Genomic DNA, 113,794 nt, shown 5'->3' on the forward strand with positions numbered 1-113,794 from the left:
AGCGCGCGAAAGAATTTTGCAAAGCGGCAATCCGTGACGTTGAACTCCAGCGCTTCCTTGTCGTGCCGGATCATCTCGAACGTCACCTCGCGTTCGGTGATCTCGGTCAGCGCCGTCTGCATCGCCGCCCATTTGCGCCGCGGGCTGCCTTCAATGCTGTCGCCGACGGCGGCGAACAGCTGTTTCGACCAGTCAAGCAAGGCCTGACGGATCAGCGCGTCGGCCTTGTCTTGCCGAGTTCGGCGCGCAGCGCCTGCAGCACGGGCACCAGCACCTGCGCCTGAATTTTGGTCTTGTCCAGCAGCGACAGGCGTGGATCGACCATGTAGTCGTCGAGTACGTCCATGGTTTTCTCCATGTGGCGACGAGTGGCCTCCTTCAACCTCGCCCCGCTTGCGGGGAGAGGTCGACGCGCTCTTGGCGCGTCGGGTGAGGGGGTACAGGTCTATCGATAGACCGAGATCGCGGAGAGAGCCCCTCACCCTAACCCTCTCCCCGCAAGAGCGGGGAGAGGGAATTGAGAAAGATCACTCCCGCAGCTCAGTCATGAAAACCTTTTGCGCGACCTGCCAGCGGCCGTCAATTTTCAGCAGCGACAGCTGATCCGTGAAGAACCGCGGCGGGATTGCGCATTTCAGCTTCACGTAGGCCATCGTCGGGCCGACCAGATCGATCGACAGCACTTCGTCATGCCGCGACAGGCCGCGCTGCTTCGGCGACGGACGGTTGCGGACATTGTTCAGCCAGACGTCGCGGGGCGTGATCGCGAGCTCTCCCGTTGCGGAGATGCTGGTGAGCGCACTGGTCGGATGAAAGGCGCTGGCGATCTTTGCCGAGTCGCCCTCGTGGAGACCATCGAGATAGGACTGGACCACGCCTTCGATGGCTTTGGTATCGTCTGTACTGCTCATGAGATTGGGTTTCCGAGATATGCTTTATCGACACGAAGCCGGGATGCGCAGAGACCATAAGCGGAATCTGTCGGGCGGTTGCCGTAGAAATTCTATTGCATGAGGCCATGCGAAGGCCGACGGGCCTGAGTGAACCTCAGGCCGCCCGGACATTGCCTATCGCGCGCGCTAGCCCGCGGCGGCGTTCACCTCGATCGGCGCGGTGCCGTCGGCTTTCAGTTTCCGCGGCAGCCCGGCAAAACCGCGCAGCGCTTCCGCCATTTTCACGCGGGCGCTGACGCCGGTGACCACCACGTCCACCATCACGAGCGAGGAATGGATGTGGCCGCGCGCCTGCAACTGCTCGACCGGGACGCCGGCCGCGGCCATCGCCTCGGCATATTCGATGCCCTCGTCACGCAGCGGATCGAACTCGCAGGTGGCTACGAACGCCGGCGGCAGGTTCGCCAGATTGCCGCGCAAAGGCGAGGCGCGCGGATCGGTGCGATCGGCCGGCGAGCAGTAGATGTCCCAGAACCAGAACATCAGCGCGCGCGTCAGGAAATAGCCGACCGCGTTGTCGGCGTAGGATTGACGGTCGAACCGGCAATCGGTGACCGGACAGACCAGCAATTGCCCCGCGATTTGCGGTCCGCCGCGATCGCGCGCCAGCTGGCAGGTGACGGTGGCGATGTTGGCGCCGGCGCTCCAGCCTGCGACCAGCAGCGGGCCCTGTTTGCCGCCGAGTTCAGTGGCGTGGTCGGCTATCCAGCGCGTCGCCGCATAGCCATCCTCCGCTGCCGCCGGGAAGCGATGCTCGGGCGCGTGGCGATAGCCGACGCTGACCACGATCATGCCGCTGCGGCGGCAGAGGTCACGGCAGAACGGATCGTCGGACAGTTCGTCGCCCAGCACCCAGCCGCCGCCGTGGAAATACACCACGATCGGATGCGGTCCCGGCGACGCCGGCCGATAGAGCCGATAGGGCAGCGGACCGTCGGCGCCCTGCAGCGCGCCGCTGCCGACCTCGCCGACCGGCCGGCCCGCGGGACGGCCCTTGTTGAATTCGGTGAGGAAGTCGCGCGCGCCTTGCGAGCCCAGCGATTCGATCTGCGGCAGGTTCATCTGCTCCAGCATGCCGAGCACCAGCCGCACGTCCGGCTGCAGGCGCACCACCTCGCCATCGTTGCATTGCTCGGCAACGCCGGGGCCTGACAATTTGAAGCCCAGCATGCCGCGGCCGACCACCTCGTTGCAGATGCTGCGGTAGGGGCCGACGCCGCCGGTATACGGCATCACGCCCTGTGCCTTGCCGGGAACGTTGGCGCCGGTGTACCAGGTGTTGGCCAGTCGATGCAGCGTCATCATCGCGCAATCGGCCATGTGCCTGGCCCAGCCCGCCTGCGCGGCTTCCGTCGGCTCCATCGTCGTGAAGCCGGCCTCGCGCATCGCCGCCAGCCGTTCGACCACCCAGTCGACATGCTGCTCGATCGAAACCGCCATGTTCGACAGCACCGACGGGCTGCCCGGGCCGGTGATCAGGAAAAGGTTCGGAAAACCTGCGACAGTGAGCCCGAGATAGGTCTGTGGCCCGTCGGCCCAGACGTCGTTGATCGATTTGCCGTCGCGGCCGGTGATCGGATGCACCGCCTTGATGGCGCCGGTCATGGCGTCGAAGCCGGTGGCGAACACGATGACATCGACGTCGAAGCTGCGCTTGTCCGTCTTGATGCCCGTCGCCGTGATCGCCGTGATCGGCTCCTGCCGCAAATTGACCAGCGTGACGTTGGGGCGGTTATAGGTGGCGTAGTAGTTGGTATCGAGGCAGGGCCGCTTGGCGCCGAACGGATGATCGTGCGGGCTCAAGGCTTCGGCGATCTCCGGATCCTTGACGACCTCGCGGATCTTTTCACGGATCAGGTCTGCGAGCAGCGCGTTGCCGTCGGCGTCGACGCCCTGGTCGGCCCAGAGCTGGGTCAGGATGTGAACGAGATCGCCGGCGGCCCAGGCCTGCTCGAACCGCTCGCGGCGTTCGGCTTCGGTCAATTGCCAGCTCACGGCCATCTGCTGCGGATACGGCACGCCCGCCAGCGACCACCGCGCCTGCTCGCGATAGCCGGCGCGGTCGCCTTCCAGCAGGGCGCGGCGCTCTGCCGGCGCCGGGCCGTTGTGGGCGGGCAGCGCAAAGTTCGGCGTGCGCTGGAACACGGTGAGCTGCGACGCCTGCTCCGCGAGTAATGGTATCGACTGGATGCCCGACGATCCCGTGCCGATCACGGCGATGCGTTTGCCGGCGAGCTTGACCTCGTCATGCGGCCAGCGGCCGGTGAAATAGACCTCGCCTTTGAAATCCTTGAAGCCGTCGATCTCCGGCGGCTTTGGCGCCGAAAGGCAGCCGGTCGCCATGATGTAATAGCGGCAGGAAATCGTCGCGCCCTTGTCGGTGGTCAGCTTCCAGCGTTCCGCAGCCTGATCCCAGTTCGCGCCCGTGACCTTTTCACCGAAGCGGATGTCGCGCCGCAGATCGTAGCGGTCGGCGACGAAGCCGAGATAGCGCAGGATTTCGGGCTGGGTGGCGTATTTCTCCGACCATTGCCAGGCGTTCTCCAGATCGGGATCGAACGTATAGCTGTAGTCGATGGTCTGGATATCGCAGCGCGCACCGGGATAGCGGTTCCAGTACCAGGTGCCGCCGACGTCGTCGGCCTCCTCGATCGCGACGGCGCTGAAGCCGGCTTTTCGTAATTTGTGCAGGAGATAGAGGCCGGCAAAGCCGGCGCCAACCACGGCGACATCGACTTGCGTCTTGGCGCTGTCGGTCGTTTCAGAAGAACGTGCTGCAACCGCTGCGTCTGGCATGTCACTCCTCCCATATGTGATCTATATTTTTTGATTTTTATTTTGGGGACAGGCTACTGCCGCGTTTTCAGTTTGTCATCAGGACAAATGCAATCGCCGGATGTTTCCTTGCGTACCCCTCTCTCCACGTCGTCCCTGCGAACGCAGGGACCCATACGCCGCGGCCGTCGGAATGGGCAGGAGAGGAGACGGCTTTGCTTCTGCAACAGACACCGGTCGTGTGCTAACGCGAGGCGTCTGCGACGGCGTTCCCTCGATGGATCACGCGGTATGGTCCCTGCGTTCGGAGGGACGACACTGAGTTTGTTGCACGGTCATTCACTACATGCGCTTGCGCCGTTCGCGGCGAATGCCACCCGCTGCCCCGCTCTGGCTGAACGCAAGCGTAAAATCGCGAAAGCTCTCCACCGCCGGCGACAGCGATGCACTATGCCGCACGAACATCGCAATCTTCCATTTGACCGCCGGCTGCAGCAGCGGCAGGAAGGTCAGCCCGAAGCCGCGCACCAGCGGCTCGGCCATCGATGGACAGATCACCGCTCCTTGCCGTACCCGCAGCATCGACAGCGCCGTATTCACGCGGTTCACCGGCAACAATTGCTTCGGGTGATTCCGCGGCGGCACCTGACTCAATATGTTGATGGCGATGTTGGGCATGTAGTTGAGCAACGTCCGCTCGCGCAGATCCTTCCAGCCGACCGACGTGCCCCTTGCCAATGGATCGTCGCTGCGTAGCGCCACCCAGAGCGGGTCGGCGCAAATGATATGCACTTCCACCGATTGGTCCGGCACGACGCCGGCCGGCCCGAAGCCGATGTCGGTCGAGCCGTTCTGCAGGCCCGCCACCACTTCCTGGATCGGCACGTCGTCGAAGCGGACGTCGACGCCCGGATGGTGCGCGCCGTATCCGGCGATCAGCTCCGGCAGCAGCGTGCAGGACAGGGTTTCGGGAGCGGCGACCCGCACCAGCCCGCGGCGCAGCTCCTTGAGATTGGTCAAATTGTCGAGCGCCTCGTCGAGATTGGCGAGCACGCGCCGCGCCATCGGGGCAAACGTCTCGCCGACGCTGGAGGCCGAAACCTTTCGCGTCGTGCGGTCGAGCAGTCGGACGCCGACACGGGCCTCCAGTTCCTTGATCAGCCCCGAAAGCGCTGCCTGCGACAGATGCATGGCCTTGGCGGCTTCGGAGAAGCTGGCGCACTCCAGCACGGCGACATAGGCACGCAACTGCCGCAGGGTCACGTCCATCGCCATGTCCCGCCTCCATCATCGTCGCTGACATTTATAAGAGCATCTTATCAATTCGTCAAAAAATACACATTGTTCGATAGAAGGCGCATCTCTATCGTTGCAGCCTCCATAAGACGAAGGCCCGGCGACCGCGGCAATGCGATCGCACCAACGCGGCCCAATGAACGGAACGGACTAGCCGCCGGCCCAGGCGGTTTCTTTTCCCAGGAGGATGCATGAACATCACGCGCCGAACGCTGCTGGGGACCATCGCCGCCGGCATTTCCACCATTCCTGCCTTCAAGGCGTCCGCCCAAAGCGACTGGCCGTCGCGCGTCGTGCGGCTGGTGTCGCCGTACGGCGCGGGCGGGGCGAGCGACATCTCGTTGCGGATTCTGGCAGAGCAGTTCGGCCGCACCTTCAACCAGCAATTCATCGTCGAGAACAAGGCGGGGGCGGGCACCCGCGTCGCCAATGAACTGGTCTCGCGCGCCGCACCGGACGGCTACACTTTCCTCTACGTAGCGGCGCCCTATGCGACGGCGGAAGCGCTGTTCGAGAAGGTGAACTACAATCGTAGGGATCTGCAGCCAGTGGCGATGGCGATGCTGGCGCCGCTGTTTCTGGTGGTGAACGCGCAGGCGCCGTTCAAGACCGTTCAGGAGATGATCGCCTACGGCAAGTCGAAGCCGGAGGGCCTCACCTTCGGTTCGCCGGGCGCCGGCTCGCAGCCGCATCTAGCCGCTGAACTGCTGTTCAGGGACGCCGGCGTCAAGGGCCTCATCGTTCCCTTCCGCGGCGACAACATGGCCTACACCGAATTGCTGGCGAGCCGGCTCGACGCCACGCTGACCGCGCTCGCTACCGCCTTGCCGCATATCCAAAGCGGCGCGTTGCGCGTACTCGGCGTGGCGTCGGCCGAGCGCAGCGCGATCTATCCGGAAGCCATGACGTTGCGCGAGCAAGGGCTTTCCAGCGTGGTCGCGTCCGGCTGGTACGGGTTTATGGCGCCGGCGGCGACGCCGCAGCCGATCGTCGATCGCCTGCAGACGGAGGTTATCCGCGTACTCGGCGATCCCGAGGTGAAGCAGAAGCTGGTCGTGCAGGGACTGGAAGCGCGCCCCGGCACGGCCGCCGAGTTCGGCAAATTCATCGATGACGAGACGCGGAAATGGGGCGAGGTGATCCGCGCGGCAGGGCTCAAGGGCGAATAGTCTTAATGCGCGTACAATCCCTCGACGATCGGCAGCCGCGCGGCGCGCAGTGCCGGAAATAGTCCGCCGATCAGGCCCACGACCAGCGCCAGCGCGACGCCCTCCGCGATCAGCCAGGGACTGAGCTTGAAGTCGAACACCACCTGCGTGAAATTGCCGCCGAGGGTGGAGGCGGTGACGCCGTCGAAGATGAAATAGGTGGCGGCCGCCCCCAGCAGCCCGCCGATGGCGGCGAGCAGCAGCGATTCCGCCAGCGTTCCCACGAATGCGGGAAAACCGCCGAAGCCGATGGCGCGCAGCGTCGCGATCTCGGTCGCACGCGCGGCGACCGACGAATACATCGTGTTAAGCGCGCCCGCGATCGCGCCCAGCGCCATCGCGATTGCGAGCGGCCAGCCGAGTTTCTGGATCAAATCCGATGTCTGCGAGGCCTGTTCGGCGAAATAGGCGGCCTCGGATTTGACGTCGAGTTTCAGGCGCGGATCGTTGTCGCTGTAGTTCTTGAGCTCGCTCAACGCCGCCGGTCCGGTCAGGCGCGCGCGCACGGTCTGCACGATGTTGTTGCGGTTGAACAGGCTCTGCACCACGTTGAGGTCGGCCCAGATCTCGGACTCGAACACGTTGCCGCCGGAATCGAATACGCCGACGACGTTCCAGCGGGTGGCGCCGAATGCCACGGTGGAGCCGATCTCGAATCCTTCGAATTCGCGCAGCAGCGCCTTGCCGACGACCACCTCGTTGCTGCCGCGGCTGAACATGCGGCCCGCAATGATGGTGACGCCCTTGCGCAGCGCGCCGCCCTGTTCGCCGATCCCGCGCAGCGGCAGATTAGCCTTGGTATGGGTCGAGCGTTTGAGGCCGTCGACCACGAGATACAATTCCGGCGAGATCAGCGGCTTGCCGTCGCTGCCGCGGGCGATGCCGGGACCGTCCTCGATCAGCCGCACCTGGTCGCGGCTCACGGTGCTGTTGATTTCGGCCTGCGAGCCGGCCCGCAGCACGATCGCGATGTCATCGGCGCCGGAGCCGGCGATGGTGCGCTGGAAACCGTTCGCCATCGCCAGGAACGCGAGCAGCACGACCACGACCAGCGCAATCGCGATCACCGTCGAGAGCGAGAGCCAGCGCCGCTGCGCGATGCTCTTGAGGTTGATGGCGGTGACCGCCGCGACTTGAAGCCAGAGCGAGCGCATGTCTATCCCCGTCCAAGTGCGGTTGCAATCTGGAGCCGCATCGCATTGAGCGCCGGAATAATGCCCGTGATCAGCCCGAGCGCGACCATCAGCCCCACGCCCTGCAGCGCGATCGTCGGGGATACCGAAAAGGCGGGCGCGATGCTGGCGAGGCTGTTGCGCAGCGCGATGGCGATCAGCGCCGCAATCGCCAGGCCGGGAATGCCGCCGAGCAGCGCCAGCAGCATGGATTCGCCGAGCACCATCGCCAGGATGCGCGGGCCGGAAAAGCCGAGCGTCTTCAACACGCCGATCTCCCGCGTACGCTCCCGGATCGACAGCGCCATGGTGTTGCCGACGATCATCAAAATGGTGACGAAGGCGGCGCCGACCACCAGCACTACGATCAGCGCGATGTTGCCGAATTGGGCGGCGAACGCCTTGCCGAACGCCTTTTCGGTGTCGGTGGACGTTTCCGCGGTGGAGTTGGCAAACATCGCGTCGATCGCCTTGGCCACGCGATCATTGTTCTCCGGCGCGGTGGTCTGCAGGATCATCCAGCCGATAGTGTCCTTGCCGAACGAGCGGGTCTCATCGAAATAGGCGTACTGGAACAGGAGAAAGTTGGTGTCGACATATTCGACCTTGCCCTTGACGATGCCGACAATGGTGAAGTCCCAGGTGTGTCCGCCGCTCTTCTGGCTGAAGATGCTGCTCGCAATTGGGATGCGGTCGCCGATCTTCCAACCCCATTTCTGCGCCAGTTTTTCGCCGACCAGCGCGCTGCTGCGGTCGCGGATGAAGGCCTGAAGCTGCTCGGATGGAACATCGAGCTCGCTGCGATAGACGTCGAAATAGGTGGCCGGCTCGATCGCGAGCGACACCAGGAAGTTCTTTGGGTCCTGATAGTAGCCGCCGAACCAGTTGGCATGGGTCACCTGCCGCACCCCGTCCACTGATTTCACGCGGTTGAAATACGCGATCGGCATCGGCTGGGTGAAGTTGATCTTGTTGACCGTGATCATGCGGTCGGCGGCGGCGCGGTCCTCGCCGGCGGTGAAGGCGCGGTAGAATCCGGCCAGCACGCCGAAGATCATGAAGGCGATCAGGATCGACACGATCATCAGGATCGCGCGCAATTTGCGGCGGAACAGGTTTTTTCGGACCAGGTCGAAATCGTTCACGCGGCCAGCCCCCGCTCGACGAAGCGGCCCTTGTCGAGATGCAGCACGCGCTTGGCGTAATTCGCCGCCGCCGGATCATGCGTCACCATCACGATGGTCTTGCCGAGTTCGCCGTTGAGCAGTTGCAGGATGGTGAGGATCTCGTCGGCGGACTGCCGGTCGAGGTCGCCGGTCGGTTCGTCGCAGAGCAAGAGATTCGGATCCGAGACGATGGCGCGCGCGATCGCCACGCGCTGTTGTTGTCCACCCGACATTTCGCGCGGGCGGTGTTTGGCGCGATCGGCGAGTCCCACTACCGACAGCGCGGTCTGCACGCGCTCGGCGCGCTCCTTCTTCTTCAGGCGTGTGAGCAGCAGTGGAAGCTCGACGTTCTGTGCGGCGGTCAGCATCGGCATCAGATTGTAGAACTGGAAGATGAAGCCGATATTGGCGGCGCGCCACGCGGCCAGTTCACCCTCGGAAAGCCCGTCGATACGGCGGTCCGCCACCGAAATCTCACCGGCATCGGCGCGATCGATGCCTCCCAGCAGATTGAGTAGCGTGGTCTTTCCCGAACCGGACGGCCCCATCACGGCGATGAAGTCGCCGCGCGGAATGGCGAGGTCGAGATGATCGAAGATCGAGATCGTTTCCTTGCCCTTGGTGAAACGCTTCGCTACGCCGGCAAGGCGAACCATCGGTTGTTCGTCTGTCACACTTGTCTCCTTTGAGAGATTCCGGCTTGTGCTAGTTCGCGGCGGTGGTCTCGGCGCCCTTGGCTTTGGTGTCCGTCAAAAAGTTCACCTTCACCGCCATGTCGGGCAGGATGCGCGGGTACTTCTTTTCGAAGCGGATGCGCACCCGCACCGTGGCCTTTTCGCGGTTCGCGGTCGGCACGATGGCAATGACGGAAGCCGGAATGGTCCAGTCCGGATAGGCATCCAGCATCGCGTTGACGGCGCCGCCGGCAACGACGCGGCCGATGAAGGCCTCGTTGACGTCCACCTCGATCTCGATCGAGTCCATGTCGACGATGGTGCAGATGCCGGTGCGGGTGTAGCCGCCGACCGACATCGGGGAAATCATCTCGCCGGGCTGCGCACTGCGGTCGACGATGACGCCGGCGAACGGTGCGCGGATCTTGTGCTTGTCGAGAACAGAGGCGCTGCGCTTGGCATCGATGCTGGCGGTTTCGAACTGCGATTTGGCCTGGCGCAATTGCGCGCTGAGCACGCCGACGCGGGCCTGCGCCTTGGTCAGGTCGGCCTCGGTGGCAAAGTTCTTCTGCGAGAGCGTCTGGGTCCGCGTCATGATCCGCGTCGCGTCCTCGAGGTCGGCGGTGATGGCGGCAATCGCGGCTTCGGCGCTCTCGACGCGCGAACGCGCCAGCTCATAATCCTTTTCGGCCAGCACGCTGTCGAGCCGCGCGACGATCTGGCCTTCGGTCACCGTCATGCCTTCGTCGATGAAGACCTCGACCACCTTGCCGGTGATCTCGGCCGCCACCGTCGCCTTGCGCCGCGCCACCACGTAGCCTGATGCGGCGAGGTTGCCGGCCGGCTTGCTGGTCGTGGCGGCCTGTGGGGCGGGCTGCGGTTGCGATGTCGGCGTTTGCGCAGCCGGCGGCTGTGCCATCTCCCTGGGCGCGTACTCCTTGCCGAACTCGAAGGCGGCAAAAGCAGCCGCGCCGACCACGCAAACGATGATAACCGCCGAGATCGGCAGCCAACTCCTGCCGGACGGCTCCGCTTTGTCGGGGCTGCGATCGATCTTCAGCGATCTCAGCAATTTGGCCTTGTCTTCGGTCATCGTCCATTCCATCCGGCGGCTCGCAGGCGGTTCCCGCGTGGCAATATCATCTCGCGATGACGGTGTCGCTCACAGCCGGTCTACAAATCTCGCCATCGATAGGGCGCGCCCCTAAGCTTTCGGTGAGGTGGCGATCCCGGCTCGGTTGAGAGTCCCGCTCAGCTCTCGCGAGCGCCAAGGCGGCGCCGGTTTTCGACGAGGCGAATAGGCGCAATTTAAAGCTTAATAACGACGGAAGCAATCGCCGGAACCTGCGGCAGCTGCATGTGACCAGATGCCGCCATTTTTCAGCGGCGGGCGGGGTTGAGAAGGCTGTTGCCGCAGCCGTCATTCCGGGGCTCGCGAAGCGAGAACCCGGAATCCATCGGGCAGCAGCCCCGCAGCACCATGGATTTCGGGTTCGTGCTTCGCACGCCCCGGAATGACGGCCTGTCGCGGCTTTATCCGATCTCGATCGCGATCTTGCCAAAATGCGCGCCACTTTCCATGTGGGCGAACGCCTGCTTTACCTGGTCGAACGGAAACACCTTGTCGATGACCGGCTTCATGCCGCTGGCCGCGATGGCATTCGCCATGCCTTGCAGATCCTCGACCGATCCGACCGTGACGCCCTGCAGCCGCTGCTGCTGCATCACCATCAGAGGCAGCCGCGAGTCTGACGTCGGCGGTCCCGCCAGCACGCCGATGAAGGCGATCGTGCCGCCGATCCGTGTCGCGCGAATCGATTCGTTCAGCGTGCCGACGCCGCCGACTTCCACGACGACGTCGACGCCGTGGCCGCTCCACTCACGGGCCTTCTTGCCCCAGTCCGGCGTCGCCTTGTAGTTCAGCGTGTGATCGGCGCCGAGCGTCTTGAGACGTTCGATTTTCGCATCGCTCGATGAGGTCGCGATGACGCGCGCGCCGCACAGTTTGGCGAATTGCAGCGCGAACAGTGAAACGCCGCCGGTGCCCTGGGTCAGCACGGTCTGGCCGGGCTTGATGTTGCCGAGTTTTGTCACTGCGCTCCACGCCGTGACCCCGGCGCAAGGTAGCGCGGCCGCCTCGATGTCGCTGAGGTGTTTTGGCGTCTTGACCAGCGCGCGTTTCGGAAAGATCCGATACTGCGACAGCACGCCGTCGGCTGAGCCGCCGAGGGCGCCATGCATCTTGGCTTCGCTGGGCTCGCCACTGGTCCAGTTTTCGAAAAAGCTGCCGATGACGCGGTCGCCGCTGGCAAACTCCCGCACACCAGGACCCACTCCCTCAACGACACCAGCACCATCCGACACCGGCACCAGCGGAAACTTTTGTCGAGAGCCGTAGCCGCCCTTGACGGTGATGAGATCGCGATAGTTCAGCGTCGCTGCCGTGAGCCGGACCAGCACTTCGCCGGGGCCGGGCTCCGGCACAGGCTTGTCGACGAGCGCCAATCCATCGATTCCGCTCGGTCCCTGCAATTCATAGCACTTCAACGGCGTTCTCCCTCGGCATTCGGTAGCAGTATTGCCGCAAATGCGCCGGTTCCGCCACACCTCAGAATCGCGCGGCCATCTCGGCCAGCCGCCGGTGCGCGGCCTCGCGCGCGCTGCGGATCGGCTCTGCCGGCCCGGTGGTCGGTCCGATCGGCACGAAACGCACGTCGCTGATTCCGATGAAGCGCAGCGCCTCCCGCAGATAAGGGGTCGCCATGTCGATGCGGCCGCGGTTCATCCCGGTGATGAAATCGCTGCCGCTCGCCAGGATCACGACCGTCGGCCGGTCCCTGAACAGCGGCAGATAGCCTTGCGCTGGATCGAAGCGGAACGCCAGCCCGGGCTGGGTGATGACGTCGATCCATTGTTTCAGTTTGTAGGGAATGCTGAAATTCCACATCGGGGTCGAGATCAGCACGCGGTCGGCGAGCGCGAAGCGCAGCGCGATGCGCTCGGTCACCGCAAAGGCATCGCGCTGTGAATCCGTGAACGGCCGTCCGCCGATGCGGGCATATTTGGCCTCCAGCACATATCCCTCGAATTCCGGCAGGTGATCGCGCCACAGGTTCATCGCGTCGATGTCCCAGTCGGGCCGCGCCTGCCGGAAGCGCTCGAGAAACACTCGCGCGCCGGCCGCGGATTCCGAATCCGTGCGCGGCGAGCAGCTCAGGTGAAAGAGTTTGGGCATGGCCGCGCTCTGGTCATCCGAGCCCCTTGATCACCGCATCTGCGTTGGTCACGACGGCGACGTTCTGCATCGCGAAGTTGATCGAGGCGTTGTGCCAGTCCGCGTTCATGGTCGAGCAGCAGTCTTCCGGGACGATCATGAAGTAGCCCTTGTCGGCCCCGGTGCGGGCGGTGTGCTCGACCGACATGTTGGTCCAGGCGCCGGTGTTGATGATCATGTCGCGTCCGGTCGCCTTGAGGATGGTTTCCAGGCGCGTGCCTTCCCAGGCGCTCATTCGCATCTTCTCGACGGTGAAATCGCCCGCGCGCGGCTCCAGCCCCGAAACCGGCGCCGCGCCCCAGCTTCCGCGCACCATCGCGCCACTATCGACGAGTCCCTCGAACAGCGGCGCATTGAGCGTGACGCCGGGCGCGCCCGGCTCGACGATGAACCAGACATGGATGATGGCGACGCCGCGCGCGCGCGCCGCTTCCGCGAGGCGGCGGACGTTGTCGACCACGCGCTGCTGGCGCGCATGACCAGGCGCGCCGGAATCGGCGAACGCGCCGCCTTCCATGATGACGTCGTTCTGCAGATCCTGAATGATCATCGCGCAGCGTCGCGGATCGAGCTGCATGTCGCTGCCGGCCAGTTGAGGCGCGGCAGGAGGCGTGGAGGGGGCGGTACCGGGACCGCTCGAAGCCCGGCTGCTCATATAGGGCTCGTGGCGCGGCCCGGCCTTCACCGGGATCGCATAGACCGAGTGCGTCGCGGTCAGATAGAGCGTACGAAAATCCGTTCCGCCCCAGGCGAGATTGGCGACCATTTCGGGCACGCGCACCTTGCCGAGCAATTCGCCGGCCGGCGAATAGACCCAGACCCCGCCGGGCGCCGTGACCCAGACATTGCCGCGCTGGTCGCACTTCATGCCGTCTGGCAGGCCGGGCTCGAGCTCGGAGCGGAGGCCGCTGGCGAACACGCGCGCATTGGCGAGCGAGCCGTCGGCCTCGACATCGAAGACACGGATCAGCGCCTGCACGGTATCATTGACGTACAGCAGGCGCTCGTCCGGCGAGAAGCAGAGCCCGTTGGGCTGGTCGAACAGATGACGGTCGACCACGAGCTTCGGCGGCCCGCCGCCGGGCGGCACGCGATAGACGCCCTGGAAGCCGAGCTGCCGCGGGCGCTCGACGCCATAGACCGGCATGCGGCCATACCAGGGGTCGCTGAAATAGATCGCGCCGTTCGAATGCACGCAGACATCGTTCGGGCTGTTGAGTTCCTGGTTCTCGAAATGCGAGGCGATCACCTCGCGTCGTCCGTCAGGCCGCTCGCGGATCAATGACGACGTGGCGTGCTCGCAGACGATGAGATTGAGTTCGGCATCGTAGGTCATGCCGTTGCATTTGTTCGATGGCCGCTTGACCTCGACGACGCCGCGCCTGGCGTCCCAGCGCCGTCGCACATCGCCGGGCATGTCCGAGAACAGCAGATAATGATGGACCGGATGCCAGATCGGCCCCTCCGTGAAATTAAAACCCGTTCCGACCTGGCCAACTGGCGCATAGGGGTCGATCAGCGTTTCGAATTCCGGGCGCAGCGTGACATGCGTCATCGGTCCGTCCTTTGCTTGGGCTTCAGGCAGGGAACCAGTTGCGCTGGGGCAGGCTTTGCACCACCGGCCCCGGCACCTGATCGTGCAGCCGGCCGACCACGTTGCCGCCCTCGATCTTCGCGGGCCGGTCGTGCACCGGCAGCAGATAGCGCGAGCTGCTGAGCAGCTTCTTGATCGCGGCTTTCTCCGCGCGCTTGCTGGTGCCGTGATTGCCCGTGGTGCGCGGCTCGCCGTCGTTGATCTCGTTGAAGGGGGTCACGATCTGGTCGTTGAAATCATAGATTACGTCGCCGCAGATGGTGGCGATGCCGTCGGCGGTGTGAACGTGGATGTTCATCGAGCCCTCGGTGTGGGCGTTGGCGGCGTCGCAATAGACGCCGGGCATCAGTTCGACTGGGCCGGTGATTTCGAGATCGAGAAACCGCAATGCGCTCTTGGTGTGCAGGCGGTCGATCAAATGCTTGATGTCGGGCGCCGGATATTGCGGATGCATCAGGCCGGAGACGGAATACTCCAATTCCTTGCGGTTGAGCACCACCGTCGTGTTCATCGGAAACAGATCATCCTTACCGGCGTGGTCGATGTGCAGATGGGTGTGGCAGACATAGCGGACGTCGCCCATCCGCACGCCGTGGCGCGCCAGCTGGTTCTCGATCATGTTTTCGTGGAACTGCAGCCCGCGCATGCCCAGCGTTTCCATGATCTGATTGGAGCGGTAGCCGGTATCGACCACGACCGGCCAGGGACCGCCGGTGATCAGAAAGCCCAGCGTCAGGACGCGGCGGGTCCGGCCGCAATCGCGCCCCAGCACCAGAAAACTCGATTCCAGTTCGATATCCCCATAGTCCAAAATCTTGATTTCAAGCGGCATGTGACTCTCCCCGTATTCTCAGGTTTGCAGCCGGTAAACGCGCGCGGCGGTCCTGCTCAGGACGGCTTCGCGTTGTTCGGCGTTCAGATGGGCAATCGCGGCGCGATGGGCATCGACCAGTTCGCGATAGCTGGTCCAAAGTTTCTCGATCGGAAAGTTGGAGCCGAACAGGCAGCGCTCGGCGCCGAAGATCGCCACCGTGTCGGCCACGATCTCGGTGATGAGCGCCGGATCGTTGCGATGGATGAAGGTGCCGAGGCCGGAAAGTTTTGCGACGATATTCGGACAGGCGGCCAGCCGCATCATGCCGCCGCGCCAGGCCGAGCGGCCCGCGGGCGAGAGGTCTTCCAGCATGCCGGCATGCTGCAGGACGAAGATCACGCCGGGACAGGCGTCGGCGAGTCCGACGGCATCAGCCATCTGCGGCGCGAACACCTGCAAATCGAAGCTGAAGCCATATTCGGCGAGCCGGGCGATGTTGCGGCGGATGGTCGGATCGGCGCAGAGGTCCGGCCGCGCGGCAAAGCGGTAGAGCGGGTTGTCGTGCCAGTGCAATTGCATGCGCACGCCGCGCACCAGCGGATAGCGCGCCAGACGGTCCAGTTGTGGACGGACGTCTTCGACGTTGAAGTCGGCGTAGGCGACGATGGCGTGCGGCCAGCCGTGCTCCTTGGCGGTTTGCTGCACCCAGGCGGTTTCGTCCTCAAAACGGTCGTTGGCCCAGTTGGTCTGCACATAGACCGAGCGCGTCACGCCGCAGCCGGCGAGGTCGGCGAGATATTCTTCGATCGGATAGTCGCGGCGGATCGGCTCGTAGGGTCCGAAGATGCGCGGCTGCATCGGGCCCGAAAGCCAGGGCAGGTCGGCCTGCCGCCAGATGTGATGATGGGCGTCGACGATGTCGGTCACGCAGCCTTCCTTTGTCCAAGCGAGAGAACGTGCGAGACGATCGCGGCGGTCGATCCGCCGTCGACCAGGTCATCGACAAAGCGCCGGATCGCGATCAGCGCCTCGGTCTGCGGCTGAAAGCCGGGTCCGGAAGCCAGCGGCGTCAGCCAGCTCAGCCGCCAGGCGCGCCGCGACAGTTTGGCGACGGCATCGCGCAACGCGGAGGGGTCGCCGCGCTCCAGTCCGTCGGAGACGATGACGACAGCCGCACCCCGCGCGTAGCCGCCGAATCGTGGCACGGCGAGGAATGCCTGCAGCGCATCGCCGATCCGTGTGCCGCCGTCCCAGTCGCTGACCAGATGCGCGGCGGCGGAAAGTGCCTGCTCGCGGCGCTTGAGACGAAGCGCGCGGGTCACACGCGTGAGCCGCGTGCCGAAGGTGAATACCTCGACATGCGGCGCTGCATGGATCAACGCATGCGCGAGCTTCATGTTGTCGTCGGTGCGGCTCTTCATCGAGCCGGAGACGTCGATCAACAGAAGGATCTTGCGCGGCCGTGCGCGCCGCTTCAGCCGCCCGAGCCGCAGCACCTCGCCGTCACTGCGGACACTTTCACGCAGCGTACGTCGCAGATCGGCAAACGGACCGCGGCGGGAGCGCATCCGGCGATGGCCGCGCCGCCGCGGCAGCCGCGCAGGGGCCTCGCGCGATAGTTTGCGCAAGGCGTCGCCGGTCGCGCTCGTCGCAAACCGGCGTTCGACCAGCGCCTCCGTGCGCGCGGCGACCAGTCCGGACTCGTTGGTCTCGTCGGCCAGCAAGGTCTCGTCCTCGCCGCGGCTTTCCTCCTGCAGCCGAACGACTTCTTCGTCTTCCGCACCGGCATGGTCGATCGTCTCGCTGCCGATGAAATGCAGGTCGAACAGCCGGTCATAGGTCGCGCGCCGCTCGGGCGGCGGGCCGAACGTGGCCAGCCCCGCCTGCCGAATGGCTTCCATGCTGCGAGGGCCCAGCAGCTCGATCGCCGACAGAAACGCCGTTGTCTGCTCCGGCGCCACCGCAAAGCCGTTGATTCGCAGCAGCGCGGCAAAGGACACGAAGACGCGGGCCGCGTGCGGCAATTGGGGCTCATCGCTCATGCGGCAGCCTCCGCAATCAGGGCGTCGAGCCGGCCGGAGATGTAGGTGAGATCCTCCTCGTCCTTCAGCGCCACGCCGATCGAGCGCTTGAAGGCCTCCGGCCAGCGCGCGCCGCGCTCGTGCAGCAGCGTGGCCGCTTCGGCCCAGTCCACCGCTTCCGCGATGCCCGGCGCCTTGCTCAGCGGCTCGCGTCGCAGTTTTCCGACCGCGGCGACGACGGCGCGCGCGGTCGATTCGGCGACGCTCGAGGCCCGCATCATCACGATGCGCGCCTCGCGCTCGGCGGTCGGATAGTCGATCCAGTGATAGACACAACGACGTCGCAGCGCCTCGTGCAGGTCGCGGGTGCGGTTCGAGGTCAGCACGACGACGGGGCGTTCCGCCGCGCGCACCGTGCCGCGCTCGGGGATCGAAATCTGGAAGTCGGAGAGGAACTCGAGCAAAAACGCCTCAAACTCCTGGTCGGCGCGGTCGATTTCGTCGATCAAGAGAACGGTGGAGTCGGGTGCGCGCAAGACCGCGAGCATTGGCCGCTCGATCAGGAACGTCTCGCCATAGATATCGATGCTCTCCTCGCCGGCCTGGCGGATCGCCAGCATCTGGCGCGGATAGTTCCACTCATAGAGCGCGGCGGACGCGTCGATGCCCTCATAGCATTGCAGGCGGATCAGGCGGCGGCCGAGCACGGCGGCGATCGCTTTTGCCGCTTCGGTCTTGCCGACACCGGGCGCGCCCTCCAGCAGGAGCGGCTTGCCGAGCGCCAGCCCGAGATAGGCCGCGGTCGCGAGGCCTTCGTCGGCCAGGTAATACGCCGTCCGCAGCGCCCGTTCGAGCGCCTCGGGGCTGTCGATGCCGACGATGTTGCCGCGCACCGCCATGTTCAGCGCCGGGCCTGCGGCCGCGCGCCGCCCTGCGCCTTGATCGCCCGCAACACTTTTTCCGGCGTGATCGGCAGCTCATCCATCCGCACGCCGACCGCGTTGAAGATCGCGTTGGCCACTGCGGGCAGCACCGGATTAGCGCACATCTCGCCGGGGCCCTTGGCGCCGAACGGTCCGTCCGCCGCGGGACGTTCCAGCACGGCAATATCGTGCGGGCAGATGTCGCCGGGGCCGGGCATCAGATATTCGACGAAGTCCCGCGGGCCATGCGAGGGATCGGGATAATAAGGCTCGGGCGTTTCGAATAGCGCGTGGCTGATCCCCATCCATGCCCCGCCGACCAGCTGCTGCTCGACGAGGCGGGGATTGAGCGCGCGGCCGAGCTCATACGCACTGTCCATTCGCACCATCGCGACCTCGCCGGTCTCGTCGTCGACCTCGACCTCGGCGACCAGGCAGGCGTGCGCATAACAAGTTGCCGGCGACATCTCGCCGGTCTCGGGATTGACCTCGGACAACGGCACCAGAAAGATGCCGCGTCCCGATATCGTCTTGCCCTGCTTGAACTGCGCGGCGATGGCGACCTCCTTGGTGGAGATCGAGCGATGCGGCGCGCCCTTGACATGGATATTGCCGCGCCCGTCGGTGTCGAGATCGGCGGCGTTGACCTCCAGCTCCTCGGCAGCGGCCTCCATCATGACGCCGCGCGCCTCCTTGGCCGCCGCCATCACCGCATTGCCGACGCGATGGGTGCCGCGCGAGGCGAACGAGCCCATGCAGTGCGGACCGGTGTCGGAGTCCGCGGTGTCGACATAGACGTCCTCGACCGGCACACCCAGCGTCTCCGCGCAGATCTGCCGTGTCACGGATTTCATGCCCTGGCCGAGATCGATCGACGACAGCGAGACCGTGAACTTGCCGCTGGGGTTGGAGTGCACCAGCGCCTGGCTGGGATCGCCGCCGAGGTTCATGCCGATGGGATAGTTGATCGACGCGATGCCGCGTCCGCGATGCCGGGCCATGGTCAGCGCCTCCTGGTGCCGAAGACGGACGAAAAACGGGTGGCGCCGTGCGACGGCGCGGGAGTGGATGGTCGCGGCGGCGGCGGCGTGGGAGAAGGCGGCGGCTGGGTCGCCACGGGCGGTGCGCGATCATAGGTGGTCCGTTGCTGCGAAGCCGCGGCGCGTTGCGGAGCCGGCTCGCGCGGCGTCGGCGAGATTGTCGCGCGGCTGCCACCGCCATCCGTGCGCGACGACATCCGCTTCACGTCCTCGCGAAGCGGCCATTTGGCCTTCTCGGCGGCGACCTGAACGCATTCGATCAGCGCGGTGTTCTTCGCCTCGCGCCGGTGCGCCTTCATGTCGCCATCGCGATAGGCGTTGAGGATGCGGAACTCCATGGGGTCTATGCCGACGAGATGCGCGAGCTTGTCCATCTGGCATTCGAGCGCAAAGTCCATCGCCGTAACGCCGAAGCCGCGCATGGCGGTCGCCGGCGTCCGGTTGGTGAACACGCAATAGATATCGCCGTAGACGTTGGGAATCGTGTAGGGGCCGGGCAGATGCGCCGCGCATTTGACGACGGCGTAGCTCGAAAGCCGGGTATAGGCGCCGCTGTCGAAATAGGCGCGGATCTTGCGCGCGACGATGCGTCCATCGCGCATCACGCCGTCCTTGATGTAGATGCGCTCCGCCCCGCGCGGGGATCCGAACTGCATCTCCTCCTCGCGGCCGAGTTGGTAGCGCACCGGACGTCCGGTCAGCATCGCGCCGAGAATGGCGAGCGGCTCGGTCAGCGTATCCACCTTGCCGCCGAAGCCGCCGCCGACGGTGCCGCCGATGAAATGGAAGGTGTTGGAGGGAACGTCGAGGATCTTGGCGCAGGTATCGAGCGAGAAGAACAGCGCCTGCGTCGAGGTGTAGACGACATAGCGGCCGTTGGTGTCGGGCGCCGCGATCGAGCCGTTGGTTTCGGTCGGCGCGTGCTCGATCGGCGACATCTGGTAGCGCTGTTCGAGGACGTGGTCAGCCTCGGCAAAACCGCGCTCGACGTCGCCGAAGCGCAGTTTCTGGTGGTCGTAGAGGTCGTGATAGACGAACGTGTTCTTGGGATAGGTCTCGTTGACGACGGGCGCGCCCGGCTTCAGCGCTTCCTCGACATCGAAAACCGCCGGCAGCGGTTCGTAATCGACCCGCACCTTCGCGAGCGCCTCGAAGGCTTCGCGCGGGCTGTCGGCGACGATGGCGACGATCGGCTCGCCCTTGTAGCGCACCTTGTCGACGGCCAGCGACGGCTCGTCGTCCTTGCCGAAGTTGATCAGGCTAAGGAGTGTGTTGAGATTGACCGGCACGTCGGCGCCGCGAATGATCCGGCGGACGCCGGGCGCGCGCTCGGCTTCCGTGGTGTCGATGCGACGCAGGCGGGCGTGGGCGTGCGGGCTGCGCAGCACCTTCAGATGCAGCATGCCTTGAAGTTTATGATCGTCGAAATAGGTCGAGGCGCCGGTGACATGGCCGAGCATGTCCTGGCGCTGGGTGCCCTTGCCGATCTCGTTCAGATTGTCGTCGCGCTCGTCGGCAAAGATGTCCTTGCGCAGTTCCAGCATGGTCGTTTCCTTCAGGCGCGGGCGCGGCCGCCAGATGCGGCGGCGAGGACGGCGTTGATGATCGGCTCATAGCCGGTGCAGCGGCAGATATTGCCCGAGATCGCCTCGACGACTTCGGCGCGGGTCGGCGAGGGATTGCGGTCGAGCAGCGCTTTTGCGGCCATCAGCATGCCCGGCGTGCAGTAGCCGCACTGCGCCGCGAACTGCTCCATGAACGCGCGCTGCAGCGGATGCAGGTTGGGGCCGTCCTTCAGCCCGTCGAGCGTCTGGATCGAGCGGCCGTTCGCGGATTCCGCCAGCGTCAGGCAGGACAGATGCAGTTCGCCGTCGATCAGCACGCTGCAGGCGCCGCAGCCGCCCTGGCCGCAGCCGAACTTCGGCGTCATGTCGCCGATGCCTTCGCGCAGCGCGACCAGCAGGTTGACGCCGCCATCGACGAACACCGCGACGTCGCGGCCATTGTGACGAAACTGGAGCGGGGTTTTGGTCATGAGGCTTACTCCAGGCCGGACAGCAGGCGGCGCAAATGAACGCCGACGATCTCGCGGCGATACCAGGCGCTGCCGAGCGCGTTGTCGGTGGGCGATACACCTTCGGCGGCCACCGCCGCCGCGGCATTGATCGCGGCGTCGTCGAGCGCACGCCCCTCCAGGGCGCGTTCGGCGGCCCGCGCGCGGATCTGCATCGCGGCCATTGAACCCAGCGCGATGCGCGCGCCCGAGATGCGGCCACTGCTGACCGGCAGATGTGCCGCCAGCGTGATCACCGAGCCGCCCTTCGGCTTGATCCGCGCGATCTTGCGATAGCGAAAGGCGTCGGCGGTCGCGGGCCGCTGGCAGGAGACGGCGAGCACCAGCGCGCCGCTCTGCCGTTCGCGCGATTGCAGAAATTCCTCGATCGGCAGATCGCGTGCGCCGAGCCCGCCCTGGACGGAGACGGTGGCATCGAGCGCCAGCAGCGCGACGGTGAAGTCGCCATACGGATTGGGCGCGAACAGATTGCCGCCCACGGTGCCCATGTTGCGCACCGCCGGCCCGCCGATTGATCGCGCCGGCGCATGGAGGAAAGCCAGCTCGCGCTCGGCCAGGATCTTCGCAAAGGTCACGCCGGCGCCGATCGTGATCCGCGAACTCGTCACGTCGATGCGGGAGAGCGCCTGGTCGGTCGCGCGCACCACCGTCGAGATCGAGATGTCGCCTTCGTTGAGCGCGCGCATGACCAGCGTGCCGCCGCCGAGATAGCGTGCGCTGCGGTCGGACGACAGCGCCGATGCGGCCTCACCCGTACTTCCAAACGTCTTCACCGTGACGGGCATGTTGCCTCCGCTTTCATGCGGCCTCCCTCAGGTGCCGGCGAATCGCATCGAAGCCGGCTTGATAGATCTGTTCCGAAACCATCTGCGTCAGCTGGGTTGCATCCGCGGGCCGCGTCGTGAAGCGGGATTCCCAGTGCCAGAAGGTGCGGTCGCCGTCGGTGACCGGCAGCAGGCGGACATGGGCGACATAGTTGAACATCGGGATCGGCGTATCGAGCAGGCAGTAGGTGAACGTCTGTTCGAGGTCCGACAGCGCCAGCAATTGCTCGCGCAGTTCCGAGCCGTCCTGCAGCTTGAAGCGCCGGATGCAGCCGATCTTGTCGGAAGCCTGCGCGCGCTCGATGGTGCTGGTCGCCACCGCCGGATGCCAGCGGTCATGGCCGTTGAAATCGCGCAGCACGTTCCACACCGCGCCGGTCGGCGCGTCGAGCACGGTGCTTTTGACGATATGCGGCACGCTAGCCTCCGAACGCGCGTTTGAGCGCGTCAAAACCGCCCTGGAACACGCCGCCGCCGATATTGCTGACGAGCTCGGTCTCGCGCTCGGGCGCGCAGTCGAATTCGGCGGTCCATTCCATGAACGTCTGGTCGCCGTCGGTCACCGGCGTGAGCCGCAGGGTGGCGACGTAGTTCTCCACGCCCATCGGCGATTCCAGGATGGAGTAGGTGCAGAACATGTCGTAGTCGGAGAGCCCGAGCAGCTTTTCGCGGATGCGGTCGCCATTGCGCAGGCGAAAATCCCGCACGCAGCCGATCTTGTCCGCGGGTTCGCCGCCCTCGATGCGGCTCTCGGCGATGGCGGGATGCCAGTTCGGCAGGCCGTTGAAATCGCGCACGCGCGCCCAGACGCGGTCGTTGCGGGCGTTGACGACGGTGGAAACATAGACGCGGGCCATGGCGTGCGGTTATCCCTTCTTGCGCGGGCCGCGTTCGGGAACAGGCTCCCCGGAGGCGTCGGGGGCAGGCGGCGTGTCGGGCCTGGCCTGGCCGCTCTTGCGTGCCGCCTCCTTGATGCCCTGCATGTCGCGCGCTTCGCGAATGAGGCCGGGCATCTTGGCGAGGCTGCCGCCTTCGACGCCGATGTCGGCCAGGATCGAATCGATCAGCGGCGCCTGGACGCGGTAGCGCAGCGCGGAGTCGATCACCTCGTCGGTCGGGCTGCGACCGCCGTTGCCACCGCCGCCGCCGCCGCCATTGAGGCCGTCGACACTGAGAATTCGAATCCCCTCGATCTTCTCCATCGGCTTGACGCTCTCGCGCACGATGCCCTCGATGCGGTCGAGCAGTTTTCGGCGGAACAGCGAGTAGCGCGCCTGGTCGGTGAGCACGTTTTCGGCTTCGTTGAGCAGCCGCTGCGCCTCGGCCTCGACGGCGGCGCGGACACGCTCGGCGTCGGCCGCGATCTTGGTCTCCTCGGCCCGCTTCTCCGCGAGCAGCACCTCGATGGTCTTCTGGCGTTTTGCGATCTCGCTGTCGCGGGCCGTGACGACGCGTTCGGCGGCCTGGGTCGCCCCCACGCGCGCATCCTCGGCGGCCACCTTGGCGGCGGATTCTTCCAGCGACTTCTGGTAAAGCGCGATCGCCTTTTCCATCAATGCGGTCTCGACTTCCTTCTCGCGGTTGACCTCCAGCTTGCGCAGATCGCGCTCGCGGCCGACGCGGGCTTCGTCGAGGCCGCGGTCGGAGGCGATGCGGGCGCGCTCGACTTCCTCGCGGGAGGCGATCTCGGCTTCCTGCAGCGCCTGGACGCGAGCGACTTCGAGCTGCTCGATGGCGCGGCGGCGGGCCAGCCTGGCCGCTTCAAGCGCCTGTTCGCGCGAGACATCCGTGGTCTCGACTTCCTTGCGCGCGATGATTTCCGCCTGCCTGACCTGGCGGTCGGCGTCGATCCGCTCGGAGCGCTTGGCGGCGAGCGCGATCACGCGTTCCTCGTCGGCGATCTCGACCGCCTTTTTCTGGTCGATATTGAGCACTTCGCGGGTCCGGGATGAGGCGATGCGCTCGGCCTCCAGCGCCAGTTCGACCTCGACGCGCCGTCGTTCGATCGCATCGCGCCGCTTGAGTTCGGCGGCCTCGATCGATTCGGTACGATCGATCTCGAGTCCTCGCGTCTCCTTCTCCGCCCGGATGCGCTGGGCGGCGATCACCTTCTCCTGGGCAATGCGCGCGGCCTCGATGGCTTCGCGCGAGGCGATGTCGGCCTCCTCGATGGTGCGGTTGCGCGCGATTTCGAGCGAGCGGACGCGCTCTTCCTGGGCGATTCGCGAGGCTTCGGTCGCCTCGCGTGCGCTGATCCCGGCGACTTCCAGCGCCTGGTTGCGCTCGATCTCCAGCTTGCGGGTGGCATGCTCGGACCCGATGCGTTCGGCGGCCAGCGTCCGCTCCCGCGCGATCCTCGCGGCCTCCACGGATTTTTGCGCCTCGATCTCGGCTTCCTGGATGGTGCGGACCTGCGCGATCTCCAGCGACCGGGTACGCTCGTCGGAGGCGATACGCTCGACATTGACGATGGTGGTCTGGGCGATCCGGGCCTTTTCGGTGGCCTCGCGCGCGGCGATCTCGGCTTCCTCGACCGCGCGGGTGCGCTCGATTTCGCGCCTGCGGGTCTCCTCCTCGTTGGCGATCCGCGCATCGGTGATGGAACGATCCTGCTGGATACGCGCCTTCTCGACCGCCTCTCGCGCCGTGATCTCGGCTTCCTCGATCGTCCGCGTGCGCTCGATATCGCGCTGCCGCACCTCGCGCTCGGAGGCAATCCGCGCGGTGTCGACCGCGCGCTGGTTGGCGATCTTGGCTTTTTCGATTTCCTCGCGCGCCAGCAGTTCCTTTTCTTCCACCGCGCGCGTGCGCTCGATCTCGCGGTGCCTTGTCTCTCGCTCCGACGAGATGCGGGCTTCGGCGATCGCCTGCTCGTTGGCGATGCGGGCCTTCTCGATGGTCTCGCGGGCGAAGATCTGCGCCTGCTCGGCCTCGGTCTCGCGCAGCGCGCGCTCGCGCGCCACTTCGGTGCGCTGCAGCGCCCGGCGCATCTCGATGTCACGCTCTTGTTCGAGGCGGGCGGTCTCGATCTCTCGCTCGATCTCCAGCGCCTGGCGTTCGGCTTCCAGGTTGCGGGTGCGGATCTTGATCATCGAATCCTGTTCGATGTCGTTGCGCAGCTTGCGCCGGGCCTCGATGTCCTCCATCAGCCGCGTCAAGCCCTCGGCGTCGAACCGGTTCGACGGGTTGAAAAATTCGAGATCGGTCTGATCGAGATCGGTGATGGCGACCGATTCCAGCTCGAGCCCGTTCTGGGCCAGCGCCTCGGCGGCGGCGGCCTTGAGCCGCGTGACGTATTCGCCGCGCTGCTCATGCATCTGCTCCATGGTCATTTCCGCGGCCACCGAACGGATCGCGGAGACGAACTTGCCGGAGAGCAGGGCATGCAGCTGCTCGGGCTCCAGCGTGCGGCGTCCGAGCGTGGCGGCGGCGATGGCGACGGCCTCGCGCGTGGGCTGCACGCGGACGTAAAAATCCGCCTCGATATCGATCCGCATGCGGTCGCGGGTAATGACCGCGTCGTGCTTGGCCCGCACGATCCCCATCGGCAGCACGTTCATGTTGACCGGCGTGTAGTCGTGGATGAACGGCAGCACGAAGGCGCCGCCATTGATCACCACGCGTTCGCCGAGCAGACCGGTTCGCACAAAGGACACTTCCTTCGACGAACGGTGGTAGAGCCAGTTCACGATGTAGACGACGATGGCGATCACGACGATCGCTGCGATCAGCCAGAGGATCAATTCGCCAACCAAAGTCCCCGACATCTCTTCCTCCCTTTGCTCCCGGCGTTATCGGGCGCCGATCGCCTTGAATTTACGAACCTGTTCCGTCAGCGCCCGCTCCACCGGCAGCCGCTCCATCGAGGAGGCGCCGTAGAAGCCGTGGCACTTGCGCGTGTGTTTCATGATGAAATCGGCATCATCGGGCTCGGCGATCGGCCCGCCATGCGCCAGCACCAGGATGTCCGGGTTGACGCTCAGCGCCGCCGCCGCCCAGGTGTCGATCTGCTCCGGACAGTCTTCGAGTCTTAATGCGGTATGCGCGCCGATCGCGCCGCCGGTGGTGAGGCCGAGATGGCAGACGACGATGTCGGCGCCCGCGATCGCCATCGCCGCGGCTTCGCTTTCGCTGAACACGTAGGGCGTCGTCAGCATGTCCTTGTCACGCGCCCTGGCGATCATGTCGATCTCCAGCGCGTAGGACATTCCGGTCTCTTCGAGATTGGCGCGGAACACGCCGTCGATCAGCCCGACGGTCGGAAAGTTCTGCACGCCGGCAAATCCCAGTGCCTTCAACTGGTCGAGGAAGAGGTCCATGTCGCGGAACGGGTCGGTGCCGTTGACGCCGGCCAGCACCGGCGTCTTCGTGACGACGGGGAGCACTTCGCCGGCCATTTCCACGACGATCGCGTTGGCATCGCCATAGGGCATCATGCCGGCCAGCGAGCCGCGCCCGGCCATGCGGTAGCGGCCGGAATTGTAGATCACGATCAGGTCGACGCCGCCGGCTTCCTCGCACTTGGCGGATAATCCAGTGCCGGCGCCGCCGCCGACGATCGGCTCGCCCCTGGCGGCCATGGCGCGGAACTTGCTCAAAATCGCTGAACGTTCGAATTTTGCCATGGTCACCTCGCGACTTTCCGACGGGTCCCCGGGCGTCCGGCCAGCGGGCGGAGCGCGGTGACGATGGCGGATGCAAATTCGGGGTCGTTGATGTGGCGCTTGATGCGGATGAGCTGGCGATTGCCGGTCTGGCGCACGCTGCGCTCCAGCGCCGTGAACAGTGCAGCATCGGCCTCCGGATCCCAGAACGGCTGGCCCGGCGAATCGAGCGCGGAGACGCCGCCTTCCGGCAGAAAGAAGCGCACCGGCCCATCCATCCGGTTGAGCTTGTCGCCGATCCAGCGCCCGATGCGCTCGTTCTCCTCCGGCGAGGTGCGCATCAGCGTCACCTGCGGATTGTGAACGTGGAATTTACGCTGGCGATAACGCTCGGGGACGGTGTCCGGCGCGCCGAAATTGACCATGTCGAGCGCGCCGGTGGAGCCGATGAAAGGGAGGCGGGTGCGGATCACCGCGCCGAAGCGATCTTCCGTCGCGGGAAACACGCCGCCCATCAGGAGATCGCAGACTTCCGTCGTGGTGAGATCGATCACGGCGGCAAGCATGCCGGAATCGACCAGCTTCTCCATCGAGCGGCCGCCGACGCCGGTGGCGTGGAAGACCAGACATTCGAAGTCGTTGCGCAACTCGGCCGCGATCTTCTGCACGGCCGGTGTCGTCACGCCGAACATGGTGATGCCGACCGCCGGCAGATAGGCGGGGGCGTTTCGTCCAACCTTGGCCTGGTCGTCGAGACGCGCCTTCACCATGCCGGCAATGGCATTGGCGCCGTTGGCGAGCACGGCGCGCGAGATCGAGTTGAGGCCCTGCACGTCGGTGACCGAATACATCATGGTGATATCGGCAGGGCCGACATACGGGCCGACATCGCCCGACGCGACCGACGAGATGATCAGCTTCGGCACGCCGACGGGGAGGGCGCGCATGGCGGGCGCGACCAGCGAGGCGCCGCCGGAGCCGCCGGCCGAGATGATGCCCGCGATATTGCCCTGGCGGCGCAGCCAGCTCGTAAACGCGTCCGCCATCGCCGCTACCGACGCGCCACGGTCGGAGCCGAACACGCTCGAACCGCCGCGGCCGTGGTTCAGCGCGATTTCCTGGGCGGAGACGTCGCAAGTGTAAAGTTTTCCGCTGGTGGAGACGTCGACCAGCCGCGTCCGCAAGCCCTGTCCGGCGACCACATCGCGGATGAAACGCAGTTCCTCGCCTTTGGTATCGAGCGTGCCGGCGACGATCACGACGGGTGGGCCGGATGTGCTTTGCATGGTCGCGCTGGCCGCGCGCCTTGGCCGCGTAGCGTCTTCGATCCGCGTCACGCCGGTCGACAGCGTGCGTGCGGCGGCCTCGATGCGGGCCATCGGCGCCGGTTGAGACCAGCGCGTCGGCAGCGTGGGATTGGAGATGTAGATCCGGATCGGCGCCGTGCTCGCGGGGCGCGGCGGTGCAGGACGCGCTTCGGCGCTCGCGTCGGCGGCGTCGATATCCGCTTCCGGTTCGGCGTGGACGCCGACGACCCCGACGCCCAGCAGGCGTTGCTGCAACTCGCGGTCGGCGGCAAGGCGCGCGGAGTCGATGATCCGGTTGATCCGGCCGTTGACCATGATCGCGACGTTTTTCGAGATCGCGGTGGCGACGCCGATGTTCTGCTCGATCACCAGCACCGACATCTCGCCGTCTTCACCGAGGCGGACCAGCATTTCCTCGACCTGGGCGACGATGACCGGCGCCAGCCCTTCGGTCGGCTCGTCCATGATGAGCAGATGCGGGTTGGTCAGTAGCGCGCGCGAGATCGCCAGCATCTGCTGTTCGCCGCCCGAAAGCTGCCCGCCGCCATGCTCCTTGCGCTCGGCGAGGCGGGGAAACGTTTCGTAGATGCGGTCGATGGTCCAGGCGCCGCGTCGCATCCCGGCGGCCAGGCTCAGATGTTCGGCGACGCTGAGCGAGCGCCACAGCCGCCGCCCCTGCGGGACATAGCCGACGCCGGCCTTGGCGATCCGCGCCGGGCTGAGGCGGGTGATATCTTCGCCGCGCAGGCGCACCGAGCCGCCGCTCGCCCGCAACAGGCCCATGATGGTCTTGCACAGCGTGGTCTTGCCCATGCCGTTGCGGCCGACCACGGAGAACACGCCGGAGTCCAGCGTGAGATCGACACCCTGCAACGCATGCGAATGGCCGTAATAGACGTCGAGGCCTCGGACTTCGAGCGCGGGCGCGGCGCGGCGGGGTTCAGCCATGGCCGGCCCCCAGATACAGTTCCTGCACCTCGGGGTCTGCCTCGATTTCGTGCGGCAGCCCTTCCTTGAAGATGCGGCCGTTGTGCATCATCGTCACGCTCTCGACGACGCGCAGCGCGACATCCATGTCGTGCTCGATGATGATGTAGCCGATATGCGCGGGCAGCGAGGTCAGGATCTCGATCAGCTCGCGGCGTTCGGTAGGGGAGAGTCCGGCGGCCGGTTCGTCGAACAGGATGAAGCGCGGCGCGCCGGCGAGCGCCAGCGCGATCTCGAGCTGGCGCTGCTGGCCGTGCGCCAGCTCTGCGACCAGTTGTTCCCGCACCGCCGTCAGGTGCACCGCCTGGATCAGCGATTCAGTCGCGTGCATCAGGGCGTCGTTCGTACCCGGGCGCAGCAAAGAGAAGCGTCCACGCGAAACGCCGCGGCAGGCGAGGTAGACATTGTCACGCACCGTCAGGCCGGGAAACAGCGCCGAGATCTGGTAGGTGCGGCGCAGCCCGCGCCGGATCCGCTCATAGGGCGGGAAGTGGGTAATGTCCTCGCCGAAGAAACGGATGGTGCCGGAGGACGGCGGAAAATCCCCGGTTACGCAGTTGAACAGCGTGGTCTTGCCGGCGCCGTTGGAGCCGAGCACGGCGCGGCGTTCGCCCGGGCGAACCGTGATGGTGATGTCGGTCAGCGCGGCGAGCGCGCCGAACATCCGCGTCACGCCGCGCAATTCGAGCGCGGCGCCGGCCGCAACGGCCGAAAAGCGCGGTGCGGCGCTATCGATGGCCATGGCTTCCGCCTTCCGTTGCCGCCTTGCGCCGCCACCGCTCCCACAGCCCGATCACGCCGTCCGAGGACCAGAACACGATGGCGAGGAATCCGAGCCCGATCAGCAGCCGGAAACGATTGCCGTCGAGCCCGAACTTGACCAGGAGATCGAGCGCGAAAGTGCGCAGGATGACGAAGATGAAGGCGCCGATATAGGGGCCGACGGGACGGGTGATGCCGCCGACCACGGCGATGATCAGAATATCGATACAGGCGCCGACACTGACCGAGCCGGGCGAGATCTGCCGGTAGTTCCAGACCTGCAGCACGCCGCCGAGGGCGGCGATAAACGACGCGAAGGCATAGGCCGCCACGCGGTGCGCGTTGACATTGAAGCCGAGCGTCGCCATGCGGCGGGGATTGTCGCGGACGCCCTGCAGCGCGAGGCCGAACGGCGCGCGCGAGACATATTGCACGGCGAAATAGCTGAACGCCGCGACGCCCAGCGTGACGTAATAATAGGGAATGTCGGAACGCCAATCGACGCCCCAGAACTTCGGCGTGGCGATGGTGTTGATGCCGGTGTGGCCGCCAAAAATCGCCCAATTCTGGTTGGTGAAATAGTAGAATGCCGCGCCGATCGCCAGCGTGATCATGATGGTGTAGATGCCCTCGGTGCGCACCGCGAGGGTGCCGCCGAGCGTCCCGAAGATGGTCGCGAGCACGAGCGCCATCGGAGTCGCGAGCCACCACGGCCAGCCGAGGCTGATATTGGTGTTGGCGCTCATGCCGAACACCGCGACCATGTAGGCGGCGAAACCGGCGATGGTGAGCTGCATCAGGCTGACCATGCCGCCATAGCCCGCCAGGAACATCAGGCTGAGCGCGATGGTCCCCAAAATCAGCGTCGTGGCAAAAATCTCGATCAGGAAGAAATTGCTGGCGATGGCCGGCATGATCAGCAGGATCAACGCGACCAGCCAGACCGCCGGCTGGTTGAATTCCGGCCACGCCAGCCAGCTGGTGCGCGCCGTCGCCGGCCGGCCGGTCTCCTGATGCGTGCCCTGGACCAGCGACATGTCAGCGCCTCGCCAACAGGCCCTGCGGCCGCAGCGCCAGCACCAGCACCATGATGAGGAAGGTCACCACGATCGCATAGGTCGGGATGTAGACCGAGCCGAGCTGCTCGGCGAGGCCGATGATCAGCGCGCCGAGCGCCGCGCCGGGGATCGATCCCATGCCGCCGACGATGACGACCACCAGCGAGGCGAGCAGGAAGCGGGTATCCTCGCCGGGCGAAAGCGACTGAAAGGTGCCGCCGACCACGCCCGCGATGCCGGCAAGGCCGGCGCCCAGCGCGAACACGGCGACGAACACGAGCTGGATCGGCACGCCGGTGGCGGCGAGCATGTCGCGGTCGTCGACGCCGGCGCGCACCATCATCCCGACGCGGGTCCGATTGAGCGCCAGCCACATCGCGATACCGATCACGACGGCCGCGACGAAGATCACCAGCCGCACCATCGGGTAGCGCAGGTAGACGGCTTCGCCGGACGATTTGACCGCGGTCACCAGCGGCAGCTCGATCGGGCCGACCAGCCAGTTCGGGGTCTGGATCTGATAGAAATCGCCGCCGAACACCCACAGCATCAGGTCCGCGAACACGATCGAGAGCCCGATCGTGACCATGGTCTGGCGCAGATCCTGCCCTTCCATGCGGCGGAACACGACGATCTGCAGGACGACGCCGAGCAGTGCTACGCCCAGAAATGCGGCGATGAAGCCGAGCACCCAGGAGCCGGTCCAGGTGCTGATGGCGTAGCCGATATAGCCGCCGAACAGGTAGAGCGAGCCGTGCGCCAGATTGACGTTGCGCATCAGGCCGAAGATCAGCGTGAAGCCGCTCGCCACCAGGAAGTAAAGGCTGCCGAGCGTGATGCCGTTGAAGACGGCGTTGAGGAACACCCGCTTGCGGCCGATCGCCTCTTCGAGGCCGGGCGGCCACACCGCAAGGATCAGCCACAGCAAGATCGCGACCGCGATCAGCAGGATCACCGCCCAAGCCGGATGGCGTTCGATGAATCGTGTCACGGTTTTGGTCCGGCCGTCGCCATATCGTCCTCCCAGACGCCGCGGCCTTTTCGGCTCGCGTTTTCAGGGCATCCTAGCGACGTCGCAAAGCCTGCACTTGATTGTCAGTATCTTTTCGCGTTGCTCGCGCTCAGGGCCGCAAGACTTTGGCGGCGCGGCGGTATTCGGTCGGCGCCATCCCGACATTGGCGGCGAAGAAGCGCGTGAAGCCGCTTTGCGAGGAGAAGCCGAGATCGAAGCCGATGTCGGCGATCGGCGCTTCGCTCGCGACCAGCGCGTCCAGCGCCTGCTCCATGATGAGGGTATTGAGATAGAGGTTAGGCGTGACGCCGGTCTGGGTGCGGAACAGCCGGTAGAAATGCGGACGCGACAACCCCGACGCCCGCGCGATCGAGTCCAGTTCGATCTCGGCGCCCGGACTTTCCGACATCAGCTTGATGGATTTGCGAACGCGGAAGTCGGTAACGGCTGTGGTGCGAATCTCCTGCACCGGCTCGGGAATCTGCCAGCTTTCGTCATAGCAACTGTCGATCAACTGCCTGAGTTCGCAATCAAGGGTGCTTAGCGAAGGCGCGCCGCAGACCAGCGCTGCGCATCGGCGAATATGCCGGTCCAGCGTGGCCGTGCGCTTGAAATAGGTACGCCCGAACCGCAGGCTGTGGGCGCGGGCCGCGTCGGGAGCGAACCATTCGGGGTTGACGTAGAGGACGAAGAAGATCGCGCCGTTCTCGACATCGGTGGGAATAAAATTGTGTGGTTCCCAAGGGTTGACGGCCACAATGGAATCTTCTGCGAGCAGCCTTCGCTCATCGCACACGTCGATGCGGGCCGGCGTCCCACCGACATGAAACACCAGATGCCCTTCGCGATGCGCATGCATGTTGAAGGGCCGGTTCAACTGATAGACCGTCGCGCGACCAAACAGGCCGTGGAAGACGGCCAGAGCCTTGCTCATGCCTTCCCTCCCGCGGGGATGTTCTTGTCTTTTTCAACCAGCGTTCAACATCCGCCGCGAGATTGCAAGGAAAGATCAGCGGAAAGATGACGTCCGGCACGGGGACGAACGGACCCCGGCGCGTGACCGGGATCCGTTCGCAAATGCGAAGAGCTCAGTACTTCTTGCACTCCGGAACGGTGCGGCTCGGCAGTCCGATCTTGGCGAACACCGCCGGATCGTAGCCGAGCGTCTGGTTCACGTCGGGAATGACCTTCACGACCTTTGAGAACAACGCGCCCTTGCCGTCATCGACCACTTCGGTGACGAAGTTGGTGCCTATCGCCTGGCGGTTGGAGTCGAGCTTGATCTTGCCGTTCGGCGCGTCGAGCACGATCTTGGCCAGCGCTTCCCGGTACTTCGCCTGGTTGTTGCTGAGGTCGCCATTGACCTCGCGCAGCGCCAGGATGAGCGCCATGGTCGAGCCGTAATAGTTGGTGGCGAGCAGCGAGGGACTCGGGAACCGCTTGGCCGGCGGGAAGGCGTCCTGATAGGCCTTCACGAATTTCTGCCAGTTCGGATCCTCCCAGGTGTCGGCCTGGCCGCTGGCGGCGATGGTGCCGATCAGCGCGTTCTTGGCGTTGCCTTTGGCCGAGAGAATGGTCTGGTCGACCATGATCGAGCCGCCCATCAGGCGCGCCTTGCCACCGGCCTGCTGGTACTGGTTCAGGAAGTTGACGGCATCCGCGCCGCCGAGCCCGAGATAGATCGCGTCGACATCGTCGGGCAGCGCGGCGATCACGGAGGCAAAATCCTTGGTGCCGAGCGGCACCCATTGCCGGTTGGTGACCTGTCCGCCGGCGCCGCAGAACTCCAGCACCAGCCCGAACACCTGGGTGTAGATGAACGAATAGTCGTCGCCGACGGTAGCGATCTTGCGATAGCCCTTGGTCTCATAGGCGTATTTGCCGAGGCCGACCTGCCACTGCGCGCCGTCCATGTTGTAGCGGAAGAAGTTCGGCGCCGGATCGACATAGGTGGTTTCCTGGGCGCCGGAAGCCGCGTTGATGAAGGTCAGCTCGGGCTTGGTCTTGGCAAAGTTCTTTACCGCGATGCCTTCGTCGCCGGACAGCGGCGACAGCAGGATCTGCACCTTGTCCTGCTCGATCAGCTTGCGCACGGCGCGCACGGCCGAATCGGGCGTGGCGTCGGTCGAAGCGATGATGAACTCGATTTCCTTGTCGCCAACCTTCTTGCCGAGCACATTGATCGCGGTCTGGTGGCCGCGTATCCCGTCCTCGCCGAGCACCGTATAGGTGCCTTCGAGGGTCGCGGTGACGCCGACCTTGATCTTCTCCTGGGCCAAGGCGGCGCCGGAAAGCAACAGGCTGCTTAACGCGACGAGTCCCGCACAGCTTTTAAACATCGAACCCCTCCCTTGAATTGTCAGTTATTAGGTCGTCCGAAATCGCAATGCGGCTGCGGAACGCGCAGCCGCGGGTACTGCGACAGGGATCGCCGGTGCGAAAGCTAACCGATGATCGCGGCAGCGCACGCGGCTTCACCCGTTGCAACTTGACCGGTAGTCTCATTTTGCATGTTGCGCCGCGACGGCGTTCGCCACGATGTGGGAGCGACAATTCGGCAATCCGGAATGTGCGCCGGAAGCACTAAGTCCCTGATTTCACCTTGCGGGCGTGGATCAGACAGCACTGCTGTCCCAGTGCGCGGTCCCATGACTGCGGCGGCCACGACGATGCTGCACTGAAGCTAGCCTGCGACAAAGCCGCCGTCGACCGCGACCACCGTTCCGGTCGCATAGTGCCGGTCAGATTGACGTCGAGCACCTTCATGAAGGTCGCGATCTCAATTTGTCGCGCGCCAGAATGCCGGCGCAATTGACCAGCGCGTCGACGCGGCGGTGCCGTTGCGCCAGCGCCGCGACCGCGGCGTCGTCGGTGACGTCGAGCGTGGTCAACTCCAGTCCCGCCTGCGGTTCAGCGGCGTTCGCGCCAGGTCGGCGTCGCTGAAGGCGGTGGCCGTGACCGTCGCGCCAGTTCGAGGAAGCATGTGCTGATGGCCGCGCCGATGTCGCCGGCGCCGCCGATTACGACGGCATGGAAACCTTGCGCTAGCGAAAAAGTGTAGGTCAACGCGATCGTCCGTTGGGCTTTGGGGGAGGGGCCGTTGATTCGCGAACGACGAGCGAATAGTCGATTTCGTGGTGCATGATGGTGTGCTCGCCGGCCAGCCGTCGCACCAGATATTCGCCGGCGCGCTGCCAGGTCTCGCCGGTCGGAACGTGGATGGTGGTCAGGCTCGGCCGCAAATGCCGGCTCCAGTCGAGGTCGTCGAAACCGACGACGGAGAGGTCGCGCGGCACCGAAAAGCCGCTGCGCTCGGCTTCCAGCAGCACGCCGTAGGCGATGACGTCGTTGCCGCAGACGACGGCCGTCGGGCGGTCGTCGAGGCTGAGCAGATAGCGCGCCGCCTCGCGCGCATCGTCCAGCGTATAGGGCACCTCGACATGCCATTTCTCCGGCAATTCGATGCCGCCATCGGCCAGCGCGCGGCGAAAACCGGCGACGCGGGCGCTGGCGCGGTCGTTGTTGCGCTGGAGCGCCGAGACGATCCCGATTCGGACATGCCCGAGTTCGACGACATGCGCGGCGGCGCGGTAGGCCGCAGCCTCATTGTCAGTGCCGACGCAGGGGTAGGGACGATCCGGCCGGTAGATGCCGACATTGATGAAGGGCACGGCGTTGTCGGCCAGCAATTTGCGCAAGCCGTCGTGATGGCAATCGCCGCGCAGCACCAGCCCGTCGACGCCGCGGCCGATCAGGTTGCGCGCCTGTTCCAACTCGGTGTCGAGATCGTAGCCGCTGGTGGTCAGGAACAGCATGTAGCCGACGGAGGAGAGATATTTTTGCAGCGAGGAGATGCCGCGCGCGAACATCGTGTTGTCGATGGTCGGCACGATTGCGCCCAGCGTGCGCGAACGGCGCGAAGAAAGAATGCGTGCGGGCGCGTGCGGGATGTAGCCGACCGCCTCGATCGCCTGCGAGATGCGCGCGCGCAGCGAAGCGCTCACCGCTTCGGGATTGTTGATCGCGCGTGAGACAGACGCCGTCGAGACGCCGGCTTGCGCGGCGACCGCGCGAATGCCTTGCTTCAACGATCCGATGGCGGGCGGGGTCATTCTTTCTTTTGCCCATGTAACGTTACATTTGTAGGCGAATGTTCGCGCAGGTTATCGGGTAATTCTGCGCGATACTAGGCGTCAGGTCGACTCCCTTGACAAGCATGAGGTGACGCCTAGTGTGAAAACGGTTTCAAAAAGGGGCGGGCTGACGAACGGGGCAGGCAAGCCGGGTCAGGGAGGACTCCATGAACGCCAGGACGTTTGCGGCGTGCGCAGCGTTGCCGGTTCTCGCCGTCGCCAGCGCGCCGGCGCACGCCGCCGATTTCGAGTGGAAGAAATTCCAGGGCAAGACCGTCACCTTCCTCGCCAACAACAACCCGCTGGCGCTGGCGCTGTTGAGCTTTAAGGCCGATTTTGAAAAACTGACCGGCATGACGCTCAAGGTCGACGGCTACCAGGAGCAGCAGATGCGGCAGCGCCTGGTCACGGTCATGAACGCCCGCAGCGACGAGGTCGACGTGTTCATGACGCTGCCGTCGCGCGAGGGCGAGCAGTTCGCCGCCGCCGGCTGGTACGCGGATCTCGCAGCGATGTCGAAGGATGAGGCGGCGAAGGAGTATGATCTCGCCGGCCTCAGCCCGGCGCTGCTCAAGGCCGGCACGTTCAACGGCAAGCTGACCAGCATGCCGATGAACATCGAAGGGCCGATCCTTTATTACCGCACCGATATCCTCAAGCGCTGCGGCGTCGAGAAGCCCGCGACCATCAAGGACATCGAGGCTGCGGCGGAGAAGATCAAGGCTTGCGACAGCACCATCACGCCGTTCGTCTCGCGCGGCCTGAAGCCCGCGATCGCCTACACCTTCAGCAATGTGCTGCACAATATCGGCGGCACCTACATCGTGAACGGAAAATCCGCGCTCTGCTCGCCGAAGGGCAAGCAATCGCTGGAGACTTATAGCCGCCTGCTGCGCGACTTCGGCCCGCCCGGCGTCGTCAACTACAGCTTTCAGCAGATCTCGGCGCTCTATCGCAGCGGCCGCGCTGCGATGTCGTTCGACTCCTCCAATGAGCTGCGCACCGTGATGGACGGCGGCGAGCGGCTGAAGGACACCGGCCTCGCGCCGTTCCCGGCAGGCGAGGCCGGGCAGGTGCCGACCGCGATCGGCTGGGGCATGGCGGTGTCGGCTTACAGCAAGCAGCAAGGCCCGGCCTGGTATTTCGTGCAGTGGGCGACCAGCCCGGACGTCCAGAAGCGCATGGCGCTGCAGGGCATCGCGCCGCCGCGGCCGGCCGTCGCCAACGATCCCGAGTACCGCAAGTGGATCGAGGCCGAGCCGGTACGCAGGGAATGGCAGGCTGCGCTCGACGTGCTCGCCGAGAAGGGCTCCTCGGAAGTCGGCTACCCCATCGTCGCCAATCCCGAGTCGCGCGAATTCATCGGCCAGGCCGTGCAGGACCTGATCCTGAAGCAGAAGACCGTCGATCAGGCCTGCGCCGATGCCGACAAGGCGCTCGATGCGCTGATCGCGCAAAAGTAACGCCGGCATGAGGGGAAGCGGGGGCACGGCGGACGCGGCTGCGACATTGACGCAGGACCGGCAGCGGCTGGAACTGTCGGCGCTCTCCGCGCCGGCGGTGATCTTCACCGTTTTCAGGTTGTTCGCGGACGGACGCTCCTCGATGTCCGGCATCATCGTCGACAGTCTTGGCGAGCGGCAGATCGTGAACTTCCGCGGGTGGTTTCCGGAAGCTGCCGATTGCCTGCCGCTCGACAACGTCGCCAGGGCCTCTGCGGTGCTGGCCGATCCGCGCTGGGTCGATGGCGCGGTGGCGCTGTTCGGCAAGGCGCGCGCTGGGCATTCCGACCGTACTCGATGGCGATGTCGCCGACGCCGAGGTGTTCGAACGGCTGCTGCCGCTGATCGACCACGCGATTTTCTCCGAACCCGCGCTCGCAGCCTTTGCCGGATCGGCGGACGATGTTTCGCTGGACACGCTCGCCCGGTTCAACTGCCGCGTCGTTGCCGTCACGCGCGGCGGCGAAGGCGTGAGCTGGTACGAAAACGGCCGCCCGCAGCACCGCGCCGCCTTTCCCGTTTCCGTCGTCGATACGACAGGAGCGGGCGATGTCTTCCACGGCGCCTACGCGCTGGCGATCGGTGCAAGCCTGACCGTGCCGGATGCCATGGCGTTCGCGTCGGCTGCCGCCGCGCTGAAATGCACCCGATCGGGCGGCCGCAACGGATATCGTGTCGATCGAACGATACCGCACGCTGTAGGGGCCAGGTGCCCCCGGCGAGATGGATCGTCCCGGCTGCGGCCTTCAGGCGCGGCCAAGCTGTACGTCGCGATCGACTGCGATCCAGGTCGCTCGGGCCACGGCCAGCAACGTTCCGTTTTCGCCATGGACTGCGGCTTCGCCGACGCGTTTGCGGCCGTCGCGGCCGGCCTCCCAGGCCGTGATGACGCAGCGCTCTCCCGGATGCGGCCGTGTCTCGATCCGTGCCGACATCCGGCCGAGCAGGATCGGCGTGCGGTCGAAGCGGCCGCTCTCGCGGTCATGAGAGGAAGCATAGCCCGTGGGACAATCGAGCGCCGACCAAAGAAATTCGGGCGCAACCCGTCCGTCTTCCGCCGCCAAGGTCGGATCCGGCGTCCAGGCCGCCGCGAACACGGCCGAAGCGGTGGGCGGTTGACGCGCCAGTAGTCCCGGAAAAATACGAAGGCCGTCGCCAAGCGCCCGCGCCGGACCGCACACGAAACAGGTCGGCAGCGGATGCTCATGCGGCTTGATCGGCGTGGTCAATTCGGCCGCGCAGGCTTCGTCGAAGCTTGCCTGCTCAAGGCGCGCAAGTTCGACGGTGGCCGATCGGGCGGTGGCAACGACCGTGGCGCCGTCGCGAAGCTCCCATGCCGTGCCGTCGGTCGCGACGGCATCGAGCCGCCTGTCCAGCGGAGGCGGCGCGCGTAACGTCACCTCGGCGCCGCCCTGAATATGTGCGGCCAGCCGGCCGCAGACATATCCGCCATTTCCGGAGTTCGGCGGACCGCAGTAGCGCTTGTCGATCATGATCGATGGCATGCGTTCTCTCCTCGTTCGCCGTCGTCGGCGTGCGCGCTGTCTTGAGGACGTTTTCCGTGAACCGTCCGATAGCGAGCGCGCTCGACCGGCGCCGACTGCTATCATCGAACCGTCCCCTGTGCGTCCCCTTGCTCTAGCCGCGGGCCGTGAGCACGTTATCACTCCAACCGTCTGCTCGAACCTTGAATTCGAGTTTGTCTGCTCTCGCCAGCAGCTCTAGATGGCTCCTTCCTTCGCCATGCCTGAGAACATTCACGGCAAGCCGGTAGTCCATCAATAATGCCGCAAGCTGAAGTTTGTCGTGCTGTCGGAATTGATCGGCCGTAAGCAACCTAGCTCCTTACGGAGTGCAATGAATTCTCCGTGAGGCGCCCAACTTCCGCCCGAACGCGCTCAACGGAAAGTCCGCTTACTCCAAATCTTTCAAACAGCGAAGCGACGAGCGGATGGAGCACGTCAGCTAGCTTTTCCTTAATGTCCTGAATCGTGGCGGTCGTTTCGAGCACGGCTTCGTCGCTGCGCGCGGCCCCACCCTCAAATATCAAGTCACTGGACGGGTTACCCCAGTTGCGAAGAACGCGTCCCGTCAGGCCCGAGTAGTGCGCGCGCATGCGGACCTTGATGTCCGCCGCGTCGCGCTTCATGAGCGTCGCGAGTTCGGCTGCATGCAGGAGTAATTCACCCATGCGCCAAACCGGTAGAGTCGTGTCAAAGATTGTTGCCGGCGCAAAGGTATCCTGCGAATCTTCTTGGTAGCCACGGACAATAAGGGCGCGGCCAGATGGAGCGACGCGCCAAAAATCGCAATGGGCGGGATCGCCCAAGGGACGGTTGGCACCCGTCTCATCCGTCGGCTTAAGCCAGCATTCGATCGTGCCATCCTTCTCATAAGGTGCGAGTTCGTGCCTGGTGAGAAACAAGAACAGTGGCCAACCGGTGTGGCGAATGACGGCCTTCTCCAGAATGTCTTTGAATTTGTGCAGCTCGAAGGTCGGAAGATCGCCTTCCAACGCGTAGTCAAATTGGTATGAACCGGTGGGAAAACGCCCCGGCGAATTGTCGGGAAGATTTTTGGTCAACTCGCGCCAACGCGTGAGAGCGTCAGATACAAAGGCTCCCTGAACGCTGTTGGAGTCGCGTTCCACGACAAGACCAACCACGCGCAAAATATCGAACACCTTGGCGAGTGTGAGCGTCTCCTCACCACGATCGAAGGCGACTATGGTTGGAATGGAGACGCCCGCCAATGCAGCGTGCTCTTTTTGCGTAAGCTTCTCGGAACGTCGGCGGCGTATCGCTTCCGCGACAACCAATTTCCAATTGAGAGCTTCTACTCTTCCAGGATTCGCAGGCATGCGCCCCTCACAATGTCAGAATACCGATGAACGAACCCATCGGGCGGCTCGCCGCGCGGGGGCTCGATGATGCGAGCAGCTTTTTTGACGCGTGCTTTGATATCTGTACGCGCTTGGTCCACCGCAGCCTGAGACAGGCCGATGCGTAGGCCGAATGAAGACAGCAGGGGCCACGCAACTTCGTCCAAGTTGGGTTTCTTGCCATCGATCGAAAGCGCGATGTTTTGATCGTAGCCATCATAGAGGGCCGTGTTCAGGATGTCGTAGGCGGGCGACAGGCGAAGACCTTGCGGTGTTTCAAGCAACGAGAAATTCTTCAGATGGGCATCGCAATTGCCGATCAGGACAAAGACGATCACACGGCGGAAGAATTTTGAAAGGTCAATTTCAGGTCGAACCGAATGTTTTTTGAGAGCCGTGGCGACCTCCTCATAGGAGGCGTCGTACTTGCCGCTAAAATCGGCTCCTCGCGGCTTGACGAGTATCTGCGCAAAGTCCTCGAGCCGGAGCTTTTGATTATCCTGCGTACGATCGAAGCGCGTGACGACGAGGCCAACTTCGTCGAGCTTAGAGACTTGTCCTTGCGTAAATGTGTTCACTTCATCGGCGCCAAGCAAAGCGGCTGCCCAACGCAAACTCAGGGCTTCGTTGCGGACAAGGCTGTCGAGCCGCTCTGAATTGAATTTCGCAATGTAAGGAGCAGGACCGGTCGCGGCGGCCGGGGCAAAATGATCGCCCTCTTCGACAACAAGCAACTTGCGCTGTACGCCAGAGATCGTGCGGCCTGGGTTGGCCGTTGCCTCCTTGACCGGCGGAAGGTTTTGCGCAGCGCCGTTCTTGTCGCGCACACTGACGGCGCCAATACAGTCGGCGCCAAAACGTAACAGCAGCCCCAAGTCATCCTGCTCCTGAAGATGGGCGACGTGGGTTTGCTTATCGCGAAGCCAGCCTTCGGGGCCGAGATGTTGAAAAAAGGGGTGCAACCCTTGCTTCCATTCATGCTCGCGCCGGCTGACGGGAAAGCAGCAACCGATTTCGGTGTTCCAGTCGGCGTTATAGGTGAAGCGCGAACCTCCGGTGGCGGTTTCGTCCAGGGTTCCGACTACCTTGTCTTTGAACAGGATCTCTGCGCTTCTAGCGGTCATGCTAACCCTTGCCTTAGTCCAGATAATTCCTGCTCTGAAGATAAACTTCAGCTTCTCTTTTGATCATTTTACATATATGAATAAGCTATAGATTACTTGCAATGGCCTAAGGCTGGATTAAGAAGCTTTAGTTTATCAGAGCTGCTATATTGTTCAAAGACTTACCTGTGGATGAGTGATCCGTTGGTGGAGACCTTAGCAAAAGAAGCATTGATATCAGAACAGATGCGGAACAAAACGCAATATACCTAAGGAAACATACCAACCACCTCAAATCGCGGCCCCAGCGGCGACGGGCGGCGCTGGGCCTCAGTTCGAGGCCAAGGTTGGAATTACGGGAATTACGGTGCCAGTGCACTTAACTTGCGCGCGGTAGATGCAGCTACCGACGCAACGCTCCAGCCGCAGCCGTGAGCCCATCATCCCTTCAACTCTCGCAGCAGTTTCCGCGCGTCAGCCAGCAGCGCCTCGATCCGCTTACGTCTGTTGATCGCCCTTCGTGTGAACCGGCCGTGCTTGCGAGCGTTCCGGTTTCGCCTCGGCGCGCCTGATTTCGCTGCGCCGCCGTGCATGCGGCAGCGTCGTTTGCCGCGCACCGCCGGCGAGCGGCAGGATCCGCCGCGGCGGGTTTTGGCGCCGCAGCGCGGGCTCGCCAGCATCGGCGCAGTATTACGGACGTGATCGCTCACGCCTGCGCTTCCGGTTTTGCAGCCACACGCGCGGACTTGCGTGCGCGCGCCGGCTTCGCCCGGTGCTTCTTCGCCCGCTCTCGAGGTTGCTCCGCGATGATTACCTTCGCATGCTGCGTAACGTTGCCGACGATGGCCTTGCCGCCGTCCTGGACCGATACGTTCTGCACGGTAACGGCAGGTTCGCCGTTGGTGCGGTAGCGGCTGAGCGCGTCGATCTGCGCCGGAAAGGTTCGGGCCAGCCTGCCCAGCGCCCGCGCGGCGCTGTCCTGGCGCGCAATGTCTTCGGCGCCGGCGAGGTGATAGGCGCATCGCATCGCCAGCACGTGGACCGACACCATCTGCGCCACCAGCATGGCCTCGATGGAATCTCTCGGCCGGATGCTGCGCACCATCGAGATCATGAAAGCGAGATTGTTCGCGTCGGGCTTCTGCCCCTTCGAACTGGCCCGCGCCAGCTGCCTGAGCAGGCCATGCATCGCATCGCGATCAACGGCGCCTAAGGCGTCGGCCATGAGCCGGTCGCCGAGCTCGGGATCCGGATGGTCGATGGCGAATCCCTCCGGCGAGAATTTTATCCGCGGCGGTGCGGTGGCTTCGTTCGATCCGGCCTTAGCGACTGGTGCGGTATTTTCGAGTTCGGCCATTGTGTTCATCTCTGTCTCTTCTGAGTGCGGAAGGCAGGCGTGTACGGCGCGGCAAGCCGCCGGCGGTCCTTCGCCGTCGGGAACCGATGTCATTTCAGCTGTGAGGATTTTCGGGTGTCGTTGCACTGGACCACGGGCCGGGCCCTCGGGCGATTTCCGCAAAGGTCGCGACGATGCCCCGGCGCATCACCTCCACACGCGTGAGCTGGAACCGCCTCGGCAGACAAAGCCGTGTAAGCTAACCCGCTGACCCCGAGTAATTTTGTAGGGACACTTTGGGCTTCTAGGTCCGGAAACTGTGGACTCTCGGAACTTCGACCGTCACCATTCCTTCGCGAATCGCTCAACCACAGGTACATGCATGGCTGCAGAAGATCCGGACTACGCGATTTGGCTGCCTGTAATCGGGAAGAGCCTAGCCTACCTGTGCCTGAGCCACGCAGTGAAGGAGCACCCCGTCAAACTTAAGGAGGTGTTGCCGAAAGTCGAATTCCTTGAGGCGCTCGGGGTGCCGACCAGGGACGCAGCGCACGCTGCCGGCTCCAGCGTCGCGTCCGTTGCCGAACTCCGCCGCCTCGCGAAGAGAAGGAAAGCTAATGGCAAGAAAGGCAGCAAGAAAAGCGCGCGCCCCGACCGCCGCTGACGACGGCGAGCAGCGGCAGCAGGGGACGCCGGCGCTCGACCGGATCGCGGCGCTGCTTGGTCTCTACGTCGTCAAGGACATGGAGGCCGACGAGGCTTCCGTGAAGCTCGGCAACGTCGGCTTCTCCGACAAGGAGATTGCCGCCCTGATTGGTGTGACCGTCGGCTACGTCAGGCTCGCCCGCTTCCGGGCGAAGAAGAAGGGCGGCCGCAAGCCGCGCAAGAAGAAGGCCGCCTGACGTGGCTAAGATCGACCAGCGTCTGATCGAACGTCTCGGCGACAAGCTCGGCATCGGCCCGGCGGCCGTCTACGCGCGCATAGCCAAAGTCGCCAATGAGATGATGCTCGACCGGCATCTGGCCGCGCTGGTGCTGGCGGGACGGCACCATATCAACACCAACAAGTATTCCACGCCCGAGCAGCGCGCCGAGATCCGTGGCGCACAGCGGGGGCGTGGCGGCGGCTTCGAGTTCGATGTCGAAACGGAGATCGTCGAGCGTGCGCCGGCTCGCCGTCCGGCGACGAAGGCCAAGGCCGTGAAGAAGCGAGCCAAGGACAACACAATCTTTCGTTCACGGCCGCGACGAGGCGATTCGCAAGAGCATGTTCGACTTCCTCCGGGCGCTCAACTTGAACCCTAAGGAATGGGACCACGTTCTGCGCGAGGCCCGCGGCAACAATCCGTTCATCGGCAACGCTCTCGACGAGGTTATGGAGAAGGCCCAGGCCGTCGTCGTCATGTTCACGCCCGACGACTTGGTAACGCTGAAGGAGCAGTTCCGCGGCGCCGACGAGCGCAACACGGAGGGGCAAGCGCAGGGGCAGGCTCGGCCGAACGTGCTGTTCGAGGCCGGCTTGGCGATGGGCCGACACGCCGAGAAGACCGTGTTGGTGCAGATCGGCAAGGTGAAGGCGTTCTCGGACGTGGCCGGCCGCCACATCGTTAAGCTGTCGGAGACAACCGAGAGCCGCAACGACCTCGCCAACCGACTCGAGAAGATCGGTTGCAAGGTCGACAAAGTCGGCCGCGACTGGATGAAGGCGGGCTACTTCGTGCCCACCGAGCCGAAGCCGGTCAAGAAGAAGCGCGCCGTCCGCTAAGCAGGCGCGGAGAGAAGACCACGGCCAAGGCGAACGAGCCTTACCGATATTGCGTAGTCGAAAGCTACTACCCCGGCAACACCTCCGGGCTACATGGTCCCGTCCACATCCGGCCGGTGCCAAGCGAACAATTTCCGACCCAACTTCGGGTCGAGTGCAGCAAGGATTTGATGAACCCGCGGATGCATCCGGTCGGCATGCGCTTCCGACTGCGCGTCAAGCTTACCGACTGCGAGGGCGGCCGCGAATTTTCTATTCCTATTTCAGATGGCCTGTCGAGATACTCGGCCCGGGCAAGGCCTGATCTATGTCGGAGGGTCCTGCTGCGCGACTCAGGCCACTTAAGTCCGAAGGCGGCTGCCGATGCCGCCTTGCCCCGGCGTTCGGTGCCGGTGACGCCGCAGTGCCATCCCCATTTGCGGGTGCGTCTTCGGCACGCCGGCCCCTTCACCGGCGGGCCAGCACGGTCAGATCAGCCACCCTCGCGGGGGTAGACAAAGTTGTGAGGGGCAACCATGATGCGCGCTTCGGGTTGACTGCACTGCGGAGAGCTTACTCATGAACAAGTTCGCCATTATCGCGGTTTCCATCATCGCGAGTTGTATCATTGCGGAGCCTGCCAAAGCACAGGTGTTCTGCCCTTTCAATTACCTTCCAGTCTGTGGGACAATGCCGAACGGGTCTCGGCAGGATTTTACAAACGCCTGCTTCGCACAAGTTGCCGGCGCAACGCTCATTCGGCTTGGTCAGTGTAAGGGCGGCAAGCGAGCCGAAGGAATACCCCTCCAGCGGGTCGAGGGATTGCCACTTCCATGGCCATTTCCGTGGTTCACGCCGGTCGAGCCAACGGTCCAAACGGCTCGCGTCCGCATCCGGACTGGCGTAGTGGAATAGGCGGGCAGCACCCGGGTCAGCTTGGTGACACGAGCAGCCTGACCTTCCAGTCGGCGCCCCGCCATGCATGCGACAGCGTCGTTTGCCGCGCACCGCCGGCGAGCGGCACGATCGCCGCAGCGGGTTTTGGCGCCGCATCGCGGGCTCGTCCGCATCGGGTCTGTGTTGCGGACGTGATCGCTCACGGCTGATCTTCCGGTTTTGCATCCGCGTGACCAGGCCAGCGTGCGCGCGCATGCTTCGCCTTGCCTTTCTTTACACGATCCGTCCGAGGTTGCTCCGCGATGATCACGTTCGCATGCTGCGTAACGTTGCCGACGATGGCCTTGCCGCCGTCCTGGACCGATACGTTCTGCACGGTAACGGCAGGTTCGCCGTTGGTGCGGTAGCGGCTGAGCGCGTCGATCTGCGCCGGAAAGGTGCGGGCCAGCCTGCCCAGCGCCCGTGCGGCGCTGTCCTGGCGGGCGATGTCTTCGGCGCCGGCGAGGTGATAGGCGCATCGCATCGCCAGCACGTGGACCGACACCATCTGCGCCACCAGCATGGCCTCGATGGAATCTCTCGGCCGGATGCTGCGCACCATCGAGATCATGAAAGCGAGATTGTTCGCGTCGGGCTTCTGCCCCTTCGAACTGGCCCGCGCCAGCTGCCTGAGCAGGCCATGCATCGCGTCGCGATCGACGGCGCCCAAGGCGTCGGCCATGAGCCGGTCGCCGAGCTCGGGATCCGGATGGTCGATCGAAAATCCCTCCGGCGAGAATTTTATCCGCGGCGGTGGGGCAGTGCTGGTGGGGCAGGTCGCGGCGACCGGCGTCGTGGGCTCGGGTTCGGCGATTGGGTTCATCGGTCTCTCCTGTGGACGCGCGGAACGGCGCGCGTGCCGCATGGCGATGCGTCAGCGGTCGCGCGCCGTCGCGAGGCGGCGTCATGTCAACGATGGGGATTTGAGGATGTCTACGCGCTGGCCTGGTCGGCGGGGACCACCCGGCGATTTCTGCAAATGGCGCGACGATGCAAGAATGCCGCTGATTTGCCCGACGTGTCAAAGTGTTTTCGCAGGCGGAGGCGGCGCTGCCGGCGATCCCCGGCTACTTTGCATGGGGTTGTTTTCGATATTTTTGTGCGGGCCGCATTGCCCACCGTCGGCTTCGACGCAGCGGCCTTCGCTCTCTTCTTCCGGAGCCTCACTTCCGCCGGCGTAGGCCGTGATATATGAGCAAGTAACGGAATGGATCGCGATCGAGGCTTGATCGACGCACGTCCGCAAGGCTTTCGACCGGGGCAGGGAATGCCGCACCAATGCACGACCGCCGCGGCGAAGCGGCGCTGGGATCGCTACGCCACGGCCATGCTTGCCGCGATGGCGGCGCTGACAATGCTGGCGGCCGACACGGCGGCGCGCGAGTCGCGCCGTCCCCAGACGCGCGAGGAGGTTGCGCCGCGCCAGGGCGGCGAGCCCATCATGGCGATCGTGTCGATCAAGAGCCAGCAGGTCACCTTCTACGACGCCGACGGCTGGATCCTGCGCGCGCCGGTTTCGACCGGAACGACCGAGTACGAGACGCCGGCCGGCGTCTTTGCGATCGTTCAGAAGAAGAAGGACCACCGTTCGAACATGTATGACGATGCCTGGATGCCGCACATGCAGCGCATCACCTGGAACGGCATCGCGCTGCACGGCGGACCTCTGCCGGGCTATGCGGCTTCGCACGGCTGCGTGCGGCTGCCGTTCGATTTTGCGCAAAGGCTGTTCGACAGGACGCGGATCGGAATGCGGGTGATCGTCGCTCCGAACGACACGGCCCCGGTGCCGTTTTCCCACCCGGCGCTGCTGGTCCCGAACGCGGAGGCGTTGGCGGCCGCACCGGTGCGCGCGGAGCCCCTCGTGCGCGAGGCGGCGGAGGCCGCCAGGGCGGACGGCGAGGCGAAGAGAGCCGCAACGATGGCGGCGCGCGAGGCCGCAACGCTCGCGGCATCGCTGCGCGCGCTCGAAGTGTCCAGGAGGCGCGCGGACGCGGAACTCGCATCGGCCGACAGGGCGCTGATCGATGCACGAACGGATCAGGCCCGGGTGCAGGCCGAGGAGCAAAAGCGAAAGGCCGCGCGCCGGGCTGCGGAATCAAGCCGGCAATTCGACGTCGCGAGCGCCGAAGCAAAGCGAAGGCTCGACGCTAGCAACGCTGCAAAGGCCGCCGCGGAAGCGGCGGAGATCAAGAAGGCCGACGCGGGGAGGGCCGCGGACCAGGCAAATCTCTCGCTCGAACCGGTATCGATCTACATCAGCCGCGCGGCGCAGAAGCTCTACGTGCGGCGCGCCACGCGCAAGCCGGTGCGAGATGGCGGCGAAGTGTTCGATGCGAGCATCGAGGTTCCGGTCAAGATCCGCAATCCAGGCAGGCCGATCGGCACGCATGTGTTCACGGCGATGGCGCGGGAGGGCGCGGGCCTGCGCTGGAGTGCGGTCACGATCGACGATGGCGACGACGCCGGCAGCGCGCTTGACCGCATCACGATCCCGCAGGAGGTGCTCGATCGCGTCGCGCCGACCGCATTGCCGCGGTCTTCGATCATCGTCTCGGACGAGCCGCTGAGCTCCGAGACCAACTATCGCACCGAGTTCGTCGCGGTCCTCAGCAACCACCCCCAGGGTGGCTTCGTCACCCGCGATCGATCGGGCGAAATCCTCTCTGCCGACGATCATCTTTGGGGCGAGCGCGGATATGAGCCGGTGAGCGGCATCAGGGGCATCAGCGACTAAGCTTGTTCTTGGCGGCGAGCAGCGCGGATCGGACGACCGGGCTGCTCTCCGCCGCCAGGCGCGTCTCGATGGCCTGCGTCACCGCGGCGGTACGGACGTTGCCGAGCGCGTCGGCCGCGAAGTAACGCACGTCGTCGTCGCTGTCGGCAAGCGCCGTCAGCAGCGCCGTCTCGGCCTCGGCCGGCGCAATGACACCCAGCGCCAGCGCGGCCTCCTTGCGCACGCGCGCGCTCTGATCTTTCAGGGCGGAGACGAGAGGCGCTATCGAACTCTTCTCCTTGAGTGTCCGCAGCGCCGTGCAAGCCGAAACTTTCTGCTCCTCGGAGGCGCCGCTGTCGGCCAGCCGCTTCTCCAGCACCGGAACGGCATTGAGGGTGCGCAGCGCGCTCTTGACCGCTGCAACGATTCCATCGTCCATGATCGCGAGCTGCTTGACGAGGGTGTCGATCGCCCGGGGGTCCCTCGCGTCGGCGATGGCATTGGCGGCCTTGATGCGCTCGGCGCGCGAGGCTGCGGGATCGTTCAACGTGGCCATTGGATTACCTTTGCTGGCGCCAGCCCAGCCCGAGCCCGGTGCGAGCACGAGCGCAAAAGCGAGCGCGGAGTGGATCATACGCGATGTCAGTCGTCGTCGAGGCCGTCGAGTCTCCATTCGGTTCATTGCCTTCCTGCCGGTTGATGTCCTCGAGTCCAGCCTTGGCTTCGTGGATGGCTGTGGGCCTCGCTTTACCTGGGTTTAGTTGTCGTTAAAGCCGTCGGCTTTCCACATCGGCCCCTTGCCCTCCTCCTTGTTGATGTCCTCAAGCCCGGCCTTGATTTGATTGATGCTCGCGCCGCTCGTCACGCCGTCCAGCATCTGGAAGGCATTGGGCTCCATGTTGGGCCAGTATAACAACTCATTCGATACGACGAGATCGAGGTTCTTGCTGTCCTTTCCCGGGACGGCGCGCAGGTCGTCGAGATAGCGGGATGTGGTGCATCCGCTGAACATCATCAACTGATAGTCCTTCGTCATCGCCGTTTTCTGCAAGTCGGTCTTGCCCCGGTTCAGCGTAACGTGACCAGCCTCGTAGGGTTTACCGATGACAAAGTTTCCATTGGGCGATTTGATGTCGTCGAAGTCAGGCCCGGAGCCGTAGCGGCCATGGCCGGCGTAGATCAGCATCTCCGACTCGCCCATGGCCTTGGCGAACTTGTCCTTCGCCTGCGGCGTGTCGGCCGTGATCAGCTTCACTACCGAGGTGACGTCTTTTCCGTTGTGCTTGAAGGTCTTGGTAAAGTACTGAAGCCCGTCCGCCTTGGCCGCGGCCGGGTCGATGCCGGCGGCCTTGAAGCGTTCTGCCATGGCTTTGTCGGAGGCGGCCGTGTTCGGGTCCAACTGGGTGTAGCCGCGCTTCGATAGTCCCGCGATGATGTCCTTGGTCTGGCCCTTGTCCCAGCCGCCCTCATCGAAGCCGACACCGATGGTGGTGTTGAGCTTCCCGTCGGCAAACAGCTTGCCGTATTCGGGGAATTTGGTGGATGCGATGCTGAGCTGCTCCATGGTCTGCTTGTCGAGACGTCCGGTATCCTTCAGGCAATGGTCGGTCTGAAACTTCTTCAGCGCCTTGACCGTCTCGTCGCCGAACTTTCCGTCCGCACCGTACTTGGGCAGCTTGTAACCGGCCGTCTGCAGGGCTTCCTGCATCTTGCCCACTTCTGTACCTTTCGCATTCTTGGCGAGCTCCTTCTTACCTGCCGCCACGTCGCGTAACGCCGGGTCGACAAAGGCGCCGGCTTTCTGCTGAGCGGTGGGCGTCGCGCAGGTAAAGGTTTGCGGAGGCGTCTGGGCCGGGATCGGCGGCCGGCGCGCCAGCATGATGGGGGCCGACGTCGACGCACCCTGTGACGGCTGTGAACTATTGTTCGAGGTGTTCGAACGGTCGACCGCCTCGTTGAACTCCTTCACCTGTTTCGGCGAAGCGGCGCCGGGATCCCTGGGAGGAGGGGGTGCGCTCTTGACCGTATCCGTGGAGCCGATGCTCATTGCTTGCCACCTTTCAAGGCTGCTTGTCTGTCCTGACTCCGATCGTCGTCGATTGTGCTGCGAAAAGATGTGACGGAAATCACTCCCGTCAGTGGCACGGCAGATAACGCGGGTTTGACAGAGGGATGGGTGGGCGGGAGGTCGCGCCACCCGGACGCGTCAAGAGAGCCATCCAATCTGAACCTCTGTGACGGCGCCGAGACAAATCAGGGCGGGCGTTGCGGACACCCGGGGAAGCCGGTGGATGAAGCAGAACCGGGGGCGCGCATTGACCGGCTCCTGTTGACGGCGCCAATATCCAGTCCTCTTTTCCGTGACGACCAGCTTTTGTGATGTCTCTCACGGTTCTCCCGGCGGCGACGGTCTATGTTGTGGACGTCAAGCCAAGAATGAATTGGGGTCCAAAATGGCCGCTACCGGGATGATGTCTTCCTTCACCAATTGGTTCTCCGCCGCCGTCTCGTCGTCGCCGTCGACGTTCGTGCTCGAGAGCACGGCCGGCTTTCATCGCGGCGTGCGCCTCGAACTTGAACCGGGCGATATCCGTATCGGCTCCACGCCGGGCGCCGACATCGTCTTGCGGGACGCCGGCATCGCGGCCGAGCATGCCGTCCTGCGGGTCGGCCGCCGCACCATCGACCTTCATGCGATCGGCGGAGACGTCCGCGTCGGTGAGAACGTCATCGCGAACGGCTTTGGCTGCGCGTTGCAAGCGCCGATCGATCTGACGATCGGGGAAGCGCGGCTGCGGATCTCCATCGAGCGCAATCAGGCCGCTGCACCGGCCCACGTCGAGTCCGGCGCCACTCCCGCCCGGCCACGCATCTCCAAGGCCCTCATGATCGCCGGCGCGCTCTTGCTGGCAGTTCCGGCGCTGGGGCTGGCCGCCATGCGCCCCGCCGCGAAGGCGAACGACCTGACCGGCATCGCCCGGGCCGAGGCGCAGGCCCTCGCGCCGGCCAACGAAAATCCGGCCCTGGCCGCCGCTTCGAAGCTCATGGCCGATCTCCCCGCGGCCGACCGCAAGTTCATTGAGCATTGCTTGTCGGCGCGGACCGGAATTTCGGTGCGCGAGGCGATTGCAGAGCTCAATGGCTGCGATCGCAAGCCGTCTCCAAGCCTCGCCGCCGCACTCAACGGAACCGGGCCTAACGTAACCGCGCCCAACGGAGCCGCGCTCAACGCCGAAGAGGCCGGGCGCAAGCTCACCGAGCGCCTCGAGGCGTCGGGGCTCTCCGCTCTTCGGGTTGGCGCAGCGGGTGGACAGGTCACCGTCACCGGCAACATCACCAAGCAACAGACCGGCGCCTGGACGGAAGTGCAGCAATGGTTTGATGCGGCGTATCGCGGGCGGTTGGTTCTGGTCGCAAACGTAACTCCCGCCGAGGCCAAAAAACCGGCGCCGGTGATGAATGTGCAGGCCGTGTGGTTCGGCGAGCGCCCCTATGTCATTACGACCGAGGGCAACCGCTATTACAAGGGCGCCTTCCTCGACAATGGCTGGATGATCAAGGATATTGTCGACGGCCGCATCCTCCTTGCAAAGGACGGCGAGACCTTGGCGCTGGTCTATCGTCAGTGAAGTGCGCGCGGAAAGGACAGATTGTCCGGCATGGATAACCGTCGCATAGAGCGTACGCCGCTCGACCGGCCTGAATCGCGTGGACCGGAGGGTTTTGGCGGCCCTGCCAAAGACTGGGCCGTCGATTCCCCGGAGTTCGCGCGGCAGATTGCCGCCGCGCTCCACGAGCGCAAGGGTACGGTCGGCAAGGCTATTCTTCGCGAACTCGTCAGCGAGTTCGTCAAGCCGATCGTTGCCGATCCCCAGATCCTGTCGACGGATCGCGCGATTGCGATCCTCGAGCAGCTGCTCACTACGGTGTTGCCGCAGCTCAAGGAGAGCGAAGAATTCAATCGCCTGGCAAAGACCGTGTTGGGTGAGGAGATCGAGCAGCGCCGCCATTTGCGCGCGCGCAGCCTTGAGGATACCGCGACATGACGCCGGGGCGCGACCAGACGGTGGAGTTGCTGCACGCGCTTGGCCACCTTTATGCCCGTCACAGCCAGCCGAAACGCGGGCTCGTCCTGCTGCTGATCGCCGCTCGCCTGGCACCGAACGATGAGGGCGTGCTGCGCACGCTCGCCGACGCGTTCTTGCGCAGCCGCTCGCCGCAGGCGGCCGCCGAGGTCATCGAGCGGCTGCAGGCGCTTGGTGGCGCGGACCAGCCCATGCTCGATCTGCTGCGCAGTCGCGCGCTATGGCTCGCCGGCAATGAAAGCGAAGCGAAGCGCATTTTCCGCAGATTCCTCGAACAACGCGAACGGTCCTGATCATGATCGATAGATTGGCACGCGCGCTCGTCTACTTGTCCGGCCGCAGCGATCTCATCGTGGCGATCCTGATGCTGGTCGCGATCATCATGATCATTATTCCGCTGCCGACCTGGCTGGTGGACGGCCTCATTGCCATCAATATCTCCGTCAGCATGCTCATCCTGCTCGTCGTCTTCTATATCGCGCGGCCGGTCGAGTTCTCGTCATTCCCGTCGGTCATTCTGATCGCCACATTGTTCCGGCTCGCGATCACCATCACCACGTCGCGTCTCATCCTGCTTCAGGCCGACGCCGGCGAGATCGTCAGTGCGTTCGGAAACTTCGTGATCGGCGGCGACATCGCCGTCGGTCTCGTCGTCTTCCTCATCATCACGATCGCCCAATTCGTGGTCATCACCAAGGGTGGCGAGCGCGTCGCCGAGGTTGCTGCCCGATTCAGCCTCGACGCCATGCCGGGCAAGCAGATGGCGATCGACAACGACCTGCGCTCCGGCGACATCGACCAGGCCGAGGCCAATCGGCTCCGCCGTGGACTGGAGCGCGAGAGCCATCTGTTCGGCGCCATGGACGGCGCGATGAAGTTCGTCAAAGGCGACGCCATCGCCAGCATCCTCGTCGTCCTCGTCAACCTGATCGGCGGCATGATCATCGGCAGCCTGAAACACGGCATGACGATCGGAACCGCCGCCGAGACCTATGCGCTGCTCTCCGTCGGCGACGGGCTGGTCGCGCAGATCCCCTCGCTTTTCGTTTCGGTCGCCGCCGGCGTGTTGGTGACGCGGGTGTCGTCGGACAGCGACATGGGCACCGAAATAGCCGGGCAGTTGTTCCTGGAGCCGCGGGCGCTGGTGCTCGGTTCGGTGATCCTGGTTGGAATGGCGTTCGTCCCAGGCTTTCCGGCGGTGGCCTTTCTGCTTCTCGCGGCGGTCCTCGGGTTTGCCGGGTTCTTGACCGCCCGCCGGAAAGCGGCGCTCGAGGCGGCTGTGCGCAACGCCCCGGTAAAGCGGGCGGCAGGTGCGACGGCAGGCACGACTGCCCAACCCTCGCAAGTAGGTTCGACCGCTCAGGATTCGGCAAGGCTGGCAGGCCCGCCGGCATCTGATGCCACCATCGTCGTTTGGGTCAGCAGCGAGCTTGCATCGGCTGTACCGCCGGAGGGCTTCGCCGAGCTGACGACCCAGGCGCGCGCGGAACTGCTCAGCGATCTCGGCATCGAGATCCCGTCGATCGCGCTCGAGGTCGACCCGACCCTCGCGCACGATCGCTTTCGCATCGACCTCGAGGGCACGCCGGTTATTGAAGGCACCGTTCCGCCGCAGGGGCTGCTTGTCGACGACGAGCCGGCTCACCTCGAACTGCTTGAGATACCCTACCGTCAGGAGCTGCCGCTCATCAGCTACCGCCCCGCGCTTTGGGTCGAGCGCTCGCATGCGGAAACCTTGTCTCAGGCCGGTGTCGCCTTTGCGCTGCCGGCCCAGATTCTGGCCAGATGCCTGATACAGATGTTGTACCGGCGGGCCGGCAGCTTCGTCGGCATTCAGGAAACGCGGAAGCTCCTCACCAAGATCCAGTCGAACTATGCCGACCTGGTGAAGGAGGCCGAGAAGATCGCGCCTCTGCAGAAGCTGGCAGAAATCCTGCGGCGCCTGGTCGATGAAAACGTACCCGTCCGCAACATGCGCGCCATTCTCGAGGCCGTGGTCGAATGGGGACAGCGTGAGCAGAACGTGGTGCTCCTGGTGGAATATGTGCGCGTTGCGCTGGGCCGCCAGATCTGCTTCCGGTGTGCCGACCGCGACCGGGTGATCGCGGCCTATATGCTCGAGCGCTCGGTCGAAGACATGCTTCGCTCAGCCCAGCGCCAGACCGCGGCCGGGACCTACATGAACCTGACGGAGGAGGCGGTCCAGCCGTTGGTCAGTGAAATCGCCCGCGCCCTGGCGGAAGCGGCGCCGGACGCGAAGCCCGTCGTGCTTACCGCAATGGACGTGCGGCGGGTCACACGACACTTGCTCACGCGCAGCAATATCTACGTGCCGGTCATGTCCTATCAGGAGCTGGCGGCTGAATTTAACGTGCAGCCCCTCGGCTCCCTGACCAAGGGCAGTCAGGCTGAGGAGGGGTTTGATAGCGTCGGCCAATCGGCAGAACGGTTGAAGCTGGAGGCCGGGGCGAGATGAAGCCCTGCGGGATGCGCCCGCTCCTCGAGCGGTGCAACGCAATGCGGGCCTTTCGGCTGAGCCTTGTGTGACGTAGGTGTGTGACCTGTGCCGGCACGATGCAGGCCGCGGTGCGAACTGTGACTTTAACTGTGACTGTGGCCAAATAACACCTAGAATAGTTTTTCGCCCGTACGTTGCCGGTTCGACATTTGAGATTGCCTCGACTTACCGTAAAAGCGCGGGCATCGGTTTTGTTCGCTTGGTTGCTATCAACCTTGCGTTTGATTGGCCCCGTAAGGGGCCGTTGAGGGAGCGGGCCTCGTGAAATCGTATGTAAGGGCTGCATGGAAGCTGAAGGCGGGCGCATTCCTGTTCGCTATTCTGCTCGCGCCACCAGCTGCAGGCCAGGCGCCGACAAGCTCTTCTTCGCCGCGACAATCGATCGAGTTGATGGTGGGCCAGGGCCGCCTCCTACAATTGGATGAGGCGGCCGAGTCGGTCTACGTGGGCGACACGACGATCGCCGATCTGCGTGTCGTCGCGCCCGATGTCGTCTATGTTTACGGCAGGAAGATCGGCAGCACGAATCTGATCGCGATCTCGGCCGAACACAAGATGCGCGCCAATGTGGCGTTTCGTGTTGTCGCCGACTCCGGCTCCGCCAACGGTGCTATCCGCGACCTTCAGCCGACGTCTCACACCAAGCTCAGGCTGTTCGGCAATCGGGTGGCCGCGACCGGCCGCACGGGCTCCGTCGAGGAAGCGGTCGACGTGCAAAACACGGCGGATACTTACTCTCCGCCGGACCAGCCGCCGATCAACAACACCACAATCGCCGGCTCGCAACAGATCAATATCCGCGTGCGCTTTGCCGAGGTGTCGCGCGATGACGTCCAGCGCCTGGGCATCGGGTCGTCAGGTGGCGGTGGCATTGCGTTCGGCGGCAGCGGCAGCGAGGTGGATGCGCTCGTCGGTGCGATGCAGCGCAACGGGATGATGACCATCCTGGCCGAGCCGAATTTGACGGCGTCGAGCGGGCGGTCCGCGAGCTTCCTGGCGGGAGGCGAGATTCCGATCCCGACCCCCGGAAACCAGGCAGGGCAGATCAGTGTCACGTACAAGCCGTTCGGGGTCTCGCTCGAGTTCACGCCGACCCTGATCAGGACAAATCGAATCGCTCTGCGGGTGAAACCGGAAGTGAGTTCGCTGTCGCGGGTAGGGGCTGTCAAAGCCAATGGCGTCGACCTGCCGAGCCTGATGGTCCGGCGGGCCGACACGACGGTGGAGGTAGCGAGCGGCCAGACGTTTGCGATCGCTGGTTTGTTTCAGCGACAGATGTCGCTGGATTTCGACAGAACCCCCGAAGTTGCTGACCTTCCGATTCTCGGCGGGTTGTTTCGCTCTGCCCGATACCGTCGCGACGAGACGGAGCTCGTGATTCTCATCACGCCGGTCCTCGTCAAACCTGTGCGCGACCGCGGCCTTGCGACCCCCCTCGACAGGCCCGCACCGCCGCCGCCGCCCGGGCCGGCTCTCGTCAAAGCCAAGTCGCTACCCGAATCAAATTCCGGCTTTGTGTTCAAATGATCGATCGAGGGTGCACGATGCTGCGTATGTCCGCCGTCTACCTTTGCCTCGCCGTAGCGGCGTCGGCCCTCGCCGGCTGTGCGGCGGCGCCGCCCTATCCGGAACCGACGGTTTACTGGGGTAGTTTTCCGCAGCAGCCGCCTGACTATTCGCCGGACTATGCTTCCGTGCCCGTGGTCGACCGGAAGGGCCGCACACGCTATGTGCTGGTCCCGAAAGCTTGCCTGACAGCGGACGCGACGGAGCCTCCATTCCTGGGTCCACATTTGCCGCCCGGCTGCGCCAACGCTCACAACCTTCAGCGCATGGCCGAGCGCCAGTCCGATCTGGTCCACGGCCGCCCGCTCGGCGCCGCTCCAGCGGCTCCCACGGCGCGGGCGGCGCAGGAATACATTTATGGCACCAAGGGCACTCTGGGCGGCGGCCTTGCGCGCCTGCCGGGCACCCTGCCGCAGGGGGCCGGGAATGAGAGCGTGACGGAGAAGCCTGCCGGGACGAGGTGAGCGTGCTACACTGGCTTGATGGGGGCGGCCAGGCCACCTCCGTTTTGCGATGCAGCATTGATGCTGCATGCCCACCACCAAGGACAGGGCGATGAGCATCGGGTTTCGTCTCGCATCCTGTGCCGTGCCGACCCTCCTCGGCTTTTTGCTCGCCGGGTGCGCGGGGCAGGCGTTGCTGGATGCAGCGGTCACTACCGAGACGAAGCCGGATCGGGACGGGTTGATGCGTGTTGCATCCGACGTCGAAGCCCAGGGACAGATCGTCGCCGCGCTACCGATCTATGAGCGTGCGGCTGCCGCGTCGAGCGGCGATGCCGCAGCGCAGGTGCGTCTCGGCGACGCCTATACGCGCGCCGGCAAGACCGATCAGGCGATCCAGGCCTACCGGGCCGCACTCGCTGTGGCCCCTGACAATCCCGATGCGTTGATCGGACTGGGCTCGGCCCTGGTCAAGGCTGGCGATGCCGACGGTGCAGTCGTGCACCTGGCGAAAGCCGCCCCGGTCGTCAATACGATGACGGCCTACAATCGGTTGGGCGTGGCGCAGATGCTTGCGGGCCAATTCGCGCAAGCGCAATTGTCATTCGACGCTGCGAGCGCGCTTGCGCCTGACGACCTCGATATCCGCACCAACCTCGCCCTCGCGGCCGCGCTCGACGGGCAGGAAGCCAAGGCGATAGAGGCCGCGCGCATCGTCGTCGCGTCGTCGGGGGCGGAGGCACGACATCGGCGGAATCTGGTGATCGTGTACGGTCTGCTTGGGCGGGGCAACGAAGGGCGGGCCGCCGTGCCCAAGGGATTGTCGGCAAGCGAAGTGAAGAAACTGCTCGCGCGCGCGACGGCGATCCGCGCCATCAGCGATGCCAAGGCGCGCGCCAAGGCTCTCGGCACGATCATGAGTTGACCTGCGTGCAAGAGTGCCGAGCAATTGCGAGCGTGATGAAGGTCACCACGCTCCCATCCAGCCAAGTGTATTCGCTATCGCCGGAAGCGTAATCGTCGTCGTCCGACGGCGGCTCGATGAAACCCCGCCGATTGTTGCCGCGCCGCCCGGGCGCCACCTGACGCTTGACATCGACCGGATCAAATGGTCGCCATGCGTCGGAATCCATGGTCGCCTTCACCGGAATGCGCCCTCATGGTGAGGTTTTGGCCGTCCTGGAAGCTAGTACTGCATGGCAACACGGGTTGAAATCAAAGGCGATCGCATTTCTTTTCTCCGGATCATGGTGGGATTTCTTCCACTCGCTTTCGGATATTTTTTGTCTGTTCTGTTTCAGAGCTTAGATCCGCTTATTGCCGATGATCTGACGACCGATTTGGCGATCGGTAAGGGCACGCTGGGGATGCTGACTGCGGCATTTCCACTGGCTTTTGCGGTTTGCCTGCTGCCGTCCGGCATTGCGATTGATCGATTTGGGCCGCGTGCCGTCCAGGCGGTTATGATGGCGGTGGCGGCGCTCGGCGCATTGATATGCGGCCTGTCTACAGGATCATTCGGCCTCATGATGGGCCGCACGCTGCTCGGTGCGGGCGCCGCCTCGGCGCTCCTCGCGGCAATGAAGGCGGTCGTCACATGGTTTCCGCGTGAGCGCCTCGGCCTGGCGACGGGGTGCCTCATAGCGGTCGCAGGGGTCGGCGCGCTCGCGATGGCCGATCCGGCCGCAGTCTTCGTGCGCGCGCATGGATGGCGGGCGCTGTTTATCCTGTTGGCCGCGCTGTCGACGTTCTGCGCTATCCTGGCCCTGCTGCTGGTTCCCACACCTGCAACCGTCACCGGCGATGTGCCCGATCACGACCACGGCCTGCCATTCGTCCTGCGCGATCCGGTCTTTCGACGATTGGCGCCGCTCGCCGCGATTGTGGTCGGGACGGTATGGGCGATCCAGGGCCAATGGGTTGCAGGCTGGCTTGGTGTGAATGGGGTCAGGCTCACCAGCATTATCACCTACATCAGCTTCATAGCGGTGGGCCAGGCCGCAGGTGCGCTGGTCTGGGGGTGGCTCGCCGACTGGGCTGTGCGAAAGGGTCTATCGGCTGCACGCGTATTTGTGGGCGCCGTCGCGCTCTCCGGCTGCATCCAGCTCGCCGCGGTCGGCGGCATAGCATTGCCGAACTCTATCGTCTGGGGCGTGTTGGTGGCCGCCGCTGCAGCCACGCTGCCCTTCGTCGTCCTGCTGACGCATTTTCCGCAAGCCTATGCGGCTCGCGCATGCGCGAGCATCGGCGTGTTGCAGTATGTCGCTACCCTTTTCATCCAGTCGGCTGTTGGTGGCGTCGTCGCGATCTGGCCACATGCGGCATCAGGTCAAACGTCAGCGACGGCCTATGCGATGGCATTCATGGTGCCGATCGCATTGCAACTCGCGGCTCTGGCCTGGATCCTGTTTCCTCGGTCGGAAACACGAGACGGCGCGCAGAGCGTCGAGGAAATCGCTGTCGCATTTGAAGCGGCTCGATCCGCTGCGCAGGTGCAGGGCCTCTCGGAGCCGCCTCCCATTCCTGGTGGCCTGCCAGCCAACGTCGCTGCGAGTCCAGCCGGCACTGCCGTGCAGCCAACCGAGGCTGCCGGAGAGACCGTCCCGGCTGCCTCTGCGTCAGCCGAGACCGTGGAAGCGCTCACCGACAACACCCCGGCGGAGCCAGCCAGCCCCACCTCGGGGCCGCCCGACGCTGCTGCGACCCCGGCCGACACTGCCGTGGAGCCAGCCGAAATTGCGGTCGATCCGGTCGGCGCCGCATTGGCACCAACCGAGACAGTCTCCGAGGCAGCGGTGCCTGTCTCAGCGCCAGAGGCAGAGGCTGAGGCAGCACGGACCGACAGCCCCGCGGCGCCATCCGGCCTCGCCGGGGAGCCGGTCGGCACCGCTGGCGCGGCAGCCGAGACGGTCACGGCACTCACCGGCGCCGCTCTTCGATCCGTCCTCGATGGCCCGCTGACCGTCGGCCCGGCCGGCGCCATTGACACGATTTCGCGCGCCAGTGCCGACCCGTCAGACGGGGTCGCTCCCGATCACGACGCCGAAACGGCTCAGCCTCAAGCGCAGGGGCTTTCCTTGCCGCGGGTCGCGCCGTCGCACGTGCAAGCGCTCAACGCGGTGTATCGTCGGCGCCCGGCCTTGGCGGCGACGATTGGCGGACGACGAACAACCATTGTCGCCGCGTGGCCGCCGTCCGATCGGCGTCCCGAGGTGAGCCATCGGGTGGCGCTGCGCCTCGATGGCGAAGCCGGCGAGTTATGGTTGCCGCAATCGATGCTCGATGTGCTGGTCAATAGTGTGGATCCGGCGCTGTCGCTCGATCGCCTGGGGCCGGACCGGGCTGCCATCGTTCTCGAATTCGCTCTCGACAGCGCCCTGACGGCGGTCGAGATGATGCTCGGTTGCAAGCTCGCGATCGATTCATATTCGGGTCAGGTCGAGCGGCTGGAGAACGATGGACAGCTGCCATTGTTTTTTACCCTCGTGATAGAGGGGCTCTTGACCACCGGTTGCGAACTGCGAATTCCCCCGGATTACGCGTTCAGGCTTGCGGAAGGGCTTGACCGGCATGCCGGGATCGATCGCTCCGTTCTCGACCTGCCGATCCCGGTGTGCCTGCGCGTTGCCGCTGCCAACCTCACGGCGGGCGAGATCGAACGCTTGTCACCCGATGACGTCGTGCTGGTCGACGCTTCCTGCGAGCCGGGCGATGACGTGATCGCCGTCATCGGCGAGCGGCTCGTTGCGTCGGTGGCGCTCGGCCCGGAGGGTCCCCGCCTTGCCACGCATCCGATCCCCGGAGCCACTTCATCCTGGGCATGGAGTATGCCGACCGATGCCACGGCCGGCGCGTGGGAGGGGGAAGCCGAAACCGATAACCGGCCGCTGCATGTCCTGTTCGAGATCGGACGCTTCGAACTGCCGGCCAGCCAGGTGAAGCAGCTCGCGCCGAACTTTCTGTTGCCGTTGGAGCCGCTGCACGACCAGACGGTCGATATCGTCGTCGACGGACAGCGGATCGGCCGTGGCACCTTGATGCGGATCGGCAATCGCACAGGCGTCCGGGTCATCGCAGTGCGCGAACGCCCGCGCCCCGCTCCGGGCTTGAAAGACACTCCAGCCGGCGAGCAATAATTTCAACTGAAAAGCCTGCGACCCGTTCCGTCGGGCGTGGAGCGCGTCAGATTCCGAAGCGGACCAGGAGGCGGGCGACATCCGTGAAGGCACCCGCCGGAATCCTGTCGCCAACCGTATGGGGTATGAGCAGCTCGACCAAGGACGCATCCTCGACAACCGGGATTCCGAGGCGTCTCGCTTCGGCGACCATATCATCGCCAGCCTGGCCGCGAGCCTTGCTGCAGATCAGCGGCACCGGCTCTTCTTCGCGGTGGTACAGCAGCCCAACCGCACGATCTTCGTGTGCGACGACAACCGCGGCATGGCGCACGCCTTTGCGCACCTTCTTTGCCGCGAACATGAACTGGAGGCGGCGGCGCTCGGCTTTGATCAGCGGATTGCCTTCGAGCTCCTTCATCTCCTTCTTCCTCTCGGTCAGGCTCATACGCATTTCTTTTAGAAAGAGATGACGCTGCAACGGCATGTCGAGTATGCCGATGACGACAAAGGCGATCACGGCGGTCACGGCGAGCGGCTGCAAGGTGGAAATCACCATCTGGCCAAGGCAGCCTTCGCCGCAGGAAGGGGTCTGGAACAGCGGTGGGATGTAGCCGCGCAGGACGGTCCAGAAGGCGGCGGTCACCACGACGACCTTGACGAGACTCTTGGCGAACTCGACCACGTTTCGTGACGAGAAAATGCGTTTCGCGCCTTTCATCGGACTGATGTGGTCGAATTGCAGTTTCACGGTCTCAAACGAAAATAACGGGCCGCCCGTCGCCGCCATTCCCATCACCACGGCGACGGCGAAGACCACGGCAAGGAGCGGCACGGTGGTCATGACCAGCACATCGATGGTGCCGTACACCGCGCGCGGCCAGGTTTCGGCGAACGGCCGCTCGGTGGATTTGGAAACAAGGTCGATGAGCTCCACCAGGCGATCGCGCATCATCGGCCACTGGTACAGCAGATAGAGCGTGGCGGCGAGCATCGTGAAGCCCGACACCAGGTCCTTGCTGTTGGAGGTCTGTCCCTTGCGGCGTGCGTCAGCGAGCTTCTTTGGCGATGCCGGAAGGTTTTTCTCTTCTGATTCGTCAGCCATGCTGGTGTCTGCCGTCGATCTGCCCCGCGCGGGCGCGATACTGGCATCGCGGCGCTCGTGGTCAAGACCTGTTCAAGGGCGCCGGGTGTCGTCTTTCCAAGTCGGAACGCTACAGCGTCGCTCCGGCTCACTTGTGATCGACGTCACCCTGCGATCAAGGCTGCCGTCACCATTGTGATCCCGGAATGCTGCCATCTGACGGCAATGGGTGCGCTGCTGGATGGCGATGCTGGCGTGATCGCCGGACCTGCAAAACGCAACCGGCGCGAACACCAACTCGCCGCCGTCCAACAAGCCGGTGACAAGCCGATGTTCGCGCCGGTTGAACCGGCTCACCACAGCCGCGCGTACCTTGGCTCTGCCGATCTTGGCTCTGCCGATTCTTGGCCGGTGTTTCGCCGGCCAGCTCAATCGGCTCAGAGCCCCTTGGCCTCGTCCAGCACCGCTTTGAACGTCTTCAGCGCCTGCATCTGTTCGTGGTTCTCTTGCTCCTTCATCTTGTTCTCCAGCTCTTTCTGCTGCGTTCGCTGCGTCAGCGCTTCGCCGGCGCCTTTAAGATCGACGGATGCCATGATCATTCTCCTTCGGGTTCGGGTTTGCCGTGCACGTCAGCCTCACATTGCGGGCTAGACATTCGCAACGTAGCCCCGTTGAAATCGGAAAAAAGTGAGCCACGTCACACAGGCCCGTCGCCACCGGAAAAACGGATTTGGTGAGCGGCGATGCCGGGCGGCCCGGTCGATCGGCGGCTGTCGCAACAGAAATCAGCAAATGCGCAAACGGCACATGACGGTCGCACGAGCGGCCGTGGCATTGCGTCATTGGCCGCCGGTTGAAAAAAGCAGGCTGGCAATTTGGCGGTCTGTGACGCAGGTCCGGCGCGCAGCTCCAAAAGTGCGATTGATCAAGCCAAATTCGCCGTGGTACAATTTTATTGCATTTCAATGTGCACCATTTCGCTGCTCGCGACCCAGTCGGCCGGGTGCACTCGGGAGACGAACCATGCCTCTGAAGATCGTCTCTGCTGTCCTCCTGGCGGCGGCAATCCTTGTCGGAATGCCGCGGGCCGCCGAGGCACTGGATCCAAAATGGCCGCCAGGCCCCTACAAGTATGTCGTCATCGAGCAAGAGCTGAAGGACGCCCTGATCGAGTTCGGCCGCAACGTCAACGTTCCGGTCAAGGTCAGTGACGAGGTCAAGGGCAAGCTGCGCGGCGATCTGGGGGCCGGATCGGCCGAGGATTTCTTCAAGCGGCTCACGTCAAGCCACGGCCTGGTCTGGTATTTCGACGGCTCCGTGCTGCACGTCAATTCAGCAAGCGAACTGCGAACGGAAGTGATCGATCTCGGCCGGATCCTGCCGACGGATGTGGTGTCCAAGCTCACCAGGCTCGGCATCGCCGATCCACGCTACCCGATTCGGACGACGCCGGGATCTGGCGTCATTTCGGTATCAGGCCCGCCGCCCTATATCGTGCTCGTGCGCCAGACGCTCATCGCAATGGCTCGGCAGATACCTCAGGGAGAGGATACCAGGGTGCGGGTATTTCGCGGCTCGAGCGGCTAACAACGACGCATTCCGCTGCTTCGACAATTCTGCTGCGGCCAGCCGGCCTTTTCTGCGCGACTGTCTTGATTCGATCCGCCTGCGAATGCGCGGGCTGACGGCATGGCCGCTGTGTCGGGTTGTTCGGCCGTCAATCGCAAAGCTGCAACATGCGGCATCACGTCGATCGGACGCCGCTCGTTGAGACTGAGATTTCTGCGTCGCAGGCTTCGCCGCCGTCAAGCGTGACCGCAGTCGGCATGCCGCGCGATCATGTGCAGCCAAAGCCGATAAATTCATATCGTCAAACGTAATCGCAGCTTCGGTGGCACGCCGTTTCGTCGAGAAAAACAGCATTTTGTGGTCTCGGCGGCGGACGTGCTGCAGATCACGGAAGGACGGATTGGCTTCTGTCTTAATCAAACCGTCAGCAGGCACCTGAGCGTCGGCATGAGGCGGGCGCGGGCATCCCTGGCGACAATGGAGAATGGCTCATGTTCCCAGGTCTTCTTGCGGGAGGCTTCGTCGGAGGTCTCCTCAACAATTTGTTCAATCATCATAACCACCACCATCACCACCATGGTCACTGCCACAACAATGGCCACACTGGCCAAGGCATAAACCAGCGCCTGGCGCAGGAAGATTTCAAGGACGCAGCGGAGAATTTCAGGCGCGGCGACATCGCCGGCGGCATGGAGGAAATCTCCGAAGGTATGAGCCGGCTCGCTAACGGTCCCGGCCCCGACCTCGGTTACGCCGGTACACGCCTCGCCTTGGCGGCTGAAGATCGGAAGGACGCCATGCAGGATTTCGCGCGCGGCGACTTTGCCGGCGGCTTCGAAGAGCTGGGCGAGGCGAGCCGGCGGTCCTGGTACTGACGGTCGAAGCACCGGTGTCACGACGCGGAGATTCTGTCCTGGATCGGGCCTGATAGCGAGGCCATGAGCCGCCGATAGCAGCGCCCGATCAAGGCACGAACTTTCGCTGGAAAGACAGCAACACGGCCCCCAAGCCTCAGTGCAAGGGGAATTTTTTCCCAGATCTTGTAACTCTTAAACCAGGAGACGAACGATGTTAGGCGGCATAATGGGTTTGATGGGCGGCGGAGGCCCGATGGGCATGATCAACCAGGTCATGAAGGCGGTTGAGCAGATGAAACCGCAGCAGGGTGGCGAAAGCGGCCAGTGCTCCGAGGGTGGCGGCAAGAATGATCCGGCGCAGATGTTTCAGCAGATCATGCAGCAGCTCACGCAGCAGGGCTGATCCGCTTTACTCACGTGATCTGACATGGCGGACGCATGCCGATGGTTCGGCATGCGGCCGCCATTTTGGCGTCCTGAGAGACGAATTCAACGTGTCTCTGACGACGGGACATTCGCCCCTTTAGCAGGCGAACTCGAAGGCTTCAGGCATCCCATTCTAGGCGCTCATGGACGAACAGATGGGCCAATGGTACGCTGAGACTCGCTCGTCTTTCGCCGTAATTTGCCAGAATGCGGGAGGCCGCTCGCCGGTTGCGGCAACGGACATAAATGTGCGGCGCATCACAGAAGGGCGGATTTAGTCGTGTCATATTTGGCTGTCAGTACGATACAGTCAGCTGAAAGGACTTAAGTCATGAGTGTGGCCATTACCGCCCAAGCCCCGGTCGCCTCTTCGCCGCCGAACGCTTCGCCGCAGGCAGCCCAAGGCGCTGGCGCGACCAGCGAGCAGGGGCTTGTCGACTTTTTCGCCAAGGCCCGCGTGGACGCCGCCAACGGACACCTGCCGGAGGCAGCAGCCAATTCCGTGGCTTCGAGCGGGGAGATGCTCGGGAAGCTGCGCGAGTTCATTGAGAAGGCGCATCAAACCGATACGTCGAACAAGGCCACGAGAGCCAAGCAGAGGGCAGCTGCCGCCGAGGCCAAGACGGAGATCGCCACGCTCGACACGCTTGGTTCGCTCAGCAGACCTAACTCCCTCACGCAATTCAGTCCGCTCGGCCAGTCTGGTCCGGTCGGTCAGTTGGGCGCCTTCAATCAGTTTAGCCCCGGCGGTCTGCCTCCGGGACCGGCATCGGGATCGCTTGGTCCCGGCCCCGGCCTGGAGATGAGAGGCCGCCTGCCGGCCATGGCCGACAAGATGACCAACGACCTCGTGGATTCCGCGATCCAGCGCATGTGGACCCAGGTGGTGGCTCATGCGACCAGTTCGGTAACCAAGAACGTGATGAGCCTGCTCAAGGGGCAGTGACGGGGGGAAATTCCGTGAGCGCCGTCTTGCTCCGTTCTTCATTGCCACGCTGGGTACAGCGGGCCCTGGTATTGCTTGTCGCGTTGCTGCTCTCGGCTTGCGAGGCGGAGCTCTACAACAATCTCGATCAGCGCCAGGCCAACGAGATGATCGCGGCCCTGCAGCAGCGCGGGATCGCCGCGCAGCGCGTGCCGGTCAAGGGCGGTCAGTACACGGTCGTGGTCGACAAGGGCCGCTTCGCCGAATCGATCGCCATCCTCAAGGAAGCTGGTCTCCCCAAGCAGGAGTTCCAGAACATGGGGCAGGTGTTCAAGAAGGATGGCCTCGTCTCCTCGCCGATGCAGGAGCGCGCGCAGATGATTTTCGCGCTGAGCCAGGAGCTTTCACGCACCGTTTCGGAAATCGACGGCGTCCTGTCCGCCCGGGTTCACCTCGTGCTGCCGGAAAACGACCCACTGCGCCAGCAACTCGTGCCGTCGTCGGCGTCGGTCTTCATCCGCCATCGCAGCAACATGCCGGTCGGCAATCTGGTGCCCCAGGTGAAGATGCTGGTGGCCAACGGCGTCGCCGGCCTGTCCTACGACAAGGTATCGGTTGTCCTCGTACCGGTCGACGCGCAGAAGGCAAGTCAAGGCCAGGACCTCGAAATGGTCTCGTTTTTCGGCGTGTGGATGCAGCGCGACAACCTGGCGCAGGCGATGTGGATGTTCTTTGGCCTCGTCGCGCTGGTCGTCCTGCTGGCAGGCGCGCTCGCCTTCGTCTTCTTTCGTCAGCGCGGACGCGTCTATGCATTGAGTGCGCCGCGCCCGGTCCCGTCGAATGTCTTGAGCGCGCCTTCGCCTAACGCGGTGAAGCCTGGTTCGTCGAACGTGGTGAAAGCGTCGTGAGCACGGCGCCCGAAAGCACCGGAGTCGATGCCGGCTGGGATGCGTTCGTCACGCGGCCGGCCCTCTACATCGAGCCGTCGCGGCTCGCCATGTGTTTCGACGGAATGGTGGATTCCGAATTGTGCGCGCGGCTCAAGACCTCACGCCGCCTCGAGGAGCGGCTGTCGCGTCTCGTCCATTCGCGCTACCGGCTGGGGCGTACGGTTGCGGCCGAGGACGTCGGCGACATTGACCGTTCGATCGCGCTTGCCTCGTCGGAACAGCTGGCGGAGCTGGCGCGCCGCGCCGGAGCGATCTATTGGGCGAACAGCATCGCCAATACCGTTCGGGCCGCGGATGCGGCGGCGTTCGATGCCGCGCTGGGCGAGACGCTCTGCGTCGTCGCGCTTGCCAATCGCGATCTTTCCGGCCCGATGCAGCCGCTCACCCCCTACGATCAGCTCAGTGCGCGCGTGATGCAGGATGGCCTGCGCTGCCTTGGCGCATGGTGCAGGGGGCAGAGCCCCGGTGTCGGTCTGCGCGTCGGCCTCAAGCTCGCGCCAAATCCGGCGCTCGACGATGCCGTGAACCGTCCCTTCGATGAGCTCGGCCCCGCGATCATCCGCCGAGCGGCCGGCTGAGGTTGAACGCCATGATAGACAGAGTGAACTCGGTATCCTTGAATCGACAGCAGCCGGCGGATGGTCCGACGAAGGGCTCGGTTCTGAATGCCAGGGATGTGAAAGCCTGGCAGGACGCCTTCGAATTCCTGAGCCATGCCGAGAAGCAGATCGCCGAACAAAAGACGGAAGCGGAGGAAACCGCCTCCCGTCTCTACGAGGCCGAGCGTGCCAGGGGCTACGAGGACGGCAAGGCGGAGGCGACCAGGCTCATTACCGAGACGACCCTGAAGGTGGACCGTTATCTTCAGTCGATCGAGCCGCAAGTTGCCAAGCTCGCCATGAGCGTCGTCAACCGTGTCCTCGGCAATTTTGACACCCGCGACCTTGTCGCCGCCGCTGCCGCACACGCCATCACCGATTTGCGTCGTGAGAAAGGTCTGACGGTCACGGTTCACCCTGACGTCGTCGACAGCGTCTCCAGGGAATTCGCCCGCCTCGGCCTCAGCGGACGCATCGAAGTGACGATCGAGGGCAACCCGTCTTTCGACCGGACCGCATGTATCATCGCCAGTGATCTTGCCGTCATCGACGCCAGTGTCCAGACGCAACTGTCCGCCATCGCCGCCGCGATCGGCGCGGTTTGACGAGGCGGGATGCGATGACCGCCGAGCGCTTCAGCATCGACGACCGCCTTACCTCCGTTCTGCCCAGCCTGTATGAGAAGATACGCGACAGCGCGCCACGGTCGCGCAAAGGGCGTGTCCGCCGCCTGCTCGGCGTCATCATCCATGCCACCGCGAGCGGGGCGCGCATCGGCGAACTCTGCCATCTGGTCGACCCGGAAACCGGCCGACGGGTCATGGCCGAGGTGATCGGAATCCTTGACGACGTCGCCGTGCTGACCCCGATCGGCGACCTGTTCGGGCTGTCGAGCATGACCGAGGTGATTCCCACCGGCACCGAGTTGTTGGCCCCGGTGGGAGACCGCCTGCTTGGTCGCGTGATCAATGCGCTGGGCGATTCAATCGACGGTGAACCTCTTCCGACTGACATCGCGACCCGTCCGGTCACCGGAGCACCACCGGCGCCGCTCGCCCGGGGCATCATCCGCGATCCCATTCAGCTCGGCATCCGCGCCATCGATGGGCTCATCACCTGTGCACGCGGGCAGCGCGTCGGAATTTTCGGTGAAGCCGGCGGCGGCAAGTCCACCCTGCTGGCCGACATCGTCCGCGGCACCGACGCGGATGTGGTCGTGGTCGCGCTTATCGGCGAGCGCGGACGTGAGGTACGGGAGTTCCTCGAAGATCAGCTTGGACCGGAGGGGCGCAAACGCGCGGTCGTCGTGGTCGCGACGTCGGACAGCCCGGCCATGGAGCGCGTCAAGGCTGCCTATGCGGCGACAGCGATCGCAGAGCATTTCCGCGATGAGGGCAAGCAGGTGTTGCTGCTCATGGACAGCCTCACCCGCTTTGCGCGCGCCCAGCGCGAGATCGGGCTGGCGGCCGGTGAACCGCCGACGCGGCGCGGCTTCCCGCCGTCGCTGTTCGCCGCACTTCCGCGTCTCGTCGAGCGCGCCGGCCTGGATGGTGGCGGCGGGTCGATCACCGGCATCTACACGGTGCTGGTCGAAGGCGAGATCGCTCTTGATCCGGTTGCCGAGGAGGTGGTGTCTTTGCTTGACGGCCATATGGTCCTCTCGGGCGAACTCGGTCGCCGCAACCATTTTCCTGCGATCGACGTGTTGCGCAGTCGCAGCCGACTGATGGACTCGACAGTGCCGCCGCAGCACCGCGACGACGCGGCCCGCATGCGCCAGCTGATGGCAAGCTACGCCGACGTCGAGCTCCTGCTGCGTGTCGGCGAGTACCAGAAGGGCAGCGACCCGTTGGCGGACGAGGCGATCGCCAAGATCGACGCCATCAACGGATTCCTTCGCCAGAAGATGCACCAGCACGAGGCGATCGAAGAGACGCGGCGGCGGATGCGCGAGATTGTCGCCCAGGTCGGCAGCCAGCCGCAGCCGCTATGACGAACGCACGCGCCATCGCCCGTCTTCTCGACCTGCGACGCTTGCGGGAGCGGTCGGCGCTCAATGCGCTGACCCAGTGCGAGGGCGACTGCCGCCGCGCGGAACAGCAGATCGAAGCGGCACGAAATGCAGTTGCGGGCCATTTGGCGCAGGCCCGCACGCACGAGCAAGACAAGCGCCGGGCGCTGGTCGGCCGGGCCGTTTCAATGGTGGAGATTACCAGTCTGCAGGCCGATCTCGACGCCATGGCGGCAATGACCATGCAATTGCGCCAGGTCGAGGAGGAATCGCGAACCGCTTTGCATGATGCCGAGCAGGCGCGTGACGCCGCTCGCGAGCGCTACCGTCTTTGCCAGCGGGCGGTGACCAAGCTCGACGGCCTGGCCGAGCAGGAACGGCGTAAAGCGGAGCGGCTCGAGGGAGCCTATGCCGAGGCCGATCTCGACGAACGCGCCATCATGGCTGCCGCGTCGACATCAGAACAGAGTTGGGCTTGAGGCAAGGTGCTCGCGCAGCGGACCATACCGGCGTCCAGTGATGCCCGTCACGCTCCGCCGATGGCTCCGGATGCCAACATGCGGCCGGCGCTCGACGGTGTCGCGCTCGCCGATCTACAGTGTCAGCCGGACAATGCGGCGACAGCCGTCAGTGGTACTTTCTTGGAGTGGAGCATGGGCAATCCGACAGCGTTCTCCGGCCCGGCCGGCCAGCACGATCTTGATCTCGACGACCTGCCGGTGCGGCTCGTCTTCGAAGCCGGCCGCGTCGAGCTTTCGCTCGGCGAGCTGCAGCGCCTGGCGCCAGGTGGGGTGGTGCAGCTGAATCGCCCGGTCGACGAGCCGCTCGACATCATGGCCAACGGCAGGCGGCTCGGTCGCGGCACGTTGGTGCAGATCGGGGACAGTCTCGGTGTACGAATTGTGAGTCTCGCCGGCAATGAATGACGCTCCCAGCACAGTTGGCCTGATCATCTTTATGACGGCCCTCGGGCTGTTGCCGTTTATCATTGTGACGATGACGGCCTTCCTCAAGATCTCGGTGGTGATGTTCATCGTCCGCAACGCCATCGGCTTGCAGCAGACACCGCCGACCTTGGTTCTGTATTCGATCGCCCTCATTCTCACCGTTTTCGTCAGCCTGCCGCTGGCGGAGGACATCTCCAATCGCCTCTCCGCGCGGCCGCTCGATTTTAGTTCGCTCGAAAAGCTGCAGGCATCGGCCAATGTGGTGAAAGAGCCGGTCAAAGCCCACCTCATGCGCTACGCGAAACCCGGCGAGCGCGAGTTCTTCCTTTCGGCCACCGCCCGCATCTGGCCACCGGAAACCCGCGCCAATGTCAAGGACGACGACTTCATCATTCTGCTGCCGTCTTTCGTCAGCTCGGAGCTCACGCGCGCGTTCGAGATCGGCTTCCTGCTCTTTCTGCCATTTCTGGTCATCGACATCATCGTCTCGAACATTCTCATGGCCATGGGGATGATGATGGTCTCCCCGACGCTGATATCCCTGCCGCTCAAGCTGTTCCTGTTCGTCGCCGTGGACGGCTGGTCACGCCTCATGCATGGTCTCATCCTGAGCTATGGGTAAGGCGCGACGCGGCATATCGAGGACATCCCAATGAGAACGGTCCATGACTCACGATAGCATCCTGGCGAAGGTCAACGAGGCGCTCATGATCATCCTGATCGTGTCGTCGCCGGTGCTGATCGCGGCCGTCGTGATCGGATTGCTGGTCGGGTTGCTGCAGGCGCTGACCCAGATCCAGGACCAGACCTTGCCGCAGGCCGTCAAGCTTGTCGTCGTGCTGGTCCTCATGATCCTGCTGGGCCCGGTGTTGTCGCAGCAGGTTGCGAGCCAGGCATCTGGGATCTTCGACGCTTTTCCGATGATGACGCGCTGACCGATGCAGGAATGCTGGAATGGAGTTGATTGGCGATCCGTTCAAGCCGTTGGAGCCCTACATTATTGCGACTGCGTTCGCGCTCGCCCGGATGCTCGCCGTGATGATTGTCTTCCCGGTGTTCGACCGCCTCGGCGTGACCGGTTTTGTACGCAACTCCATTGCCGTCGTGATCTCGATCCCCCTGATCCCGATGATTGCGGCTCACCTGGAGAACGAGAAGCTCAGCCTCGGGCTGGTCGTCGCTCTGATACTGAAGGAGGTCGTCGTCGGCCTCATCGTGGGCCTCGTGCTGGCCGTGCCGCTGTATGCGGCGGAGGCCGCCGGTGACATCCTCGACCTGCAACGCGGGTCCTCGTCGGCCACCCTCAGCGACCCTCTCGGATCGTCCCAATCCGCCATCACGGGCACACTGCTGGCGCTGATCGTCATCGCGCTCTATTTCGCTTCCGGCTGCTTTGACCTGACGTTGCGCGCGATCTACGACAGCTATGGCATCTGGCCGGTTCGCCGCATCCTGCCGCTGTTCAGCCGCGAGGCCGGGGGGCTGCTTCTCAGTCTGCTCGATACCATGGTATCGACCGGCCTTATGCTGGTCGGTCCGGTCGTGGTTTGCCTGCTGTTGGTCGACCTTCTGTTTGCGCTCATCGCGCGCGCCGCGCCGTCGCTGCAGCCCTTCTACCTCTCGATGACCGTGAAGAACCTGGTGTTCTCGCTGGTGCTCGTGCTCTACGGCGCCTTCCTGGTCGGCTACATGAAAAACGGCCTCGTCGTCTTTCTCGACGCGAAGCCGCAACTCGAGGCGATCGCGCCGCGCTGAACGCGTTCGCAACCGTAACGCGCGGCGTGGCGCCGCGCGTTATCTCTATCTCTCCCGATCGTCAGGGGTGCGTCGGCCCGCCGCTGCCATTGCCCGGCACGGCCTGGCTCTGGGCGGGCGGGGGCGGCGGCGGTGGGATCAACACTTCGGTCCGGCGCATCATGCCCATCTCGGAGGAGCGGCGGATCGAGCCGACCGCCGGATCGCCCGTGGTCGGCAGGTTCGCCGTGGCGGCGGACGAGAACGTGTACGCGCGCAGATCCCGGGTGTGGTACACCTCGCCGGTCATCTGGTGCACCGTCGCGTCCAGGTCGGCCTGCGTCACGCCCGCCTTGGCATTGCTCGGGCTTACCTGACGGAAGTCCTCGTTTGACGTGACCCAGGTCGTTCCGTCGGGCGCCTTGAACACGCCCAACATATGGCCGATGCCGTCCGGCCTCTGCACGTTGATGCTGCCGACCGACGTAAAGCCGGCCGAGGTCAGCAGACGCGTCTGCATGTACACCTTGCTTTCACAGTCGCCGATGTAGCGGCCCGCACGCGGCGCGCCTTGCGACGTCACGTCGCTCCACTGGTCGGGCGAACGCGCGATCATCTGATTGATGCGGCCGGAGGGTGCGTCCGGCGATCTGTGGGCGCGTGCGGCTGTTGCAGCCGTCTTCGCGTCGGCCAGCGACGGGAACTCGTGTGTCCTGCCGGCGCGATCCTTGTAGAACGCACGCGGGGTGGGATTGCCGTCATAGATGGGATCCTGCCGGCCGGCTGCGCTGTAGTGCATGATCATGCCGCCGGTGATGTCGCCGGCCGCCTGCATCACCTGCTGCGAAGTTGGCTGCGGCCGGCCCTTCGGCGGGTTCGCGAGATCGCGCATGTACTGCGTCACCTGCGCCTCGGTCGGCGGGTTCGACACGCCGCCCGGCGCCGACGCAAGGCGATTGATCATCTTCGCGTTGGCAGCGAAGCCGTTCATGTCTTTCATGGCCTGCTGCGTGGCCTCGCTCATGGTGCCCGCCTGCCAGCCGCCGTCCTTCCGGCCATGCACCGGCGTGCCGAGCAGGATCGCGCTCGTCCTCGCGGCGTCGCCGAGTTGTCCGCCCCCCTTGGGCAACGGAAAGCCCAGTGTATTCAGTTCGGCCTCGGCCTTCTTGTAGTCGCCCGCCTTCAGCGCGTCGGTGGCGGCCTGGAAGTGCTGCTGCGCGTCCTTCAGTTGCTGGTGATCGACCGGGCTGCGCTTGACGTTGAAGCTCTGCACGCGGCTGTTCAGCGTCTCCATCTGCGCCACATCGATCGGCGTTCCCGGCCTGGCCGGCGCCGCCTTCTGAGCATTGGTGTTGCCCGCGCCCTGTGACTGGTACAGCGGAATGCCCTTGCCTGTCGGGTTGGCGAGATTGATCGGCGGCCGACCCGCAAGCATGATGGGGTTCGAATTCGACGAACCCGGTGACTGCTGCGAACTGGTGCTTGAGGTCGACGAACGCTCGACCGCGTCCTTGAAATCCTTCACCTGTTTGGACGAAGCCGGGCCGGTATTCGTGGGGGCAGGGCTTGTGTTCTTGACCGTATCGGTCGCACCGGGGACGCTCATGTGATGCTGCCTTTCGGAGCCTGTTTCTGTAACTTCTGCGTTAGTTGTCTCCCCACATTGGTGTTCGATCGCCAGGCGAAAGGATGTGACGCACGTCACGAGCGCCGCGCGGGCGGCGTGCCGATGGTGTGACCAGGATTTCACGCGCGACGTCGCACGCCATACACGCGCGCGATAATGGTGGCGGCTTTTTTGGCCTGCGTGTTGCCGGTTGGAAGTCTTTGACCTCGCTGGTGGGCCCGGCAGGACTCGAACCTGCAACCAGACCGTTATGAGCGGCCGGCTCTAACCATTGAGCTACAGGCCCCGCCGCGAGCGGCCGGAACGGGCGGCCGGCAACGGTGCCGGCACCGTTTACAGGGAGGATCGCGATCCCGCAATGCCGGGATCGATCCACCGGACCGCCGCCGGTGAGGGAAGGGCGGCGCAGATCGGCAAGCGGGTCGGGCAAAGCCCCCGGTAGATCGGAGGATGGTCTTGGGTGGGGTCTTGGGTTGGCATGACGTTGCAGGCATGCTTCCATAAGCGCGCGTCATTGCCTACAACCTCGCTGCGCATGGGCTGGCCAACCGCCGTGTCGATGGTGCATGACGGCGGAACCTCGCGAGGCCCAGCATGAAAATCCTTCCTATCGTCGGTGCGGTCTTGCTGCTTACGGGCGCCGCTGCTGCGCAGGATGGGGGCAAGGCTCCGGGAGCAACGCCGATGGCCAAGACCACGATCAGCCTGGGCACCGCGACGCCGGGCGGCGGCTTTCCGGTGTATGGCAACGCGTTTGCGGAGATCATGAACGCCGCCGATCCAACGTTCTCGATTGAGCCGCGCAACACCAAGGGGTCCTACGAAAACATCCCGCTGCTGGAATCCGATCAGCTCGATATCGCGCTGGTGGCCGGCGAGCCGTCCTACGAAGCCTTCATGGGCATCGGGCGGGCGCCGACCAGGCTCAAAATTCTCACCGCGATGTATTCCAGCCCGGGCATGTTCGTGGTGCGCGCCGACAGTCCATACAAGACGATCAGGGATCTGGTTGGTCAGCCGGTGGCGTTCGGCGCCAAGGGTTCTGGTTTGCCAATCCTGTCGCGCTACATGCTTGACGGCATCGGGCTGAAGCAGGACGAGGATTTCAAGTCGATCTATCTCGACCGGGCCGGCGATGGCCCTGCGATGGTGCAGGACGGCCGCGCCGCAGCACTATGGGGCGCCGGCGTCGGCTGGCCCGGTTTTGCCGCGATGGCGCAGGCGCCGGGCGGCGCCCGGTTCATCGCGCCCGACGCGAGCGAGATCGCGCGCGTCCGCGCCAGGCACACCTTTCTCAAGCCGCTGACGGTGCCTGCCAACAGCTATCCGAACCAGCCCATGGCGATCGACTCCGTCGGCTCCTGGAGCTTTGTGCTCGTGCGCGAAAGTCTGCCGGACGACGTGGCTTATCGCCTCGCGCGCACGCTGCATGGCGCGGAAGCCGCGCTGTGCAAGAAGCTGCCGCAGGCCTGCGAGACCACCGCCGCGAACACGGTCGCCGCCGCGCCGAACGCCGCGCTGATCCATCCCGGGGTGATGAAGTATTTTCGGGAGGCGGGGGTGGTGAAGTAGGGCGAATAGCATTCGCTATTCGCCACTCGCCATTCGCCTCTTATTTCTTCGCCATCGCGCAGGCCGGATCGATCGGGCCGAAGGCGTCCTCGCCGGAGATTTTGGCGAGGATCTGATAATAGTCCCACGGATATTTCGATTCCTCGGGCTTCTTGACCTGCACCAGCCACAGGTCGTGCACCATCAGATTGTCCTCACGCAGTTTGCCGTTGCGGGAGAAGAAATCCTCGACCGGCTTTTCACGCATCTTCGCCGCCACTTTCAGCGGCTCGTCGGTGCCGGCTTCCTTGATCGCGTTGAGATAGTGAATCACCGAGGAATAGACGCCGGCCTGCCACATCGTCGGCATCCGGTTCATCTTGGCGAAATAGCGCTTTGACCATTCGCGGGTCTTGTCGTCCATGTCCCAGTAGAACGAGGTCGTCAGCAACAGGCCCTGCGCGGCCGGCAATCCCAGCGAATGGATGTCGGTGATCAGCGCGAGCAGCGCCGCCATCTGCTGGCCGCCCTTGAAGACGCCGAACTCGGCGGCGGTCTTGATCTCGTTCATGTTGTTGGGCGGACCGGCGGCGATGCCAATGATCTTGGCCTTGGACGCCTGCGCCTGCAGCACGAACGACGACAGGTCGGGCGTCGCCAGCGGCGGCCGCACCGAGCCCAGCACCTTGCCGCCGTTCGCGGTAATGACGGACGAAGCGTCGCGTTCCAGCGAGTGGCCGAACGCATAGTCGTCCGTGATGAAGAACCAGCTGTCGCCGCCGCGCTTCACCACCGCCTGCGCGGTGCCGACCGCAAGCGCGCGGGTGTCGAAAACCCACTGCATCGCGTAGGGCGAACAGAACTTGCCGTGGAAATCCGCGGTGCCGGTCGAATGGGCGATGAACAGCTTCTTCTTCTCGTTGGCGATGTTCTGCACCGCGAGGCCGACCGCCGATACCGGAACGTCGACGATCAGGTCGACCTGGTCGACATCGTACCAACGCCGCGCGATGCCGCCGCCGATATCGGGCTTGAGCTGGTGGTCGCCGAAGATGATGCTGATCGGCTTGCCCAGCACCTTGCCGCCGAAATCGTCGATCGCCATCTGCGCGGCGGTGACCGAGCCCTGGCCGGTCGGCGTCGAGGCCGGGCCGTTCATGTCGGTGAGGACGCCGATCTTGATCACGTCGTCGGAGACTTGCGCCGATGCTGCGGTCGTTGCCAGCAGCGTGGCCGCAAGAATTCCCAGCCTGGATAGGTTCCCGGCGAACATCCTGTCTTCTCCCTAGAATCGGCGTCTGGCCGTTGGTGTCTTGTGGGCGGTTGCTCCGCCGATTGGTCTCAATTGCAACTATTTTGCGCGGTCGTCAACGTGGCCGACGGGAGGGACATCTGCGGGCGGTTGCCGGTTCTGTTTATTTCCGGTCCGATTCAGGGCATAGGCGAGCGATGACCTCGCCGCAGCGCCTGCCCAATTCGCTCACGCCGCTCGATCAGGCGCTCGACGCCCTGCTGCAGGGCGTGGAACCGGTCGCGCCGGTCGAGCTCCTACTCGTCGAGGCGTTGCGCTGTGTCGCCGCCGAAATGCCGGCGCTGCCGGCCTGTCCACCGCGCGCCATCGCGGCTGTGGATGGTTTTGCCTTTGCCGCACGTGATCTCGTCGGCGCATCTTCCTATTCGCCGTTGCCGTTGACGGCGCCGCCGATCTGGGTCGAGGCGGGCGAGGCGATGCCGGAGGCTTGCGATGGCGTGCTGGATTCCGATTCCGTCGATATGTCCGGGCCGATGCCACAGGTGCTGGCGGAGGTGGTGCCGGGGCAGGGCGTTCGTCGAACCGGCAGCGATATCGCTGCCGGTCGTCTCGCCGTGGAGGCCGGGCGGCGCGTGCGATCGCGCGATCTTCTGCTGGCGCGCGCGGCCGGCTTGGAGCGATTGAGCGTTCGTCGGCCGCGGCTGCGCACCGTCAATGTGCCCGGCGGCAGCGTCGCGGCGGAGTCTCTCGTGGAGAGCGCGCAAGCCGCCGGCGCCGAAGCTGTTTCCTTTACCACTGTGGGCCGCGACGCCACGTCGATTGCGGCAGCACTCGATGATAGCGCATGCGATCTGCTCCTGATCGTCGGCGGCTCCGGCGTCGGCCGCACCGATGCGGCGGTAACGGCACTGGCGTCACGCGGACAAGTTCTCGTCCACGGCATTGCGCTGCAACCCGGCCGTACCTCGGCCGTTGGGCGCATCGGCAAGACGCCCGTCCTCGTGCTGCCGGGCGCGCCGGCTCACGCCTTTGCGGCATGGTGGACGCTGGCGCTTCCGATGCTCGATCGTCTCTCGGGCCGCCGACCGCGCAAGACGGTCAATTTGCCGCTGGCGCGCAAGATTGCATCCAGCGTCGGTATCGCCGAGATCGCGTTGCTGGAGCGGCGGCAGGGAATGTGGACGCCATTGGCGGTGGGTGAATTGTCGCTGGACGCGATTGCCCGCGCCGAAGCCTGGCGTGTGATATCAGGCGGCTCCGAAGGGTTTGCGGCAGGCAGCCCGATCGATGCCTATATGTTGCGGGATTGAGATGAACTCGGGAATGACCAAAACGCCATCGCCAAGGGATCGCGACATCGATCAGGACCAGTTCCTGACGATCCTGTCGCGTGAGGATGCGCTGGCACGTTTCGAGACCGCGCTGTTTCCGCGCGCGGTGCCGGCCGAGCAGCGTTCGCTCGCCGACGCGCTCGGCTGCGCGCTGGCCGAGGACGTGACGGCGCCGATCGACGTGCCGCCGTTCGACCGCTCTAATGTCGATGGTTTTGCCGTGCGTTCCGCCGATCTCGCCTCGGCCGGCGAGGCGTCGCCGATCCGCGTGATGCTCAACGACGAGGTGATCGCCTGCGGCATTGCGCCGACGCGGCCGGTGCTGTCGGGAACGGCCACGCCGATCGCCACCGGCGGTCCGGTGCCGCGCGGGGCGGACGCGGTCGTGATGGTCGAGCACACCCAGCCGGCAGGGCCTCGCGCGATCGAGATTCGCCGCGCCGCTTCGCCCGGACAATTCGTCTCCTATGCCGGCTCCGATATCGCCCGCGGCGAGGCGCTGTTGCGCGCCGGCACCATCATCGGCTCGCGCGAGATCGGCATGCTGGCTGCCTGCGGCATTGCGCAGGTCTCCGTCGCGCGACGGCCGCGCGTCGCCATTATTTCCACCGGCGACGAACTGGTGCAGCCCGGCCAGCCGCTGCGCCCGGCTGCGATCTACGACACCAACGGCGCGATCGTCACGGCGGCGATCACGGAGAATGGTGGCGAGGCGCATTTTGTCGGCGCCATCCCCGACGACGAGACCCAACTTGAATCCGCCATGCGCCAGGCGCTTGCGACCAGCGATATGGTGGTGCTGTCCGGCGGTACGTCAAAAGGCGCGGGCGATGTCTCGCATCGCATCATCGGCCGGCTCGGCATGCCGGGCATTATCGCCCACGGCGTGGCGTTGAAGCCCGGCAAGCCGCTGTGCCTTGCGGTGTGCGACGGCAAGCCCGTGATCATTCTGCCGGGCTTTCCGACTTCTGCCATGTTCACCTTCCACGACATGATCGTGCCGGTGCTGCGGCGGATGGCAGGCCTGCCGCTGCGTTTCGACGCCAAGGTCAATGCCCGCGTGCCGGTGCGGATCGCTTCCGAACTCGGCCGCACCGAATTCGTCATGGTGTCGCTGGTCGAAGGTGTCGATGGGCTGATCGCGTATCCGACCGGCAAGGGCTCCGGCGCCATCACGTCGTTCGCGCAGGCTGACGGCTTTCTGAAGATCGATGCGCTGGCGGACCAGATGCTGGCCGGAGCTAAGGCCGAGGTGACGTTGTTCACGCCGCATGTGCGGGTGCCGGATCTCGTCATCGTCGGCAGCCACTGCACCGGGCTCGATCTCGTCACCGCGCCGCTGGCGCATGCCGGCCTCGTCGTGCGCACGATCGCGGTCGGCAGCCTTGGCGGACTGGCCGCTGCGAAGCGCGGCGAGTGCGACTTTGCGCCGATCCATCTGTTCGATGAGAAGACCGAGACCTACAACACGCCTTATCTCAGCGACGGACTCGAACTGGTGCCGGGCTGGCGGCGCATGCAGGGCATTGTGTTCCGCAGGGGCGACCGCCGCTTCGAAGGCTTGAGCGCGGAAGACGCGGTCCGCGCGGCGCTGGCCGATCCCGCCTGCATCATGGTCAACCGCAACCAGGGCGCCGGCACGCGCATCCTGATCGACCGCCTGCTCGGCGGGGCACGGCCCGACGGCTACTGGAATCAGCCGCGCTCGCACAATGCCGTGGCGGCGGCGGTCGCGCAGCGCCGCGCCGATTGGGGCATGACCATTGCGCCGGTCGCGCATGCGTCAGACCTGGGTTTCATCCCGTTTGCCGAAGAGCATTATGATTTCGCGCTGGTGACGGCGCGCAAGCAGCGGCCGGCGGTACAAGCCTTTCTTGACGCGCTAGCGTCCGACGCAGGACGAGCCGGGCTGGAGCAGGCAGGGTTTCGGCCGGCTTGACGCGGTCAGGACAAAGCCGGCAACACGATCGTTACGGGCATCGCTGGATTACTTTTTTGGGAGCCGGCCGACAAATCCGACTGCCATCGCAATCCATTTCTTGAAAGCCTCGTCGTCACATTCTTCTGCATCGACAAAGACAAGCCCGCCAAGGCGCCTGCCACCCATGTCGACGATGGATGCGCCCGGTCGCCGCAAAGCCTCGGCCTCGTTGTCCTTGCCAACGCGGAACATGAAGCGATCGCGGCCCGACTTGGCCCGGTCGACGCCGCCAAGCATGTTTCCGTTCACCAGCAGGCAGAGCCCGCCCATCATGCGCCTTTCCGTGACACCTTTGACTCCGCGCAAACCATCGCGGAAGCGTTGTGCAAGCACGTCATCATAGGCCACAGCTCAAATCGCGGATTTGACGAGGATGACATCCTGCGGCCCGCCCTCGGGCATGGTGGCAAAAGTCGGCAATGCCGGGCTCATGTGATCCCACGACGGTGCCTGGCTGGCATAGACGACCATTTGCGGCTGGACGATTTCGGGATCATCGAGCACCGAGGCACGCGGAAATACGATGCCGGGCATGCCGGAGTTCTTCGAGTAGATCGGAGATCCGCATGTCCCGCAGAAACCCCGACTGACGATATTGCCGCTATCCGCCGCACGATCATAGAACGTGACCGAGCCGGTGACGTAGAATGCCTGTTCCGGTACGACGAGATGCGTGCAATGGCCCGTGCCGCTCGACTTGCGACAGTCGACGCAATGGCAATGCCCGACCATTTGGGCGTCGGCCGTACTTTTGAAATGAACAGCGCCGCACAGGCAACTCCCCGTGAACCCCTGCAACATCGCATCCTCCATTCGAATTTGCATTGTTGATGGCACAACGATAGCGTAGTGACTTGTAACTTGCAATATGCCAGTGACATCAACGGAGAATCCGCCGCGTGACCCGTGAGCCAAGATCAGGTTGCCCGATTGCGTCGACGCTCGACATCGTCGGTGATCGCTGGACGCTGGTGATCCTGCGCGATCTCCTTAACGGCAAGAGTCGCTTTTCGCAGTTCCTCTCTTCGCCGGAGAGAATTACGACCAACATCCTGACTGATCGACTGGTCGCGATGGAGTCTGCGGGCCTCGTCACGAAATCGCCCTATCAGGCACGGCCCCAGCGTTTCGAATACAAATTAACGCGCAGGGGCGAGGCCTTGCTTCCCATCCTGCAGGAGATGTGTCTCTGGGCAAACGCCCACATTCCCGGGACCTGGACGCCACCGGTAAGCTTCATGGCACGGAAGCCCGAATGAAGCGCACGCAGCTGTCCTGTTCTGTCAGGAGGGTCCTTCATGGTGTCGTCGGGCATATCGGGTCCCAAAACGACGGGGCCTTCTTGTTGGGTGCGGTTCTGGCCAAGCGCTCTTGATCGGCAAGCCTATCGTAGGGGCCCCGTGCGCCGGGACAACGGAGGGATTTGAAGCTAACCGCCATCCAGCGCTGCCAGCCGCTCCGCCTCGACGATGTCCTCCATGGTGTTGGCGTTGAAGAACGGATCGAGCGGCGTGACCGGCCAGGTCACGGTGGCGAGCCTGAATCGCGCGGTCCAGCGGTCGATCTTCCTGACGTCTTCGACAACCAGCGCGTGGCGGAGCTGTTCGCGCAAGGCGACGCTCCATAGTCCGATCACGGGATGCGACTGGCTGTCGGAGGCGGCGACGGCAAGTTCGGCATTCTCCGCGGCGAGTGCTGCATGCAGGCGCGACACCAGATCGCGCGGCAGGAACGGACAATCCGCTGCGGCGCTCAAAAGCAGCTTTACATCCGGACGGTTCGCTGCAGCCCAGTCGAGCGCCGCCAGAATGCCGGCGAGCGGGCCTGGAAAATCGGCCACGCCATCCGCAATGACCGGCAAGCCGAACGCCGCGAAGCGCGCGGGATCGCCATTGGCGTTGAGGATGAGGCCATCGCATTGCGGCTTCAGCCGCGCGATCACGCGCTCGAGAATGGTGCGGCCGGCAATCGTGCGCATCGGCTTGTCGCCGCCGCCCATCCGCCGCGCCAGGCCGCCGGCGAGCAGCATGCCGGGAATTTTTGTCGTGGTCGCCGCGTCAGTCATCGCTTTCGCCCTTGCGCTTGTGTCGCGCCGATTCTTCCTCGACATATTCGAGGTTCTGGTCGAACACGATACGCTCCTGGCCGGACAGCGCGATGAAGCGCTTTCCGCGCGCGCGTCCGATCAGCGTCAGCCCGACCTGGCGCGCGAGCTCGACGCCCCAGGCCGTAAAGCCGGAGCGCGAAACGAGAATGGGAATGCCCATCCGCACCGTCTTGATCACCATCTCGGAGGTGAGGCGGCCGGTGGTATAGAGGATCTTGTCGGCGGGATCGACGCCGTGGCGATAGATCCAGCCGGCGATCTTGTCGACGGCGTTGTGGCGGCCGACGTCCTCGGTGTAGCAGACCGGCGTGCCTTCCCTGCATAGCACGCAGCCGTGAATGGCGCCGGCTTCCAGATAGAGCGAGGGCATGGTGTTGATCGCACGCGTCATCTCGTAGAGCCAGGAGGTGCGCAATTCGGCTTTCGGGAGCGCGACGCTTTCGACCGCTTCGAGCAGATCGCCGAACGCCGTACCCTGCGCACAGCCGGACGTCTGCGTGCGCTTCTTCAATTTGGCTTCGAAGTTGGTGTGGTGCTCGGTGCGCACCACGACCACCTGCAGGTCGTCGTCATATTCGACCTCGGTGACGACATCGTCGTATTTCAGCATGTTCTGGTTCAGCAAATAGCCGAGCGCGAGGTATTCCGGGTAGTCACCGATCGTCATCATGGTGACGATTTCCTGCGCGTTCAGATACAGCGTCAGCGGCCGCTCCACCGGCACCCGGATTTCGACCGCCGCCCCGGTCTGATCGGTTCCGGCGACGCGCTCGGTCAGCCGCGGATCGTCGGGATTCGGCACGATCAGGGGGGCGGGGGCTTTGTCGATTTTCATCATATCCGGGAGGTTAGCATGACAATGGCTGCCAGCCGATATAAAGCACCTTGGGAGAATGCCTAGCCCGGTTCGGCCAGGACAGCGGAGAACGTGATGAAAGTGATAGGCCTCGCGGGATGGAGCGGCGCCGGCAAGACCACCTTGCTGACGCGGGCCATACCGCAATTGCAGAAACAGGGCCTGCGCGTTTCCGTGATCAAGCACGCCCATCACGCTTTCGATGTCGACGTGCCCGGCAAGGATTCGTGGAAGCACCGCGAGGCAGGTGCTGCCGAAGTTCTGGTGTCATCCAGCCAGCGCTGGGCACTGATGTGTGAGCTGCGCGGCGCCGCCGAGCCGCGCCTGCCGGAACTTCTGGCCAAGATGGCGCGGGTCGATCTCGTCGTCGTCGAAGGCTTCAAGCGCGAGCCGCACCGCAAGATCGAAGTCTTTCGCGCCGCGAATGAAAAGCCGCTGCTGTTCCCCGACGATCCCGGCATCGTTGGCATTGCAACCGATACCGCGGTTGAAACCACGCTGCCGATCGCCCATCTCGACGATATCGAGGCGGTGGCGGCGATGCTGTTGAAATCTGCGATCTCGCTCGAGGACGTGATGGCGAAATGCGAAGCTGAGGGCTGAGCAGGCAGATGGCGCAATTGTCCGACGATTGCTTTGCCTTCGGCGGGCCGATGATGTCGGTCGATGAAGCCGTCGGCCTGATCGCGGCACGCGTGACGCCGGTGGTCGATGTCGAAACCGTCACGCTTTCCCGCGCCGATGGTCGCGTTCTCGCGCACGATATCCTGGCGCCGCTGCCGCTACCGCCCTTCACAAATTCCGCCGTCGACGGCTATGCGGTTGCGAGTTCCGACTTGCCGCAGGAGGAGCGTGCATTCCTGATCGCAGGGCGGGTCCAGGCCGGCGGCGCTTCGCATGCGCCGGTCAGACCGGGGCAGGCGATACGCATCTTCACCGGCGCGCCGATGCCTGATGGCGCCGATACCGTGTTCATGCAGGAGGACGTCCGCGTCGACGGCGACAAGGTCGTGCTGCCCGCAGGCCTCAAGCCCGGCGCCAATGTCCGTCCGGCGGGCGAGGACATTCCGGCAGGCACCGTCGCGCTGAAGGCCGGGCAACGGTTGCGGCCGCAGGATGTCGCGCTGGCTGCGGCGTTCGGGCTGACGCAGCTCGATGTCGTCAGGCGGCTGCGCGTTGCCGTGTTCTCCACCGGCAATGAGCTGGCGTCGCCCGGCGAGGCGCGCGCCGCGGCGCAATTGTTCGATTCCAATCGCTTCATGCTGATGGCGATGCTGGCGCGGCTCGGCTGCGAGGTCAGCGACCTCGGCATTATCAGGGATGACCGCACAGCTCTCGCACGCGCGCTGCAGGACGTGGCCGGCAGCCACGATCTGATCCTGACCACCGGCGGCGTGTCGACCGGCGAGGAGGATCACGTCAAGGCAAGCGTCGAAAGTGTCGGTCGGCTGGTGCTGTGGCGGATGGCGATCAAGCCGGGACGCCCGGTCGCGATGGGCATTATCGGCGGCACGCCGTTCATCGGTCTGCCCGGCAATCCCGTGGCGAGTTTTGTTACTTTCGTCCACGTGGTGCGGCCGACCATTCTGGCGCTGTCGGGCGCGCGGCCGGAGCCGTTGCTGCCGCTGCCGGTGCGCGCCGCCTTCAGCTACAAGAAGAAGATCGCGCGCCGAGAATATGTCCGCGTGACCCTGCGCAAGGCTACGGACGGGGCGCTGGAAGCGGTGAAATTTCCGCGCGAGGGTGCGGGGCTGTTGTCTTCGCTGGCCGACACCGACGGGCTGGTCGAACTCGGCGAGGAGGTCACGCATGTCACGCCCGGCGATATGATCGGCTTCCTGTCCTATGCCGGCCTCATCAATTGATGTCCGTTGACGGTGCGGGTTCGCTTCGCCATGTTCGGAACATGACCACGACCAAACTCGATCTTGCCGGGCTGAAATGCCCGCTGCCGGCATTGAAAACCCGCAAGGCGCTGAAGAAATTACCGCCGGGCGACCAGCTGGAAGTGCTCTGCACCGACCCGCTCGCGGTGATTGACATCCCGAACCTCATTCGCGAGACCGGCGACAAGGTCGAAATCACCGAACGCAGCCAGGACCGCATCGTGTTTTTGATCGAAAAAGCCGATGGTTCGGTGGCTGCCTGACCGATCCGGGCGGGGTACGGCCATTGATGGGTGGCAAACCTCGCCAAAATGGCGATTGATAGGTCTTCGCAATCGCAGCATGGGATCGCTTTATTGATCTGGCGATCATTTCGCGGTCTCATCGGGCTGTCGGGCAAGGCCGTCGCGAGCAAAGATTTGCCGCGGATGGGCGCGCGCGCCCACATCCAGCCGCGGCTCAAATGCTGATCAGGACGCTATAATTCTGTTGGCATCTGGTATGCCAGAGATTAGAGTCGATCCAGTTCAAGTCCGTAGAACGAGACGCCAACCATGACTGTCCATGACGTACAAACGGTCCGTTCGTTCGAGCATCCGGGTGCGGGCCGGAAGCGGGCCAAGGCAACGCCGAAGGGCCGTCAGATTGATCCGACCGCCGCCCATGAGATCGAGCTTTTGCTCGGCGACCGACCGCGGCGGCGCGATCTGCTGATCGAGCACCTGCATTTGATCCAGGACACGTACCGCCAGATCTCGGCGGCGCATCTCGCCGCGCTGGCCGACGAGATGAAGCTGTCGTTCGCGGAAGTGTTCGAGACCGCGACCTTCTACGCGCATTTCGACGTGGTGAAGGAGGGCGAGCCCGACATCGCACCGCTGACCATCCGCGTCTGCGATTCGCTGACCTGCGCGATGATGGGCGCGGAAAAGCTGCTGCATGAGTTGCAGGAAAAGGCCGGCCCCGGCATTCGCGTGGTGCGCGCGCCCTGCGTCGGCCGCTGCGACACGGCGCCGGCCGCCGAGGTCGGCCATCACTTCGTCGATCATGCCACGGTGACGAATGTGCTCGCTGCCGCCAAGGCCGGCGATACCCACGCGCATCTGCCCCACTATATCGACTACGAGGCCTATGTTGCCGATGGCGGCTACCAGCTGCTCAATCGCCTGCGCTCCGGCGCGATGACGAAAGACGATTTGCTGAAGTCGCTCGACGATGCCTCGCTGCGCGGGCTTGGCGGCGCGGGTTTTCCGACCGGGCGCAAATGGCGTGCGGTGCTCGGCGAGCCCGGTCCGCGCCTGATGGCGATCAATGGCGACGAGGGTGAACCCGGCACCTTCAAGGACCGCTTCTATCTCGAGACCGATCCGCATCGTTTCATCGAGGGCATGCTGATCGGCGCGCATGTGGTCGAGGCGAGCGAGGTCTACATCTATCTCCGTGACGAATACCCGGCCTCGCGCGAAATCCTTGAACGCGAAATCGCAAAACTGCCGTCCGGCGGTCCCGTGCTGCACATGCGCCGCGGCGCCGGCGCCTATATCTGCGGCGAGGAATCCTCGCTGCTGGAGTCGATCGAGGGCAAGCGCGGCCTGCCGCGGCACAAGCCGCCGTATCCGTTTCAGGTCGGCCTGTTCGGCCTGCCGACGCTGATCAACAATATCGAGACGCTATGGTGGGTGCGCGACATCGTCGAGAAGGGCGCGGACTGGTGGAAGGGCCACGGCCGCAACGACCGGCACGGCCTGCGCAGCTATTCGGTATCGGGCCGCGTGAAAAATCCCGGCATGAAGCTGGCGCCGGCCGGTGTCACCGTGCGCGAATTGATCGACGAGTTCTGCGGCGGGATGGCGGATGGACACGTCTTCAACGCCTATCTTCCGGGTGGCGCTTCGGGCGGTATCCTGCCGGCCTCGATGGATAATATCCCGCTCGATTTCGGCACGCTGGAAAAATACGGCTGCTTCATCGGCTCGGCCGCCGTCGTCATCCTGTCCGATCAGGACAGTGTGAGGGGCGCGGCGCTGAACCTGATGAAATTCTTCGAGGATGAAAGCTGCGGCCAGTGCACGCCGTGCCGGGTCGGCACGCAGAAGGCGGCGGTGCTGATGGAGCGCCCGGTCTGGGACCGCGAACTGCTCGACCAGTTGAGCCAGGCGATGCGCGACGCCTCGATCTGCGGATTGGGCCAAGCCGCCTCGAATCCGCTGACGTCGGTGATTAGATATTTTCCGGAAGAATTCGTGCCGAAAGAGGCCGCGGAATGACGAAAATCAAGTTCGAACTCGACGGCCAGCAGGTCGAGGCCAATGCCGGCGAGACCATCTGGCAGGTCGCAAAACGTCACAGTAAGGAAATTCCGCATCTGTGCTATTCGCCGGAGCCGGACTACCGGCCTGACGGCAATTGCCGCGCCTGCATGGTCGAGATCGAGGGCGAGCGCGTGCTGGCGGCGTCCTGCAAGCGCACGCCGAGTGTCGGCATGAAAGTGAAGTCCGAGAGCGCGCGCGCGGTCGCGGCGCAGAAGATGGTGATGGAGCTTCTGGTCGCCGACCAGCCGGCGCGCGAAACCTCGCACGATCCGGATTCGAAGTTCTGGCACTGGGCCGAGAAGGTCGAGGTGACCGAAAGCCGTTTCCCGGCCGCCGAGCGCTGGCAGGGCGATAGCAGCCATCCCGCCATGAGCGTCAACCTCGACGCCTGCATCCAGTGCGGCCTGTGCGTGCGCGCGTGCCGCGAGGTGCAGGTCAACGACGTCATCGGCATGGCCTACCGCAGCCACGAAGCCAAGATCGTGTTCGACTTCGACGACCCGATGGGCGAGTCCACCTGCGTTGCCTGCGGCGAGTGCGTGCAGGCCTGTCCGACCGGCGCGCTGATGCCCTCGGTGATGCTGGACGAGAACCAGACCCGCGTGACTTATGCCGACCGGAAGGTGGACTCGCTGTGCCCGTTCTGCGGCGTCGGCTGCCAGGTCACCTATCAGGTCAAGGACGAGAAGGTCATCTATGCCGAGGGCCGCGACGGCCCGGCGAACCATAACCGCCTCTGCGTCAAGGGCCGCTTCGGTTTCGACTACATCCATCACCCGCATCGTCTCACAAAGCCGCTGGTGAGGTTGCCGAATGCGAAGAAGGACGCCAACGACCAGGTCGATCCGGCGAACCCGTTCACGCATTTCCGTGAAGCGTCGTGGGAAGAGGCACTGGATATCGCCGCCAAGGGCCTCGTGAAAATCCGTGACGAGAAGGGCGTCAAGGCGCTGGCCGGCTTTGGCTCCGCCAAGGGCTCCAACGAGGAGGCCTACCTGTTTCAGAAGCTGGTGCGCACCGGGTTCGGCTCGAACAATGTCGATCACTGCACGCGGCTGTGCCACGCTTCATCCGTGGCGGCGCTGATGGAAGGGCTGAACTCGGGCGCGGTGTCGGCGCCGTTCGCGGCCGCCATGGATGCTGAAGTCATCATCGTGATCGGCGCCAACCCGACCGTGAACCATCCCGTGGCTGCGACCTACATCAAGAACGCGGCCAAGCGCGGCGCAAAACTGATCGTGATGGATCCGCGCCGGCAGACGCTGTCGCGCCACGCCTGGAAGCATCTGCAGTTCAAGCCCGGCAGCGACGTCGCGATGCTGAACGCGATGCTGCACACCATCATCACCGAAGGGCTGACCGACCAGCAATATATCGCGGGCTACACCGAGGGCTTTGACGAACTCGCCGAGCGCATCAAGGATTTTCCGCCGGAGAAAATGGAAGCGATCTGCGGCATCCCCGCCGAGACGCTGAAGGAAGTGGCGCGGACCTATGCCCGCTCGCAGGCCTCGATCATCTTCTGGGGCATGGGCATCAGCCAGCACATTCACGGCACCGATAACGCGCGCTGCCTGATTGCGCTGGCGCTGACGACGGGGCAGGTCGGCCGTCCCGGCACCGGACTGCATCCGCTGCGCGGCCAGAACAACGTGCAGGGCGCCTCCGACGCCGGCCTGATCCCGATGTTCTTGCCGGACTACCAGCCGGTCGGCCGCACCGATCTGCGCGAGCCCTTTGAAAAGCTCTGGCACCAGGACCTCGATCCCGTGCGCGGTTTGACCGTGGTCGAGATCATGAACGCGATCCACGCCGGTGAAATCACCGGCATGTATATCGAGGGCGAGAACCCCGCGATGTCGGATCCCGATCTGCAGCATGCGCGCGGGGCGCTCGCCATGCTCGATCACCTCGTCGTGCAGGATCTCTTTGTGACGGAAACCGCGTTCCACGCCGACGTGATCCTGCCGGCCTCGGCATTTGCCGAGAAGAGCGGCACTTTTACGAACACCGACCGCCGCGTGCAGCTCGCGCGCGAGGTGGTCAGGCCGCCCGGCGATGCGCGGCAGGATCTCTGGATCATCCAGGAGATCGGCAAGCGTATGGGCCTGCCCTGGAATTACGACGGGCCGGCAGAGGTGTTCACCGAGATGACGCAGGTGATGCCGTCATTGAAGAACATCACCTGGGACCGCCTGGTGCGCGAGGGGGCGGTGACCTATCCGGTCGACGCTTCCGACAAGCCGGGCAACGAGATCATCTTCACCACGGGTTTCCCGACCGCGAGCGGCCGGGGCAAGATTGTGCCGGCAAAGGTCATCGCGCCCGACGAGGTGCCTGACGCCGAATATCCGATGGTGCTGTCGACCGGCCGCGTGCTCGAACACTGGCACACCGGTTCGATGACCCGCCGCGCCTCCGTGCTCGACCAGATCGAGCCGGAAGCGGTGGCATTCATGTCGCCAAAGGACATGCGCAGGCTCAGCGTCTGGCCCGGCGATTTCATCCGCCTGGAGACGCGCCGCGGCGCCGTCGAGGTCAAGGTGCGCTCCGACCGCGACGTTCCTGAAAACATGATCTTCATGCCGTTCTGCTACGCGGAGGCGGCGGCGAACCTGCTGACCAATCCGGCGCTCGACCCGTTCGGAAAAATTCCCGAATTCAAGTTCTGCGCGGTGCGCGTGCAGAAGGTGGAGTTGCAGTCGGCGGCGGAGTAGGCGGGCTGTCGACAGGGATGCGACCGCGCGTCATCGCGAAGATGGCCGCCTCACTTCGCCGGAACGACGAACACCTGTCCGGGATAGATCAGGTTAGGATTGCGGATCTGCTCCTTATTGGCCTTGTAGATCACGGCGTAGCGCATGCCGGCGCCGTAGGAGGCCTGGCTGAGTCGCCAGAGGCTATCGCCGCGGGAGACCGTCGTGGTGGCGATTTTCGGCACAACCACGGTGGAGGACGGCGAACTGCTATCCGGCACGACGGTTGTCCCTGCGGCGGCGAGCTGTGTCTGTTGCGAGGCGGTGGAGTCCGGGCGCTTCGTTGGCTGCGCCGACACCGACGCGGTGATATCGGGCGCTGTGAACGGCACCTCGGCGCGGGCGCGTACCGTGCCGGAACCTGACGCCTCGTCGAGCCTGACGCGATAATTGCCCGGCGCGACCCCTTCATTGATGGTGACCGCAAAGCGGCCATCCGTGCCGGCCGTTACCGACGTGATGAAGCTGTCGTTGAGATAGAGCCTCAGCGCGGCGCCGGGGCGCGCCTGGCCGCTGACATGGAACTTGCCGCCCGGTTCGATCTCGACCGTTTCCACCACCACCGCGTCGGTCCCCGGTTTGGCGGCACCCGGTTGCGACAGCACGACAGTCGGCTTGTTCGGTGTCACCAGCGCCACGACCGGCTTTTCGGTCGATCTCGGCTCCAGCGCCGCCGTCACCCGCTGCCTGGACGTGTTCACTTTGCCATCGGGCGCTTTCGAGCGCAGCGTCAGGTCATAGGTACCCGGTGGAAGCTTGGGCGGCACGATGACGAATTGTCCGGATTGATCCGCGACCGCGCGATCGTGCACTTCGCCGTCGCGCAGCAGTTCTACCGTTGCGCCCGGCGTTGCCCGGCCGGCGACGACGGTCTCGCCGGTCGGCTCGATTCTGGCAACGTCGAATGTCGGTATCCCGTCGTTGCTCTCCGGCGCCGGAGGCGATCCGATCAGCGCGTCGACGACGGACTTTGTTTCCGACTGCACCTTGGCGAGCGGGGCCGGGCTCTGCTCACGCGCCTCCGATGCGGACTTTGACATCGCCGGCGATGTCGTTTCCGCGCCGGTGTCGACTGCCGGGCGGCGCCCGTACTGGATGGCGAGCGCGAGCGCCACGCCACAGGCAAGGAACACCAGGAAGGGGACGATAGAGCGGTTCGCCGATATGGCAGTCATGATACCTATCCATCTGACGGATCGTCGGCTCCGATCCCTTCGTTCCGGCGCGGGGTGGGTACCCGATTTGCGTCCAGAAAGCTCGTCAGCCCGCGGTCGGCCAGCGCACCAGAATCGGCAATAAAAGGCGTTTACACGAACAAGGCCGTTCCGGCCACCGCGAAGTAGCCGCGTTAACCCTGTTGTTCCGGCATATTCGCGCGCCCGGCGCCCCTCGTTGGCGGCACGGAAAGGCGAAATTCTCGCTGCACAGCTGCTCGTAGAGGGCGCTCCCGCGCCGCAGTGCATCACGCGCGCTTGTCCGTTGCCACGACATGCTGACGTCCCTGGCCTCGACGAACGCGCTCAGGATTGCCAGCGCCACGCCGGCGTGGCGGGTCTCGATCGGCTGATCCAGCCAATGCGGAACGACCGAGGCGGCCTTTATGAGATTCCTATAACGTCGCCATGGCTCCCGCCTCGAAAACCTATGCGCCCGGTGGCACTTCAGCCCGGCAAAACGCGAAAGCCGTCCATCGGCTCGCGGGCCACGACGCACAGGAACATACCCATGCTGGACATTCTCATGCTGGCGCTCGCCTTCGGCTTCTTCGTCGCAGGCATCGGCTACGCCTACGCCTGTGAACGGCTGTAACGGAGCAGGACCATGATCTTCGACTACTCACTCGCCGGCCTCGTATCGCTCGGCCTGCTGCTCTACCTGACCTACGCCCTGCTGCGGCCGGAGCGCTTTTGAGCCCGCCATGATGACGCTGGCGGAAGTCGTTCTCGCGTTTGTCGTCACCTCGGCGCTGCTGATTGCGCTTGTTCACCTGCTGCTGCCTGCCAAGAAGAAAAAGGGCTATCGACCATGACCGTCATCGGATGGATTCAAATTCTCCTGTACTGCGCCATTGTCGTCGCGCTGGTGAAACCGCTCGGCTGGTACATGACCCGGGTGTTCAGCGGCGAGGCGACCTTTCTCTCTCCGGTCTTGCGACCGGTGGAGCGCGGGCTCTATTGGGTCGGCGGCGTCGACGAGAAGCGCGAGCAACATTGGCTGACCTACACGGTCGCCATGCTGCTGTTCCATGTCGGCGGCTTCCTCGTCATCTATGGCTTGATGAGGCTGCAGGCCGCGCTGCCGCTCAATCCCGCCGATCAGTCGGCGGTCGCGCCGGATCTTTCGTTCAACACGGCGATCTCGTTCCTCACCAATACCAACTGGCAGAACTACGGCGGCGAGAGCACGCTGTCATACCTGACGCAGATGGTCGGGCTGACGCACCAGAACTTTCTCTCGGCGGCGACGGGCATTGCGCTGGCGGTGGCGCTGATCCGCGGCTTCTCCCGCTCCTCGATGCGCACCATCGGCAATTTCTGGGTCGATGTGACGCGCTGCACGCTTTATGTCCTGCTGCCGATCTGCATCATTTATTCGCTGTTCCTGGTCTGGCAGGGCATGCCGCAGACGCTTGGCGCCTATGTCGAGGCCACCACGCTGGAAGGCGCGAAGCAGACCATTGCGGTCGGACCCGTGGCCTCGCAGGTCGCCATCAAGATGCTGGGCACCAATGGCGGCGGCTTCTTCAATGCCAATGCGGCGCATCCCTTCGAAAATCCCACCGCGCTGTCGAACTTCGTGCAGATGATCTCGATCTTCGCGCTCGGCGCGGCGATGACCAATGTGTTCGGCCGCATGGTCGGCGACCAGCGGCAGGGCTGGGCGATCCTTGCCGTGATGGGCGTGCTGTTCCTGTCGGGCATCGGGATCACCTATTGGGCCGAAACCAATGGCACCTCGATGCTGACGAGCCTCGGGCTGACCGGCGGCAACATGGAGGGCAAGGAAGTCCGCTTCGGCATCGTCGCCTCCAGCCTGTTTGCGGTCATCACCACGGCCGCGTCCTGCGGCGCGGTCAATGCGATGCACGACTCATTCACCGCGCTCGGCGGCATGATTCCGCTGATCAACATGCAGCTCGGCGAGATCATCGTGGGCGGCGTCGGCGCCGGGCTCTATGGCATGCTGCTGTTCGTCGTGCTGGCGATCTTCGTTGCCGGCCTGATGGTCGGCCGCACGCCGGAATATGTCGGCAAGAAGATCGAGGCCCGCGAGGTCAAGATGGCGATGCTCGCGATCCTGGTGCTGCCGCTGATGTATCTCGGCTGGACCGCGGTCGCCGTGGTGCTGCCCTCGGCGGTGACGTCGATGGCCAATGCCGGCCCGCATGGTTTCACCGAGGTGCTGTATGCCTTCACCTCGGCGACCGGCAACAACGGCTCGGCCTTCGGCGGTCTGACCGGCAACACCTTTTTCTACAATCTGACGCTCGCCAGTTCGATGTTCGTCGGCCGCTTCTTCATGATCGTGCCGGCGATGGCGCTGGCGGGCTCGCTCGCCGCCAAGAAATCGATCCCGCCATCGGCCGGCACGCTGCCGACCACCGGCGGCCTGTTCGTCGGCCTCGTCGTCGGCGTGATCCTGATCATCGGCGGGCTTACCTTCTTTCCGGCGCTGGCGCTTGGGCCGATCGTCGAGCACCTCGCGATGAATGCCAACACCCTGTTTTGATCGAAGCCACCAGGAGCGACCTCCATGGAAACCATGAAACTGCAGAAAAAGACCACGGCTTCGGCGATGCTCGATCCCAAGATCGTCGTGCCCGCGATCCGCGCGGCATTCGTAAAACTCGATCCGCGGCTGATGATCAAGAACCCCGTGATGTTCGTGGTCGAGATCGTTGCCGCGCTCACCACCGTGATCTTCCTGCGCAACGTCGTGACAGGCGGCGAGGGGCTCGCCTTCACCTTTCAGATCATCCTGTGGCTGTGGTTCACGGTGCTGTTCGCCAATTTTGCGGAAGCCGTCGCCGAGGGCCGCGGCAAGGCGCAGGCCGAGTCGCTGAAGAAGACCCGCACCGAGAGCCAGGCCAAGCTGCTCACCGGTGCGGACAAGACCTATCGTCTCGTGCCCGGCACCGCGCTCAAGGTCGGCGACGTTGTTCTGGTCGAGGCCGGCGACACCATCCCGTCCGACGGCGAGGTGATCGAGGGCGTCGCCTCCGTCAACGAGGCCGCGATCACGGGCGAATCCGCGCCGGTGATTCGCGAATCCGGCGGTGACCGCTCGGCGGTGACCGGCGGCACGCAGGTGCTGTCCGACTGGATTCGTGTCCGCATCACCGCGGCGCAGGGCTCGACCTTCATCGACCGCATGATCCGCCTGGTGGAGGGCGCTGAGCGGCAGAAGACGCCGAACGAGATCGCGCTCAACATCCTGCTCGCCGGCCTCACCATCATCTTCGTGTTCGCTACCGTCACCATCCCGAGCTACGCGGCCTATGCCGGCGGCTCGATTTCGGTGGTGGTGCTGGTGGCGCTGTTCGTGACCCTGATCCCGACCACCATCGGGGCGCTGTTGTCCGCGATCGGCATAGCCGGCATGGACCGCCTGGTGCGCTTCAATGTGCTGGCGATGTCGGGCCGCGCGGTCGAGGCAGCAGGTGACGTCGATACACTGCTGCTGGACAAGACCGGCACCATCACGCTCGGCAACCGCCAGGCCACGGCGTTCCGCCCCGTGCGCGGCGTCACCGAGCAGGAACTGGCCGACGCGGCGCAACTGGCATCACTGGCGGACGAAACGCCGGAAGGCCGCTCGATCGTGGTACTCGCCAAGGAACAATACGGCATCCGCGGCCGCGACATGAAGGAGCTTTCGGCGACCTTCGTGCCCTTCACGGCGCAAACCCGCATGAGCGGTGTCGACGCCGGATCCGCTTCGGTCCGCAAGGGTGCGGTGGATGCCATCCTGAACTATATCGGCGGCGCGACCGCCCAGACCATGGCCAGCGGCCACGCGGTTCGCGCCCTGCAGCCGGCCGTCGATTCGGATGCGGCCCGCGAACTGCGGAGCATCGCGGACGACATCGCCAAGCAGGGCGGCACGCCGCTCGCAGTGGCGAAGGATGGCCGCCTGCTGGGCGTCATCCACCTCAAGGATATCGTCAAGGGCGGCATCCGCGAGCGTTTTGCCGAGCTGCGCCGCATGGGCATCCGCACCGTGATGATCACCGGCGACAATCCGATGACGGCAGCCGCCATCGCGGCCGAGGCGGGGGTCGACGATTTCCTGGCGCAGGCAACCCCGGAAGACAAGCTGAAGCTGATCCGCGACGAGCAGGCAAAAGGCAAGCTGGTGGCGATGTGCGGCGACGGCACCAACGACGCGCCCGCGCTGGCGCAGGCCGATGTCGGCGTCGCCATGAATACCGGCACGCAGGCGGCGCGCGAGGCCGGCAACATGGTTGACCTCGATTCCAACCCGACCAAGCTGATCGAGGTCGTTGAAATCGGCAAGCAGCTGCTGATGACGCGCGGCGCGTTGACCACGTTCTCGATCGCCAACGACGTCGCCAAATACTTCGCGATCATCCCGGCGATGTTCCTGGCGTTCTATCCTCAGCTCGAAGTGCTCAACGTCATGCAGCTCGCCAGCCCGCAAAGCGCGATCCTGTCGGCGATCATCTTCAACGCGCTCATCATCATCGCGCTGATCCCGCTGGCGCTGAAAGGCGTCGCGTACCGCGCCGTCGGCGCCGGCGCGCTGTTGCGCCGTAACCTTTTGATCTACGGCCTCGGCGGCATCATCATTCCCTTCATCGGCATCAAGGCCATCGACCTCGTCGTCGCTGCCTTGCACCTGGCCTAACTCTCACCGTCATTGCGAAGAGCGAAGCGACGAAGCAATCCATCTATCCACGTTGCTTTGCTCCGCTGGCAATGACGAAGAAACTCACGGAGAACGACAATGCTCAGAGAAATCCGTCCCGCTATCCTCATCCTTCTCCTCCTCACCGCCATCACCGGCCTGGCCTATCCACTCGCCATGACGGCGATCGCCGGCGCGATCTTTCCCAAGCAGGCGCAAGGCAGCCTGATCGAGAAGGACGGCAAGGTGATCGGTTCCGCCCTGATCGGACAGGAGTTCAAGACCGACAAATATTTCCACGGCCGCCCGTCGGCGACATTGGCGCCCGATCCGGCCGACGCGACCAAGACGATCCCCACGCCCTACAACGCCGCCAATTCCGGCGGCTCCAATCTCGGCCCGACCAGCAAGGCGCTGGCTGACCGGATCAAGGAAGACGTCGAGAAGCTGAAGGCCGAGAACCCGTCCGGCTCCGTGCCGGTCGACCTCGTCACCGCCTCCGGCAGCGGGCTCGATCCCAATATCTCGCCGGAGGGGGCACTGTTTCAGGTCCCCCGGGTGGCCAAGGCCCGCGACCTCCCGGAAGCCCGGGTCCGCGATCTGGTCGTGGAGCATACGCAGGGCCGCATGGCTGGCTTGCTTGGGGAGCCCCGCGTTAACGTATTGGCCTTGAATCTGGCTCTGGACGGGGCCTCGAAATGAGGGCCGCTAGGCCCAACCCGGGCTGAGGACTATATAGCCGTATGGTTCAGACCCGCCGCGATCCCGAACAGCGTCCTTCGCCGGAAGCCCTTTTGGAAGCGGCCCGGCGCGAGGACGGCCGCGCTGGAAAACTTAAGATCTTCGTCGGCGCCGCGCCCGGCGTCGGCAAGACTTACGAGATGCTGCAGAGCGCCCATGCCCGGAAGAAAGCCGGCGCCGACGTCGTGGTCGGGGTCGTCGAAACTCACGGCCGGGCGGAGACCGAAGCGCTGCTCAGCGGTCTCGAAGTGCTGCCGCGCCGGCGGCTGACCTACAGGGAGCAGACGCTCGAGGAGATGGATCTCGACGCGCTGATCGCGCGGCGGCCGCAGATCGCCCTCGTCGACGAACTCGCCCATACCAACGCGCCGGGCAGCCGTCATCCCAAGCGCTATCTCGACGTCGAGGAATTGCTGTCCCACGGCATCGACGTTTATACCGCGGTCAACATCCAGCATATCGAAAGCCTCAACGACGTGGTCGCGCAGATCACCCATGTGCGGGTGCGCGAGACCGTGCCGGACAGCGTGTTCGATCGTGCCGATGCCATCGAGCTGATCGACCTCACGCCCGACGATCTGATCCAGCGGCTGAAGGAGGGCAAGGTCTATGTCCCCAAGCAGGCTGAGCGCGCGCTGGAGCATTATTTCTCGCCCGGCAACCTGACCGCGCTGCGCGAACTGGCGCTGCGGCGCACCGCCGAGCGGGTCGACGAGCAATTGCTCACCCATATGCAGGCCAATGCGATCGATGGGCCATGGGCCGCCGGCGAGCGCTTCCTGGTCTGCGTCAGCGAAGACCCGCGCGCGGCTGGACTGGTACGCTATACCAAGCGGCTGGCCGACCGGCTGCATGCGCAGTGGACCGCCATCAGCATCGAGACGCGGCGCAGCCTGCAACTGACGGATGACCAGCGCGACCGGCTGGCCGACACCATGCGGCTCGCCGAAGCGCTCGGCGGCGAGGCGCTGACCGTCCCCGCTGTCGGGCGCCGTATTGCCGACGATCTCATCCATTTCGCCCATGCCAACAACGTGACGCAGATCATCATCGGCAAGTCGACGCGCTCGTGGTGGTTCGAACTGACGCGCGGCTCGGTCGTGCATGATCTGGTGCGGCGCGCTGGAAATATCAGCGTACATGTCATCGCCGGCGATGAAGAGGACGTGGCGAAGCCGGCGGTGCAGACCGCGGCGCGGCAGGAACAATTCAACCCGCGGCCCTACATGTTGGCGTTGCTGTTCGTCGCGATCGGCCTCGTCGTCGCCGTGCTGATCCAGCCCATGTTCGGCGGCATCGAGAATGTCGACCTGGTGTTTCTTACCGCCGTGGTCGCCGTCGCCGCGCGCTACGGCCTGTGGCCGTCGATGGTTGCGAGCGTCGCGGCGTCGCTGGGCTACAATTTCTTTTTCCTGCCGCCGGTCTACACCTTCACCATCACCGATGCGACCAATGTCGCCGCGTTCTTCTTCTTCATGCTGATCGCGCTTCTGGTCTCCAACGTCGCGGCGCGGGTCCGTTCCCAGGCCGATACGGCGATCGGCCGGGTGCGTACCACCGAGTCGCTTTACGCCTTCAGCCGCAAGCTGGCGGGCACCGCGACGCTGGATGACGTGTTGTGGGCGACCGCGTACCAGACCGCGTTGATGCTCAAGGTCCGCGTCGTGCTGTTGTTGCCGGAGGACGGCGTGCTCACGGTGAAGTCGGGCTATCCGCCGGAGGACGAGCTCGACAAGGCCGATCTCGCCGCCGCCAACTGGGCCTGGAGCAACGATCGCCCGGCCGGGCGCGGCTCAGACACGCTGCCCGGCGCAAAGCGGCTGTTCCTGCCGATGCGGACCGGACGAGGTGCGATCGGCGTCATCGGTATCGACGACGACCGGACCGGCCCATTGCTAACGCCGGATCAGCGCCGCCTGCTGGATGCGCTGGTCGATCAGGGCGCGCTGGCGATCGAGCGCGTGCTGCTGGTGGAGGACATGGACCGTGTCAAGCGTTCGGTCGAATCCGACAGGCTGCGCGGCGCGCTGCTGACCTCGATCTCGCACGACCTCAAGACTCCGTTGGCCTCGGTGCTCGGGGCAGCCAGTACCATGCGGGATCTCGAATCCGGTCTTGACGACACGCAGAAGCGCGACCTGCTTGCCACCGTGATCGACGAATCCGAGCGGCTCAACCGCTTCATTGCAAACCTGCTCGACATGACCAAGCTCGAGTCCGGCGCGATCGTGCCGAACACCGCGTTGCACGATCTCGGTGAGATCGTCGGCAGCGCGCTGCGCCGCGCCGGCAAGATTCTCATGAATCACAAGGTGTCGCTGGCGCTCGGTTCCGATCTGCCGATGCTGGAGCTCGATGCGGTATTGTTCGAACAGGTGCTGTTCAACCTGCTCGACAATGCCGCGAAATACGCGCCTGCCGGGACGACGATCTCGATCAGGGGGATGCGGGATCGGGAGTCGGTACTGCTGCAGGTCGCCGATGAGGGGCAAGGCATTCCGCAGGACGAATTGGAGAGCGTGTTCGACAAGTTCTATCGCGCTGAGAAGGGCGACCATGTTCGTCCGGGAACGGGCCTTGGTCTGGCGATCTCCCGCGGCTTTGTCGAGGCCATGCATGGCACGATCTCGGCGGCCAATCGCGCCGACCGCAGCGGGGCGGCAATAACCATCCGGCTGCCGATACCGGCCGCGAACGATGCTCTGGAGACCGCCGCATGAATGCTCCAGCCATCAAGGTCCTGGTGATCGATGACGAGCCGCCGATCCGCAAATTGTTGCGGATGGGGCTGAGCACGCAGGGTTACGACATCCTCGAAGCCTCCAACGGCAAGCTGGCGCTGGAGAAGCTCGCGGAAGGTCCAGCGCTGATCATCCTCGATCTCGGACTGCCTGATATCCAGGGCCATGAACTGCTGCGCATGATCCGCGGCCGCAACGAAACCGTGCCGATCGTGGTGCTGTCGAGCCGCGGCGACGAGGCCGGCAAGGTCCAGGCGCTCGACCTCGGCGCCGACGACTACCTGACCAAGCCTTTCGGCATGGACGAACTGTTGGCGCGGATGCGCGCCGCGCTGCGGCACCAATTGCAGGTGCAGGGCGAGCGGCCGGTGTTTCGATCGGGCGATCTCTCCGTCGACCTGGTCCGCCGCATCGTCAAGGTCGGAGAGCGCGAGGTAAAACTCTCGCCGAAGGAATATGACCTGCTGCGCGTGCTGGTGCAGTATGCCGGCAAGGTACTGACCCACCGCTTTCTCCTGAAAGAGCTATGGAACGAACTGACGGACGCGCAATATCTGCGCGTCTATGTCCGCCAGCTTCGTCAGAAGATCGAAGTCGATCCCGAGCGCCCGCAATTCGTGCTGACCGAGACGGGCATCGGTTACCGCCTGCGCGCGCCGGATTGATCGATTGAGGCGGTTATGCCCAACGATGTCGCGATGCTATGCTCATCTGTGGGGGATCTGACCGATCGCAGCGGAGGACGTACGGCCATGGCTGAGAGCATCATGTATCACGATGGGAACCGGCAATTGCAGGACCGCTTCGACAGCCGGCGGATTTCAGATCGGCTGGAAGAGAAGCTGATGCGCACGGAGTTTACCGCCGACGACAAGCAGTACATCGAAAGCCTGCCGTATTTCTTTCTCGCAACGGCGGATGCCAAGGGCAGGCCGGATTGCTCGTTCAAGGGCGGTGCGCCGGGATTTGTTCGCATCACCGGACCTTCTGAACTGGCGTTTCCCGACTATGACGGCAATGGCATGTTCAAGAGCCTCGGCAACATCGTCGCCAACGCCGAGGTCGGCTTGCTGTTCATCGCCATGCATGACAGGCCGAAACGGCTGCGGGTCAATGGCAGCGCCAGCGTGAGCGACAACGATCCGCTGCTGAAGGAAACCGTCGGCGCGCAGCTCATCGTTCGTGTTACGGCACGCGCGATCTTTCCGAACTGCCCGCGCTACATTCCGACGATGGGGATTGTCGAGCCGTCGATCTATGCACCGATTGCCGGGCAGGATGCACCCGAGCCGGCGTGGAAGGGCTTTGCGGATTTCAGAGATTGCATCCATCCGCGGCAGCCGACATTCAAGGGGTGAGCACAAGCCTGTGGCAGTCATTCCAGGGCGATGCGAAGCATCGAACCCGGAATCCATCGCGACATGACTTCAGGTGGAGAGTGGATTCCGGGTCTGCGCCAAAGGGCGCATCCCGGAATGACGGCAGGGGGCCGGCGGGGCGACGAACCCGGCGCATTCTACTTTGCATGGGGTTGTTTTCGACATTTTGTGTATGCGCCCTAGATCGCCGTCATCTCACCCTTGCTCCAGGCCTCCCGCAGCTTGAATTTCTGGATCTTGCCTGACCCCGTCAGCGGGAAGGCGTCAACCACGAACCAGTGCTTCGGCGTCTTGTGCGGGGCGAGCGAGGCGCGCATGTAGTCGATCAGTTCTTCCTTTTCGATGATGGCGCCGGGCGCCGGGCGGATGAAGGCCGCGACCTCCTCGCCCCATTTTTCGTGGGGGACGCCGATCACCGCGATCTCGCCGATCTTCGGGTGCTTGAACAACAGTTCTTCCAGTTCGCGCGGATAGATGTTCTCGCCGCCGCGGATGATCATGTCCTTGAGGCGGCCTTCCACCGTGCAATAGCCGCGCGCGTCCATCGCGCAGAGATCTCCGGTGTGCAGCCAGCCGTCGGCGTCGATCGCGGCTGATGTCGCGTCCGGCATTTCGAAGTAGCCGAGCATGATGTGATAGCCGCGGGTGCAGAACTCGCCGATGGTGCCGATCGGAACGGTCTCGCCGGTGTTGGGGTCGATGATCTTGCTTTCCATGTTAGGGAGCGGCAGGCCGATGGTGTTGGCCTTGTCTTCGACGCTGTCTGTCGTGCGGGTTTGCGCCGCGACCGGGGAGCATTCGGTCTGGCCGAACACGATCGTAAAGGGCGCGCCGAGCTTCTCCTCCAGCACCCGCACCAGGGCCGCCGGCACCGTGGAGCCGCCCGAGCAGATCGCCTTGACAGCGGAGAGATCGGTGGTCGGAAATCTGGCGTGCTCCAGCATCGCGACCAGCATGGTGGGAACGCCGAGCATCGCATTGCCGCGATAGGTCTCCAGCATTTCCAGCACCAGTCCGGGCTCGAAGGCCTCGACCAGCACCTGGGTCGCTGCCTTCGACACTGCGCCGATCACGCAGCAGACGCAGCCCCCGGTGTGAAACAGCGGCATCGTGGTGACGAAGACGTCGCCGGGATCGACACCCATGCGGTCTGCTGTATCGGCGCCGTTGTTGAGCAGCCCGCGATGGCGGAGCAGGGCGCCTTTCGGAAAACCGGTGGTGCCTGACGTGTACTGGATCATCACGGGGTCGTCGGGACTGACCGCCGGCAGCTTGATCGTTTCATCGTCACCGGCGGCGATGAATGTATCCCAGTCGTCGAAGCAGATGATTTCCCGCAACTCGGGACAGTTTTGCTTCACTGCCTGCACCGTCTCCAGCATCGGATTGCCGCGAAAGCCATTGACCACGAAGATTCCGGCCGAGCGCGATTGCTTCAGCACATATTCCACTTCCCGGGCGCGAAAGGCCGGATTTACCGTGACCAGGATCATGCCGGCCATGCCGGCGCCGAATTCGAGCATCAGCCATTCCGGCAGGTTCTGCGCCCAGACGGCAATGCGCTCGCCCGGCTTGAAGCGCGACAGCAGCGCGCGTGCGGTGCGCTGGGCTTCGCGATAGAACTGCGCGTAAGTCCATTGACGGCGCAACGCCGGGTCGGGGACGCCCGCGATCAGCGCCAGGCGCTCGGGCGCCTGCTCGGCTGCCTTGCGCAGGAGATCACCGAATGTCATCTCCCGCACCGCAGGCGTCTTCGGGCCCACGACGTGCGACATCGTCAAAGTCATCAAATCCTCCCCTCACCGGGGACGGCGCCGTGTTTGCCAGCGGTTCGATCGTCCCCGGCGGCCAAAATGCCTTTCGTGGCCGGTCAATGCAAGCGGCGCGAGGAACTTTGCATGCGACGGGTGATTACTTTTTCACCAGATGAAGAAGCCGGAGAAAGACCAATGGCACGAAAATATTCAAGGAAGGCAACTACCGATGTCAAACGCGCGATGAAGAAGCGCAAGGCCGGCACACTGAAGAGCGGCGGTTCAGGCAAGAAGGTCGCGAGCCGCAAACAGGCGATCGCGATCGGATTGTCGGAGGCGAGGGCCAAGGGAAAGAAGGTGCCGAAGAAGGCAACGAAGAAGCGAAAGGCCGCGAAGAAGAAGACGGCGAAGAAGTCGAAGCGATAGAGATGCTGTAACGACACTCTGTCGCAGGATTCCATTATGGCCGGGAAAAGCCCGGCCATAATGGAGGAGAAAAGCTCACCCCGCCTTGCGCTGCCTCGCCGTGGACCGATGCGCCTTCTTCGCCGACCGGCGCGCCGGCGCCCGCCGCGGAGCCGGAGTCCGGCGCTTTCCCGCCGACGTGCCCTTCAGGCTGGCCTTCAGCGCGTCCATCAGGTTAACGACATTGTCGGGCTTTTCCTCGGGCTCGGCGGCTTTGATCGGTTTGCCGGAAGCCTTGCGTCGTACCAGCGCCTTCAGGGCGTCCTCGTATTCGTCCTTGAATTTCGAGGGATCGAAATGTGCCGCCTTGGTCTGCAGGATGTGGCCCGCCAGCTCGACCATGTCCTTGGTGATCTTCGGGGTCTTGATGTCAGCAAAATATTCATCCTCGTCGCGCAGCTCATAAGGGTAGCGCAGGGTGGTGCCGAGCAGGCCCTTGCCAAGCGGCTCGATCGCGATGACGTGCTCGCGGTTGGTCAACACGATGCGCGCCAACGCGACGCGATCTTCGTCCTTCATGGCGTCGCGGATCACGGCGAAGGCGTCCGCGGCGGCTTTGCCATCCGGGGCGACGTAGTAGGGATTGTTGTAGTAGCGCTTGTCGATCTCGTCCCGCGGCACAAAACTGTCGATTTCGATGGTGTGGTTGCTCTCGATCTGGACGGCCTCGAGCTCCTCCTTTTCGATCTCGACATACGTTCCCTTCTTCAACTCGTAGCCGCGGCCCTTCTGCTCGGTCTCGACGATATCGCCGGTTTCAGCATCGACCATCTGTTGCTTCAGCCGGTTGCCGGTCTCCCTGTTGATCATGTGGAAGCGGGTTTTCTCGACCGTCGTCGAGGCCGGGTAGAGCACGACCGGACAGGACACGAGGGACAGTTTCAGCGTGCCTTTCCAGTAGGCGCGGGGGGCCATGGCAATCTCCGGCATGGTTGGGTTTGGGAACTCCAACGGCTAGTATGGGTTTTCGTTCCAGATACCGCCGTGTGCGCGGGTAGGGGTGGTCGGGGTTTGCCGTGGCGTTGAAGAAGCTCAGCACGTACCGGAAGAAGCGCGATTTCGGCAAGACGGCGGAGCCCTCCGGCGACGTCAAGGTGGCGCCGGCAGGGCAGCGGCGCTTCGTGATCCAGAAGCATGACGCGACCCGCCTGCATTACGACCTGCGGCTGGAGTTCGACGGCGTCTTCAAGTCCTGGGCGGTGACGCGCGGCCCTTCGCTCGATCCCCACGACAAGCGGCTCGCGGTCGAGGTCGAGGATCATCCGCTGGACTACGGCGATTTCGAAGGCATCATTCCCGACGATCAGTATGGCGGCGGCACGGTCATGCTGTGGGATCGCGGCACCTGGGAATCCGACGATCCCGAGCGCGGCTTCAAGAAGGGCGACCTGAAATTCACGCTGCACGGCGACAAGCTGCACGGCAGCTGGGTGCTGGTGCGAATGAAGGGCGATCGCTACGGCGGCAAGCGCACCAACTGGCTGCTGATCAAGCACCGCGACGAATTCGTCAAGGAAGGCGACGCCAACGACATCCTGGAAGAGGATCGCTCCGTGGCTTCGGGGCGAACCATGGCGCAGATTTCGAAAGGCAAGGGCAAGGCGCCGACGCCGTTCATGCTGGCCAGGAAGACAAAGGCCGACGCGGTCTGGCAATCCAACCGGGGTGATGCCGCGGAGGCGCGCGCAGGAAGGAAAGCCGCCGCGTTGCGCGCCGCGCCGGCGACCAAAACCCGCACCCCAGCGCGAGGCGCGAAGCCGAAGAAGGTTTCCGCGATGCCGGATTTCGTCGCGCCGCAGCTTTGCGCCTCCGTCGAGCGGCCGCCGAACTCGGACGGCTGGTGCCACGAAGTCAAGTTCGACGGCTACCGTGTGCAATTGCGGATCGAGAACGGCGATGTGGCGCTGCTCACCCGGAAAGGCCTGGACTGGGCAGAAAAATTCAGCGCGCTTGCCAGCGCCGCCAGAGCGTTGCCCGATGCGCTGATCGACGGCGAGATCGTTGCGCTGGACCATAACGGCGTGCCTAGCTTCTCGGCGCTGCAGGCGGCGATCTCGGACGGAAAGACCGGGAGCCTCATCTTCTTTGCGTTCGATCTGTTGTTCGCCAGTGGCGAGGATCTCCGCGCGCTGCCGCTGCGCGCGCGAAAGGAACGCCTGAAAGCCTTGCTCGAGCAGCATAACGGCAAGGAAACTCTGATCCGCTACGTCGATCATTTCGAGGAGCGCGGCGATACCGTGCTGGAATCGGCGAAGAAGCTCGATCTGGAAGGGATCGTGTCCAAGAAGTTGGATGCGCCCTATCGCTCGGGGCGCAGCGAGAGCTGGACCAAAGCCAAGATTCGCAACGGGCAGGAAGTCGTGCTCGGCGGCTGGAAAACCACCAACGGAAAATTCCGTTCGCTGATGGCGGGCGTGTATCGCGACGGCCATCTGGTGTTCGTCGGCCTCGTTGGCACCGGCTTCGGGCAGGACGTCGTCCGGCGTATCATGCCGGCATTGAAGGCCGTGGCGTCCGACAAGAGTCCGTTCGGCGGCAAGGATGCCCCGAGGAAGGCCCGCGACGTGCACTGGCTGAAGCCTGAACTGGTCGCCGAAGTCGAGTTCGCCGGCTGGACCGACGGCGGCAACATCCGGCAGGCTGCGTTCAAAGGGCTGCGCCAGGACAAACCGGCCAAGGAAATTCGCGCGGAGAAACCCGCCATGACCGGAATTGCAAAGCCCACCGTGCGCTCCGTCAAATCATCGGCGAACAAGTCCGCCGAGGTGATGGGCGTTTCGATCTCCAAGCCCGACAAGGCGCTGTGGCCCGACGGCGGCGATGGCGCGGCCGTCACCAAGCTCGACCTTGCGAACTATTTCGAGGCGGTCGGTGAATGGATGATCGCGCATCTCAAGGGCCGGCCGTGTTCGATCCTCCGCGCGCCCGATGGCATTGATGGTGAAAAATTCTTTCAGCGCCACGCGATGCCGGGTAGCTCCGATCTCCTCAAACTCGCCAAGGTCGCAGGCGACCGAAAGCCCTATCTGCAGATCGACCGGGTCGAGGCGTTGGCGGCGGTAGCGCAGATCGGCGGGCTGGAGCTGCATCCCTGGAATTGCGCGCCGGATGATTACGACACGCCGGGGCGACTGGTGTTCGATCTCGATCCCGCGCCGAATGTCAAATTCGCCGAAGTGGTCGAAGCGGCCAAGGAGATGCGGCAACGGCTGACGGCGTTGGGCCTCGAAAGTTTCTGCAAGACCACCGGCGGCAAGGGCCTGCACGTGGTGACGCCGCTGCGGCATGGCGCAAGGGACAAGGTCACCTGGAAGGAAGCCAAGGCCTTTGCGCAAGGCGTCTGCCAGTGGATGGCGAATGACGATCCGGACCGCTACCTGCTCAACATGTCGAAAAAGCTGCGCAAGGGAAAGATCTTCCTCGACTACCTGCGCAACGACCGGCTCGCGACGGCGGTCGCCGTGCTGTCGCCGCGGGCGCGCGAGGGCGCCACGGCCTCGATGCCGCTGACCTGGCCGCAGGTGCGCAGCGATCTCGATCCGGGCAAGTATACGATACGCACCGTGCCGGCGTTCCTGGCGAAGACGAAAGCATGGGACAGCTACGACGACGCGGCGTCGTCGATCAAGGCCGCGATGAAGAAGCTGGCGGGAAAGCTGTAACTGATATCGCGTCCGCTGCTTGCCCCACGGACGTCATACTCCGTGAAGGCGGAGTATCCAGTACGATGAGGCCTATCGGCCCAATTAGTGGCGTCTATGGAATACTGGGTCACTGGCTTTCGCGGGTGACGACGGCCATTGTACGTGTCTACCATCTTCACCGCACGAAAAAGGGTGGGCACGGCGCATGCACCGTTGCCCACCCAGCCATTTCGATACTTGGCTTACAGCTTCCCGAGCAGCAACAGCACCAGCAGGATCACGATGATCAGACCCAGACCGCCGCCGCCGTAATAGCCGGTGCCGTAGAACGGTCCGCCGCCGATGCCGCTGAAACCGCCGAGCAGGGCAATGATGAGAATGATAAGAATGATGGTCCCGAGTGACATGAATTTCTCCTCAGCCTGGTGGGCCGTGTGTTTCGTTCCGTGTGCGGCGGATCAACACAGGGGAACTGCGAAAGTTCCGTTGTGCGGTGCGATAATGCGGTGCGCTCTTCCTTTCGAAGCCTGTGTGATTACATGGAGTTGGAAGAGAGAAGAGGTTTTTGGCGATGAGCAAACCACTGGTCGTTTCGATTCCGCACAGCCTGGGACGCGAGGAAGCGATGCGACGATTGAAATCCGGGCTTTCCCGCGCTGCTTCCAGCGTGCCGGTGTTGAGCGTCGATGAAGAGCGCTGGGAGGACAGCCGGATGATCTTTCGCGTCCGCGCGATGGGCCAGGCGGCGGCCGGCCATGTCGATGTTGCCGAGGATCACGTGCAGGTCGAAGTCGTGCTGCCGTGGCTGCTCCAACGCTTTGCCGAAGCGGCGCAGGCCGCGATCCAGAACCGCGGCAAGCTGTTGCTGACCAAGAAGAGCTGAAGTCTAGGCCCGGCTGTGCTTTCGCGCCGGCTTCACGGCACCGGCGAAACTGGCTTTCAGCACGGCGACCGGCAGATGTGTCAGCAGATCGGACAGGCGCAATTGCGTGGCGTCGGCATCTGCAAAGCCTTCCACTGCATAACCGCCCACATCAAGCGTGGCTTCAAACGTCTTCGCGTCGGGCCAGTGTCTGCCGCCATTGGTCAATGGCGCAAACCAACGCGTGACCACGACGATCGCGGCCTCGCGGTCGCGTCGGCGGGCAAAAGCGACGAAGTGGTCGCCCTGTGGCCCGGTCACTTCCAACGGCTGATATTCGCCGTTCGTGAATACATCGGTCAGTTGGGTCCGCATCTTGAGCAGATGCCGGGTCCAGGCCAGCTTCAAATGCCCGCTTGGCCATTTATCGACCAGGCGTTCCCAGTCCGGGTTCTCCAGCGCCGCGAGGCGGCCGGCGCGTGCAACGAAGTCGACCTGCCGCCGGTTGTCGGGGTCGACCAGTGAAAAATCCCAAAGCTCCGTACCCTGATAGAAGTCAGGCACACCCGGCATCATCGCCTTGAGCGTGATCTGGCTGAGCGAATTCAATGCGCCCATCAGCGACAGCCGCTGCGCCAGCGTTTGCAGCGAATCCAGAAATTCACCCGAGAGCGCGGGATCGAGGATCTTTTCGATGAAGGTCTTGATACCGGTCTCATAGGCGGCGTGAGGATTGAGCCAACTCGTCTCCTCCTTGCCCTCGCGGGCCGCTTTGAGCGCATATCCCTGCATCCGTACGGGAAAATCGGCATCCTCCGGCTGCCACGCGCCAAGCAGCGCCTGATACAGCATGTATTCGAAGGTGGCCGACGGTGCGCGCAAATTTCCATCGACCGTAAGGTGCGGCGCGTTGAGCAGCTTCCATCGCGCGACCGCGCTGGTCCATTCGCCCGGCATTTCCGCCAACGCCAGGATGCGCGCCCGCGCATCCTCGCCGCGCTTGGTGTCGTGAGTCGCGGTAGCCGTCATGCCGTGCGGCCATTCGCGAGTGCGCGCTTGCATCATGCCGTGAAATTCATCCACTGGAAGCGCGCGTGCGGCCGGATCGCCGCCCACCTCATTGAGTGCCAGCAGGCGGTGGTAACGATAGAACGTGGTGTCCTCGAGCGATTTCGCCATCATCGGGCCGGTGAACTGCTGCACCTTCAGGGCAAACCGGCGAACACGCGGTGCGCTGTGGGGCGGACTTCCCGGCTTGATCAAATCCATCGTCAGCGTGTCGCGGAGAAAGTCGAAAATGCCGTCATCGGCGGCGAACCAGTCGGCGCGCGCCCGTTCGATCGTCGTCGACATCAATTCGCGATCATGGTCCGATGGACCAGACGATGTCAGGTAGGTGCGGTATACCGGGAAGTGCAGCACATAGAGTTCGAGCGCCTGCCGCAGGCTGTCGGCGGAATAATCGCGGGTAGAGTAATGCCCGCTGGCAATACGTGCGAGCAACCGCGTCAGCACGGTGAATTCGCTGGTCAGCAGCGTCTCCAGCACGCGGCGCTTGGCCTCGCGCAGGATCGGCTCGAGCTTTGGCGACTGGTTGCTGATCTGGCGCCAGATTTCGTCGAGCGGCTCCAGCCCGCGGCCGTCCGTCAGCACCTGGGTGATAACGTTCATCCACTCATAGCCGGTGGTGCCGTGAACGCCGGCAAAGGGCGTCAGCTTTTCGTGCTCGCCGAGAATCTTTTCGATCACCACGTAGAACGGCTGGCTGGGGCCGCCATGCGCATCACGAACCAGCCGGCGCAAGCGTTGGAAATACTGGACGGGATCGCGCAGACCGTCGATGTGGTCGAGCCGCAGCCCCTGCAGCTTGTCTTCCGCGATCAGCCGTTTGACCAGCCGATGGACAGCGTCGAATGTGCCGGCGTCCTCGACGCGCAGACCCGCCAGCGTATTGACGTCGAAGAACCGCCGGTAGTTGATGTCGCTGGAGGCGAGCCGCCAGTGGCCGAGCTTGTAATGCTGGCGTTCCAGCAGGTGGTGCAGCGAAAGCGTCGGCGCGGGACGATCAGCGCCCGCGCGATAGGCTTCCAGCCCACGTTCGATGATATCGGTGGCGCCGGAGATCGCCTTCAACTCGCTCTTGAAGGCAGGCGCTTCCTTGCGGCTCGGACGACGTGGGCCCTGATGCCGCGACGCAAGTGCAAGGATTTCTTTGCCGGCTGCAACGTCTTCCGCGCCGGTCTCCTTGACAATCATGCGGAGGATTTCGCCATAACGCTCCGGCGCGATCGGCAGCCGGTGCTCGAAATACCACGCCGAAAAGCTGCCTTCGGCGGCATCGTAGCGCAGCTCGATCTCGCCATTTTCCAATGCCTGGCCGTAGGACGAGCCGATGATCGGCAGCAGCACGCCGCCGCGGGCGCGGTAGGGCAATTGCTCCCAGTCGATGTCGAAGGAGGCCGCGTGCGGCGAGGCAGGGCCCCATTCCAGCACGTCGAGCCACCAGGGATTATCCGCAAAATGGACACCGACATGGTTGGGTACAAAATCCAGGATCAACCCGAGATCGTGCTGCCGCAGCGCGGCGCTCAGCCGTTCAAAGCCGTCCTCACCACCGAGCTCGGGGTTGAACTGGGCGTGGTCGATAACGTCGTAGCCATGTGCGCTGCCCTTGCGGGCGCGCATGAAAGGCGAGGCATAGAGATGGGTGATGCCGAGCGACTTCAGGTAAGGCACCACTGAAGTCGCAGCGTCAAAATCGAAATCCGCCGATAGTTGCAGGCGGTAGGTTGCGATCGGGATCGCCGGGGGCATTTTCCTATCCGATGCGCCAGAGCACGGTCCAGGGCGGAACGCTGTCGCCCAACTCGCTGCCCCAGATCAGGGTTCCCGCGGACTGGTCCGGCGGATGACTGATTGCCTGCTCCGACAGGTTGGCAAGCAGCCAGAGCATAGCGCCATCGCCCATCCGCCAATGCGCCGTCAGCAGGCGGTTTTCGTCCGCGGAAGCCTCGCCAAAGGTTGCGTTCGCAAGACGCGGGATGATTTCTTTCCGGCGTATTTTCAGGAGGTCTCGTACCAGCGTCAGCCGCTTCTGCGCGGCTGGGGTAGTCGGTTCGTTCCAGTCAAGCACGGCGGCGTCGCGGCTTGATCGATCGAGCGCATCCGGCACCTCGTCGCCATACGCTTCGTAGGCCCAGGCCAACTCAACGCGGCGGCCCTTGCGGACGGCGTCCGCGAGATCACCGCCGAAATCACAGAAGAACGGGAAGGGCGACTTCGAGCCCCATTCCTCACCCATGAACAGCATGGGTATGGAAGGCGACAGCAACAGCACGGTAAGCCCCGCCTCGATGGCGCGTACATCGGCGGTGCTTTCAAGGCGGTCGCCGAGGGCGCGATTACCGATCTGGTCGTGGTTTTGCACGAAGTTGATGAAGGCGGTCGGCGCCAGATGGCCGCTCGGCTCGCCGCGCCGGCCGCCGCGAAACGCCGACGGCTCTCCCTGATAGACGAAGCCGGATGCCAGCGAGCGCGCGATGTCCGAGATCGGCGCCTGCTGGTAGTCGACATAATAGCCCTGCTTCTCGCCGGTCATCAGCACACGCCAGGCGTGATGATAGTCGTCGTTCCACTGCGCGCGGTATTTTCCCTGCGGCGGATCTTCGTCGGCGTCCAGAAGACTGGCGCGGTTGTCACCGTTCTCCAGCACGAGATGAATGTGCCGGCCGGTCTCGGCGGCAAGCTTGCCGGCGGCGGCGCTGATATCGTGCAGCAGCGACAGCCCGCCCGGCTCGACGATCGCGTTGACAGCATCGAGCCGCAGCCCGTCGAAGCGATAGTCGCGCAGCCAGGAGACGGCGTTTTCAATGGCGAAGGCGCGGACTTGCCCGACGCGATAGTCGATCGCGCCGCCCCAGGGCGTGTGGGCGTCGGTGAAGAAGGAAGGCGCGTAACGGCCAAGATAATTTCCTTCCGGACCGAAATGGTTATAGACCACGTCGAGCATCACCATCAGCCCGCGCAGATGCGCCGCGTCGATCAGCGCCTTGAGATCCTCGGGCCGCCCATAGGCGCTTTCTGGCGCGTACCACAGCACGCCGTCATAGCCCCAGTTCCGGGAGCCGGCGAAATCCGCCAGCGGCATCAGTTCGAGTGCGGTAATGCCGGTCTCGACCAGATGATCCAGCCGTTCGATCATCGCGCTATAGGTGCCTTGCGGGGTGAAGGTCCCGACATGGGCCTCGAGGATCACGGCCTCCTGCCACGGCCGTCCGCGCCAGTCCGCGGCGCGCCATGGATGGGCTTTGTGATCGATCACCTCGCTCGGACCGAATACGTCGTCGGGCTGAAACGCCGATGCAGGATCCGGGACGTCGATCTCGTCGTCGATGCGAAATTTGTAGCGCGCGCCTGTCGTTACGCCGGCAATGTCGGCCGTGAACCAGCCGTCCTCGCCGCGCGTCATGGCATGGGGTTGCGCCAGCATGACGTCGACGCGCTTCGCCGCCGGCGCCCAAAGCCGAAACCGCGTGCCGTCAATTGTCAGCCGCGGACCGAATTGACCGTCATTCATGCCGTGCCTGCGAAGGCAAGCACCGACCTGGGCGGCGCGCTAGTCTCGGCACCTGATGCGAATTCGGTGGGGCTCTGCACGGCCTCGACCGTGTTCAGCACCTGCTGCCAGTTCCTATATTCGGGCATTTCGGGCAATTTGAAACCGATTTCCTCAGGGGCGGCGTTCAGAACGATAAAGATCGGCGGCTGGCCTTGTTCCATCGGGCCCAGCACATAGGCGAGGAAGCGGCCATCCGGAAAAGTCCAGTCCTCTTCCTTCATTTCCTCGGCCGCCGGCGTCAGCCACAGCACGCCATAGGAACCGTCCGCACGCCGGCCATCGAGCCAGCGCTGGCAGCGAAGCTGGGCGAAGCGCCGGCGTAGCGCGGTCATGTGGCTGACGAACTCGGTGAGGTCCTCGCCGGGCTTGCCCAGATTGTCCCAGTTGACCCAACCGGTCTCGTTGTCCTGGCAATAGGCGTTATTGTTGCCATTCTGCGAATTGCCGACCTCGTCTCCGGCCAGCATCAGGGGCGTCCCCTGCGCCAGGAACAGGCAGGCGAGCTGGTTCTTGCGCAACTGCCGGCGCAGCGCGGTGATCGCGGCGTCGCCGGTCGGGCCCTCATGGCCGCAATTATTGCTGTGGTTGTCGTTGGAGCCGTCGCGATTGTCCTCGCCATTGGCTTCGTTGTGCTTGTCGTTGTAGCTGAACAGGTCGGCCAGCGTAAAACCGTCATGGACGGTGATGTGGTTGACGCTGGCCCGGGTGGCGCGATTGTCGTGATGAAACAGGTCGGAGGAAGCCGTCATGCGGCGCGAGACCTCGCCGATCAGGCTGCCTTCGCCGCTCCAGTAGCGCCGCATCGCGCTACGATAGCGGTCGTTCCATTCCGACCATTGCGAGGGAAATGCGCCGACCTGATAGCCACCCATGCCGAGATCCCAGGGTTCGGCGACCAGCTTGACGGTCGACAGCACCGGATCCTGTCGCACCGCAGTCAGGAACGAGGCATTGCGGTCATAGCCGTTGGGGCCCCGCGCCAGCGTGGTGGCGAGGTCGAAGCGAAAGCCGTCGACATGGCAGACCTCGACCCAGTACCGCAGCGAATCCATCGTCATCTGCAGCACGCGCGGATGGGTCAGATTGACCGAGCTGCCGCAGCCGGTGAAGTCGTCGTAATAGCGCGGCTGTTCCTTGTTGAGCCAGTAATAGGATGCATTGTCGATGCCGCGGAACGACAGCGTCGGGCCGAGATGGTTCCCCTCGGCGGTGTGGTTATAGACCACGTCGAGCATCACCTCGATGCCGGCATCGTGCAGCCGCGCCACGGTGGTGCGGAACGCATCGAGGGCGTTGTCCTGCGCGTAACGCGGCTCCGGCGCGAAGAATGCCAGCGTGTTGTAGCCCCAGTAATTGGAAAGTCTTCGTTCGATCAGCACCCGGTCGTCGATCAGGCCGTGAACCGGCAGCAATTCGATGGTGGTGACGCCGAGCTTCTTGAGATGGTCAATCATCGCCGGCGAGCACAGTCCGCCATAGGTGCCGCGCCAGCCGGGAGCAACGTCCTCGCGCTTTTGCGTCAGGCCCTTGACGTGGGCCTCGTAGATGATGGTGTCTTCCCAGGGGATGTTGGGGCGTATCTCACGGCGGCCCCAGTTGAAGGTTTCGTCGACCACAACGGCCTTGGGCATGCCGCGCGCATTGTCGCGGCGGTCGAAGGAAAGGTCTTCGCGCGCGCTGCCGGTGCGATAGCCGAAATGCGCGTCGCTCCACACCAGACGGCCGGCGAGCCGCTTGGCGTAGGGGTCGAGCAGCAGCTTGTTGGCGTTGAATCGGTGTCCGCGTTCGGGCGCATAGGTGCCGTGAACGCGATAGCCATAGAGCTGCCCGGGCGAAACGTCGTTGAGATAGCCGTGCCAGATGTCCTCATTGCGCTCGGGCAGTTCGATCCGCTCGAGCTCGCGGCGCCCCTGGCCGTCGAACAGGCAGAGCTCGACCTTTTCCGCATTGGCCGAGAACAGCGCAAAGTTGGTGCCGCGTCCGTCCCAGGTTGCTCCAAGGCGGGCAGGGCTTCCCGCGGACAAGCGCATGCGTCAGCTTTCCGGTACGAGAAAGATCGCGGCCAGCGGCGGAATGGTCAGGTTGAGTTCGGGGATGCTTCCATCGAGCGTGTGCACTTCGCCGACATTGCCGACATTGCTGCCGCCGTAATGCGCGGAGTCGGAGTTGAGCGCTTCCTTCCACCTGCCGGCAAACGGCACCCTGACGCGGTAATTCTGCAGGACGTTTGGCGAGAAGTTCACGACCACGAGACAGCGCGCGTGTGCGTCAAAACCCTTGCGCAGCCAGGCAAAGACGTTGTTGCCAGAATCATGGGTGATGACCCATTCAAATCCCGCCTGGTT

At 64.4% G+C, this 113,794-nt stretch carries 105 protein-coding genes, 1 tRNA gene and 2 pseudogenes (2 of these 108 only partly in view); 48 read left to right on the plus strand and 60 right to left on the minus strand.

The window, feature by feature from the left end; genetic code table 11:
* The 5 genes from QUH67_RS07455 to QUH67_RS07475 form a co-directional block, all read right to left on the minus strand.
* A protein-coding gene (locus tag QUH67_RS07455; protein ID WP_300946037.1) for an L-2-amino-thiazoline-4-carboxylic acid hydrolase crosses the window boundary here: on the minus strand, positions 1 to 200 show its 5' portion. The gene continues 154 nt to the left of window position 1, outside the view; 200 of the gene's 354 nt are visible here — the first part of the coding sequence; its start codon is at positions 198 to 200; its stop codon lies beyond the left edge, outside the window.
* An 11-nt stretch (positions 201 to 211) separates the two neighbouring features.
* Entirely contained in the window at positions 212 to 346 is a 135-nt protein-coding gene (locus QUH67_RS07460) for a hypothetical protein (protein WP_300946038.1), read from the minus strand.
* A gap of 181 nt (positions 347 to 527) precedes the next feature.
* Positions 528 to 911: a nuclear transport factor 2 family protein gene (locus QUH67_RS07465; protein WP_300946039.1), complete on the minus strand. Its 384-nt coding sequence runs from the start codon at positions 909 to 911 to the stop codon at positions 528 to 530.
* Positions 912 to 1,079: 168 nt separating this feature from the next.
* Positions 1,080 to 3,749 (minus strand): flavin-containing monooxygenase, encoded by a 2,670-nt coding sequence (locus tag QUH67_RS07470; RefSeq protein WP_300946040.1) that lies wholly within the window; start codon positions 3,747 to 3,749, stop codon positions 1,080 to 1,082.
* A gap of 321 nt (positions 3,750 to 4,070) precedes the next feature.
* Positions 4,071 to 5,003, minus strand: a complete 933-nt coding sequence (locus QUH67_RS07475; protein ID WP_300946041.1) for a LysR family transcriptional regulator — start codon at positions 5,001 to 5,003, stop codon at positions 4,071 to 4,073.
* Positions 5,004 to 5,215: 212 nt separating this feature from the next.
* On the opposite strand from QUH67_RS07475, the gene QUH67_RS07480 reads away from it, so the two are divergent.
* On the plus strand, positions 5,216 to 6,193 hold the full coding sequence (locus QUH67_RS07480) for a Bug family tripartite tricarboxylate transporter substrate binding protein (protein ID WP_300946042.1): 978 nt from the start codon (positions 5,216 to 5,218) through the stop codon (positions 6,191 to 6,193).
* A gap of 2 nt (positions 6,194 to 6,195) precedes the next feature.
* Here QUH67_RS07480 and QUH67_RS07485 read toward each other — a convergent pair whose 3' ends face one another.
* The 27 genes from QUH67_RS07485 to QUH67_RS07615 all read right to left on the minus strand — a co-directional run bounded on the left by QUH67_RS07485 (position 6,196) and on the right by QUH67_RS07615 (position 35,650).
* Complete coding sequence (locus QUH67_RS07485) at positions 6,196 to 7,386, minus strand: ABC transporter permease (RefSeq protein ID WP_300946043.1); 1,191 nt, start codon at positions 7,384 to 7,386, stop codon at positions 6,196 to 6,198.
* 2 nt (positions 7,387 to 7,388) lie between these two features.
* Positions 7,389 to 8,549 (minus strand): ABC transporter permease, encoded by a 1,161-nt coding sequence (locus tag QUH67_RS07490; RefSeq protein WP_300946044.1) that lies wholly within the window; start codon positions 8,547 to 8,549, stop codon positions 7,389 to 7,391.
* A complete protein-coding gene (locus tag QUH67_RS07495) occupies positions 8,546 to 9,244 on the minus strand; it encodes an ABC transporter ATP-binding protein (protein ID WP_300946045.1) in 699 nt (232 codons plus the stop codon). The genes QUH67_RS07490 and QUH67_RS07495 overlap by 4 nt, the downstream gene beginning before the upstream one ends.
* A gap of 31 nt (positions 9,245 to 9,275) precedes the next feature.
* Complete coding sequence (locus tag QUH67_RS07500) at positions 9,276 to 10,337, minus strand: efflux RND transporter periplasmic adaptor subunit (RefSeq protein ID WP_300946046.1); 1,062 nt, start codon at positions 10,335 to 10,337, stop codon at positions 9,276 to 9,278.
* A 440-nt stretch (positions 10,338 to 10,777) separates the two neighbouring features.
* Positions 10,778 to 11,791 carry a zinc-dependent alcohol dehydrogenase family protein gene (locus QUH67_RS07505; protein WP_300946047.1) on the minus strand — a complete coding sequence of 338 codons (1,014 nt, stop codon included), beginning with the start codon at positions 11,789 to 11,791 and terminating at the stop codon, positions 10,778 to 10,780.
* A gap of 61 nt (positions 11,792 to 11,852) precedes the next feature.
* Positions 11,853 to 12,479, minus strand: a complete 627-nt coding sequence (locus QUH67_RS07510; RefSeq protein ID WP_300946048.1) for an FMN-dependent NADH-azoreductase — start codon at positions 12,477 to 12,479, stop codon at positions 11,853 to 11,855.
* A gap of 13 nt (positions 12,480 to 12,492) precedes the next feature.
* Positions 12,493 to 14,073 carry an isochorismatase family protein gene (locus tag QUH67_RS07515; RefSeq protein ID WP_300946049.1) on the minus strand — a complete coding sequence of 527 codons (1,581 nt, stop codon included), beginning with the start codon at positions 14,071 to 14,073 and terminating at the stop codon, positions 12,493 to 12,495.
* Between the two features lie 22 nt (positions 14,074 to 14,095).
* Positions 14,096 to 14,944, minus strand: a complete 849-nt coding sequence (locus QUH67_RS07520; protein WP_300946050.1) for an MBL fold metallo-hydrolase — start codon at positions 14,942 to 14,944, stop codon at positions 14,096 to 14,098.
* A gap of 18 nt (positions 14,945 to 14,962) precedes the next feature.
* The gene (locus QUH67_RS07525) at positions 14,963 to 15,853 is read right to left on the minus strand and encodes an amidohydrolase family protein (protein WP_300946051.1); all 891 of its coding nucleotides are present in this window, start codon (positions 15,851 to 15,853) and stop codon (positions 14,963 to 14,965) included.
* Complete coding sequence (locus QUH67_RS07530) at positions 15,850 to 16,968, minus strand: vWA domain-containing protein (protein WP_300946052.1); 1,119 nt, start codon at positions 16,966 to 16,968, stop codon at positions 15,850 to 15,852. Before QUH67_RS07530 ends, QUH67_RS07525 begins: the two co-directional genes overlap by 4 nt.
* Entirely contained in the window at positions 16,965 to 17,846 is an 882-nt protein-coding gene (locus QUH67_RS07535; protein ID WP_300946053.1) for an AAA family ATPase, read from the minus strand. The genes QUH67_RS07530 and QUH67_RS07535 overlap by 4 nt, the downstream gene beginning before the upstream one ends.
* Positions 17,847 to 17,848: 2 nt before the next feature.
* Positions 17,849 to 18,871 (minus strand): xanthine dehydrogenase family protein molybdopterin-binding subunit, encoded by a 1,023-nt coding sequence (locus QUH67_RS07540; RefSeq protein WP_300946054.1) that lies wholly within the window; start codon positions 18,869 to 18,871, stop codon positions 17,849 to 17,851.
* A 2-nt stretch (positions 18,872 to 18,873) separates the two neighbouring features.
* Complete coding sequence (locus QUH67_RS07545) at positions 18,874 to 20,454, minus strand: xanthine dehydrogenase family protein molybdopterin-binding subunit (protein ID WP_300946055.1); 1,581 nt, start codon at positions 20,452 to 20,454, stop codon at positions 18,874 to 18,876.
* 11 nt (positions 20,455 to 20,465) lie between these two features.
* Complete coding sequence (locus tag QUH67_RS07550) at positions 20,466 to 20,945, minus strand: (2Fe-2S)-binding protein (RefSeq protein ID WP_300946056.1); 480 nt, start codon at positions 20,943 to 20,945, stop codon at positions 20,466 to 20,468.
* 5 nt (positions 20,946 to 20,950) lie between these two features.
* Positions 20,951 to 21,769 (minus strand): FAD binding domain-containing protein, encoded by an 819-nt coding sequence (locus QUH67_RS07555; RefSeq protein WP_300946057.1) that lies wholly within the window; start codon positions 21,767 to 21,769, stop codon positions 20,951 to 20,953.
* A 13-nt stretch (positions 21,770 to 21,782) separates the two neighbouring features.
* Positions 21,783 to 22,226: an SRPBCC family protein gene (locus QUH67_RS07560; protein ID WP_300946058.1), complete on the minus strand. Its 444-nt coding sequence runs from the start codon at positions 22,224 to 22,226 to the stop codon at positions 21,783 to 21,785.
* Between the two features lies 1 nt (position 22,227).
* Positions 22,228 to 22,665, minus strand: a complete 438-nt coding sequence (locus QUH67_RS07565) for an SRPBCC family protein (RefSeq protein WP_300946059.1) — start codon at positions 22,663 to 22,665, stop codon at positions 22,228 to 22,230.
* A gap of 9 nt (positions 22,666 to 22,674) precedes the next feature.
* Positions 22,675 to 25,575 (minus strand): flotillin family protein, encoded by a 2,901-nt coding sequence (locus QUH67_RS07570; protein WP_300946060.1) that lies wholly within the window; start codon positions 25,573 to 25,575, stop codon positions 22,675 to 22,677.
* A gap of 24 nt (positions 25,576 to 25,599) precedes the next feature.
* The gene (locus QUH67_RS07575) at positions 25,600 to 26,433 is read right to left on the minus strand and encodes a phosphoenolpyruvate hydrolase family protein (RefSeq protein ID WP_300946061.1); all 834 of its coding nucleotides are present in this window, start codon (positions 26,431 to 26,433) and stop codon (positions 25,600 to 25,602) included.
* A 2-nt stretch (positions 26,434 to 26,435) separates the two neighbouring features.
* Positions 26,436 to 28,667, minus strand: coding sequence for an ABC transporter permease (locus QUH67_RS07580; RefSeq protein ID WP_300946062.1), 2,232 nt, complete (start codon positions 28,665 to 28,667; stop codon positions 26,436 to 26,438).
* Positions 28,660 to 29,442: an ABC transporter ATP-binding protein gene (locus QUH67_RS07585; RefSeq protein ID WP_300947966.1), complete on the minus strand. Its 783-nt coding sequence runs from the start codon at positions 29,440 to 29,442 to the stop codon at positions 28,660 to 28,662. Before QUH67_RS07585 ends, QUH67_RS07580 begins: the two co-directional genes overlap by 8 nt.
* Positions 29,435 to 30,505, minus strand: coding sequence for a branched-chain amino acid ABC transporter permease (locus QUH67_RS07590; protein ID WP_300946063.1), 1,071 nt, complete (start codon positions 30,503 to 30,505; stop codon positions 29,435 to 29,437). Before QUH67_RS07590 ends, QUH67_RS07585 begins: the two co-directional genes overlap by 8 nt.
* 1 nt (position 30,506) lies before the next feature.
* Positions 30,507 to 31,517 (minus strand): branched-chain amino acid ABC transporter permease, encoded by a 1,011-nt coding sequence (locus tag QUH67_RS07595; RefSeq protein ID WP_300946064.1) that lies wholly within the window; start codon positions 31,515 to 31,517, stop codon positions 30,507 to 30,509.
* Positions 31,518 to 31,647: 130 nt separating this feature from the next.
* A complete protein-coding gene (locus tag QUH67_RS07600; protein ID WP_300946065.1) occupies positions 31,648 to 32,472 on the minus strand; it encodes an AraC family transcriptional regulator in 825 nt (274 codons plus the stop codon).
* Positions 32,473 to 32,626: 154 nt separating this feature from the next.
* The gene (locus QUH67_RS07605; protein WP_300946066.1) at positions 32,627 to 33,877 is read right to left on the minus strand and encodes an ABC transporter substrate-binding protein; all 1,251 of its coding nucleotides are present in this window, start codon (positions 33,875 to 33,877) and stop codon (positions 32,627 to 32,629) included.
* Positions 33,878 to 34,300: 423 nt separating this feature from the next.
* Positions 34,301 to 34,429, minus strand: a complete 129-nt coding sequence (locus tag QUH67_RS07610) for a hypothetical protein (protein WP_300946067.1) — start codon at positions 34,427 to 34,429, stop codon at positions 34,301 to 34,303.
* 171 nt (positions 34,430 to 34,600) lie between these two features.
* Positions 34,601 to 35,650, minus strand: coding sequence for a LacI family DNA-binding transcriptional regulator (locus QUH67_RS07615; RefSeq protein WP_300946068.1), 1,050 nt, complete (start codon positions 35,648 to 35,650; stop codon positions 34,601 to 34,603).
* 188 nt (positions 35,651 to 35,838) lie between these two features.
* Between QUH67_RS07615 and QUH67_RS07620 the strand changes: the two genes are divergently transcribed.
* Positions 35,839 to 37,134, plus strand: coding sequence for an ABC transporter substrate-binding protein (locus QUH67_RS07620; protein ID WP_300946069.1), 1,296 nt, complete (start codon positions 35,839 to 35,841; stop codon positions 37,132 to 37,134).
* Between the two features lie 7 nt (positions 37,135 to 37,141).
* Positions 37,142 to 37,841, plus strand: a pseudogene (locus QUH67_RS34835) (PfkB family carbohydrate kinase); the annotation flags it as partial.
* A 78-nt stretch (positions 37,842 to 37,919) separates the two neighbouring features.
* Here QUH67_RS34835 and QUH67_RS07630 read toward each other — a convergent pair.
* The 5 genes from QUH67_RS07630 to QUH67_RS07650 form a co-directional block, all read right to left on the minus strand.
* Positions 37,920 to 38,678: a hotdog family protein gene (locus QUH67_RS07630; protein ID WP_300946070.1), complete on the minus strand. Its 759-nt coding sequence runs from the start codon at positions 38,676 to 38,678 to the stop codon at positions 37,920 to 37,922.
* 332 nt (positions 38,679 to 39,010) lie between these two features.
* Complete coding sequence (locus QUH67_RS07635) at positions 39,011 to 40,033, minus strand: helix-turn-helix domain-containing protein (RefSeq protein WP_300946071.1); 1,023 nt, start codon at positions 40,031 to 40,033, stop codon at positions 39,011 to 39,013.
* Positions 40,009 to 41,178, minus strand: a complete 1,170-nt coding sequence (locus QUH67_RS07640; protein ID WP_300946072.1) for a type II toxin-antitoxin system HipA family toxin — start codon at positions 41,176 to 41,178, stop codon at positions 40,009 to 40,011. Before QUH67_RS07640 ends, QUH67_RS07635 begins: the two co-directional genes overlap by 25 nt.
* Before the next feature lie 419 nt (positions 41,179 to 41,597).
* The gene (locus tag QUH67_RS07645) at positions 41,598 to 41,837 is read right to left on the minus strand and encodes an HGGxSTG domain-containing protein (protein WP_300947967.1); all 240 of its coding nucleotides are present in this window, start codon (positions 41,835 to 41,837) and stop codon (positions 41,598 to 41,600) included.
* 26 nt (positions 41,838 to 41,863) lie between these two features.
* Positions 41,864 to 42,523, minus strand: a complete 660-nt coding sequence (locus tag QUH67_RS07650; RefSeq protein WP_300946073.1) for a hypothetical protein — start codon at positions 42,521 to 42,523, stop codon at positions 41,864 to 41,866.
* 352 nt (positions 42,524 to 42,875) lie between these two features.
* On the opposite strand from QUH67_RS07650, the gene QUH67_RS07655 reads away from it, so the two are divergent.
* From QUH67_RS07655 to QUH67_RS07670, 4 genes are read left to right on the plus strand one after another with little or no spacing between them, the layout of a single operon-like run.
* Positions 42,876 to 43,157, plus strand: coding sequence for a hypothetical protein (locus tag QUH67_RS07655; protein WP_300946074.1), 282 nt, complete (start codon positions 42,876 to 42,878; stop codon positions 43,155 to 43,157).
* A complete protein-coding gene (locus QUH67_RS07660; RefSeq protein WP_300946075.1) occupies positions 43,111 to 43,395 on the plus strand; it encodes a hypothetical protein in 285 nt (94 codons plus the stop codon). Before QUH67_RS07655 ends, QUH67_RS07660 begins: the two co-directional genes overlap by 47 nt.
* Before the next feature lies 1 nt (position 43,396).
* Positions 43,397 to 43,798, plus strand: coding sequence for a hypothetical protein (locus QUH67_RS07665; protein ID WP_300946076.1), 402 nt, complete (start codon positions 43,397 to 43,399; stop codon positions 43,796 to 43,798).
* Complete coding sequence (locus tag QUH67_RS07670; protein ID WP_300946077.1) at positions 43,761 to 44,258, plus strand: TIR domain-containing protein; 498 nt, start codon at positions 43,761 to 43,763, stop codon at positions 44,256 to 44,258. The genes QUH67_RS07665 and QUH67_RS07670 overlap by 38 nt, the downstream gene beginning before the upstream one ends.
* Positions 44,259 to 45,333: 1,075 nt before the next feature.
* Here the strand turns inward: QUH67_RS07670 and QUH67_RS07675 are convergent.
* Positions 45,334 to 45,996, minus strand: a complete 663-nt coding sequence (locus QUH67_RS07675) for a hypothetical protein (protein WP_300946078.1) — start codon at positions 45,994 to 45,996, stop codon at positions 45,334 to 45,336.
* Between the two features lie 444 nt (positions 45,997 to 46,440).
* Between QUH67_RS07675 and QUH67_RS07680 the strand changes: the two genes are divergently transcribed.
* Positions 46,441 to 47,910: a L,D-transpeptidase gene (locus QUH67_RS07680; protein ID WP_300946079.1), complete on the plus strand. Its 1,470-nt coding sequence runs from the start codon at positions 46,441 to 46,443 to the stop codon at positions 47,908 to 47,910.
* Here QUH67_RS07680 and QUH67_RS07685 read toward each other — a convergent pair.
* Complete coding sequence (locus QUH67_RS07685) at positions 47,900 to 48,445, minus strand: HEAT repeat domain-containing protein (RefSeq protein WP_300946080.1); 546 nt, start codon at positions 48,443 to 48,445, stop codon at positions 47,900 to 47,902. The genes QUH67_RS07680 and QUH67_RS07685 overlap by 11 nt on opposite strands.
* 201 nt (positions 48,446 to 48,646) lie before the next feature.
* Positions 48,647 to 50,086 carry a peptidoglycan-binding domain-containing protein gene (locus QUH67_RS07690; RefSeq protein ID WP_300946081.1) on the minus strand — a complete coding sequence of 480 codons (1,440 nt, stop codon included), beginning with the start codon at positions 50,084 to 50,086 and terminating at the stop codon, positions 48,647 to 48,649.
* 256 nt (positions 50,087 to 50,342) lie between these two features.
* Between QUH67_RS07690 and QUH67_RS07695 the strand changes: the two genes are divergently transcribed.
* The 7 genes from QUH67_RS07695 (at position 50,343) to QUH67_RS07725 (ending at position 57,426) form a co-directional block, all read left to right on the plus strand.
* Complete coding sequence (locus QUH67_RS07695; RefSeq protein ID WP_300946082.1) at positions 50,343 to 51,518, plus strand: SctD/MshK family protein; 1,176 nt, start codon at positions 50,343 to 50,345, stop codon at positions 51,516 to 51,518.
* Positions 51,519 to 51,539: 21 nt separating this feature from the next.
* Positions 51,540 to 51,935: a hypothetical protein gene (locus QUH67_RS07700; protein ID WP_300946083.1), complete on the plus strand. Its 396-nt coding sequence runs from the start codon at positions 51,540 to 51,542 to the stop codon at positions 51,933 to 51,935.
* The gene (gene sctY / locus QUH67_RS07705) at positions 51,932 to 52,267 is read left to right on the plus strand and encodes a type III secretion apparatus assembly chaperone SctY (protein WP_300946084.1); all 336 of its coding nucleotides are present in this window, start codon (positions 51,932 to 51,934) and stop codon (positions 52,265 to 52,267) included. Before QUH67_RS07700 ends, sctY begins: the two co-directional genes overlap by 4 nt.
* Before the next feature lie 14 nt (positions 52,268 to 52,281).
* Positions 52,282 to 54,450 carry a type III secretion system export apparatus subunit SctV gene (gene sctV / locus QUH67_RS07710; protein ID WP_300946085.1) on the plus strand — a complete coding sequence of 723 codons (2,169 nt, stop codon included), beginning with the start codon at positions 52,282 to 52,284 and terminating at the stop codon, positions 54,448 to 54,450.
* A 303-nt stretch (positions 54,451 to 54,753) separates the two neighbouring features.
* Entirely contained in the window at positions 54,754 to 56,019 is a 1,266-nt protein-coding gene (locus QUH67_RS07715) for a type II and III secretion system protein family protein (protein WP_300946086.1), read from the plus strand.
* Between the two features lie 26 nt (positions 56,020 to 56,045).
* On the plus strand, positions 56,046 to 56,522 hold the full coding sequence (locus QUH67_RS07720) for a hypothetical protein (protein WP_300946087.1): 477 nt from the start codon (positions 56,046 to 56,048) through the stop codon (positions 56,520 to 56,522).
* Between the two features lie 67 nt (positions 56,523 to 56,589).
* On the plus strand, positions 56,590 to 57,426 hold the full coding sequence (locus QUH67_RS07725) for a tetratricopeptide repeat protein (RefSeq protein WP_300946088.1): 837 nt from the start codon (positions 56,590 to 56,592) through the stop codon (positions 57,424 to 57,426).
* Here the strand turns inward: QUH67_RS07725 and QUH67_RS07730 are convergent.
* A complete protein-coding gene (locus QUH67_RS07730) occupies positions 57,416 to 57,634 on the minus strand; it encodes a hypothetical protein (RefSeq protein ID WP_300946089.1) in 219 nt (72 codons plus the stop codon). The genes QUH67_RS07725 and QUH67_RS07730 overlap by 11 nt on opposite strands.
* Before the next feature lie 63 nt (positions 57,635 to 57,697).
* Between QUH67_RS07730 and QUH67_RS07735 the strand changes: the two genes are divergently transcribed.
* A complete protein-coding gene (locus tag QUH67_RS07735) occupies positions 57,698 to 60,637 on the plus strand; it encodes an MFS transporter (RefSeq protein WP_300946090.1) in 2,940 nt (979 codons plus the stop codon).
* 46 nt (positions 60,638 to 60,683) lie between these two features.
* Here the strand turns inward: QUH67_RS07735 and QUH67_RS07740 are convergent, their stop codons facing one another.
* Together QUH67_RS07740 and QUH67_RS07745 are read right to left on the minus strand one after the other, a co-directional pair.
* Complete coding sequence (locus QUH67_RS07740) at positions 60,684 to 61,721, minus strand: EscU/YscU/HrcU family type III secretion system export apparatus switch protein (protein ID WP_300946091.1); 1,038 nt, start codon at positions 61,719 to 61,721, stop codon at positions 60,684 to 60,686.
* Between the two features lie 416 nt (positions 61,722 to 62,137).
* Positions 62,138 to 62,293 carry a hypothetical protein gene (locus QUH67_RS07745; protein ID WP_300946092.1) on the minus strand — a complete coding sequence of 52 codons (156 nt, stop codon included), beginning with the start codon at positions 62,291 to 62,293 and terminating at the stop codon, positions 62,138 to 62,140.
* 430 nt (positions 62,294 to 62,723) lie between these two features.
* Between QUH67_RS07745 and QUH67_RS07750 the strand changes: the two genes are divergently transcribed.
* Positions 62,724 to 63,287 (plus strand): type III secretion protein, encoded by a 564-nt coding sequence (locus tag QUH67_RS07750; protein WP_300946093.1) that lies wholly within the window; start codon positions 62,724 to 62,726, stop codon positions 63,285 to 63,287.
* Between the two features lie 69 nt (positions 63,288 to 63,356).
* Here QUH67_RS07750 and QUH67_RS07755 read toward each other — a convergent pair.
* Both QUH67_RS07755 and QUH67_RS07760 read right to left on the minus strand, forming a co-directional pair.
* Positions 63,357 to 63,525, minus strand: a pseudogene (locus QUH67_RS07755) (IS5/IS1182 family transposase); the annotation flags it as partial.
* Positions 63,526 to 63,685: 160 nt separating this feature from the next.
* The gene (locus QUH67_RS07760) at positions 63,686 to 64,165 is read right to left on the minus strand and encodes a hypothetical protein (RefSeq protein ID WP_300946094.1); all 480 of its coding nucleotides are present in this window, start codon (positions 64,163 to 64,165) and stop codon (positions 63,686 to 63,688) included.
* Positions 64,166 to 64,379: 214 nt separating this feature from the next.
* Here QUH67_RS07760 and QUH67_RS07765 point away from each other — a divergent pair, with 214 nt between their 5' ends.
* From QUH67_RS07765 to sctT, 11 genes are all read left to right on the plus strand, one after another.
* A complete protein-coding gene (locus tag QUH67_RS07765; protein WP_300946095.1) occupies positions 64,380 to 64,529 on the plus strand; it encodes a hypothetical protein in 150 nt (49 codons plus the stop codon).
* Between the two features lie 354 nt (positions 64,530 to 64,883).
* On the plus strand, positions 64,884 to 65,498 hold the full coding sequence (locus tag QUH67_RS07770) for a hypothetical protein (RefSeq protein ID WP_300946096.1): 615 nt from the start codon (positions 64,884 to 64,886) through the stop codon (positions 65,496 to 65,498).
* A complete protein-coding gene (gene sctJ, locus QUH67_RS07775) occupies positions 65,426 to 66,385 on the plus strand; it encodes a type III secretion system inner membrane ring lipoprotein SctJ (RefSeq protein WP_300946097.1) in 960 nt (319 codons plus the stop codon). Before QUH67_RS07770 ends, sctJ begins: the two co-directional genes overlap by 73 nt.
* Complete coding sequence (locus QUH67_RS07780; protein WP_300946098.1) at positions 66,382 to 67,005, plus strand: hypothetical protein; 624 nt, start codon at positions 66,382 to 66,384, stop codon at positions 67,003 to 67,005. The genes sctJ and QUH67_RS07780 overlap by 4 nt, the downstream gene beginning before the upstream one ends.
* A gap of 23 nt (positions 67,006 to 67,028) precedes the next feature.
* Positions 67,029 to 67,631 (plus strand): FliH/SctL family protein, encoded by a 603-nt coding sequence (locus QUH67_RS07785; protein ID WP_300946099.1) that lies wholly within the window; start codon positions 67,029 to 67,031, stop codon positions 67,629 to 67,631.
* A gap of 14 nt (positions 67,632 to 67,645) precedes the next feature.
* Positions 67,646 to 69,019, plus strand: coding sequence for a FliI/YscN family ATPase (locus tag QUH67_RS07790; protein WP_300946100.1), 1,374 nt, complete (start codon positions 67,646 to 67,648; stop codon positions 69,017 to 69,019).
* Positions 69,016 to 69,516 (plus strand): hypothetical protein, encoded by a 501-nt coding sequence (locus QUH67_RS07795; RefSeq protein ID WP_300946101.1) that lies wholly within the window; start codon positions 69,016 to 69,018, stop codon positions 69,514 to 69,516. The genes QUH67_RS07790 and QUH67_RS07795 overlap by 4 nt, the downstream gene beginning before the upstream one ends.
* Before the next feature lie 78 nt (positions 69,517 to 69,594).
* Positions 69,595 to 69,963, plus strand: coding sequence for a FliM/FliN family flagellar motor switch protein (locus tag QUH67_RS07800; protein ID WP_300946102.1), 369 nt, complete (start codon positions 69,595 to 69,597; stop codon positions 69,961 to 69,963).
* Complete coding sequence (gene sctR / locus QUH67_RS07805) at positions 69,956 to 70,606, plus strand: type III secretion system export apparatus subunit SctR (RefSeq protein WP_300946103.1); 651 nt, start codon at positions 69,956 to 69,958, stop codon at positions 70,604 to 70,606. The genes QUH67_RS07800 and sctR overlap by 8 nt, the downstream gene beginning before the upstream one ends.
* A 43-nt stretch (positions 70,607 to 70,649) precedes the next feature.
* Positions 70,650 to 70,919 carry an EscS/YscS/HrcS family type III secretion system export apparatus protein gene (locus QUH67_RS07810; RefSeq protein ID WP_300946104.1) on the plus strand — a complete coding sequence of 90 codons (270 nt, stop codon included), beginning with the start codon at positions 70,650 to 70,652 and terminating at the stop codon, positions 70,917 to 70,919.
* Positions 70,920 to 70,938: 19 nt separating this feature from the next.
* Complete coding sequence (gene sctT, locus QUH67_RS07815) at positions 70,939 to 71,739, plus strand: type III secretion system export apparatus subunit SctT (RefSeq protein WP_300946105.1); 801 nt, start codon at positions 70,939 to 70,941, stop codon at positions 71,737 to 71,739.
* Between the two features lie 61 nt (positions 71,740 to 71,800).
* Here sctT and QUH67_RS07820 read toward each other — a convergent pair whose 3' ends face one another.
* On the minus strand, positions 71,801 to 73,243 hold the full coding sequence (locus QUH67_RS07820) for a hypothetical protein (protein ID WP_300946106.1): 1,443 nt from the start codon (positions 73,241 to 73,243) through the stop codon (positions 71,801 to 71,803).
* A gap of 312 nt (positions 73,244 to 73,555) precedes the next feature.
* Positions 73,556 to 73,631: transfer RNA gene (locus QUH67_RS07825), tRNA-Ile, on the minus strand.
* Between the two features lie 308 nt (positions 73,632 to 73,939).
* Between QUH67_RS07825 and QUH67_RS07830 the strand changes: the two genes are divergently transcribed.
* A complete protein-coding gene (locus QUH67_RS07830; RefSeq protein ID WP_300946107.1) occupies positions 73,940 to 74,917 on the plus strand; it encodes a TAXI family TRAP transporter solute-binding subunit in 978 nt (325 codons plus the stop codon).
* Between the two features lie 40 nt (positions 74,918 to 74,957).
* Here QUH67_RS07830 and QUH67_RS07835 read toward each other — a convergent pair whose 3' ends face one another.
* Positions 74,958 to 76,169, minus strand: a complete 1,212-nt coding sequence (locus QUH67_RS07835) for an ABC transporter substrate-binding protein (RefSeq protein ID WP_300946108.1) — start codon at positions 76,167 to 76,169, stop codon at positions 74,958 to 74,960.
* A gap of 176 nt (positions 76,170 to 76,345) precedes the next feature.
* Between QUH67_RS07835 and QUH67_RS07840 the strand changes: the two genes are divergently transcribed.
* Both QUH67_RS07840 and QUH67_RS07845 read left to right on the plus strand, forming a co-directional pair.
* Complete coding sequence (locus QUH67_RS07840; RefSeq protein ID WP_300946110.1) at positions 76,346 to 77,458, plus strand: molybdopterin-binding protein; 1,113 nt, start codon at positions 76,346 to 76,348, stop codon at positions 77,456 to 77,458.
* A 1-nt stretch (position 77,459) separates the two neighbouring features.
* A complete protein-coding gene (locus QUH67_RS07845) occupies positions 77,460 to 79,418 on the plus strand; it encodes a molybdopterin biosynthesis protein (RefSeq protein WP_407080412.1) in 1,959 nt (652 codons plus the stop codon).
* Between the two features lie 48 nt (positions 79,419 to 79,466).
* On the opposite strand, the gene QUH67_RS07850 is transcribed toward QUH67_RS07845, so the two are convergent.
* The gene (locus QUH67_RS07850; RefSeq protein WP_300946112.1) at positions 79,467 to 79,808 is read right to left on the minus strand and encodes a TfoX/Sxy family protein; all 342 of its coding nucleotides are present in this window, start codon (positions 79,806 to 79,808) and stop codon (positions 79,467 to 79,469) included.
* A 3-nt stretch (positions 79,809 to 79,811) separates the two neighbouring features.
* Positions 79,812 to 80,261, minus strand: a complete 450-nt coding sequence (locus tag QUH67_RS07855; protein WP_300946113.1) for a GFA family protein — start codon at positions 80,259 to 80,261, stop codon at positions 79,812 to 79,814.
* Positions 80,262 to 80,359: 98 nt separating this feature from the next.
* Here QUH67_RS07855 and QUH67_RS07860 point away from each other — a divergent pair, with 98 nt between their 5' ends.
* Positions 80,360 to 80,719: a winged helix-turn-helix transcriptional regulator gene (locus QUH67_RS07860; protein WP_300946114.1), complete on the plus strand. Its 360-nt coding sequence runs from the start codon at positions 80,360 to 80,362 to the stop codon at positions 80,717 to 80,719.
* Positions 80,720 to 80,889: 170 nt separating this feature from the next.
* On the opposite strand, the gene mobA is transcribed toward QUH67_RS07860, so the two are convergent.
* Positions 80,890 to 81,525, minus strand: a complete 636-nt coding sequence (gene mobA, locus QUH67_RS07865) for a molybdenum cofactor guanylyltransferase MobA (RefSeq protein WP_300946115.1) — start codon at positions 81,523 to 81,525, stop codon at positions 80,890 to 80,892.
* Positions 81,518 to 82,405 carry a formate dehydrogenase accessory sulfurtransferase FdhD gene (fdhD, locus tag QUH67_RS07870; RefSeq protein ID WP_300946116.1) on the minus strand — a complete coding sequence of 296 codons (888 nt, stop codon included), beginning with the start codon at positions 82,403 to 82,405 and terminating at the stop codon, positions 81,518 to 81,520. The genes mobA and fdhD overlap by 8 nt, the downstream gene beginning before the upstream one ends.
* A gap of 93 nt (positions 82,406 to 82,498) precedes the next feature.
* Here fdhD and mobB point away from each other — a divergent pair, with 93 nt between their 5' ends.
* The 5 genes from mobB (at position 82,499) to fdhF (ending at position 89,338) form a co-directional block, all read left to right on the plus strand.
* Positions 82,499 to 83,026: a molybdopterin-guanine dinucleotide biosynthesis protein B gene (gene mobB, locus QUH67_RS07875; protein WP_300946117.1), complete on the plus strand. Its 528-nt coding sequence runs from the start codon at positions 82,499 to 82,501 to the stop codon at positions 83,024 to 83,026.
* Between the two features lie 8 nt (positions 83,027 to 83,034).
* Positions 83,035 to 84,288 (plus strand): molybdopterin molybdotransferase MoeA, encoded by a 1,254-nt coding sequence (locus QUH67_RS07880; RefSeq protein ID WP_300946118.1) that lies wholly within the window; start codon positions 83,035 to 83,037, stop codon positions 84,286 to 84,288.
* Between the two features lie 41 nt (positions 84,289 to 84,329).
* Positions 84,330 to 84,572, plus strand: a complete 243-nt coding sequence (locus tag QUH67_RS07885) for a sulfurtransferase TusA family protein (protein ID WP_300946119.1) — start codon at positions 84,330 to 84,332, stop codon at positions 84,570 to 84,572.
* A 291-nt stretch (positions 84,573 to 84,863) separates the two neighbouring features.
* Complete coding sequence (locus tag QUH67_RS07890; RefSeq protein WP_300946120.1) at positions 84,864 to 86,576, plus strand: NADH-ubiquinone oxidoreductase-F iron-sulfur binding region domain-containing protein; 1,713 nt, start codon at positions 84,864 to 84,866, stop codon at positions 86,574 to 86,576.
* Complete coding sequence (gene fdhF / locus QUH67_RS07895) at positions 86,573 to 89,338, plus strand: formate dehydrogenase subunit alpha (RefSeq protein ID WP_300946121.1); 2,766 nt, start codon at positions 86,573 to 86,575, stop codon at positions 89,336 to 89,338. The genes QUH67_RS07890 and fdhF overlap by 4 nt, the downstream gene beginning before the upstream one ends.
* A 50-nt stretch (positions 89,339 to 89,388) precedes the next feature.
* Here fdhF and QUH67_RS07900 read toward each other — a convergent pair whose 3' ends face one another.
* Positions 89,389 to 90,552, minus strand: coding sequence for a LysM peptidoglycan-binding domain-containing protein (locus tag QUH67_RS07900; RefSeq protein ID WP_300946122.1), 1,164 nt, complete (start codon positions 90,550 to 90,552; stop codon positions 89,389 to 89,391).
* A 478-nt stretch (positions 90,553 to 91,030) separates the two neighbouring features.
* On the opposite strand from QUH67_RS07900, the gene QUH67_RS07905 reads away from it, so the two are divergent.
* The 8 genes from QUH67_RS07905 to QUH67_RS07940 all read left to right on the plus strand — a co-directional run bounded on the left by QUH67_RS07905 (position 91,031) and on the right by QUH67_RS07940 (position 100,085).
* Positions 91,031 to 91,186, plus strand: coding sequence for a hypothetical protein (locus tag QUH67_RS07905; protein ID WP_300946123.1), 156 nt, complete (start codon positions 91,031 to 91,033; stop codon positions 91,184 to 91,186).
* Between the two features lie 12 nt (positions 91,187 to 91,198).
* Entirely contained in the window at positions 91,199 to 91,288 is a 90-nt protein-coding gene (locus QUH67_RS07910) for a K(+)-transporting ATPase subunit F (protein ID WP_035726361.1), read from the plus strand.
* A 114-nt stretch (positions 91,289 to 91,402) separates the two neighbouring features.
* Positions 91,403 to 93,106: a potassium-transporting ATPase subunit KdpA gene (kdpA, locus tag QUH67_RS07915; protein WP_300946124.1), complete on the plus strand. Its 1,704-nt coding sequence runs from the start codon at positions 91,403 to 91,405 to the stop codon at positions 93,104 to 93,106.
* A gap of 24 nt (positions 93,107 to 93,130) precedes the next feature.
* Positions 93,131 to 95,245 (plus strand): potassium-transporting ATPase subunit KdpB, encoded by a 2,115-nt coding sequence (kdpB, locus tag QUH67_RS07920; protein ID WP_300946125.1) that lies wholly within the window; start codon positions 93,131 to 93,133, stop codon positions 95,243 to 95,245.
* Positions 95,246 to 95,344: 99 nt separating this feature from the next.
* On the plus strand, positions 95,345 to 95,947 hold the full coding sequence (locus QUH67_RS07925) for a K(+)-transporting ATPase subunit C (RefSeq protein ID WP_300946126.1): 603 nt from the start codon (positions 95,345 to 95,347) through the stop codon (positions 95,945 to 95,947).
* A 41-nt stretch (positions 95,948 to 95,988) separates the two neighbouring features.
* Positions 95,989 to 98,706, plus strand: coding sequence for a sensor histidine kinase (locus tag QUH67_RS07930; RefSeq protein WP_300946127.1), 2,718 nt, complete (start codon positions 95,989 to 95,991; stop codon positions 98,704 to 98,706).
* The gene (locus QUH67_RS07935; protein WP_300946128.1) at positions 98,703 to 99,392 is read left to right on the plus strand and encodes a response regulator; all 690 of its coding nucleotides are present in this window, start codon (positions 98,703 to 98,705) and stop codon (positions 99,390 to 99,392) included. The genes QUH67_RS07930 and QUH67_RS07935 overlap by 4 nt, the downstream gene beginning before the upstream one ends.
* An 87-nt stretch (positions 99,393 to 99,479) precedes the next feature.
* Positions 99,480 to 100,085 (plus strand): pyridoxamine 5'-phosphate oxidase family protein, encoded by a 606-nt coding sequence (locus QUH67_RS07940; protein WP_300946129.1) that lies wholly within the window; start codon positions 99,480 to 99,482, stop codon positions 100,083 to 100,085.
* 200 nt (positions 100,086 to 100,285) lie between these two features.
* Here QUH67_RS07940 and QUH67_RS07945 read toward each other — a convergent pair whose 3' ends face one another.
* Entirely contained in the window at positions 100,286 to 101,893 is a 1,608-nt protein-coding gene (locus QUH67_RS07945; protein ID WP_300946130.1) for an AMP-binding protein, read from the minus strand.
* Positions 101,894 to 102,055: 162 nt separating this feature from the next.
* Here QUH67_RS07945 and QUH67_RS07950 point away from each other — a divergent pair, with 162 nt between their 5' ends.
* Positions 102,056 to 102,286 (plus strand): DUF6496 domain-containing protein, encoded by a 231-nt coding sequence (locus QUH67_RS07950; RefSeq protein WP_300947968.1) that lies wholly within the window; start codon positions 102,056 to 102,058, stop codon positions 102,284 to 102,286.
* A 75-nt stretch (positions 102,287 to 102,361) separates the two neighbouring features.
* Here the strand turns inward: QUH67_RS07950 and ku are convergent, their stop codons facing one another.
* Positions 102,362 to 103,240 carry a non-homologous end joining protein Ku gene (gene ku / locus QUH67_RS07955; RefSeq protein ID WP_300946131.1) on the minus strand — a complete coding sequence of 293 codons (879 nt, stop codon included), beginning with the start codon at positions 103,238 to 103,240 and terminating at the stop codon, positions 102,362 to 102,364.
* 101 nt (positions 103,241 to 103,341) lie between these two features.
* On the opposite strand from ku, the gene ligD reads away from it, so the two are divergent.
* Positions 103,342 to 105,987 (plus strand): DNA ligase D, encoded by a 2,646-nt coding sequence (ligD, locus tag QUH67_RS07960; protein ID WP_300946132.1) that lies wholly within the window; start codon positions 103,342 to 103,344, stop codon positions 105,985 to 105,987.
* Between the two features lie 224 nt (positions 105,988 to 106,211).
* Here the strand turns inward: ligD and QUH67_RS07965 are convergent, their stop codons facing one another.
* Positions 106,212 to 106,376, minus strand: a complete 165-nt coding sequence (locus QUH67_RS07965; protein ID WP_300946133.1) for a DUF3309 family protein — start codon at positions 106,374 to 106,376, stop codon at positions 106,212 to 106,214.
* 164 nt (positions 106,377 to 106,540) lie between these two features.
* Between QUH67_RS07965 and QUH67_RS07970 the strand changes: the two genes are divergently transcribed.
* Positions 106,541 to 106,852 (plus strand): polyhydroxyalkanoic acid system family protein, encoded by a 312-nt coding sequence (locus QUH67_RS07970; protein ID WP_300946134.1) that lies wholly within the window; start codon positions 106,541 to 106,543, stop codon positions 106,850 to 106,852.
* Between the two features lie 3 nt (positions 106,853 to 106,855).
* Here the strand turns inward: QUH67_RS07970 and treY are convergent, their stop codons facing one another.
* The 4 genes in view from treY to glgB are tightly spaced (at most 4 nt apart) and all read right to left on the minus strand, a layout consistent with a single transcriptional unit that may run on beyond the window.
* Complete coding sequence (gene treY, locus QUH67_RS07975; protein ID WP_300946135.1) at positions 106,856 to 109,645, minus strand: malto-oligosyltrehalose synthase; 2,790 nt, start codon at positions 109,643 to 109,645, stop codon at positions 106,856 to 106,858.
* A 4-nt stretch (positions 109,646 to 109,649) separates the two neighbouring features.
* A complete protein-coding gene (gene treZ, locus QUH67_RS07980) occupies positions 109,650 to 111,407 on the minus strand; it encodes a malto-oligosyltrehalose trehalohydrolase (protein ID WP_300946136.1) in 1,758 nt (585 codons plus the stop codon).
* Positions 111,404 to 113,479, minus strand: a complete 2,076-nt coding sequence (glgX, locus tag QUH67_RS07985; protein ID WP_300946137.1) for a glycogen debranching protein GlgX — start codon at positions 113,477 to 113,479, stop codon at positions 111,404 to 111,406. The genes treZ and glgX overlap by 4 nt, the downstream gene beginning before the upstream one ends.
* 3 nt (positions 113,480 to 113,482) lie before the next feature.
* On the minus strand, positions 113,483 to 113,794 hold the 3' portion of the coding sequence (gene glgB / locus QUH67_RS07990; protein WP_300946138.1) for a 1,4-alpha-glucan branching protein GlgB. It continues 1,836 nt past the right edge of the window; the window shows 312 of its 2,148 coding nt (coding positions 1,837-2,148); the start codon falls outside the window, past its right edge; its stop codon occupies positions 113,483 to 113,485.

The sequence above is a fragment of the Bradyrhizobium roseum genome, from assembly GCF_030413175.1.
Classification (GTDB): domain Bacteria; phylum Pseudomonadota; class Alphaproteobacteria; order Rhizobiales; family Xanthobacteraceae; genus Bradyrhizobium; species Bradyrhizobium roseum.

What these genes read in the sequence shown, in the direction of transcription:
- QUH67_RS07460 (WP_300946038.1), bottom strand. Translation starts at nt 346, where the DNA reads ATGGACGTACTCGACGACTACATGGTCGATCCACGCCTGTCGCTGCTG.
- QUH67_RS07465 (WP_300946039.1), bottom strand. Translation starts at nt 911, where the DNA reads ATGAGCAGTACAGACGATACCAAAGCCATCGAAGGCGTGGTCCAGTCC.
- QUH67_RS07470 (WP_300946040.1), bottom strand. Translation starts at nt 3,749, where the DNA reads ATGCCAGACGCAGCGGTTGCAGCACGTTCTTCTGAAACGACCGACAGC.
- QUH67_RS07475 (WP_300946041.1), bottom strand. Translation starts at nt 5,003, where the DNA reads ATGGCGATGGACGTGACCCTGCGGCAGTTGCGTGCCTATGTCGCCGTG.
- QUH67_RS07480 (WP_300946042.1), top strand. Translation starts at nt 5,216, where the DNA reads ATGAACATCACGCGCCGAACGCTGCTGGGGACCATCGCCGCCGGCATT.
- QUH67_RS07485 (WP_300946043.1), bottom strand. Translation starts at nt 7,386, where the DNA reads ATGCGCTCGCTCTGGCTTCAAGTCGCGGCGGTCACCGCCATCAACCTC.
- QUH67_RS07500 (WP_300946046.1), bottom strand. Translation starts at nt 10,337, where the DNA reads ATGACCGAAGACAAGGCCAAATTGCTGAGATCGCTGAAGATCGATCGC.
- QUH67_RS07510 (WP_300946048.1), bottom strand. Translation starts at nt 12,479, where the DNA reads ATGCCCAAACTCTTTCACCTGAGCTGCTCGCCGCGCACGGATTCGGAA.
- QUH67_RS07515 (WP_300946049.1), bottom strand. Translation starts at nt 14,073, where the DNA reads ATGACGCATGTCACGCTGCGCCCGGAATTCGAAACGCTGATCGACCCC.
- QUH67_RS07520 (WP_300946050.1), bottom strand. Translation starts at nt 14,944, where the DNA reads ATGCCGCTTGAAATCAAGATTTTGGACTATGGGGATATCGAACTGGAA.
- QUH67_RS07530 (WP_300946052.1), bottom strand. Translation starts at nt 16,968, where the DNA reads ATGAGCGATGAGCCCCAATTGCCGCACGCGGCCCGCGTCTTCGTGTCC.
- QUH67_RS07535 (WP_300946053.1), bottom strand. Translation starts at nt 17,846, where the DNA reads ATGGCGGTGCGCGGCAACATCGTCGGCATCGACAGCCCCGAGGCGCTC.
- QUH67_RS07540 (WP_300946054.1), bottom strand. Translation starts at nt 18,871, where the DNA reads ATGGCCCGGCATCGCGGACGCGGCATCGCGTCGATCAACTATCCCATC.
- QUH67_RS07545 (WP_300946055.1), bottom strand. Translation starts at nt 20,454, where the DNA reads ATGCTGGAACTGCGCAAGGACATCTTTGCCGACGAGCGCGACGACAAT.
- QUH67_RS07550 (WP_300946056.1), bottom strand. Translation starts at nt 20,945, where the DNA reads ATGACCAAAACCCCGCTCCAGTTTCGTCACAATGGCCGCGACGTCGCG.
- QUH67_RS07555 (WP_300946057.1), bottom strand. Translation starts at nt 21,769, where the DNA reads ATGCCCGTCACGGTGAAGACGTTTGGAAGTACGGGTGAGGCCGCATCG.
- QUH67_RS07565 (WP_300946059.1), bottom strand. Translation starts at nt 22,665, where the DNA reads ATGGCCCGCGTCTATGTTTCCACCGTCGTCAACGCCCGCAACGACCGC.
- QUH67_RS07570 (WP_300946060.1), bottom strand. Translation starts at nt 25,575, where the DNA reads ATGTCGGGGACTTTGGTTGGCGAATTGATCCTCTGGCTGATCGCAGCG.
- QUH67_RS07575 (WP_300946061.1), bottom strand. Translation starts at nt 26,433, where the DNA reads ATGGCAAAATTCGAACGTTCAGCGATTTTGAGCAAGTTCCGCGCCATG.
- QUH67_RS07580 (WP_300946062.1), bottom strand. Translation starts at nt 28,667, where the DNA reads ATGGCTGAACCCCGCCGCGCCGCGCCCGCGCTCGAAGTCCGAGGCCTC.
- QUH67_RS07590 (WP_300946063.1), bottom strand. Translation starts at nt 30,505, where the DNA reads ATGTCGCTGGTCCAGGGCACGCATCAGGAGACCGGCCGGCCGGCGACG.
- QUH67_RS07600 (WP_300946065.1), bottom strand. Translation starts at nt 32,472, where the DNA reads ATGAGCAAGGCTCTGGCCGTCTTCCACGGCCTGTTTGGTCGCGCGACG.
- QUH67_RS07605 (WP_300946066.1), bottom strand. Translation starts at nt 33,877, where the DNA reads ATGTTTAAAAGCTGTGCGGGACTCGTCGCGTTAAGCAGCCTGTTGCTT.
- QUH67_RS07615 (WP_300946068.1), bottom strand. Translation starts at nt 35,650, where the DNA reads ATGACCCCGCCCGCCATCGGATCGTTGAAGCAAGGCATTCGCGCGGTC.
- QUH67_RS07620 (WP_300946069.1), top strand. Translation starts at nt 35,839, where the DNA reads ATGAACGCCAGGACGTTTGCGGCGTGCGCAGCGTTGCCGGTTCTCGCC.
- QUH67_RS07630 (WP_300946070.1), bottom strand. Translation starts at nt 38,678, where the DNA reads ATGCCATCGATCATGATCGACAAGCGCTACTGCGGTCCGCCGAACTCC.
- QUH67_RS07635 (WP_300946071.1), bottom strand. Translation starts at nt 40,033, where the DNA reads ATGCCTGCGAATCCTGGAAGAGTAGAAGCTCTCAATTGGAAATTGGTT.
- QUH67_RS07640 (WP_300946072.1), bottom strand. Translation starts at nt 41,178, where the DNA reads ATGACCGCTAGAAGCGCAGAGATCCTGTTCAAAGACAAGGTAGTCGGA.
- QUH67_RS07645 (WP_300947967.1), bottom strand. Translation starts at nt 41,837, where the DNA reads ATGCTGGCGAGCCCGCGCTGCGGCGCCAAAACCCGCCGCGGCGGATCC.
- QUH67_RS07650 (WP_300946073.1), bottom strand. Translation starts at nt 42,523, where the DNA reads ATGAACACAATGGCCGAACTCGAAAATACCGCACCAGTCGCTAAGGCC.
- QUH67_RS07655 (WP_300946074.1), top strand. Translation starts at nt 42,876, where the DNA reads ATGGCTGCAGAAGATCCGGACTACGCGATTTGGCTGCCTGTAATCGGG.
- QUH67_RS07660 (WP_300946075.1), top strand. Translation starts at nt 43,111, where the DNA reads ATGGCAAGAAAGGCAGCAAGAAAAGCGCGCGCCCCGACCGCCGCTGAC.
- QUH67_RS07670 (WP_300946077.1), top strand. Translation starts at nt 43,761, where the DNA reads ATGTTCGACTTCCTCCGGGCGCTCAACTTGAACCCTAAGGAATGGGAC.
- QUH67_RS07675 (WP_300946078.1), bottom strand. Translation starts at nt 45,996, where the DNA reads ATGAACCCAATCGCCGAACCCGAGCCCACGACGCCGGTCGCCGCGACC.
- QUH67_RS07680 (WP_300946079.1), top strand. Translation starts at nt 46,441, where the DNA reads ATGCCGCACCAATGCACGACCGCCGCGGCGAAGCGGCGCTGGGATCGC.
- QUH67_RS07685 (WP_300946080.1), bottom strand. Translation starts at nt 48,445, where the DNA reads ATGGCCACGTTGAACGATCCCGCAGCCTCGCGCGCCGAGCGCATCAAG.
- QUH67_RS07695 (WP_300946082.1), top strand. Translation starts at nt 50,343, where the DNA reads ATGGCCGCTACCGGGATGATGTCTTCCTTCACCAATTGGTTCTCCGCC.
- sctY (WP_300946084.1), top strand. Translation starts at nt 51,932, where the DNA reads ATGACGCCGGGGCGCGACCAGACGGTGGAGTTGCTGCACGCGCTTGGC.
- QUH67_RS07720 (WP_300946087.1), top strand. Translation starts at nt 56,046, where the DNA reads ATGTCCGCCGTCTACCTTTGCCTCGCCGTAGCGGCGTCGGCCCTCGCC.
- QUH67_RS07725 (WP_300946088.1), top strand. Translation starts at nt 56,590, where the DNA reads ATGCCCACCACCAAGGACAGGGCGATGAGCATCGGGTTTCGTCTCGCA.
- QUH67_RS07730 (WP_300946089.1), bottom strand. Translation starts at nt 57,634, where the DNA reads ATGGATTCCGACGCATGGCGACCATTTGATCCGGTCGATGTCAAGCGT.
- QUH67_RS07735 (WP_300946090.1), top strand. Translation starts at nt 57,698, where the DNA reads ATGGCAACACGGGTTGAAATCAAAGGCGATCGCATTTCTTTTCTCCGG.
- QUH67_RS07740 (WP_300946091.1), bottom strand. Translation starts at nt 61,721, where the DNA reads ATGGCTGACGAATCAGAAGAGAAAAACCTTCCGGCATCGCCAAAGAAG.
- QUH67_RS07745 (WP_300946092.1), bottom strand. Translation starts at nt 62,293, where the DNA reads ATGGCATCCGTCGATCTTAAAGGCGCCGGCGAAGCGCTGACGCAGCGA.
- QUH67_RS07750 (WP_300946093.1), top strand. Translation starts at nt 62,724, where the DNA reads ATGCCTCTGAAGATCGTCTCTGCTGTCCTCCTGGCGGCGGCAATCCTT.
- QUH67_RS07765 (WP_300946095.1), top strand. Translation starts at nt 64,380, where the DNA reads ATGGGCATGATCAACCAGGTCATGAAGGCGGTTGAGCAGATGAAACCG.
- QUH67_RS07770 (WP_300946096.1), top strand. Translation starts at nt 64,884, where the DNA reads ATGAGTGTGGCCATTACCGCCCAAGCCCCGGTCGCCTCTTCGCCGCCG.
- QUH67_RS07790 (WP_300946100.1), top strand. Translation starts at nt 67,646, where the DNA reads ATGACCGCCGAGCGCTTCAGCATCGACGACCGCCTTACCTCCGTTCTG.
- QUH67_RS07795 (WP_300946101.1), top strand. Translation starts at nt 69,016, where the DNA reads ATGACGAACGCACGCGCCATCGCCCGTCTTCTCGACCTGCGACGCTTG.
- QUH67_RS07800 (WP_300946102.1), top strand. Translation starts at nt 69,595, where the DNA reads ATGCGGCCGGCGCTCGACGGTGTCGCGCTCGCCGATCTACAGTGTCAG.
- sctR (WP_300946103.1), top strand. Translation starts at nt 69,956, where the DNA reads ATGAATGACGCTCCCAGCACAGTTGGCCTGATCATCTTTATGACGGCC.
- QUH67_RS07810 (WP_300946104.1), top strand. Translation starts at nt 70,650, where the DNA reads ATGACTCACGATAGCATCCTGGCGAAGGTCAACGAGGCGCTCATGATC.
- sctT (WP_300946105.1), top strand. Translation starts at nt 70,939, where the DNA reads ATGGAGTTGATTGGCGATCCGTTCAAGCCGTTGGAGCCCTACATTATT.
- QUH67_RS07830 (WP_300946107.1), top strand. Translation starts at nt 73,940, where the DNA reads ATGAAAATCCTTCCTATCGTCGGTGCGGTCTTGCTGCTTACGGGCGCC.
- QUH67_RS07835 (WP_300946108.1), bottom strand. Translation starts at nt 76,169, where the DNA reads ATGTTCGCCGGGAACCTATCCAGGCTGGGAATTCTTGCGGCCACGCTG.
- QUH67_RS07840 (WP_300946110.1), top strand. Translation starts at nt 76,346, where the DNA reads ATGACCTCGCCGCAGCGCCTGCCCAATTCGCTCACGCCGCTCGATCAG.
- QUH67_RS07845 (WP_407080412.1), top strand. Translation starts at nt 77,460, where the DNA reads ATGAACTCGGGAATGACCAAAACGCCATCGCCAAGGGATCGCGACATC.
- QUH67_RS07855 (WP_300946113.1), bottom strand. Translation starts at nt 80,261, where the DNA reads ATGTTGCAGGGGTTCACGGGGAGTTGCCTGTGCGGCGCTGTTCATTTC.
- mobA (WP_300946115.1), bottom strand. Translation starts at nt 81,525, where the DNA reads ATGACTGACGCGGCGACCACGACAAAAATTCCCGGCATGCTGCTCGCC.
- fdhD (WP_300946116.1), bottom strand. Translation starts at nt 82,405, where the DNA reads ATGATGAAAATCGACAAAGCCCCCGCCCCCCTGATCGTGCCGAATCCC.
- mobB (WP_300946117.1), top strand. Translation starts at nt 82,499, where the DNA reads ATGAAAGTGATAGGCCTCGCGGGATGGAGCGGCGCCGGCAAGACCACC.
- QUH67_RS07880 (WP_300946118.1), top strand. Translation starts at nt 83,035, where the DNA reads ATGGCGCAATTGTCCGACGATTGCTTTGCCTTCGGCGGGCCGATGATG.
- QUH67_RS07885 (WP_300946119.1), top strand. Translation starts at nt 84,330, where the DNA reads ATGACCACGACCAAACTCGATCTTGCCGGGCTGAAATGCCCGCTGCCG.
- QUH67_RS07890 (WP_300946120.1), top strand. Translation starts at nt 84,864, where the DNA reads ATGACTGTCCATGACGTACAAACGGTCCGTTCGTTCGAGCATCCGGGT.
- fdhF (WP_300946121.1), top strand. Translation starts at nt 86,573, where the DNA reads ATGACGAAAATCAAGTTCGAACTCGACGGCCAGCAGGTCGAGGCCAAT.
- QUH67_RS07900 (WP_300946122.1), bottom strand. Translation starts at nt 90,552, where the DNA reads ATGACTGCCATATCGGCGAACCGCTCTATCGTCCCCTTCCTGGTGTTC.
- QUH67_RS07910 (WP_035726361.1), top strand. Translation starts at nt 91,199, where the DNA reads ATGATCTTCGACTACTCACTCGCCGGCCTCGTATCGCTCGGCCTGCTG.
- kdpA (WP_300946124.1), top strand. Translation starts at nt 91,403, where the DNA reads ATGACCGTCATCGGATGGATTCAAATTCTCCTGTACTGCGCCATTGTC.
- kdpB (WP_300946125.1), top strand. Translation starts at nt 93,131, where the DNA reads ATGGAAACCATGAAACTGCAGAAAAAGACCACGGCTTCGGCGATGCTC.
- QUH67_RS07925 (WP_300946126.1), top strand. Translation starts at nt 95,345, where the DNA reads ATGCTCAGAGAAATCCGTCCCGCTATCCTCATCCTTCTCCTCCTCACC.
- QUH67_RS07930 (WP_300946127.1), top strand. Translation starts at nt 95,989, where the DNA reads ATGGTTCAGACCCGCCGCGATCCCGAACAGCGTCCTTCGCCGGAAGCC.
- QUH67_RS07935 (WP_300946128.1), top strand. Translation starts at nt 98,703, where the DNA reads ATGAATGCTCCAGCCATCAAGGTCCTGGTGATCGATGACGAGCCGCCG.
- QUH67_RS07940 (WP_300946129.1), top strand. Translation starts at nt 99,480, where the DNA reads ATGGCTGAGAGCATCATGTATCACGATGGGAACCGGCAATTGCAGGAC.
- QUH67_RS07945 (WP_300946130.1), bottom strand. Translation starts at nt 101,893, where the DNA reads ATGACTTTGACGATGTCGCACGTCGTGGGCCCGAAGACGCCTGCGGTG.
- QUH67_RS07950 (WP_300947968.1), top strand. Translation starts at nt 102,056, where the DNA reads ATGGCACGAAAATATTCAAGGAAGGCAACTACCGATGTCAAACGCGCG.
- ku (WP_300946131.1), bottom strand. Translation starts at nt 103,240, where the DNA reads ATGGCCCCCCGCGCCTACTGGAAAGGCACGCTGAAACTGTCCCTCGTG.
- QUH67_RS07965 (WP_300946133.1), bottom strand. Translation starts at nt 106,376, where the DNA reads ATGTCACTCGGGACCATCATTCTTATCATTCTCATCATTGCCCTGCTC.
- QUH67_RS07970 (WP_300946134.1), top strand. Translation starts at nt 106,541, where the DNA reads ATGAGCAAACCACTGGTCGTTTCGATTCCGCACAGCCTGGGACGCGAG.
- treY (WP_300946135.1), bottom strand. Translation starts at nt 109,645, where the DNA reads ATGCCCCCGGCGATCCCGATCGCAACCTACCGCCTGCAACTATCGGCG.
- treZ (WP_300946136.1), bottom strand. Translation starts at nt 111,407, where the DNA reads ATGAATGACGGTCAATTCGGTCCGCGGCTGACAATTGACGGCACGCGG.
- glgX (WP_300946137.1), bottom strand. Translation starts at nt 113,479, where the DNA reads ATGCGCTTGTCCGCGGGAAGCCCTGCCCGCCTTGGAGCAACCTGGGAC.